The sequence below is a fragment of the Paraburkholderia sp. J69-1 genome, assembly GCF_905220255.1.
Lineage (GTDB): Bacteria > Pseudomonadota > Gammaproteobacteria > Burkholderiales > Burkholderiaceae > Paraburkholderia.
On the sequence record NZ_CAJMZG010000026.1, the window covers coordinates 1 to 110990 of the forward strand.

Genomic DNA, 110990 nt, shown 5'->3' on the forward strand with positions numbered 1-110990 from the left:
AAACGATGAGGACTCTGCAAAGAAAGTTCTCGCTGCACTAAAGACTGGGCAACCGTTTGCGGACCTCGCCCGACAATACAGCATTGCACCTAGCAAAACTGCGGGAGGTTCACTGCCGTGGGTAAGCTACAAACTTCCGGCCACCGATGGACATACACAGGGCCTGCCTCTCGCGCTTGCGCAGGCTATTGCACAACTTCCGTCGGGCGCTGTAACACCACAACCACTCCACATTGGAAACGTCTATGTCATCGCAAGACTGGATGCCAAGCGTTCAACCGAGGTTCCTGACTTCACAAAATCAAAGGAGACGCTTCGTCTTCAATTGCGTAATGCAGAAGCCCAAAAAGCCGCAATTGAATTTTCCAGGCAACAGCTCAACGAGGCGAAGATTATTGAATAAGAAAACATATTTCACCGACTGACTAAACAACCAGCGTAATCACTGCCATCGTCAGGTTGTGACTTCAGTCAGAGGCCTGCTCGCCGCCCTTTTTTATGTATCAACTGCTTTGCTCGCGGGTTCAATTCCGTTTATTTGCTCATTAACGATTTGACCGATCCAATATAGATGATAATGTGAGCATGCGGTACGGGAATCGCGCGCGAACAAATCAAAAGTGATGGTGGATAAAGTCAGGCGTCGACGAAGGGTTCTTCTACACGCATATTGCGGACTTCTCGATGCTCAATAACAGGAAAGGTGCAACCTTGGATGTGACCAAGCAAGAGATTGAGGGGATCCACAAGATCGTAGTCGCTTTGACTACGCGAAAGCTCGGCCCGCACGGCAAGTCTAGGGCCGAAAGATGGTTCGATAACGCTGAAAGAATATTGGCTAGCCATTCGATTGCGATTCTGCTGGCAGTCCTTGGGCTTCTTCTGGGTAGCTGGTTATGGGAACGCGAGTGGCTACAAGATGCAGCACTGACAGCAGCTGTTTTGGTTGTTATCTGGGCGATAGTGAGCTATTTGATAATGGTCGGTGGTGCCGTACCATTTTTCAATAAGCTGAGAAAGGACCCTTTCTCGACGCTGCATCGGAATATCGAGGCATCGACGCTACTCGATCTCCCCGAGATGTTGAAGTTGCTTCAGTTTCGTCATGAAGCAGTTTCGGTTTATCTAATGCAGTACCGGCACGAGAGGGACTCCTTCGAAAAGCGGATGGCTCTGATTTCGGGAGCACTCGATAAGATTGGATTCTTTCCGGCCTTAGCCGCGTTTTTCAGCGTTGGTTTTTCGATCTGGCAGCATTCGCAGACTTTATTCAGGGTGCTCGTCTTTCTGGTCCCCGCCTTCTACATCCTCGCCTTCCTCAGTTGGCGAGTTACGCAGGAAATGAATCGCACAATCACCATCATTGAACATTGCCTGGAAATTATGGAATCCAAATCAGAAAAAAATCAATATGTCATTGAGGGTTAAGCGGGAATTGTATTCTCGCCAAGGACTTCAAAGTCGACGAGCATAGATCCTGCGCTTTGAGTCGTATCACCCTGATTGGATCGGGAATCATCGTCATATCGGTGACGCGCTCCGCGTTATTCAGCGGTCATGCCGTGCTCGTTCAAGAGCCGCCGACGAATCCGCACGCGGGGTCGCGCGATCAACATCGTGTTCGCTATCAATACGAAGTCCATAAGTTATACCGCGCTGCGACGCCGCTCCGGGCGCACGGGAGCCTATGGAACGCATGCGGCGTCGCGTATTACGCAGACACCGGAACGCCTGGCGTTTCGCTCTCGCCAGACGATCTCGCCGCTCACCGACTCATAGCCGAATCGCCTGCTGCAGAAGTTCCAATGCTTTCAGTTCGTCGAGGCGACCGGTGCGTGCCTTGCCGGCCAGCGTCTTGATCAATGCTTCCGCTATCGGCGCGATACCGTGAAGATTGTCCAGGCTCGTTACCAAAGCGACGGGGAGCGCCGCCTGGTTTAGCGGTGGTACTGCCGAGGCTGCAAACGACTGTAGGCTCGCCGGTGTGGCTACCGGCGCCGGCGCACCGTCACCACTGTCTTCAAGTATGTGATCGAACGAGTTTTCTTGGGAGTCGTTTACGTGATCTTGCAGGTCGGTAGCGATCGCCTCTTTCGCTGCTGCGACATCCGCCTGAACAACTGGGGGATTTTCTGGCTCGACCACCGGTGTGCGTCGCGCACGCGACTTTGCGACGGCGGTCTTCGTCGGTACGTCATCCTGTGTTACGGACGCAAACGATTCGTGCTGTTGAGCGGATGCGCGTGCGCGCGACGCAGGCGCAAGCATACGCGACACCGACTCCGGAATTTCCTCTTCGGAGCGGGGGGTGTCCAGCCAGCCATTTGGCAAACCCAGCCGCTCCGTGAACCGGTTCGCTTCGACAGTGTCCAGGCGTTTTTTGCCATGCAGTCGGTGGGCCATGTTGGACCCACTCAATTCCATAACGACACCAAGTCTTGCTTTCGATCCGTTGCGACTCGTGAGAACGTGAAGGTTGGCGCGTCGGACGTTCTCTATGTCAGCGCCGTCGTTTAGTGCCAGCGATTGCTGCAGGGTCGCTTCAGGGGCCGCGCCATTTTTCGAACGCGGGCCTTTTTTCGGCATCTGTGCCTTCAGCTGTCCGGCTGCTTCGCCCAGACTCGTCTTGACGGCCTTGGGGCTACCGCCAGTTGTTTTTCTGGGCATTTGCGCTTCCTCGGACAAACTGTCTTTAAGAGATGGTTGCTGGTCGACGGCCAGAGCGGAAGCCAGCCTGAATGCTTCGTGCTCCGCGTCGGGTTGGTCGTCTGTTTGAATAAAGTCGAGTGGTGATTTGAGCCGAGCGATGGTCTCGGCTGTGAGCCCAGGATTGGGCTGGTCAAAAAAACCTTGCGGCAACCCGAGTGTAGTTTCCATATGAAAGGCTGTCTCGGGTGTGAACCTCTCGCCCTTCAACAGTTCGCCTACGCGCGACATGCTGGACTCAAGCGCGATTGCGATGTTTTCTGCGCCCACTGCATCGACGAGAAACTGAAAAGCTCGTGTCTTGAAAATGGAAGCCATCTGGGTGGGCTCCTGGGCAGGAGCCTTCACATACGGCGGTTTCTGTCGATTGGGCTGAGGCTTTTTTTCGTGGCGAGGATGGCGTTGGCCGCTGTCGCGGGATCCCGCATATCGCCCGCGGGCTTGATTCATAAGGTAGGGCTCCATGCGAGCGTTGGTTTCCTGAAGATCTTCATTATAGACGCGACGATGTTCGCGTTCGCTTCGCTATTAGCCTAACGGGGCGTGACAGTAGACCCGGATCCGGCATGCAGCTCCTTGGCATACTGGTTTCCATAAACCGGAATGTTAGACAAAGAAAAGAAAGAAAATGAAATTCCAACAGGATTTCGCAAAACTGTTCAAAAACCTCGATGAGATTGTGGCCCGTCAACGGTGCCGCCAGTAATCCAAGTTCGGAACAATCTCCAGACTCACTTCACGTGGCATTCGCCGCGCCACTCGTCACGGCCTACAGCCAGACTCGCTCTCTCAGCGTTGCACATGTCAAGGCCTCTCGCTTTATTCGTGGAGGTGCTCGCGGCTCTCGGAGCCCACAGCCACCGGTTGATTCGCCAGAGCTCAACGACATCCATCGGAGTGGCACGGTCAGGAACATCGATATGGCTGCCAGATTACGATAGCATGGTAAGTTGCCGGGAAATCAACAAGCGCCCTTGATCCAGATCCGGGAATTTGGCCAGAATTTACACTGGGACGTTCGTGCCCGTCTGCCTTTTGTTTAGCAGTGTGATTGATTAAAAAAGATGCCAGTTCAAAGACTCAACTATGAAGGCAAGGAGGTGCTCACCTCTTCGTCAAGAGACGCGTCGCTTGTCGCAATCCGTCTTAGAGACGTCAGTCGCGCCGTGAGCATGATTGGGCTGCGACCGTTCGCGGAATCAATTGGAATAGACGAGGAAATTTGGGATACGCCACAAGAAGGTGGGGATGAAGCCATGATCACATTGGCTGGCCTGCGCACGCTGCTACAAGCTATCGGCAGCTCAAAGGCGACGGGCTTCCTGACATGGCTGGAGGAGGCGTTCCCGGAGGACACCGGCGTCAGTAATGTAAGCGACGAAGCGTTGCTTCCGGAAATGCTACATCGAGTCTGCGAAATGCGAGCGGAACATCCTGACATTAAACTTCCGGAAATCGCTGCGCGTCTTAATATGTCGGAACGCGTTGCACACGGCTACGTCGCCTATTCTGACTTACTACGCCAGTTGAGATAATCCGTACGAATCATCGCGAGTCTGCCTTTTGATCAAGCTCGGGATAGTCTGCACGATACGTTTTTAGAGCGCCAATCTTTTTCGAGGTTGAGCATAACGGTCACAAGCTATGCCCAGAGGTTGGTCGTCCGGCCTCGGCACCATGACGACCTCCGTTTTCCGAGACTCACAACCCGATCCGCCAGGTGTTTCGCACTCTGCCTGGCGCCTAGTGCGTCAGGCAGATGGTTGCCCCGCACAAAAAACGTCATGATCTGTGCGGTGTTTTTCGCCAATCCCCGATACCGCGTCTTCGTAGAGCCAAATTGCTGCGTGAGCACGCGAAACAGATCATCAACTTTGGAGCGGCTGATCCACCGTTCAACTGTCCGCCGGTCGAATCTGGAATATTCAGCGGACGAAACCTGGGTCCAGCCAAGACGAACTCGCACATAAGCAAGATCGGCCAGCTTCATTGCCTTGGCAAAATGTCACATTTATCCGCGATATACCGCGACATTTTGTCATACTCGACAACGGCGCTCGTTTCCGCGCTCAAACGAGCCAGCCAGGTCGGTTCGGTCGGTAAGACACACCTCCTTGGCAGCTAGCCCAGAACGCCAGTCCTTTCAGGCTCGTCACGGAAGCCAACGTGAGCGCAGGTACGTGCCGGGCTTAGGGGGCTGGCGCATGCAGACTTGCCAACAATAGCAGGCGCCCCACTGTCGACAGGCAGCGCGAAAGCCAGGTTGCTCAGTTTTCCGGCCGTGTATCCAGAGTCGGGTAGACCCGCGCATCCAGTACGAGAAGCTGCGGCGGCTCCTGAGCGATGCCCCACGCACTCAACAGACAATCAAACGAAGCCTCGACAGTCGAGGAGCGAGGCTCCGGCAGTGGAATGCCCGTTGACCGGTAGCGCACAGAACCTCGCTGAGCCTCACCGTTTGCCTTTGCGACCGCACCATTGCGCAGAGCGTAGCGGATGACGTCCGAGGCTTCGCGTGAACTCATCAATCCCGCGGCAGTAATCTCAGCAACTGACGCACTTTCACGTTGCGCCAGCCAGCCCAGCACCGCCAGTGCTCCTGCGTAGATATTCAAGCCTGACTTCTCCCTTTCGGCTGCGTTATGATTCGCCCACGACCTGCTGATTACGAAGGTTCACGACGCGCTGCGCTTTCCTTTGGTGCCGCCGCGTCACAGCCAACCGTCGACAACTCAGTTATCGATCAAGAATCGCGGGAGCTTGAATCGTCTGCAAATGCTGGTGGTTGCCGCACCCAGCCCGCTACTGACGCGCCCGGGCTCGTGCAATCGCTTCATCCGCGATCGACTTCGGCGTACAGCGACTTACGTCACCCTACATCGGTCCGGAGACACGCTAGCTCACCGAGCCGGTTCCAGCTCAGTGCAGCTTGCTACCGTGCCGGCGTAGCGCAGTCGCGAGCAGGGGATTGTCGCCCCCCTCCTCTTCGGCATCATCAAACTGGTTCGTCGTGACGATGACCCGAACATCGAATTCAAACGCCTCCATCAACTGTTGGCGCGCTATCGAAACACAATCTTCACCGGCATCTGCCCCAGCACTCGCGGCCGCCTGCGCAGTCGCTCTGGCGGCCAGGCCAAATGCGGCCACGGCCTCTTCCCAGGTGAGTCCGAGCTCGATAATCTCTTGTACGAGCTTACCGGCTACTGCACCGATTCTCTCTCCGGTTTCGTTATCCATTTTCTACGCTTCGCATAATCAGGTTCTCCTGGCACATCCATCAAACAACGCGAATCCAAGGGTTGCCATTTTCGTTCGGCAGGCGACGATAGATGTCCGCTCGACACCAACGTAAAACCCGGCGCCGCGCGATTTCCAGACAGCCGGTTACTCGCGGGCAGATCATACAGACGACGATCGGCTCGACGCAATGCTCCGCTCGCCTCCCAGCAGTAGCGTATTTTCGCCACGTCACCTGCAAACGCGTGAGAAGAATCACTCGGTGTACACGCCGCGCACATCCCATAAGCATGCCGGCACCACGCTGGATAGCCGACATCTGGCAATGCCCCGCCTCCCTCCGAAATTTGTACACGTTTCTCGGACAAGCGACCCTGGGAAGTAACGTCAATTTAGATGGGGTCACAATCTTGCGCAACCTTATCTACGGATGCCGCCGCCAGGCGCCAGCGCAGTGAGCACGCTATAGGCAGTTAGATGCATTTCTTGTTGGCGACTGCCTACACCGCCGTGTCCAGGCGCGACGAGCCGGCAACCTTGCTGGGTCAAACCGGCGGTCTTCGGGGTGATGCGATCTCTCGCTAGACAAAGTGACGATTCACGATTGCTGTGACGTCCGCGTTTTGCGACGTCGTTGCCAACGCGAGCGGGACAACTTCCGCCGCTCCTGCCAGTGAAATGCAAGCGTCACAATGACGGTTAAATCGATAAGCCCGGCCGCGACCGGCATGCACTTTTTCCTGCACGGTTCGAGCGCGATGCAGGGTCCATCAACGTGTGATGGCAGCGAAACTCATAATCACAATTTATGAAGGTTGACCAACCTTTTCGCGTTCAGCGGATCTCACTGCCAATGCGTGAAAGACCTGCCCTTCGAAAGCCAGCCATGAACCGATAGCTTTTCTAACCATTGCCAAGTATCGGATTACGAGGATGGAAACAGCGGGAAATCCATAGTTTGATCATTTCAAACCGCAGATGACCGCACTTCAACAATTCAAATGCGCGTTATGGCATAGTTCGTCAAACCAACTTCAGGGAAACCAAAACAATGGCCACGCTCGATTCCATTCAGGCAAAGATTGCGAAGCTTCAGGCTCAGGCAGAAGCTCTTGTCGTCAGCAAATCGACGGTCGTCTTGAACAAGATCCGTGATCTGATGGACAAGCACGGTATCAGCGTTGCCGATGTCGATGCTCACGTCGGCAAGCGTCGCGGCCGCAAAGCTGCAAAGGCCGCCGGCACCGCACCGGTTGTGAAGTACCGAGATCCGAAGAGCGGCGCGACCTGGTCGGGCCATGGCCGTGCGCCGCAGTGGATTGCCAGCGCGAAGGATCGAAGCAAATTCCTGGTTGAAGGTGCCGCCCAGGTCGCTGCCCCTGTTAAAGCGGAAGCGAAGCGTGTTGGAAACTACAAGCGCGGTCCGCAACCGGCGCTCTATCGCGACCCGAAGTCTGGCGCGACCTGGAGCGGTCGCGGCCGCGCTCCGGCCTGGATTGCGAATGCGAAAGACCGCACGCGCTTCCTGATCGCAGAGGCTGATAGCAAGACTGTCGACGCCCCGACCACGAAGAAGCCTGCTATTGCGAAGAAGGGCGCAGCAGCGAAGAAAGCAACGCCTGCCAAACAGGCCACGCCTGCAAAGAAGGCGACACGTGCCACGAAGGCCGCCGAAGAGCAAAAGACTGCTCCGGCCAAAACGGCGACCACTGCAAAAAAGGCCGCGCCGGCTAAGTCGGTAAGCATCGCGAAAGAAGCGACGGCAGCGAAGAAGGTGAGCGCGACCCGAAAGGTCACCCCGGCGAAGAAAGCGAAGGCTGCCCGCAAGGCTCCGGCGAAAAAAGCCACCGCGGCGAATGCCCAGGTGCAGGACACGGCGATCGCGTCTTCGCCCACCGAAAATGCTGTGCAGGCAGCTGATCTGACGACGGCAACGGCATAAGAGAGCCCACGTCCCGCTGTTGCGGGACGCCTCTGGTGCGGGTCGTTTTCGGAGGTTTCAGAACATGGACGGACTCGAGTCCGTCTGCTACTTTTGAATCTGTTCCTGTTCTGTTGCAGATTCACAGAGTGCCAGCGACGCACCCTGTGATTCCAGGCCGCTGAGTCTCCCCAACAGGCTCGGCGGCTTTTTCTTTTGGGCAACGGCTATGAGTACCGCGCGCTCGATGAATACGCCCCTCAACGACACAGTGATTGCCCAATTTTTCACGCGTACGTAGAAGAGGTCAACACATCGACCACATTGTCGATATCACGCCCAGTCTTCAAAGAAGTTTGATCAGATCAGGGCGACAACCTGTCGGGAACCTAGCAGAAACCCGTGCACGTCCGCAGTCACATTCCTTTTTTCGACCCTCACCGAAAATCGATGATGTCGATCCAGGCTTGCACTTGATAAAATTATGGGGCAAACACTAGCCCCACCTCCGATGATCCAATACCATCCGGACCGCCTCATCAGTCTTGTCCGCGAACTCGCTCGGCTTCCGTCCGAGACGGAATGACTTGAGTTCAAGCGAAATAATGAACGCCCGGAAGCGATCGGCAGTACATCTCCGCGTTGTCGAATGCGGCAGCGCTCTGCGACAAGCCTCACTGTTATCTTGTTTAGGGCGTCGCTGACGACAGCCATGAAATCGTCGGCACGTCGTTCGAGCCGAGATCGGCGAAGGTAGGTAACGAAGAGCTCGAGAACTGGTTGCTCCGGCGCACGCATCCGAAGCTTCCATTCCAGTTCATCGAGGTCGACATTGACGGCCTGCACGTCGTGTTGCTCGAAATCGGGCGTGCTTACCGGCATCCAGTTCAGTTTCAGAACAACGAGTTCATACGCGTTGCCTCCTATCGCAAGAAGCTCAAGGAATTTCCCGAGAAAGAGCGTGCGCTATGGCAGATCTTCGACGAGACGCTCTTCGAAGCACTGATCGCGGCTGGCGATGTGTCTGAGGAAGAAATTGTCACTCTGCTCGATGACCCAGCCTACTTCGATCTGGCAGAGATTCCGCTCCCTGAAAACCGGTCGCAAATCATTCAACGACTGCAGGCGGAAGGCCTCGTAGCGAAAAACACCGCGGGGAAATGGGATGTGAGCGATCTTGGCGCCATTCTCTTCGCCAAACGTAGACCGCATTAAAAATGTCACTGTTGCGACATTAAATTTGTCACACCGCGGCTGACCGCCGGCCTGTGCCGACGGGCTCCCGCTTGGAAGCGGCGCTGCACGGTTATTCGCCAGCGTCCGCCAACTTCCGGTGTCGAGGTTCAACGGTCTCTGACCAGCACAAACGTGTAACACGTCCAAATTGTTTGTCAAGAGGTCCAGCGCGAGGACTCAGGTAGCTGACACTTCTTTTGTTGCGAAACAAGTACATGCAATCGCTTTTTTTTGTTGACTGGAATAATGTGGGGCCTCACCGACAACGGGCACAGAGGGAATAATAGGATGACAAACCACAACGGAAAACACTTAATCACAAATCTGGACATTGACTCCGGTGCAGCCGGAGTTTTTGGAATATGTTACTCGATACTCACGTGGAGTGGCGTAGGAAAAGGATTCAGGCCTTTCGAGCTTAGCTCCTGGCGGAAAACGCTAATAAAAGTCGCTCAAGATGGACATGCTACGACGTTCCTTTTTGTTAAAAAAGTTAAAGTAATTAAAAAAATTGGCAGGGTTAAGGTTGAAAGAGAAGAAGATCAGCTCACGACAACTGGTATCAGTGCCAAGAGTTGGGAATTCGAAACAAAATCTATTGAAAAATCGGTGTGGGCGCGCTCCACTGGGAACGCAACAACTTATGTCTACTATATCGGTGTAAATCAAGCATTCATTGATAAGTATCGAGAGCTTGAGGTAGAACTCAATAGCACAGATACCACCTACCATGCCTTTTGGCCAAATCTTCCTTTCACGCAAACACACTACCAAAACTGCGTTAGTCATAGTCATTATTTAGTTTCAAAATTGGGACTTGCTAACTGGCCGAATACCATTAAGGGATGGTGGATGCCCTCCGCAAGCAACTGGATGGATTGGTTTAAAAGTTTTGTACCTACAGGACGAGACGGGTTTAGTTGGAAATATAAGAAATTTGAAAGCACAAATACTCACTTTCCACCAGATCAAGCCGAAAAAGACCAACCTGTCGATCAAGCCCAACCTGTCGAGCCAGTCCCACCCTCCAACGCCGACTCAGATCGCAACGAGCTTCTTATGGCTTCGCCAGCTTTGCGTCGTAGCGCCAGAAACCGCCGCCGCTGACAAACTGTCCCGCTGGTGCACACGGTATGCTGTATCGGGGCTGCCGATCAGAAGCGGCGCGCTATTTCAGACGCTTCGTTGCCACTGCCAGCGTCTGGGCCGTCGACCAGTAATCGGCCCACGGATCCGTCGGCTGAAAGCTCAGGTACTCGCGCGCCGTCTGCACATTCCAATGGGCACCGCCTTTCAGCTCAAAAAGCTGATCCCACGATACTGGCATCGACACACCCATGCCCGCCCTCGCCCTTGCCGAAAACGCAGCCGCCGTCGTCTGGCCGATTCCGTTGCGCAGATAGTCGACGTAGACCTTGCCGATCCGGTTCGATGGCCCGGACGTCGCCGAGAAGCGTTGCGGGATCGTCTTGGCGAGATGCCGGACGAACGCCTGAGAAAATTCTTTCACCATGCCGTACCCCAGACGCGTTGCGAGCGGCACGACAATATGCAGGCCCTTGCCGCCGCTCGTCTTCAGCCACGCTTTCAGTTCAAGCTCGCCGAGCAGCGTCTGCACCAGCAGCGCCGCTTCCTGCACATGTGCCCACTTCACGCCCTCGCCCGGGTCGAGGTCGAAAATCACCCTGTCGGGGCGCTCGATGCGTGCGACCGTCGAATTCCAGGTATGAAATTCGACGGTGTTCATCTGGGCCGCCGACAGCAGCGCTTCGGTCGTATCGATCGACAGCAGCGCAGGATGATCCAGCCACAAACGGCGGTCGTGCACCGTCACGCCCGGCATGCCGGTTCGCTCGGCGTGCTTCTGGAAAAACAGTTCGCCGCTGATCCCCGATGGCGCGCGCACCAGCGCCACGGGCCTGTCCTTTAAGTGCGGCAGGATGCGCTCGGCTACGCTCGCGTAGTAGTGAACGAGATCGGCCTTGGTGATCGCCGCCGTTGCATCGACGACCCGCTCCGGATGGGTGATCTTCAACGCAGGCGGCAATACCGGCGCGCTCGTCTTGCCGCCCTCCCGCACAACCGCCGTCGCCGGTTTGTCGAGGCGCAGTCCCTTGAACGAGGCCTGGCGCACAACGCCGTCCGCTGTCCACTCGGCGAACTCCACTTCGGCAACCAGCCGGGACTCGACCCACCGCTGTGCGCCTGTGGCGCGACGCGACCAGCGGCGTGACTTCGCCGCGGTGACGTCGAAGGGCGACGACTGGGTTTCCAGCGGCGCGAGGCGATCCCACATGTCGCGCGCGGTGCGCGAATCCCAGCCGGTGCCGACGCTGCCCGCGTCATGCAGCTTCCCAGCGTCGCCGTAGTAACCCAGCAGGAGGCTGCCGATCTCGCCGTCCCTGTTGCCGCGAGCCGTGAAACCGCAGACGACGAGTTCCTGACGCAGACGCGCCTTGGCCTTCAGCCAGGACTGTGTGCGTCCTGCTTCATACGGGGCATCGCGTCGCTTGAGCATCAGCCCTTCGAGTCCGAGACTGGCGGCGGCCTCGAACACCGCCGCGGCGGGCGCGTCGAACGCCTGGCTCACGCGCAGATGCTCGCCCGCGTTTTCCAGTACCTCCGAGAGCCGCGCGCGGCGCGCCCACAACGGCACCTTCCTCATGTCGCGGCCGTCGACATACATCAGATCGAACAGGAAATAGACAATGTCCCGGTTCGTGCGGGCGTCCATCGCGTTCTGGAGAGCGGAAAAGTTCGGCAGGCCGTCCTTCAGCATGACGATCTCGCCATCCAGCCATGCACCCGGGAGCGCCAGCGCCTTGAGTTCGTCGACGAGCGAGGGAAAACGCGCTGCCCAGTCATGGCCGCCACGGGTAAACAGCCGCACGCTCCCATCTTCGACACGCGCGAGCAGCCGGTAGCCATCCAGCTTCGTCTCGATAATCCAGTCCCCGCCAGTGGGCAACGACGACGCCAGTGTTGCGAGCTGCGGCTCAAGCGTCGCTGGAAGCGGCGCGCGCGCTGCCGCTGAAACGTCTGCTGGCACCGGGTCAGTGGTTTTTGATGCTGGCATCTTTCGTTCACGCTCTTCGAGCAGTCCTAATGGATGTGCCACTACGCTGTCCGGCAGCGCCTTGACCATGTCGTACTCCGAAAGCGGCCTGGCCCATTCGTCGCGCTTCTTGAACAGCATCCATTGATCTTGCCGGTCGCCCGGTTTGGAGATCCGCACCAGCTCCCAGAGGCCTGCGAGCTTTTCGCCATGAAGGCGGAGAACGAGCTTTCCCGAGTTCATACTCGCGCCTGGATCGCCCTGCGGTTCCCAGGTGCCTTGATCCCAGACGATGACGGTGCCCGCGCCATACTGTTTTTCTGGGATGGTGCCCTCGAAGTTGGCGTAGTCGAGAGGGTGATCCTCCACATGCACCGCCATGCGCTTGACCTTCGGGTCGAAGCACGGCCCCTTCGGTACCGCCCAGGAGAGCAGCACGCCATCGGCTTCAAGGCGGAAGTCGTAGTGCAGGTGACTGGCCCAATGTTTTTGGATCACGAAACGAAGCGCGTCCTCTCTCCGGCCTGCCGCTCTAGTCCGAGCCGCAGGTTCCGGTGTGGCTTCGAAATTGCGTTTGCGATCGTATTGGGCGAACGTACCAGCGCTATCGGCAGCATCAATCGAGCCTGCGCGCCTAGTCTTGGCCATCGCTCAGCTCCTGGAGCTAAGTTCGCTGTGCCTTTGCAAATAGGTGGCAGCGCGGCACAGCTTGTCGTGCGCTCCCTTGACACTGCCCGTCGACAGCGTCACGCCAAACGAATATCCCGCATCAGCATGCGTGCACGACCTTGTAAGTTCCCGACGACGCCAAAATCACATCGGGCCGATGTTCCTCTGACATGAGAGCCTCCGTTGCGTTGCGCGACAATGAAGCCTTTATTTCGCAAGCTCCCGTTGCCACAAAGAGCACGTTATCGGAACATTATTTCCGGACGAAAACTCATTGTCATTGACGAGATCGATATATCTCTTGATGCCGAAGCATAGGTAAAGCACTCATCCGTCGGCGGGTCGTGACGAAGGAGCAAATTTTCGCCCACCTCTGCGATCAGTACGAAGGGCAGGCACGCGCCTTCGCCGACGTCATATCGAGATTTCTGAACAGATAAATCACCACTGGCTAGAAACACACCTCGGAACAATCGGGCTGACGTGAACACGCAGCGAAACTGCCAGCGCCCCATTCACGCCGTCGCAGAAAATGGGGCTAGAAGCCAGTCTCCGAACGGGAGTTAGTTCAGTAACAGAACTCTTGACGCCTCTCCAGGAGGCCGAGAAATTTTGACCAAAAGTGGGAGGCGCCATAGCTGAATTGTTCCACGTTGGCCAATCGTGCCCGACAGCTGCGCGGAACTCACGGGAGCAGAGGTGCTCCGAAGGATTCGTCGAGCGACGCCCAGCGCTCGACTTCCTCGTCACAAAGAAGCTCTGCTACTCCTTGATGGATTCGCCACTCGCAGCCATCGGCGAGTTGCACGATGAGGGCACCGAACTGCCCTTGGACAAGGGGCCGTCGAATCGCATTTACAACCGCAGTGCAGTCAGGCATAACCTTCCGGATCGCCGCGTCGGCTTCTGCTATCCATCGCGCGCGCAACTGGCGCCCGCATTCGACGCTCGCAGCTTCACCGGTGTCAACATCGAGAATTGTCGGATTGCTGACTGCGGCGTTGAGCACAAGGCGCGTGAGTTGCGATGCGAGGCCCAGCTCCTGGTCGAGTTTGACTGGGGAGCTTTCGTGCGCCAAATCAGATCGGGTCTTGTATAAACGGCCGGCCGCTCGCGCCTGCCGTGTGGCTTCGGCCTCACTCCCTCCAAGTGATAGAACCGCGTGCCGAACAAGAGCCCGGATGGCCACCCCGTGTGACTCGAATTTCAGGCCGAGCAGCGCATTCGACAACGCGGAGTCTCCAAAAACTTCCGCTTCCTTGCGTTTCTCGTCGATCCAACTAGCGACCTCAGAATTGCGCTTTGTTCGAATGGCCAAGCCATCAAGGATGGTCAGTTTTGCCAAAAAAAGCGAGCGAGGCAGAAAATCATACTGCGATGTGACGTACAACTCCAGCGCGCCGAGTAACCGGTCATCGGTTACCGGGGAGCAGTCCGCGAGCGCGAGTTCCAAGACATCTTTGGCTTCCCAGCAGCATGAACCGGCGCGTTCGTCCCACACTGGGGCCGGCTTCAGATGAGCCGGGATCAGTGTAGGAACCGAGCCGTCATAGGCGGAGTTTGACGCCACTGCGGGTTCACCGTCTGGAATTCGGAAGTTCGCACCATCGTTCATCGAGACGACGGGAAGCCGCTGGCGAAGCTCTCCTAGCAAAATTTGCGCGTCGGATTCGAGAAGAGGATCAAACAGGAGCCACTGCTTGATCACCAAAACGCTCGACGACAGGAATGACATATACGGCTCGCGCTCAAGCAGCTGGGCGCAGAGGCCCAGCACTATCAGGCGCCGGTCCGGAGGCGCGCTCAACTGCATGCCGGGTGTTGTTTCAAGTGGGACATGCAACCAGAATTTGCCGTGGGGTGTCATGGATTTCTTTTGGGGAATGTGCGGTGTGCGAGCAGATTTCCTGCCGGCGGCCAGCCTTTCAATGATTATGACAACGCGGCTGACGACTGCCCGGGATCGAACTGCGCGTCCTCCGGATTTCCCTAGGAGTCATAGTGCAGCGAGGCTGCCTTGCCACTTCCCATCGCACTCGAGCCAGCGCGCGGAGCACCTCCTGCGCGTTACCATCCATTTCGCTCGACAAGTCCAAGCCTGCGTGAGTAGCGGGCTACAACGATGCAATTGCCCGCTCGGCAAGTGCAACGAGGCGGTGATATTCGCGAGTAGTGACCACGTAATCTGTGATCGTCCGGACATGCATGTCCTCATCGCGATAGCGCTCCGAGTCTGCATTCTCGATCCGGAACCGCTCACGCCGATCTTCATAGATCAGACACAGTGCATTGAGCCGAAGACCCCAGATACCCAACACCTCACCGAGGTTCGGCGGCGAAACCGATGCAAAGTGGCCCTGGGTCGTCTTAACCTCGTCCACACGCTCATCGACGACGTAGCTGACGTAGCCGTGCTGCGCAAACTGCTCACCCTGCTCCGTGGACAGTTTCTCCTGCTTGGCTCGAGTGTACTCAACAAGCTCCGCGAAGTCCGCATCGGTGAGTAGTTCCGCAGCCTGGAACATCCGCTCCTCGCCGCCGGTGGCTGACCGGTTTTCCAGCACAACCACCGCTGTAAGTAGACCGATTATGCGCGGGCCCACGTCTCGCGACGCGGACAGACAGACGCGGCGGTAAGCGTCAAAAAGGGTTGAGGTGGACTCATCTTCTGCATCCAGCCTGTCAAGCAAGTCATCCAGTGATGCTGACTGATAGCGGTCATCAGCCTGCTTCGCGACCTCGTCAAGGAATGATTCGAAAAACCTTTCCGCGCGGTACCGCGACCACCGCTCGATCACCTTCTGTTTGACGAACGCTTGAACTTTGCTGACCGCGGCGCTCTTTGCGGAGGAAACGAGTGTCGCGGCGAGTGGTGTCAGGGCCATGGGGTTGCCAAGGTAGTGGATGTTCGCACGGTAGTTTAGCAAGCGGCCATCACCGTTAGCCGTGCTGGAGCGCTGCGCAGGCATTGACGTTTAGGGATAGTCCTTGTCTGGCCTACACTCGCTAGGCGGCGTGCGATATCCCAGGCCGCGACGTGGAAACTTCGAAACCGCAGACTCGCCTCTGCGGATTTTTTCTGCTGGTTCAGGCAATCATGCCTGGCATTTCCCTCGACCTCGTCACTCAATTCCCGCCGTGCCAGCGGCGACGCAACTCAGCCACAAGTACGTCATCGGAAAGATCCTTCAGGCAGACCAGCGCCGCCGTTTTGCGAGCGCGTGTAGCTGGTGCGTCCTCGCCAAAACGATCCCGCCCAAGGAGCGCGTGATTGATCTGGTCTACGGTCATCGGATGAGGTCGGCGAACGCCTGCCTCGTAATCGCGGATGTTTCGGGCGGTGCAGCCAAGTTTAGCAGCGAGATCCTGCTCAGTCATCGCGTGCTGTGTGCGAAGGCGCTTTAGATCGCTGGCGAAATTGCCATCACGCTCCAGAATGCCATCCTTCATCATCTCTCCAGAGTGAGTAGCGTGCGTTGTATGGCGGCTTCTCGCCTCGCCATATGGGCCGTCTGCACAAAATGGCAGAACGACGCCTGTTCATTCTCCCACGCGGGAGCATCCGTCGGAAAATGCTGTCTCTCGCGGTAATGGTGTTTTGTGCGCTCGCGGGAATGCTCGAAGCGACGTTGCGTTAAGAGTCCGTACCTGCCTAAGGCCTTCATGGTGGCTCATACTGCGACACCCAGTTGCGACCGCCCGCTTTCGCGTAGTACAGCGCTTCATCGGCAGCCTTGATCGCCGCATCCAGCTCATCTTCCGTTCCCGGCATCCGGCTGACCACACCGGAATGGACAGGAGGCAGGCGAAGAGGAAGAGACCGGGCGGCAGGCAGATATCATATGGAACGGTTCGCTCACTATCGCGGCTGGTCAATCGACGCCGCGCCCATCCTCGTCGGAAGACTTTTCCGGGCCAGCGCAGTGGTTGAGCGCCTCGTCGATGGCGAGCGTTTCATTTTTTCGGATCTCGGAGATCGCCCGACACTGGACGATGCCCAGTTGCGCGCGCTTGAGTGGACCCGCAACTGGATCGACAACAATTATCGCAACGAGCCCGTCTGGCACGGCGGTGACACGCATCGCGCGGCCACTCCAGCAAAGTGATTGCGGGATCGCAGACAGGACTGTCTCCAGTCCCGGCGCCCCGCGCGGAGATTGCCCTGCGAACCGGAATATCCGGCCTCTGGAATGCCAGACCCAACGCATCCCGGAAGTCTGCACGATATGAAAAGACGTGGATCTTTCTTTCAATCGCCCTAAACTGGGATTCTTCACGCATCTTTTCCGGACATCATGCGCCTCACCATCCTGATCAATGGCCCCGACCCGACCGTCAACCATGATTACGCCGTGCTGTGGCTCGACACGGATGAACAACGATGGTCCCGGGAAGCGCATTCTGGCGTCGACCTGCCGGAATGGGGCGAAATGGCAACGTCCGGCTCGCGAACCATTCTGACCGGGGCTGGGTCGAGCGAGCCGCTGTGTGTACTCAACAATCTGCAGGTCAGCCGTCATGGCGAAGTCAGCGGCGCCGACGGCATCGCGTCCATGGCGCAGGATCCCCGCTCGAAGACGGCCTGGCACTGGCGCCTTCAGGCGGTTGACCGGACGGGTGCACGGGCCGAAAGCGCGCTGTTTGCAGGCACTGGGGGGGCGGGCTATCCGGGTTACCGGCAGCGCACTGGCTGACCGGGCGCGACGGCAAAAATGCATTGCGCGCGGCGACGGTCAAGATATGGCCCGGCGCAAGGCAATCAGCGTTGTCACTTCATCCTGTCTGGTTTCGGCGGCTGCCAGGTCGTCGATGCAGCGGAGCACGGTATGGACGGCGACTCCCTTTTCGTGAATGACCATGAGTTCCGCGTCACCCTCGCCGAGACGGCACGGGGTGGCTGGACTATGGCTATCCTGCACATCGACCGTTCGGGGCCAGCGCCCGTCGAGCTGCGAGCGTCCATCGATATCGAATTCGCTTCGGAAGCAGAAGCGCTGCGCTACGCTAGGGTCGTCGTGGCCGAGATGGCGCAGCGGCGCGATGACGGCTGCACCGTGTCCGTCGATTAAGTCTGCGTCTCCGAGCTAGAAAAGGCCGCCCTGCCTTGTGTCCCTGACCGGCGGCAACGAGACCTTCGCCCGACGTGCGCCGTGACGGCGCACAATCCGCCGCACGTGTGCCACCAGCTCGACGCCGACCTCCTCACGCGTCACCCCATCCTTCGAGGCCAGCCGCAACGCGTAACGCTGCACGCCGCCGACCGCGCGATCGGGCAGCCTGCGTAGCGAGACATGCAGCCCGATGCGTCGGCCACGTTCGAGCAGCTGGGCGCGGCTCATCCCGCTCCAGCACATGGCAATGAAGTTCGCGACGTCCGGGGCCAGCGACTCGGGCGCGCTGGCGCACGGCAGGGCAATCGCGACGAGTTCGAAGCGGTCAGCCATCAGGCGAATTACCTCGCTATATGAAGGGGCGACGGGTGCACGACCCCGGCCAATGCAGACTAGGCCGCCTCATTCTTCGCCGGGCCACCAGGCCTGCGGTTGCGGCGCGTCGATCGCGTAGTCCTCCAAGCGCTTGCCTACAAGCCAGCGCGGGCGTTTGCCCTTGCCCGACCACTTGCTGCCGGTCACGGGATCGTAGTATTTCGCGGGCAGCAGCCGGGGCCGGTCGTAACCAAGCGCGCGGCGGACTTCCTGTTCAGTGATGCCGAGCAGCTCGACTTCCTCGCGGAATCGCGCCAGCGCCGCCGCGACTTCGCGCGCGCGGGCGTCTGCCAGCAGGTCGTTCACGTGGCCGAGTTCGGCGCGCAGCTGTTTCAGTTCGGACTGGGGTTCGGATACCAGCGTCAGGGCGGACTTGGGAGGGGACATGGGTCTTTTGGGAGCTAGCCGACGCGCGGCGACGGGATGATTCTAGTGATCCACTAGGCGGTCGCATAACAACGCGGCGCACCCTTGTGTCGCCCAATGAGGATACGTCCTATGTGCCCGTGGGCGTGCTTTCGTGCACCGGAACCTCCTCTCGGATGATTTTCAACTTCTTTGTCTCCCGGTGGCGGTAATAAATCAGTTTGTACTTGTCGATGATTTTCCCATCCGGCCCGCCGACGCGGACAACCCGAAGCCCTCTCCCTCCAGCTGCTGCCACACCGTTGAATCTAACATCGTCTCAAACATAAATCGTGTTATGGAGCTCTCATGCTAAAGGTGGTTTTGGCGCTGCATTCCAGACGTTTTCCTACCAGAGCTCTCGGCGGCATGCACGCGGCGAGACGGCCGCGAACCGCGGCCCTGTCGCTAACCGGTGTTAGCGATATAGCTCCGCTTTTCGCGGATTTAATGCGGACCGAGCCGAAGCGACGCTTTTATTGCGCTTGGAGTGCAAGCAAAACTGTCACTTCGGCGATTCAGAACGGCGTCCGGCCGAACCGGCACCGGTGACACATTTATTGCGTCCCACGATAAGGCGGCTCGTCGGGATGCAGTTCGCACTACAGACCACGTCGAACATTCGCAGTTGGTCCGCGCCCAGGTCTCCGTCCATCCATGAGCGGAAGCGACGGGGTGTGGTTGTCAGGTGTCCGGCCTCATGAAGCAACGTCAAGTCCGACATGCTGGGTCCACGGCAAGCGTGCCGCGGTCAATCCTGCATCCTTTGGAGAACCCGCTCCCCCCGTTTTCGTAACCAGTGGGAATCTGCCTGCAGTCGTCACTTTAGCCTCTTTTTTCAAGTTGACCGGCGCGCTGCCAGCTCTGCCCGATCCAACGGGACGTTGAACTCCGCATACGCTGCATTGCATCGCCAGATTTCGCTTTCATCGCGGCGAAAAATGGCAATACCGTCCTTCAGTTCGCACAACGCCTGCGGATACGCCGTGCTGTGCTCCTTGCTAATGGAGTCGCGGTAGCGCGAGATACACCGCTCTGCTCCGCATACTTCAATGCGCTATACATCCGGCGTTTGGACTGGCTGCCACGTGATTCTTTCCACATGGACACCTCACCAGGTCTCCGTCAAGAATGCACATCTAAACCACTTCCCTGGATCGGATGTTCTCCAGAACAATTTCCGCATGTCGCCATATCCTGATCAAGTGCGATGCGACGGTCACCGTCGAGCATGCTCGAACTCGCAGCTATGACCTCACCACCCGTGGTGGTCTTATCTCCGTGACACACTATCGCCTTGCTCATTTCGGGACCTCACCCACCCATCAACTGGACAAATCCAACAACGATAAAAATCTAAATTAGCCGCCAATTTTCTTGGTTTTCGTAAACAGAAAACCTTTCCCAGACCAGAGATATTCATTCACAGAATAGTCTTCGCTACCTGGATCGCTAACGCTGTACTCCGATATCATCGGGGTTCCTATTTTGTTGACACCTACCTTGACTCCGGTCCCGTACGATACGAATTGAAGAGAAAAATCTTTCCCCGTGCTCGCGAAAACCCCTGTATACGAATTGGTAGCACTCAGATTCGGCTCGACGAGACAAACTGAGATTTTCTTACCATGAAATGATTCGCTATATTCATCAAATCTAAGTCCACTGTCAAATTCCTGAAGAGGACAACTATCCTTTCCACAAACGAATGCCTGCATTTCCGCATCCCTATAGAGTGCTTTCGCCATCGCGTCATGTTGAACATCCGTTCCGCACGCATGTGAAAATTCAGCAATCAAAGAAAGAACGGTGAGTAAAACGAATCTCTTCATGGTCGCTGCTTCTCCAGTGAAACTTGAATGTTGTGGGTCGTTGGGAAGTACTTTTTCTTCGGATGATGTGTGTGCGGGTCAATCACAGGGGTACCATCCGGATTAAGAACTGTTTCGAGTGCCGTATTTCTACGCCACACAAATTCAAGCGGCTCTGACGCACCAAGCTCGATCAAATCGAGAAGAATGTATCGAATGTACACAAATGATTGTAGACGATGCTCAAGTCCATTGATATTCTGGTTTGGCACATTGCCGTTGGTAGAGCGAGATGCCTGAACCGCCGTCTCGATCTTAATTCCACCCTGATCTGTTGTCTTAAGCGTATTAGTCCCGATGGCTGTCATCTCCCTGCACGTCCAGTATAACCCCGCGCTATCCGCACAATTGTGTCGATTGAATACTGTATTGGTATCTGCCAGCAACACGTCCGGATTCCATTTCAGATGCGCGAACTTCGCCGGAACCGCCGGATCGTCGGGGAACTTCCTGAACTCACCATACTTTGAGTAATTGGGCTCTTTCGTAAGCTGTATCAAACCACGACCATAGTACGGGTTATATGACCTGTGCTCGCCTTCAAATTCACGGACCGCCTTGAACCACCCCGACTCTTCCATGAGCTGGGCCAAAAAATGAGTCGCTCTTGCTTTAGTCGCATCAATTCCATACTTACGAATTGCCGTGTTGAACTCGACCTCCCAAGCTTTCCCCTGACGCATCGCGTCTTGCCATGGATGGGACGAGGACACAAAATGGGTACCTGAAAGCGATAGCATCGCGCGCGGGACGCACTGCGCAATTTCGTCAGCTGAAAGCCAGTCGCATTTTCTGAAATGGCGAATGAAGGCTAGCGGATGAAAGAACCAGAAGCTCTTCCCTCCGGAGAGCGATGGCACCTGATCAAAAAACTGGAGCTTCTTCACGAAGCCCAAAAATCTCTCATAGCCATACGGATCGGTATCCTTGGTGCGCCCAAAGTACCCATCACGTCAAATAGAAAATAAGCGGAGGCGCGCGTTGCCGCGCTTTACCGCACAACTGACTTCGACGCATTGATTGCGGTCTACACCCGCTCTCCTGCTTTGCCGCTCATTGCTATCGGACAACCGCGCGTCATGGCAAAGAGTGTTACGGACAGAATGCCAGCCGTCCCCGTAGAAGCCGTACCACCTCCCGATCGCATTAGATGTATGCGCAACCAATGTGGTTTCTCACTGACTCCACTTGGGATTCAAGCCTGGAGTAGACAATCGATCGCTAATTATTTCGCTCTGGCTCTACACATATCGGTATTTTTGCCGATCTATAGGGAGGGATCTGCGCGCTCGGTCGTCGAACGGCTGACCGCGCCCGCGTCTCTATCCAGAAGCAGTGGTGGCTGACCGCGTCGCGCCCGGCGAGTCTTTTCGCCGCTGCTATGCCACTCCTACTTTTTACTGTTCTTTTGTACAAGGAAGCCGAAATGTTCATCAACCTTGAAATGTGGGACGAAGAGCCGCGACACGATGGCGCGGTTGTCCGTCCTGGATCGCAGCTCGATGCTCATCTGGACATGCAGGCACTCAAATGCCGCGTGCGGTCAATCAATCTACACGGCCTTCTGTCGTTTGAGAAAATCCGAATCTGGACGATTGGCCGCCCGCGTACTAATGGAAATTACTCGGATGTGCTGGAGGGCGTCCGGCTGCTGTTGGCTGATTCGTCCAGTTACGTTGTAATCGTCGATGATCGCGACCGGACCTTTGAGGACATCCTCGCAGAAGCGTGCGCCAGCGGTGATGTGGTCTACCGGGGCTATGACCATTCGAACTACGCGCGAAACTATATCCATAAGGAAACGCTGTGAGCGCGCAGAAAAAAACGAAATCAGCGACACGCAGTCCCAATGCTGTGCGCCGCCGTGCCACTCCTGAGGGCTCTTCACTGAACGCACAACCCGAATCAACAACAAGCTCGGACGCGCATACGAACAATGCTCGCGAAACAGGAACGTGGTGGAAATCACGCGCAAACGATGCTTCACATCACGTCGACCACCCTGCTGCGTACTACGTCGCGAATGCTCTAAGTCTTCTCTTTTCCACGTTCCTGGCATGGAACGCATACTTCACCCAAGACCGCTTCTGGTCGAACCTGAACATGATAATCATGGCGGGCGCATCGACTCTCGCCGCCGCTACCAGTACGCTGCTACAGATCAGGCCACTTCGTGCATCCGTCAGTCTACCGGTGACCGGCGTATTGCTTCTGGGAGGTTCGGCGTGGCTGTACCAGGACGCCAGCAATCAAACCGTTGCGCGACTTCACAAGTATTTCGCCTTTGACGTTTCGCAACTCACGCAAGCGATCGCAACCGGCACCAAATACCTCTATGCCCTCGAAGCGGCAGTTTGCATCGCATCGCTCGGCTCCGTTGCCGCGATAACGGTCGCTTACGCATGTGCGTTCCGGCGCACTCCAGGCGCCAAGGATCGGACTGACTGGTGGTTCCGCGGTGTGTCGCTTGGGATGGTAGTGGCCTTCGTGCTCGTCGCGGCTGTGTCGTCCAGAATTTCCGATACAGTCGCCGCCGATGCCATCGCTGTTCACGCAGCCTACGATGTCGACTTCACCGGACTCCATGATTGTCCACACGTCCCACACGGCGACAAGGTACTGCTCTCGAAAATGTCCGACAACATCGGTTACGCAATGCACATGGAGTTACCCGACCGGCGTCTTCTTTCCATTTCCAAGGCAGATCTTGGCGTGAAGTCGCCAAATCTCAATCAGTTGACCGTCGTGACCTGTAACGAACCCCCTAGGTCTTAACTGCTTGGATCTGCTTCGCCGCCAAAAGCTGCGATATGGATGAATTGTCTGTTCGTACCTCGGCGCAAATACTCGAGTGTGATTGCGCGGGACCGTGAATTCGGTAGAGCCATCCCTTCATCGCGAGATGCACCGCGTTTTGCCTCCGGGGGGTTGCCTGAATCGAAGGGGCCGTTCGCGCCAAAGGGAGGATCGTTCTCGCCGAAGCTAGCGAGAACGAATCCTGAAACAGATCATGTGGCGGCACACGAGGGCGCTCTTTCTGGAAGGGTCAACATATTATTTAGGATTTCGAATAAATTGCCAGACTGGAAGGTGGCTGCCCGAAGCAGTTGGCCGTGTGTATGTGAGTTCAGGCATAGCGAGATCGATCGCCAAGACGCTGGCGAAGCACGATCACGGCGGCGGCGATCGACGAGTGACAACTGATGCGGCAACAGGAAGAATATGAGCGTGCATTATCTGGCGTACCGGCCAGTAGGCACCCGTTAAATCCAGCGGTTCTAGCGAATTCGCGGCGGGGTCTGTTCACCGTGATTGCGTTGCCTATTCTGGGTTGTCCCGCTTCGCTGCTTCGGTAATGTGCAGTTTCCAGCGAAAAACTCACTCCCCCTTCATAGCGCGACGTTATAAAAGGGTTCGACCGAATTTTTAAGATTATGCGTTCGATGAATACATGATGGCGCGATCGCACGCGATGGGTGCGATTGCATTAGACAATAAAAAAGGGACGCTTTCGCGTCCCTTCGGCGTCTAGAGTGTTGCGCATCGTTGAGAGGCGTCTCCAGCGTTTTCACCAACAATAGTAACGAAATCTCAATCGGATGTCAAAACGGCATCGGATACCGTCTCGAATCTACGGCTGTCCCGACGGGCGGGCCGCCACAGTCCACGTCGAATCACTTCCACGCGGGGCGCGTTTCCCATCCTGTCGGGAAGCCCAAGTGCGCCCCTGCGTCGACATGACAGCAGCCCGTTAACGTCCGGCTGAGCGCATCGCGCCACTCAGCTCCGTAGCCGAGCGGATCCAAAAGTGCCTTCATCATCGCCGCACGCGAATAGAACGAATGCGGATCCATCATCTCTGGTGCAAAGTGTATGAGCGCTTTCCCCGCAGGTCTGGCGGGCGGCGATACCGTCATCTTCATGTCCCACAAGCGCGAGTGATGGGCGCAAGCGTTACGCAGATCCGTTAGCGATTGTAGCCAACCTCCCAGCAGCACGTCCGGGATCTCCTGCCACGCGTGCCGGCCGGCGGCCTTACGATCACGGATGGTCAGGGCATCAAAAACCCGGGACAAGGCGCCTAGACTCAGCCGTTCGCATACCAACCAGATCGGCGGCAGTTCGGGCTTCGCATAGGTCTGGTAGTAGTGCGTCAATGCCAGACCTTTCTTGTTTTCGCACTCCCTTGCGATCTGGTCCAATACCCGCGCATATTGACGCAGATCGCCGAAGCGCTCGCGATCGCTATACCAGTGGCTACCGAATTCAATCGACAACGGATTGCTGAGCGCGGCCCGCAACGCGACTTCAATGCGTTCGACCGCATCCATTGTGATCGAGCGCAGCCGTCGGTCGAAATCGTACAGCTCGACAACATCGGAAAATCGCGTCCGAGGCCAGAATTTCCGAGTGACCGGGTTCTGGAATCTGCGCATGTAGATCAGCAGACGAAAGTGTCCCACGGACCGCAGTGTCGTTAAGTTCGACTGGCGATCGTCAATCTGAAGTCCCCGATCCCACAAACGATGTAGCGTCTCTTCAGCGCTGAGCGCCACTTTTGAATACGTCTTGGTCGGCGCGGCTGGCGCAGCCTTTGTTTTTCGTTTCTTTGCCATCATGACTCCATGCTGCGGCACATTGTACGTGGCACGGATCGCCCGCGCGACCGACGGCCAGCCGCCCCCGAAGCCACCCAGCAAGTCACCATCGCAGGTGGGAAAGGAATCAGTCGATGTTCAGAAAAGTCCCCCCTGCCGCGCATCGCGCGGCGGCGGCAGCGACACCTTCGCCCGTCGCGGCCCTCGCCGGCGCACGACCCGCACGTGCGCGATGAGCTCGACGCACATCGCCTGCGTCACCAGCACGAGCGAGTAACAGCATGCGCCCCCAGGAGCGGCGGTCGCGGGAGCTTTCATGATCCGCAGCGAGGCGCGCAGGGCCAGCCGCCGTGCACGGTCCAGCAGTTGGGCGCGGCTCATGCCATTCCAGCACGCCGCGATAAACGCCGTGACGCATGCAGGCAGGGATTCCGGAGCACGGTCGGGCGGCAATGCGAGAGCAACGAGTTCGAAGCGGTCCGCCATTGTACGTGTGACTCTCTGTATGTATTGGGGGCAAGGCGGGGTCCAGTGGGAACAAGGCCACCGGGCTGAAGATTTGGCCGGGGAGACTCGATCTGTCACGGCTCCGGGCAAGACAATTCCTCTCACCCTGGCATAGCAGCCCGAGGCGTCCTGATCGTCGCCCGGCCATCACGGTTGCGGCGCATCGATCGCGTAATCCTTAGCCGTTTGCGCGACGGCCGGTCATAGCCCACCGCACAGCGGATTTCCGGTTGGGTGATCCCAGCAGGGCGACGTCCTCCCGCAACCGGTCGAGCACTGCGGAGCCTTCACGCGCCCGGGCATCGGCCAGCACATCGTTGACATCGCCAAGTTCGGCTCGCAGGGTTTTCAGCTCGGACGTGAGCCTACGTCGCAGAAGCCGGCGTAGCCGCGATTTCCCGATTCTAGCGTGCGCCAGGCGACCCTGGTGCTGCGGCCCGGCGGGTCTCCCGTTGCCGTTTCCGGACATCGCACCGCCGGAGCTGGTTCAGGTCGCCAAACATGATTCGACAGTCTGTCGCGACCTCATTACAGAATACGTATCAAAATGTACGCTTATAGTGAACGCGACGCCCGTCGTGGGCCAAGGCACCGCTAGGTACGATTTCGGCTACGACGGTGACCGGGCGGCCGTGAAACATTATCCAAAAGCAGGCAGGTTAACGTTAAAAATCCACGACTTAGAGCTCTCCACAAACCGTCCCCCATTGTTTCACGCACGCGCCCGGCAAACGGCAAGACTTAAGCCACGTTTCCGCCCTAATGTGACTTAGCAAGTACTTTGCATCGCAGTTGCCCCGCTCCTCATTGCACCAGAACCTCAAGAACCTCAAGAACCAAAAGCGATACCTAATTTAGCCTATGAAGCAACGTGATTGGCTTTTCGGAATTCATCCTCGCGATCACCGTCCGCAGACTCAAGAACAAGCTCATAGACACTCCCTGGACTTCGTGGAACTCGGCAACGTCAACCCAGGTCTCTCCACCGTGCCGATCGCACGCTAGAAGAACGAAACTCGCATGCCACGCGTTCCGCGAACTGACTCACAGCTCTCGCTCGACGCTCCGAATCTGCAGTGCACCGCTTTTTTCGTCGTGTAGGGACATAGATCAAGATACCGCGCGAAAGAGGTTAGTAATTTGCACGTCGGCGCTATGGAGCTTCGCCCGAAAGAGTCATGTTGAAAAAGCCTCGTTGGCCTGTCATTCTACGTTTGTGTGTGCATGATGGCTCATACGGTCGGCGCGATAGCAACAACGCGGCGGTTACCTACTTCACAGTGACCGCGTGACCGCCTGCCCGCCCTCATGTTCTGCTTGTTGTCGCCGACTGTTCAATATCGGCTGTTTTCTCAGTCAGCTTCCGGCGACACAGAATTCCCTTACGCCCTCATCGACCAAAATACGTCGGCAAGCCACGTTTTCAGCCTGACCCCACCGCCCGACCTGTCAGATGGTGACGTCGTCGGAGGCTGGCTCGAGGCCACGGCTTCGGGGCATCATTGTCTCCCGGTCACAAAACTTGGCCAGTACAGTACCGACGAGCAGGGGGTCTTCTGGTGCGCCTTGGGGAGGTACTCGCATTCTGCCTGTACCCTCGACGACTTCAGCAGCCAAATTGTCTCCTTGCAGGCCTTCGCGCCGAGGGCAAACCACAAGCGTGGCGAAGCTCAACAGAGCGACGCCCTTCCCTCGGCGCGAAATCAGTCGATTCGGCGACTCAGTCCAAAGGCATCGTCACATCGCCGTTGGACTCATTCTAGGAGAACGGCCACATGCAATTGAACCGAGCCAGCGGGCAGCCGGAGGTTGTCCATCGTTCTGGAACGGCCGGCTCGCTTTTTTCCACCACCAAAATGGCGTTGCTGCGTGAGGCCATCTCCGTCCACCCAGTTATCACCCACGAGGGCCGCCAGTCAAAAGATGTGACTTTTCCGATGTGGATCCATTCAGCTGGATAGGCTGACGTGCAAGCGAGGCCATCGCGAGCCAGTGCCCACAGCAACTACGCAAGGACTACCCGGGCGCGCCGTAAGGGCCACAAAGCCGTGATAGATGCACGCGCTGTCTATTCGAGAGTCCCGGACCGAGTCAGAATTCCCCCGTGCCGACACCGAATGACCAACGCTTTCGCTTCGCCTCAGCGTGCCGCACGAAGTTCAGCCAGAGTAAAGCCATACACGCCTGCGCGTCGTTAGGGAAGCTGAGCGCAAGAATAGGCAATGCAGAGAAACGCACGGCGCGGTGCGCAGCGCCTGCCCGAAACCTCAACCGACCGGCTGCACCACTCGTCCGTAATGGCCCCCGCCGAAACTGTTGTGTGCCGGCCGCACGCACGGCGCGCTTGCAGAATTGGAATCCACGGATATGTGAACCTAAAACCATTCCGTCGACGATAATCCCGCCGGTGTGCATGCCGTCAACGCGTGCGCCACAGGCCAATAATCTTAGAGGCATCCGATCTTGTACCCCGCCAGAAACACTGATTCGAAACTCCGGGAAAATCCCGGAGTTTGTACTGGAAGTCCGGGATTTTCCCGGAGTTCTTAGATTACGTTTTCACAATCTCCGGGTTAATGTCCGACTTTCAAAAGAAGGCACGCCATCCTGCGTTCGTCTCCTGATTCGATTCGAGCGTATTTCCGGCCCTACTCAAGGGATCGGGATCGAAGGGAAGTGTCTCTATTAGAGACACACTACGGCGAGCTCTCGACATCGGTTGAACGTTTCGTTCATATTGGAAGATCGATTGGTGAACAAAAGATTAGCCGCAGGTTCGATGGGCGCCGGAAAATCGATGAAAAAAAGCTAGTTCAGTCGACCGACATTGCTAGCGCCATATCCACACTTCAACCGAGGGAGGATGCCTGCCGAGTCAGGGGGGAAAATTCCAGTGTTGAATACAAATGTAGTCAGCGTGGCAACCTTCGCTCTCCCCACGCAGCCTTCCCGGCGTGCGCACGGACGACGATTCACGCATCACACAGATGCCCCTGAAATCTTGCTGTAATGGCGCTCCGACGCAGAGTCATTGCGATCTATTATTGGATAGTTCTCTCAGTTCAACTTTTGCCGGACTTCGCTTTAGCTATGAATTGAAGCGAGGACGCTGCGTCCCGGTCAAAGTGTCTCTATTAGAGACACTTTGACCAGTAGCGCGGCAAGCCTTTCATTCACGGCGACGAAGATAACGCTACCGGCATAGCAATCTTTTACAGCACATAATTTCGCTTAGGATCGGCGAGCAGACGCGTAGGATTCGCCAACTCGCGACAATGCGCGGTTGTTCCAGAAGTAATGCCACGCGGCCGGGCGGAAGCTCGTCAACTTCGCTGGCAAGCGGCTCACGCAATGGAGCAATGGCTCTCATATGCCACGGATGACGGGCTGGCCAGTACACACGCAGCCACAGACACACAAAGATCGGGCGCGAGCGGTCTCAAGCGTCTTCGAGAAGCGCGCCGGCTTCCTGTGTTTCAGCCGCACGGAAATGGGCGATGGTCTTCCGATATCCGCCTCGCAGTAAATCAATCTGGACCGTGATAACGGACGCGTGTTCGTACTGCAACTCGGTCCATACATACTGTCGAAGACAGGCGCACGACCTCGGCGAAGTCTGCTCAACACCCTTTTTGCGACGCGCGCAACAGGTTTAACTTGATCCTCATACGGCGCGAGGTGATTGAATTGGTCCCACATTCCGACGGCGGGATCGACGTGGGCACCACGCTTGGCGCCGTCGAACGATGTCTGCTTCGTTGCGCCGCTTGCAAGCCTCCTCAAGCGCGAATGTGCCTTGCGAAGAGTCCGCGCCGCAAGGTCAAGGGAACGACCAACCGCCAGATAATGAAGTCCCACATTCGGTCAGCACATGAACGACACGCGAGCCGCGTAGTCCGCGCAAAATGTCGAGCCCGTGGAGAGGAGCAAGGAGGAAGCCACATCGCAAAGTCCAGGCGCAATGCCTAGCCCGATCGGTCGACCTCCGAGTTTCAGAGTGTCTCTATTAGAGACACTCTGAAACTCTGCTCGTCGGATGCATTGAGACAGTACGCACACACGCTTCACAGTTGATCCTGTACACAAAAGCTCGAAATTGCCCTATGGGACCTCTTTGTCGGCAGGCATAAAAAAAGCCCGCTAAAGCGGGCTTTCGTGCACTCAAGGCGCTTATGCTACCCCGGTGAAAAGTTGAGCAATTAACTCGCGAACCTGCTTTTCCTTCTCCGCGGTAAGCATTCCTGCTCGAATCTTGACCGTCAATCCATCAGAGTCTCTTGTAATGGACCCAGCCTGATTTCCCCCTGCAAAAATTTTGTCGATCTTACGATCACTGACATTGTTATCGACCCTTCCGTCAGCCTCAATCGCCTGTTTAATAGTCCGGGCCAGTTTCGTTTGGTCCAGATCCCCGGCGACAACTTTCGCCCACACTTCCTTCGCAAGATCGAACGCCCTCGGGTTTTGATCTCGCAACACCGAAACCATACTTTGGGCAGCGTTCGCACCGAGCAATCGCGGCTGAACGTCCAAATCCCTTATCACGAAGTCTGGCAAATCGCCAAATGAGAGGAAGCGATAAAGTTCCGAACGCGATATACCCAATGCCTCCGCAACTCGTTTCCGGTTAGGAAATTCTTTCTCTGACCGACGGATCGAGCGCGAAATTTCGTAATCAGATAAGTCGTCGCGCACGACATTTTCGACGAGAGCAAGCGTCGCCATCTCCTCGTCCGAAAGGTCCACCACAAAAGCCTTGATGAACTCCTTCTCGATCATCTTGTGGGCGCGCCAGCGACGCTCTCCTGCTACAAGCTGATAACCCGCATCCTTGCGACGAACGACAATAGGTTGGACGAGACCTGATTCGCGAATTGACTCGGCGAGTTGTGTAAGCTTTCCTTCCGCAAAAACCTGCCGTGGCTGCCAAGGATTGGGAACGATACTGGCAACTTTAATCTCCGAAGACGGACCCGATTTTTCCAACTCAGATATTCGCAGTTGTGCTTGAGCCAGCGCTCCTGCCATACCTGGCGCAGTAAGCGGCGCCTTATTCTTTTCTGGCTGCTCATCAAGCTTGATATCTTTCGTTGCTCGGACGTCGGCCGTTTTGGCCATCATACGGTCACGCAGGCTGCTCATTGGCCGGCCCTCCACTGTGCAACGTACTGGTCATCTATCCACTTACAATAATCCATTAGTGGTTGCTTCACTCGCGCGAGCGTCTTTGCCACGGTGTCCGCTCGCGATAAATCAAATACCGTCGAGAACGCCAGTGCACCATTGCTCATGACCGAGCTGGCTGGAATTTCGATCGCGTGGAGCCAATCTCCATATGCACGTTGCGTCCACGAACGGACAACTGGTGCGGATGATGTCGTCCCATAGTCAACCTTGGAGAGCAGCACGGAAACAAAGTCATAGGTCTTATCGACGTCGTGCTCAGCAAAGCCATTCGCAACCTCAGCGAACAACGACCAAAACGAAGAGGACGAAATGAAGTCGAGACTCTCTGGTACCAATGGCATTACCATTGAATCAGCGGCCATCAGTCCATTTAGCGTCATGTAGGAAAGCGACGGGGCGGTGTCGATAATGATGTAGTCATACTGTGCGCGCAGCGGCTCTATCCCATTGCGCAAAATCGACCAGAACTTGAACCCAGGGTTTGTTTTCTGCTCAGCAGGAAGATGGAACTCCGCATCATGCAGATAGTTGTGTGCCGGAATGATGTCCAACCCGTCCCAGTAAGTAGTCTGGACTTTTGAACGAAGGCCGCCCTCAATGGTGGGGTCGTAGATGTAGGGGAGAACAGTGTCGTCCCAATTGATATCTTTCTCCGCGTAAAGGCCACAGAGTTCCGAGAGCGATGCCTGAGGATCCAAGTCGATCATGAGGACTTTGCGCCCGCGCAGGCTCAGTCCTTGCCCTAGGCACATCGAGGTTGTAGTCTTGCACGACCCTCCTTTGAAGTTCGCCGTTGTCAGCACACGGCCGCGTTGTTCCCTAGTACCCGTCACAAGCGGCGTCTGATAGATCGTCGAGACCTTTTGCACCCAGTGCCTCGCGTCCTTCAACGAAAAAATCCGTGCGCGGCCCGTACCGGCCGTCTCACCGCTAGGAAGCTCGCTACCATCCTTGGTCGCAAGGTAATTGATCTTCTGTCGATCAAGGCCGCAAAGATCCGATAGTTCGCCAATCGTAAAGACCGGCGCGTTTTTGCGGGGACGCGGTGCCAAAATTTGGTCGCGCAGCTCGTCAGTCATGACTTTCAAACGGTCCGCGAACTCACTGAAATCAGTAAGTTTCACACGACGATCAATGCTTGGAAGTTCACTCAAATTCATGTTGGAAATACCCTTTTGTCAAAGGTGAGGCGATTTCCGGACGCCCAGCCTTCATTTCTACGGTTTGGCAGCATTCGCCCGTCGAAGCGTAGAATACTCGTCGTGCCGGAGAATTGCCATTACATTCGACCCTTTCGACACTTTTTGACCCGCTTTATCTGAAAAGTGCTGAAATTCAATCGTTTAGGCTCAAGCTTTTCGTTGTTCAACGAGTTTTGACCCCGTACTTCAGCGTCCTCAAGTCCAATTTCCGCTTCTTGTCCCCTCTAGGTCAACACAAAACACCTCACCTTTGAGCTGAAAAAGCCGTTCGGTTTGGATCAGCTTTCACTCGTTAGCACAATTCGCCTCACCTTCGAGAACCTCGTTTCTCCACCGAACGCTGTTCTTTGGTGATCTAGGTGCCTTGAGCTAGCTACGATCGCCGATCTTTTTTTCTGGAACGCAGCCGGGTTGGTTAGTTTGTTTTTTGTAAACATAAAACCTACCAACCACTAACGTAAAACCGACAATTCAATAGAATCAATTGGTTAAGTCTTTAAGGTGAGGGAATTTGTGCGCATGGTGCTGTGAATTGAGCACTATGGTGAAACGTTTACCCCGCTAAGGTGAGGTATTTGGGGTCTGGAGGTGAGGTGTTTACGTGACGAAGGTGAGGTAAGTTGTGATGGCTGCCGCCGCAAGGTGAGGTGTTTTGGGCAGAGTGGCATGCCAAGGTGAGGTGATCTGTGTTGACAGCGCACTTTGCCGTCGGTACCGTACGGCACAAACATACGGCCACGAAGGCGAGGGGAGTCGGATGACGACAGGAGGGCAAGTGGCCACGTCAAGGCAGTTGGCGTTGGCACTCTTCGACGATGCGCGGGGTGAGGACCTACCGGTCGAAGCCGCACGAAAAGATATCGGCTTTGCCCGAAAGAACGTTCTCATCAGGATCGTAGACCTTGGCGTTGCCGCTCGCCGATTGATTGACGCCGCATATTTCGTCGTCGCACAGGAGACTGAAGTTCACGATCTTTACGACGTCGAACTCGACTACTTCAAATGGCTAATGCGGTATTCAAGCCGCAACAACGCCCACCTTGAGCAGGTCATCACAGAAGCGCAGAGAGCTTTGATCCAGGCGACGGCAGAAGCCGAGGCTGACGGAACGAAGCCGTTCGGCTCTGTTCAGTTAATCGGCCGAATCTCCTACGCCGGCGGCCGCTTCCAGTTTCGGGTTCCTCCTGATCTCATCGGCATTATCCGCGGCCCAGGAAAGTCACACTGGTTGAGCCTTCGTATCACGTCGCTGTTTACGCTTAGCTACGCGCGCGTGATGTACGACCATCTTCTGCCATACGCTGACGGAGGTGTAACCGAATGGTTCACGCTGGACGAATTGCGATCGTGGCAAGGAGCGATTGGAGCGAAGGCGAAGGAGTTCAAGTATTTCAAACGCGACTGGCTTGGGCCGGCAGTAGAGCAGATCAATGCGGTCTCCGACTTGCAGCTGTCCTTCGAGACCCGCAACGAGCAGGGCTCGCGTAAGATCGGTCGTCTGCGCTTTCGTATCGAACGCAAAGCTGTCGAAGAACGCTTGTTGCATACGCATGAGCAAGCGAAAGCGCTGTACGAGACGCTCAAACAAGAATTCGGTCTCTCCAGCGCGCAATTTGGCCAAATAGCTTCCGACCGTGATACTTACACCGACGAGCGCTTGGAACAGGCGATTGAGCGTACTCGCTTTAGTCTTAGGCTCGGCAAGGTGTCGAAGAGTCCTGCTGGCTTTTTCATGAAAGCGTTAAAAGAGCGATGGATTGTCTCCGATGCAGAACGTCAGATGGTCGAGCAGCAGAAGACGCTCGCTCTTGCTGAACAACGCGAAGCGGACGTGCGAGAGCATATGGAGACTCGTATTGCTTTGCAAATCGCCGCGCAGGACGTCCACGCACAAAATCGTGTCGTTGATGAGGTGCGGCGTGGGTGGGAAGCCTATGACGCAGCGACGGCGAAGCAGCGTGATGAGTGGAGGCGAACTTATAAATCGAGCGCCGCCGGCAAACTGACGCTGCGTCGACTGGGAATCGAGCCGTCGATCGAACTGCTTGAACAAGTCATTCAGCGATACCCCGATCTGAGAGATGCTTTCGCAGGGTACGTGTTCACAAAGACGCGCACGGGCAAGAGTAGGGCGGGGTAATTTGGCACGGCAATCTCCCTAAGTGCAGAACAGCCGCGTGTAGCGCCGCAGCGGCTTGTGTTGCAGCTGGGCACAGAGCCGTCGATGAGCGTCGTTTAGACGAAATTTGAAATGCTCGTGAAGCACCCCTTTGGCTGAACACGAAGGAACGCGAGAGCCTCGTGAAAAAATTCACGGCACACAGATAGTTTCGGCATCCTATGCATTGAGCCGCAAGGGATGCAGCCTGCGCAGGTCAAGGAGTAAATGTATTGCACTGGCGCACAATTAATAAAACGTTCAGCATTTTTGTGGCTGGTGAGGTACGCAAAGTCAAACGGGTGAAGGCGGTTACAACCTACCACGTCAATCCTAGCGTCGGGTTTGGGAACGGTGAATCCGAGCGCTCCGCGCGTCGTGGGCGTCACTGCGTCGTTCGGCTATCAACGTGGCTTCGAACAAAGTAAGAGCTGACGATAGCCAAGTTTCGAGCTTAGCAAAACTACCCGTAAATCGAGATAGATCGCCCATTTCGACGCGCAAGCTTTGCTTGTCACGCCCGATACGCACGCGAACGGGTGTCAGGTCTGATTCCGGCAGACGATCTGCGACAACGTATTCAAGAAGGTCATCTAGCTCCCAAAAGCCTGCCTCCTTCGCATCGTGGATACGAGTAACGATTTCCTTTTCCCCAAGCCTCTCGATTGCGTCAAGGATGAGCTTCCCAGTACGAAAGGTGATGGCGCTAGCGCCGCCCAATGCGTCAACGATGATCGGTGAGATTCGCGCCAACGATAACAGCCGAGACAATATGGGAGTCGACACTCCGAGATCAGCCGCTAGATCTCGTTGTGTCGTCCAGACCCCTGAGGTCAGCAAAGATCGATAGAACACACCGAGTTCATAGTTCGAGCATTGATTCGCACGGATTTGGTCATGCATCCCGCGAGCAGTGATTTGGTCGAGTTGGGAATTCAAGCTAAAGGATCGATTCATTTTCAAGTATGCGAGCTTGCCCGCCGCATTGGATCGTCAAGCACGGTCTCCGGTTTTCGTCGTGCCATGTTGGGCAGAGAGGACTGAGCACGAAGAGAGAGTTTCTAAGCGCTTTAGAACTTCGGGGTTCTCTTGCGACCTAAGTCTTTGATTTAATTTAAAACTGGCAAAGGCTCAGCGTGTTAAATTTTTGAAATGTCAGGCTAGCACCGATTACGCTGGGCACAAAGACTCGAAAGCTCACTAAAAACTGCACCATTTCGCTGAAACGATTGCAGGCGCTTGGGAAGCGTCCTGACTGAAAGCGATGATGCGAATGGTGTGCAAAATCGTCCCGCTTTTGACGCCGAGCACCCGGGCCGCCACTGTTCCAATTGACGCGAACCCACTCGTGCGCGCGCGTCATGTCTTTTCTCCGCAGGTCCAAGAAGCAGGTTGCTCTCTCTACCGCTCCCGGCGGCTACTCCGAAGAAGATCCCGAAAAGATCATCTTCGACGGGGGCACGCGTCTGCGGGTTGAGTCCAACCACTGGAAACTTTTCGCGTTTGCGCTTGCGGTCATCGCAGGCGGGGCAGTCTGGACGCGTCAGCCGCCGCCGTCGGTCGTGAAGGCCTATGGCATTGCCGCCGATGCCGGTGGTCACCCGCTCATCAAGCAACTCGCTGCCTACAAGCCGGACGATCAGGCACTACGCAAATCCATCGCCGAATCGGTCGGCTACTGGTTCACTATCGAGCCAGTACTGACGCCCACGATCGAAACCTCTCGCCTCGCGCGCAACATCAACGCCGTCAAGGCGCAGATGCTCGACAACGCGAAAAACCAGTTTGCCGACTGGATCAAGAAGGATGCGCCGTTCCAGACCATTACGGCCAATCCCAAGTACGTGCGCGAGGTGTCGGTCAAGAGCGTGTCAGTGCTCGACGACTCGACCGTGGTGGCGGAGTTCACGACGACCACGACCCAGTTTCCATCCGACCGGCCCGTTGAACAGCGCTTCGCGCTGACGCTGCGCTATCAGATCGTTCCGGCCAGTTCGGACGACGCGGTGGGCACCAACCCGTTCGGGATCTTCTTCCCGTTCTTCACCCTCCAGAAAATCGCATGACGACTCCGGCCCGCTTCCTGTTGCCGCCTGCCGCGCTCGCGTGCGCGCTGGTGTTTTCCCATGCGGCCGTCGCCGCACCGAAGTCATCGCTTGCGGGAGGCTCGCTCGATATCGGCGCGATCATGGGCGATCCGATGAGCCCGGTGAATCCCTATAACGCGGGCACCGATCCCGTGACGCTGCCTAACGACGCGCGTCTCGCGATCTTCCCGTACAGCCGCGACCAGATTTTCAGGATTCTCACGGCCCCAGCGAAGCTCACGACAATCGAGCTGGCGCCTGGCGAGAAGCTGACTGTCGACCCGGCGATGGGCGATTCAGTCTCGTGGGCGATCGATACGGACGGTGCGAATCATGTGTACATCAAGCCGATGAAGCCGGGCATGGTGAACACGCTTCATCTGACCACGAATCTGCGCGAGTACGACATGACGCTCGTGTCTTCGCCACTGGGTGGCCTCTTCTATCAGTCGGTGCGCTTTCGCTACACCGAATCGCTGATGGCGAAGGTGCGGGCGCGTGCGGGGGCGGAAGCCGGGGGAGGTGTTGCCCAGAGCGGCGACGCGCCAACGGACTCCGGCCCGATCGGCGTCTCGCCGGAGCAGCTCAACTTCGAATACACCATCTCGGGTTCGGCACCGTTCAAGCCGGAGACGGTTTTCGACGATGGCAAGTTCGTGTGGCTGCGTCTGCCTGCCGATGCGCCTTTTGCCGTGCCGATCGTCAAGGATCACGGCGATGACGTCGCGCCGAACTTCATCCGTCGCGGGCCGTATATCGTCGTCCAGCAGATGGCCGACAAGATCGTGCTGCGCGCGCAGAACGATGAAGTCACCATCACCCGCGGCCGACGCGGACTCTTCGGATTCTGAGCATGTCGAGCCAGAACCCCCAAAACCTCTCGGACCAGGAGCGCGTCACAAAGGGCAAGTCGCCCCGCAACGCGCTGGTCGGCGTGGGTGTGATTTTCGCCGTGGTTATCGGCGCGCTCGGCTATTACTACCAGTCGAAGGCCGCAGCGCAGGCCGATGACGATGCGAAGGCCGAAAAGGCTGCGAAGACGGCTGCGTCTGTCGACCACACGCCCAATGGTCAGGACATCGACAAGATCATTCAGGATCAACAGGCTCGCGCACGCGCTGATGAGCGCAAAGCCCGCGCGGCTGCGGCGGCTGCGTCCGCGCCGCAGGAAGCCGCGAAGCCTGGACTCTCGCTCGACCAGTTCGCGAAAGAACCGCAGACGCCGGGCCTCGCCGCGCAGGCTAAAGACGATTCGATCTACGCCTCGCCGATTTTTGCGCCTGGCCACAAGGTCAAGGATCAGGGCGAGGCCGCCCAGACCAACGGCGTCGCAGGCCTGATGACGCCGCAGCAGATGTTGGCGGCCCAGCAGTCGGCGGCGCAACAGGCCGCAACCGGCTCGGCGGATGCTCAGGCGCGCGCGCTCGCAACGGCCATGGGTCAGGCGCAGGGCAAGACAGCCGCCATCTCGTCGCAGGAAACGGATCTCCAGTTCATGCGGGACGCGAAGGCGCAGTCGGCATCGGGCGAAGGTTTCCTGAGCGCGGGCTTCGTTGGCCAGTCCGGCACATGCACGCTCTCGCCGCCTCACCATATCCAGGTGCTGGTCACCGAGGGCGAAAACTCGGACCGCCCCGGCACTGCGTCGTTGATGGTCGAGCAAAACGTGTACGACAGCGTGACCGGCACGTGTCTCATGATTCCGAAGGGGACCTTCATCACCGCGCCCTACCAGTCGGACATCAAGGTCGGGCAGGAGAGCATTCTCGTCGCTGCCACGGAGATGCGTCTGCCCAACGGGAAGCAGGTGCCCCTCTTCGGCGCACAGGGCGCGGACCAGAACGGTTACGCGGGCTTCTCGGGCGACGTAAACAACCACTTCTGGAAGATCTATAGCGCGTCGTTCCTCACCGCGCTGCTGGTGAATCACTTCAGCAGTGGCGACACGTCGTCGACCACGAGCGGCCCCTATGGCGTCACGCAGGTCGGCAGTACGGCGGGTCAGGTCGCTGCGCAAACCTCGCAGTCGATCCTGAGCCGCTACCAGAACATCCCGCCAACGATCACGATCAAGCCAGGTCAGCGCTTCATGGTGAAGGTGAATCGCGATATTCATCTGGAGCCCTATCGTGGCTAGGCACGCGCATGCCTCCCTCCGACGCGCGCTGGCTGCCCTGACGCTCTCGCTTGTGGCGACGGCGGCCTGTGCGGCCGATTCCGCCTCGATCAACCAGGTCATCAGCCCGGTGTCGCTTGTGCTCGCGTCTGGCGCGACGCGCGAGGTCGCGTCGATCGACGGCACGCCGGTGCTCTACTGCGGGCTGCAGGCCTTCGAAACGTGGGCCGCGCCCCTGGTAGGGCAGACCGTGCGCAGCACGCCCGATACGGGAATGTCGGTCTCGGTGGACGCGCGCGACGTGTCGCTCGCCGGTCTCATGGTGCGTAGCGGCTGGCTGCGCCCGGTCGAGCTCGATGACGAGGCGCAGGCGGCCATGACCGAGGGTCGCGGCGGCTGGGCCTGCGCCCAGGCCGTCACGCCCTTCGAGATCCTGCACACGAGCGTTGATCCAAAGGTACTTGCCGGCATCGCGCTCAATGAGTCCGCCTACCACGGCCGCGCCTGGCCCTGGACCTTGAACGTCGCGGGCCGTGGCTACTTTTTTCGATCGCGCGAAGACGCAATGGGCGCGATCCGCTCACTCATTGCTGCGGGTCGTTGTGACTTCGACGTCGGGATCATGCAGATCAACTGGTGCTATCACCGGCAACGTTTTGCGTCGCCGTGGGAGGCGCTTGCGCCCGCAACGAACGTGCGGGTGGCCGAAGACATTCTCAACGAGAACTACCGCCGCACCCACTCGATCGCGAAGGCGATCGCCTGGTATCACAGCGCCAACCCGGTACCGGGCAGCGCCTACCTTGCGCGCTTCGTGCGACACATCAACCAAATTAACGCGGGCTTATGAAGCTTTCCGTTTGCAGTCTTGCCGTCGTCTGCCTGATCGCCGCGGCGCGCGTGTCGGTGGCGGGCACAGAACCCTTTGATTTCGACTACGAAATTGCGGGTGGCATCGCTGAGCGCCCGGCGCTCATCTTCAACGACGGCGCGAAGACCTACATCCAGCCGCGTGCAGGCCAGTCGATCAGCGTGACGGGTGGCCACCGCGAAGGGCCGTATGTCGTCGTCGACGGCACACCGTCAAGCATCCAGTACACGGTCGCGGGGCATACGGCGAGCGCGTCGTGGAACCGCGCCAACACGTTTATCGGTGGCCACGGGCTGGTTCCCGGTTCCGGAGATGACCAGCCGGTGGCGTTCGCGGGCTTCAGCGGTCGCCTCTCCCTCGTGGGCGACCATGGCGCGCTCGAGCCTGTGCGCGCACTCAACGCCAGCATGCCGGTCGCGGCTGTGGTGAAGGCGCTCGTTCCGCAGGGCTGGAGTGGCTCGGCCCAAAAGGATGTGGATCTGAGCGCTGCAAGCCGCTTTGAAACGCAGCCTGGCGAGAACTGGATGCACGCGCTGGACCGTCTCATGAATCAGACGGGTCTCTATGCCGACGTGGATTTTGACTCGCGCCATGTGCGGCTGCGTCGCGAGATCGAGAAGTCGGGCGCGCTTAATTTTGCGGTCGCGTCGACGACCAGCGCGCCGACGGCTGCGGATGCTTCGGGGCAGCCCACCGCGTCGCCGGAGTCGCTCCTCTCGAAGTATTTCGGCGCGAATGCGATTCGTGACGGCGACGACACGCACACGCAGATCCGCTTCGCCGCGAAGCCGAAGGATCTGACGTTCAGCACGGCAGACGGCAAGTCACTGCACCCGAAATGGGACGCGGATGCTGGCGTGATGACGATCGATCGCGCGGACCGCTTCGTCGTGGCCGACGCTACGAACCACGTCGAGGTCGCGCGAAACGCCGGCACGGTCTACGACTTCGCCACGGGTAACTCCGCGCATCTCGAATCCGTGTTTGACGAAGGCGGCCAGACGTACTTCAAGTTCGCCCCCAGCGTGATCAACGTGACGGTCGCTGACGTTCACCACCTCGGCTCGGGCGAACAGAAGGGGCGCTACTACATGTTTAACGGCACGTCAGAGCAATTCATCGTGACGGCCGATGGCCAGACCATCAGCGTGCTGCGCCGCCATGAAGTGAAGTATTTCGAACGCGCAGGAGCGTCGTCGTGATGCGCACGCCCGTTTTCGCGATGGCTGCAACGCTCGCCAGCATCGTCCCTTTCGTGGCACACGCTGATTGTCTCGACGACGCGGCCGCGTTTCGCCACATCAACGTGCAGCTCGTGCGTGCCATTGCGAAGCAGGAGTCGGGCATGCGTGCGGACGCCATCAATGTGAATCGCAATGGCACCGAGGATCTCGGGCTGATGCAGATCAACTCGTCATGGCTTCCGAAGCTCGCGCGCTACGGCATCCGCCGTGAGTACCTCTTCAACGCGTGCATCAACGCCTACGTGGGCACGTGGATTCTCGCGTCCAACATCCAGCAATTCGGGCCGACCTGGAAAGCGGTGGGCGCTTACAACTCGCCGACGAGCGCACACCAGCTCGCCTACGCCAATTCGATCTACCGTCGCCTGCAGGGCCATTAAGCCAGCCATGAGCAAAATCAACCTCCTCGCGTCGTCCCTGCTGGCCCTGTATTGCGCCGCTGGCGTCGCCGCTGTTGATCCCGACCAGTCTCGCGTGCATCCGCCGCAGGGGGAGGGCTGGCAGGTACTTAGCCCGGCCACGATGGTCGCATCGGCGCCAGCACCGACGTCAGCGTTCGCGGCGCCGTCGGCATCTGCGCTTTCGTCGCCGCCTTTGCTCGCCACCTCCATCGCGAGCGCACCGGCCGCTTCTACCGACGTGAAGGCCGTCGTACTGCCGGGCGCGCCAACGGGGGAGCCTACGGGCACGATGACTTTCTCGATCACGCCGCAGTCGATGAACCTGCGCAATGCGCTCGATGCCTGGCTGCAGACGCTCGGCTGGCAACTCGCATGGAAGATCGACGACGACCTTCCTGTCGAATTCAACGCGACGTTCACTGGTGACTTTCGCTCCGTGCTTACGCAGGTGATGGAGGCCACCAACCACATGCGCACGCCCGCCCGCGTGTGCAAGCACACCAACAACGTCATCCGCGTGATCGCCCGCGCGGCGAACTGCAAGGACTGATCCGATGCAACCATTGCGCCACCGCTCCCTGATTGCCACGACGCTCGCGTCGCTCTTCGCGGCTGTCCTCGCCGGCTGTGCCGTCACCCAGGGTGACGTCAACGATGCCTACAACCAGGCGAACACCACAGCCACCTCCGCCTACGGCGGCTTTGGCCAGGGCATAGCGCTCGTTGAGGACGTGCCGAGTGCGTTCCTGGGCGATCGTCCGGTGCCGGTCGCCTACGAGGCGACGCTGCCCGCCATCTTCCGCGACAAGAAGGTCACGTTCCCGCCGAAGCTTGGCATCAGGACCATCGCGACGCTCGTCTCGAACGCGTCGGGATATCCGGTCCATGTCAGCCCGGATGTGTTCATTCCGCGCGATTCGCTCATTCCTCGCCCGAGCAACGACGGCAAGACCACGCAGGCGATGGCCGGGATTGGCATGAGAGCGACGGAAGAGCCCGTGTACGAGCAGCCGTGCGAGGGATGTGGCGTCGGCCAGTACATGCACGATGTGACGGAGAACCTGGGACTCGACTGGTCGTTCGATGGCTCGACGATCAACGTCAGCCGTTTCGTCACGCGCATGTACCAGATTGCGGCGATCCCCGGCAAGGTCTCGATCGAATCGAAGATGTCCAAGGGCACCGATACGTCGACGGGTAACCAGTCCACTGGCTCGACAGGGGGATCGAACAACGACACAGGCTCGTTTTCGGCTGTGACGTCGACCGGCCGCAAGGGCGAGTTCGACCAGATCGAGACACTGAAGGCCGAGCTTGGGGATCTGCGCTCGCCGATGGGCAAGATCACGGTGAACCCGCAAAGCCGCCTCGTCATGGTGTACGACACGAAGGAGGCAGCTGACCGAATGGGCGCGCTGCTCAAGAGCGAAAACGCAATCTCGACGCGTCAGGTTGCACTGCGCGTGCGCACCATCCAGATTGCGCTCAATCGCGGCAGCCAGGCCGGGATGAATGCGGACGTGGTGTTTAACAGTATTCAGGGCGGACTCGCCAAATGGGCGGTGAGCTTCGCCTCACCGACGTCGCTGGCTTCGGGCGGCGGCACGATGGGTTTCTCGGTGTTGCAATCCAATGCTCCGTTCTCGGGCACGAACGCGGTGATCAACGGGCTGAACCAGTATGGCCGCACGGTCTCCGACAACACCATCACCAAGATGACCCTCAACGGTCTGCCGGTGTCGGTCGCGAATTTCCAGTCGGACGATTATCTGCGCACGACGTCTCCCTCGTCCGGGAGCCTCACCGGTACATCGAGTGGCGTGGTGGGCCTCACGCCCGGCACGCTGACCACCGGCGACTTCCTGCACATCCTTCCCGCCGTGAACGACCACAACCAGATCGTGCTGGCGTACTGGCGCGACAGTTCGAAGCAGAACGGTCCGTTCACGACGGCGGGCGCAGGGTCCGGTCAAACCGCGCAGTCGATCCAGCTCGCTCACGTGATCGGCAACAAGGATGACCAGACGGTGTCACTGTCGGACGGCCAGACCGTTGTGCTTTACGGCGCGGTGACGGACACCGCGGACAGCACGACCAACGGCGGCCTGGGTGGCATCACGGGCACATGGAACAAGTCGCGTACGTTCCAGATCGTGATGCTGACGGCAACCGTTGTGCCTTCGATGTGAGCGCAACGGGTATGCACATCACTGAACCCCTACCCGGCGAGAAGCGCGCGCGCCTCGCGTTCGGACTCGACTGGAGCGCCTATCCCGAAAAGGGCGCGAAAGAGAACCGTACGCGCTACGCGGGCGACTTTTCCGCGTCGCACTACGTCGAGATGAAAGTCGGCGCCGAGCTGATCGGCGGCTTCTGTTCGCCCGCTTCGGTTACGTTGGGTGAGAAGGCAGAACTGCGCCGTGCGACGCTCTATTCGGGCGCCGCGCGCGTTGCGATGCTCGAGCGCGTGCGCGCGAAGCCCGCTGTGCTGGTGCTCATGCAGGACGGCGCGCAGGTGCATCTCGTCCACGTTGTGCGTGGCGCGGTGCGTCGCGACGAGGTGGTGACGGTCGCAGACGCCGCGAAACGGTGCGATGAGATCCGCGCACAGAGTGCGAAGCAGGGCCTCGCGCTGACCGTGCTGACCTCAGGCGAATCGCTCGCGCCAGGGGACCAACGATTCAGCCCTGCTGAGTTGCTGCAACAGAAGAAGGCCGCGCGTATCAAGCGCGTGCCGGGCGGTATTCCCACTTCAATCGTCTTGCTGCTCGCTCTGGCGATCGCGGGCTTCGCGGGCAAGCAGATGTGGAGTGCACTCAATCCGCCGCCACTCGTCAACACTGCGCCTACCTGGGACCAGCGGTATGAGCACGCGATGCGCGGGATTTTTGCGGGTAGCAAACCGCTTGCGTCGCAACTCGCGCCGGATGTGCTCTCGCTGCTCGACTACATCGATACGAACCGGATGGGCTGGCAGTTCGAGAAGGCTGAATGTCCGTCGACCGGCTTCTGTTCACTGACTTACCAGCGCGCAGGCGGCTCGTTCCAGGACTTCGCGCATAACGCTCCCGCGTGGATGCAGCCGGTGACGTTCGCGCCGGACGGCCGGCACCTTTACACACGTGGTCCTGCGCTGCCACGCACGGCGAATCTCGCGAGCGCGAGCATGAAGGCATGGCCTGACGAACAACGTCTCATCGAGATGCTTCAGACCCCGCCACAGCGTATGTCGGAAAAGCCGCTGGATCTCAAGAGCTTCGGCTACGAGGTCAAGCTCGAGCCTGGCCACGCGTTGATCTCCGAGCCGCCTCCGGGTCCGGAGCGCAATCGCGCGCTCCTGCGGGCTGGGAATTGGGAGATCGACGGGTATCGGTGGCAATCGCCGCTGCTCGCTGCGCTGCCGCCGAACATGATCCTCGATTCGCTGAGCGTCAAGCTCGACACCGCCGCGCCCGAGGAACTGGGCAAGGTCGGCATCCATTTCGTTGCGAAGGGCAAATACTATGTCGTTCAATAAATCACGCCGCCTCGCTGTGCCATTTGGCATTTCGCTGCTCGCGCTCGCTGCGACTGTCCATGCGGCAAACGCCGCTACGCCGTCGTTCGAGGCAGCGATCGCTCCTGCGCCCGCCCCGACCACCACGACGGTGCCCAAGGTGGCGACCCATGTGGCGCATTCTGCGGCGGCACCGGCACCGGCATCGGTGGCTCCGGTTACGGCCTCGACGCATCCGGCAGTCGCACCTGCTCAAGCCCCGGCGGTGACGGCTGCAAGCGCCCCGGTCACGGGCGCATCGGATGCTAGTCCGGTCGCCGCTGCCAGTGGCGAGTCCCATCTCACCCTGCACGACATAGACGAGCTTGCGCGCAGCAGGCTCAGGCGCGCACTGGGCGGCGATGGCGACACGCAGGCGGCGAGCGGTACGGCTGTGACGCTCAAGACGCCGGTGCCTGCCGCAACGGCGCCAGCACCGATGGCGATGCCTGCTGTGCCGGCCTTTGTACCACGCGAGCGCACAACGCCTGTCACGTTCGTCGGAGCGTACTCCGACGCCAGCGGGCAGCACATCCTCTACCAGTACAACGGCGCGGTGTATCCGGCCCGCGTCGGGCAACCGCTGCTCAACGGCTGGGTGGCGCGCCGGGTGGAGGGTCTCTCGGTCACCGTTTCGCAGGGCAAACACACCTGGAGTGTGCCCATGAGTGGCGGCGCAACGGAATCACCGGCTTCGCCCTTCCCGGGCGTGGCTGCCCTTGGTGACCTTTCGTCGCCGCTGCCGGCTGGGGTGAGCCTGGCGCAACCCATCTCCAACTTCGGGAGGCAATGATGTCGCTATTCGGAAACGTGGAAGGTAACGAGAAGCCCCGCGGCGGAGTGATGGCGCGCCTGCGTGCCTGGCGCGGTGGCTTCGTGGAAGATTCCGATTCGGCGGCGCACGTCGATCCCGTTGAGCCTGTCCTGGGTGCGTCCCGGCCTGTGCACGTGGCAAAGCCGGTCAGCAAGGGTCCAGGGGCGCCTCCCGGCTCGCTCGGTGCATACCTGCGCGATGCGGATATCACCGATGTGGATGCGTTCGAGTCGGTAGATGGCGCGCCGCTCCCTCATGCGGAACCGGCCGATGCCGGGATCAGCGGGCAGCCAACTGGCGCCGGGCGCGGTGATACAGCCAACGACGCGGCCGCGGCGCAGATGGATGCAGCATTGGCGTCAGCTGCGGCATGTGCATCTGATGCGGCGTCGCATGAAGCACCATCTTCTGACCCGGTATTTAGTGCGCCCGGCGAAGCGGTTCGTGCAGAGGCGCTCAACGTGCCCGTCGACACGTCGCCGGCCGCCACACATGTCGAAACGAAGGGTGCGAGTGAAGAGCCGATTCCCGGTCAGCCGGATACACGCGAGAGCGAAGCGCACGGCGGCGCGATGCGCTCGCTTGCGGTGCCTGACATCGAGTACACACCGGTCGGCATGCCGCGGCTGAATTCCGCACAGGCGCTCGCGGACTTCAAGCGTGTGCTGTGCGACACGACGCCAGAAGCGACGCTGCGCATCACGCCGGAAGCGCGTCGCGAGTTTGTCGCAGTGGACATGCAGGCCGGTATGGCTGTGGTGATCGCTACGCGCGAGTTTCACGAGACAGCGTTGTATGCGACCTACCTGCGCGATCTGGAGCGTGTCCACATCAGCGTGCGCGAGGAGATGGTTGCAACGGCGGATGTCATCGCTGGTGTCTATGAGCGCGCGCGTATCCGGCTCTCGAAGCACGTCCCGGAAAGCTCGCGCGCCATCAACCTGTTCATGGACGTGTTCGATGCGGCCCACGGCTACGGCGCGAGCGATGTGCACTGGGAGTCGCGCGATTACCTGTCGGACGCCGAGGTGCGCTTTCGCGTCGACGGGGACCTGTACACCTATCAGCGATTGCCGAAGGCGACCATCCTGCGCGCGCTGTCCGCTGTCTATCAGGATCTGGTCCAGAGCAATACGAACAGCGGCAACGCCTTTCAGCCGAGCGCTGCGCAGTCGGCGATGATCCCGATCGCGCTTGCGACAGCAACGCTGAACCTGCGCTGGCAGAGCGCGCCACAGATGGGCGGCTTCGACGTGGCCCTGCGCATTCTGGACGGCAACTTCCGCAATTACACCGTTCGCATGCCTGAAACGATGGGGCTTGAGGCGAGCCAGCTCGCCATCGTCGACTCGCTTGGCCATGTCAGCGGTGGCGCCGTGCTGCTCTCGGGCGAAACCGGATCGGCCAAGACCACGTTGCTGCGCGCTCTCTCGTACATGGTCGACGGACGCGAACTCAAGAAGCAATACGCCGTCAGCATGCCGTCGGAGTATCCGCTGCCGTGGCTCTCCGACCAGTCGGTGCCGCGTGGCCTGGATGAAACCGAAGAGGAATTCCGCCGCAAGGTCGCGACGATCATCCGTACGCTGATGCGCATGGACCCGGACGATCTGACGATCGCGGAAATTCTTGATTCGACCATCGCCGGTCTGGTCGTTGAACTCGCGCTCACGGGTCATCCCGTGCGCTCGACCATCCACGCCGACAGCATCATCGGCGTGTTCATGCGACTGATGGGTGATCGTCTGCGACTGGCCGCCGATGAGGTCGCGTCCGACAAGTTCATCAACGCGGTGGCCAACCAGAAGCTCATTCCCCTGCTTTGCCAGCACTGCAAGAAGCCCGCATCTGAGGTCATGGGTGCCGACACGCTTGAACTGCTGCGCACGAAGTTCGGTATGGACACGTCGAAGATGGCCTGCCGCAACGATGACGGCTGCGTCCATTGCCGCAAGCAGGGTCTGCTCGCGCGCGACGGCAAGGTGGCAGCTGGCACGAAGGGCCAGACGCTAGCGATGGAGCTTTACCGCCCGACGTCCGAGTTCCTGGATCACATCGTGGTACGCGACTGGCGCGGCGCCGAAGCGGTGTGGCGCAAGGAGCGCACAGCGGGCTTTGACTCGGCTGATATGACCGGCAAAACGATCTATGAGCACGCGCTCTACAAGGCCTCGCAGGGGCTGATCGATCCGCGCGTCATTGATCGTGGGATGAAGCCGTTTAGCGTCTATCAGGTCATGCCTGACCATGACGGGAGGGTGCCATCGTGATGTGCCGCCTGTTCTATGGCGTGTGCATGCGCCTGCCGCGCGCGGAGCGCATGAAGCTCGCAAGGTGGCGGTTCCAGAAGGTCCGCGAGACCTTCTATCGTGAGTCGCGTCTGGATATCGAACAGTCCACAGGCCTGCGCAATCGCGAGACGCTGATCGAGCGGCTTCAGGTGCTCAAGAAGCGCGCACGCGATCGCGGCCAGATCGTGTGGCTCGCTTACGACGAGATGGAAGAGCGCATGCGCCATGGCGATGGCCTCGCGCTCGCCATCAAGTCGTTTGTGCCACTCGACGAATATGCCTTGCTGGATCTGGCGTTCACTTCAGACAAGGACGACGCGGCGCGCCGGGGCTTTGAACTGTGCGAAATGGCAGCGTCGGCCAAGCGCGTGCTGTCGAGCACGACGGCACTCCAGACGGCCTATCCAATGGTTCTGCTTGGCTACATGTACGGCCTGGCGATGCTCTTCGGCGGCATGGTCTATCCGCAGGTTCTCGAAGTGCGGCCGCTCGACGAGTGGATGTCTTCGGGAAGGCTGCTTTATGCGATCGACACGTACTGCTACGACTACTGCCTGTTGAACATCTCGTTGCTTGCCGCGGGCATCACGTCCTACTACTACGGCCTCAAGCGCTGGACCGGCACGCTGCGCAATCGCGTGGATGCGGCCCCGCTCATGTGGCGCAATCGCCGCGATCTGCGCGCGGCGCTGCTGATCGTCTCGTTGTCGGGGCTGCTCGACTCCGGCCTCACGCTCTCGGCCGCGCTCAAGCGCATTGGCCGACACAGCGATCCGTGGTTGCGCTGGCACGTGGAAGTGATGGAGCGCCGTCTGAAGGAGCATCCCGAACAGCCAATGCGTGCATTTGCCTCGGGAATTTTCTCCGAGGAGGTTGTCGACCGTATCGCCGACGCGGAGCGTCGGGACAACTTCGTGGACGCGATCAAGTCGCTTGGCCGCAGTTCGCTGGACCGTGTCGTTGAGGCGGTGTGCCGTAATGCACGCGTGACCCACTACGTGTTGCTCGGCGTGGCTGCGGCGCTCTTTATCGGTGTCGGTGTCGGCTCCTATGTCGTCACCGGTGTCACCAGTTTCCAGGGCGCGCTCAACGCGAGCTCGGGCAACACTTTTTAACTCAGGCTCGATTCCGATGAAAATCAACATTACCAAGCGCGCACCCGCGCAGAAAGCACAGATGCGCCGCTTGGGGCGCTTGAAGAAGCAGACCGGTGAACTCTCGCTGATTGAGGCGGGTGCGGTGCTCGGCGCGGCGGCGTTGCTGTCGCTCGCACTCTTCTATGGCGTGCCATTTGTTCGCAACATGGTGCAGTCGTCCACGTTCAAGAGCGAGGTGGGCATGTTCCACACGGGCATCCAGAACGCGACAGCCAATGACTCAGACTTCTCCAGCGAAACGCTGGCCACGCTCGCGCAGAATCACGCGTTCGATGCAGCGGGCGCGCGGGTCGCAACCGACTACTCGACGGTGACGGGCATCTTCGGTGGGCAGGTGACGGCGGAACCCGGCACCGTCTCGTCGTCCAACGACTCAATCGTGACAAGTTACCCGGTGCCGAAGGCGGTGTGCTCGATGGCGATCAGCGCGGTGGTGAACATTTTCACGGAGGTGTCGGTCAATGGCACGGTCGTGTCGGGTCCCTCGACCCGGTTCAGCAGCGCGACGGCGGGTAGTGCGTGCGCATCCGGTGGCGACACCGCCACGATGACGATGTACACGACGCGCAGCTGAGGACCGGGCATGGGCAGCATCATCGAGATGGTGGTTTTCCTCGCGGCGTCGGCGCTCCTGACGGTGTACTCGATCCGCGAGGACGTCGAGAAACACCGTGCGGCACTGCTCGCGACCGAAGGTCAGAACGAGGCGGTTATCGCGACGGCGCTTGGAAACTGGTCCAACGAGAAGTACCCGACGCTGCTCGCCCAGTACACCCAGTCGGGAAATTCGACGCTTACGGCGCCGACCATTGCGGATCTGCAGACCGCCGGCAATCTCAAGCAGTCCTATCGTGCCGGACCGTTCTGGGGTGGAAGCTACACGATCCAGATGAGCATGCTACCGGTCGGCTGCACCGAGCAAGACGGTAACTGTCACGTGTCGTGGGTGTTTTATCCGTCGCAGGCCTATACCCGTGGCGGCAAGCCCGACGTGTCGGGCGCTGCGCAGATTGCGCTCGCGGCAAACGCGCAGGGCGCGCAGTTCGGCTATTCGTCGACGCGCAATCCGGGAACGATCTCGGGCCTCAATGGAGCGTGGACCGCGACCAATCCCCTCTCGGGCACCCCGGCCGCCGCGATTCTGGCCACCAACGGACAAGGCGATGACGGCAATTCGCTATTCATCCGGCGCGATGGCAGCCTGACGTGGACGGGCAGCCAGAACGTCAATGGCGTCGATCTGCACAACGTTGGAAGCATCGACGCCACGGGCACGATCGCCGCGCCCGTCGTCTCCGCTTCGAACGCCGAGGTGGCCAATGCGGTGCGTTCGCCGGGCACGCTCTACGTGCAGAACGCGGCGGGCACGGCGACGGCGCCCATCGACACGGGCGCTGCGGCGGTGCACGGCAACGCCACGGTCTACGGCGCGCTCGAAGTTGCAAACACGGCAACGCCGCGCACGAGCTGCACATCAACGGCCGGAACCACTCGCATCGCGGCCAATGCCGACGGGTCCGGCCAGATTCTGTCGTGCCTCTATAACCAATGGGTTCCGGTAAGCGGGCCCTCGCCGCGTTATCAGTACTACACCGTCACAAATGGCTCCTACGTGCCCGCGCCGACGTGTTCAGCGGGTGGCTCACCCCAGGTGCTGATCGTGCCGCAGAACTTCTACGTGAATAGCACGGCGCAGGTCAATTCATACGTCACCGGTAGCGGTCCGTGGACGGTCTATCTGACAGATGGGCAGGGCGCGGACATTGGCGCGCAGGGCGTGGTCGAAACCTATTGTGCTTACTAGGAATCAAATGAAAAGCAAGATAACGGTTTGGAAGAGCTTGATAGTCGGGTTGACTATTCTGCTCGCGAACACGGGCGCGCAGGCGGCGCCCGCCCACTGTTCATATGGCTATCAGGATTCGAGTTGCCTCACGCCACAGTACCGGGCGGCGCAGACTGCTCCGACCTGTTCGAGCGACGCCGGCTGGGTGACGGTTACGCCAGCGAAATGGATGGGTTCGGGCTTTACGTCGCCGCAGTGCAGCTACGTCGCGGCGCCTGGTTGCCCAAGTGGATTCGATGTTGCGGTTGCGCCAACCTGGACCGGAGCGGGATGGACCGCTCCTGCGTGTGTAGCGGCGGCACCTCCGCCCCCGCCAGACCCGCAGGTAGTGTGTACTGCGGCCATCGCGGCGATGAGCATGCGCTTTACGAGTTTCAACTACGCTAGCGCTGCAACGGTCACCGGAGCATCGCTTACGCAAACGTCGAGCTGGATTCAGGTCGCCGATAGCCCCGACTGGTCGCATGACTGGGTCTTTCCGGGCTACACGATTCACGACTTTAACGGCACGTCGGACAACTGGAACGATTCGATCGCGTTGAAATCGTCACACTCGGACGCATACTATCGCGCGTCGTTTACTGGGCCGCCCTATTTCGGTCAGGACTATGAGGACAACGGCAACCCGTGGCGTGGATATGTAGGTGTCTGCGCAATCAATACCAGCGGGGCACTGGATGGCGCCTACTTCATGATGTACTACCCGCAGTTCTACAGTTCAAACTGATCTACTTACGTGCAATTGAAAAGGCCCCGCCAGTTGGCGGGGCCTTTGACTATTCACGCGTTGGCTTTAGCCGACGACGTTGCCGGTGGTGAACCGGAAAGTGCGCGAAAACGGAGTTCCATTAATCGTCCCCGTGAGCGCGACCGAATAGCTAGTGTTCGCGGTCAAGGGGGACGCTGGATATGCGACTGCCTCGAACTTTGGCAAGAGACCGTTTGGATCGTTCGCGGAATCAAGAAGTTGAAGATTGATCACGGTTCCCGATCCGTCGGTCATGGTGCCCGAAGTGAGGACGATCACGTCGCTTGGATTGCCGGCGATCGCTACCGGAGTGCCCCACGCCCCAGACGTGTTAGGAGGAGTTGGGGTCTCACCAGTCGATTTGTACGGAAGGCCAGTCGAGCCTTCACACGGGAAGGTCAACGGCGCAGAAATACTTGACTGTTGGAGATTCCCGATTTGCAGCGAAGCCCAAATCTCCGGGTATCCAGCGTACGACGTTTGATACTCACCCACGCCGATGGCGGTAACCGGCCAGACAGCGATTGCGATGTGATACACGCCAGAGAGCCACTCATTGACGACGGCAGAGCTGTAGTCTGCGTTGCTCAGAGTGGTAGCCGTGTAATAGCCTGCGCTTACGCCTCCCGCATACGTCGCGGACGGATATCCAAAGTGAACGGCGCGGTCCGCATACGTCGCACCGGTGAACCCCGTCGCACTGCTAGATTCAGAGTCGCTAACGGCATTGTTGGTGCCCATGTATTGAGCATGGGCCTGCGCTGCCTGATCGAGAATAGTGTTTTCGACGAGGGCAGGGAATCCGCACTGCTGCCTTTGGGCGTTGACTGCCTGGAACATCGCCAGTTGTACGCTACCGGATACGTACTGCGGCGTCGCGACATTGCCCGTAGTAGCCGACGAACTACCCGAGTTCCCCGAGCCCGACGACGAGTTGTCGGTGCCGGACGCCGCGCCATTGCCGCCACCGCCGCCGCACGCGGACAGTGCCAGCGCCGATGCGAACGCGAGAGCCGTAAGAGCGGAGATCTTTTTCTTCTGTGCCATTCGGTGTATTCCTTTTTTGGATTTGTAGCTGCGCCCCTAGCGACAGCTTGATACCAGTTTGCCAGGCCCATTTCAAAGTCAAGTCAACGGACGGGGCTACGCATGGTTGCGGGCGCACCTTATCTCTATCGGTTAGAAATGGAAATATCTTTAAGCGAACGCAGAAAAAACCCGCCTCGCTGGGCGGGTTTGATGTGATGCGCATCGTTTCTCAACGACGCTTGCGCTTGCGATGGAAGACCCGTAGCCCGATGAAGGCGACCACCAGAATGACGGCCGTGACGTTGGGTGCGAGGCCAGCGGCAGCGGGCACGGTCTGGGCGCCGATCCACACAGCAAGCAGCGCAATCAGGCCGCGCGCAACTATCGGGCGATTGAGCGTGCGCAATAGCCGCGAGGGCCGCTCATTCGTCCACACCGCATAGTCCTCGTTGAGCTTTTCCAGATCGAAGCTCGTTGCGTCCGCATCGAATGCACGTCGGTAGAACACTTCATAGCCGGCGAAGCGCCCATCGTCGTAACCGCGCAGCCATGCCGAGGTGCTGTCGCGTACCATCCAGGCAAGATCATCCATCGCCTGCCCCTTCAATGCGGCGCGCCGGCCTGCCAGGGCACGGAGCCGATCGCGTTCAGGATGCAATGCCCGTCTACTTCGGCGTAGAAAGCCCCAGTCTCCGGGTTTTGCCAGCCAAACTGGGCCGAGCCATCAGCGCTGAACACGATGAGGCCAGCGGGCATATCGTTGCGGTTATTTTCCAGTTGCATTCTCGCTTTTCCTTTTGCGGCCGCGCGTTGTGGTGCGTGTCTGCAGGCTGTCGTTACAGGATGGGCAAACGAAGCTGTGGTGCATCTCGATCTTCGTCTCGTTGTTCGCGACGATGTACGGCGTGCTGCACTCGCGGCATGGCGCGATGGTCAGGCGCGTGTCGGCTCCCATGCGACGCGTTAGGCTGCAGGCGCGATCGGTGGCGAGCAGACCCTGGCGCGGGAACAGGTTTGCATAAAGGTCTGCTGCCGCGATGAGTGCCTGAGGGGTGTTGGCGTTCATCGTGAGCGCGGCACGGTAAAGCCAGATAAATACGGTCGAATGCAGGCGGTGTTGTGGCTTGTCCACGAACCATTGCAGCGATGTCGGCAGGTTGCCGCAGATCGACGGCTTGCCGTGGATCGCCACGTACATCTGGCGCGTCTTGCTTTGCGGCAGGCGGAACAGCGTCGCCGCGGTGCTCGCGCGGCAACCGTGCGCCATCAAAGCGGCGGCATACATTTCGTGCGTATCGCGCCCCAGGCGCAGATCTGCCCACAGGGCCGTATGCGGAAGTTCACCTGCGCGAAACGGCGTCGTGGCCATGATGTGATGCGCGACCTGGTCCGCGTTCATGTCGTGGGCCGTGTACTCAAACCAGAATGCCGGGCTGCGGAAGCGCCAACGGAACAGCGGCAGGTCGCGGATACGCTCGAGCGCCGTGCGCAGCTTGTAGGCGGGCATGCTCCCCAGGTAACGCACGAGTTCGGGCGTCATCCCGAGCAGCGGCGCGCTCAGCACGCTCATGTTGGCCACGGCCTGCACGATGTCGAGAAACTGGCGGTTGTGATGCTGGATCGCCTGGGTCGTCAGGGCGTCGCGAGTCATCGGCATTAGCTTGCGCAGATCGTCCACGGCCATCGTTGTCGCTGTATCGTCGACGAAGCAGCGCCAGTCCTCCACGGAAGGCAGCGACGGCGAGAGCATGAGAAAGGGCGTACCCAGCAGCGTACGCAGCGAATTCTCGTTGTGCCGCAGATGTTCGATCGACTTCAGGTCGACGCCGTAAATCTGGCTGAACGCCGGATTGGTCACGAGCATGTGATGAATATGCTCGACCAGGTCGTAGTTAATACCGCGCAGGCGCTCTGCCACCCAAGGTTGAAGGTACAACCGGTCCAGCGCCTTGTAATCTTCGGCGGTCTTTTCGTGATTGTTATTTGTATTGTTCATCGGTGTGTCTGCTCAATTTAGTTGGGACAGGCCGTTGTGGCCGTCCCGCGTTCCCCGTACGCGTTGTGGTGTATTCAGGCTGCTTTTCTCGCGACCTGGATCTCTGCGTGGAATTTGCCGACGATGTCAGCGAGCGCGTCAAAGAGCGGTCTATACTGGTCGAGCGCACTTCCGGCAGTGCAGAGCAGCTGCGCGCTATGGTATTTCTGGACGAATTCGCCGAAACCGACCAGAAGCCCATTCATTTCCTCGTCGAGGCGCCTGCGCATGTCGAGCGCCTCCTGAGACTGCTGCAGCTTTGCCTTGACATCGGCCTCTTCAGCCCGCTGCGCTTCGATCTTCCGGTTGAGATCGGCCGACTCGGCCATCAGCCTTGCGAACTCAGCATTGATCCGGTCTAGATCCGCCTGGGCTTCGGGGTTGTCACTGGCCGGCGGCTGGTTCCGGGCTTCGTTATGCTCGCGTCGGGCCTCGGCCAGCTGGTTCTGGACGTCGGTGAGTTCCTGGTGCAGCGCGTTTTTTGAGTTGCCGACCAGCGTCAATTCATTGCGCAGCCGGTCCGTCGCCGCCTGCGATTCAGTGCGCTCAAGACGCATGCGCTCCATATCGCGATTCAGGCGTTGCTCCTCCGCGCGGCTGAGCTCGTAGAGCGTGGTGAGCTTGGCGAACTCGTTGTTGATGGTTTCGACCTGCTCGAGTGTGGCTGTCAGCTCATCCTGCTTGTGCCGGTACGCTGCGATCAGGTCCTTCACCTCGCGCGTGCTCATCTCCGGATTGGCCTTGCGTGCGTCGATTACAGCATTCACGACGTCGTCGCCGATGTCCTTGCCGAGCAGCATCTGCATATCGGTCTTGCGCAGAAACTCGACCGCGTCCGAATTGTTGTGAAACTTGGTGTAGGCCTCGATGTGAATGCGGACTTTCGAGTTCGAGATCCGATGGAGCTTCTCAATATAGGCAAAAGCGTCGCGCTTGGCGCGCTGAAGCGTTTTCGTGGTGTCACCGTACGCGGCCATGTAGGCGCGATGCACGATGCGCATGATCTCGCCGAACCGGAACCCCAAGTTCATGTGCTCATTCATGATGCGCCGTACCGACTCGTTGATCTCGGTACTGCTGCGCAGGAGGTCCTGGATCAGGTCCTCGGGGAGCGAGCCAAACATTTCTCGCGTCGCGACCGCGATGTCACTGCGCGATGGCAGGTGCGTTCCGACGAAGTCCAGGGATTCGTCGTCAGCGGCTACCACGACGCCGGCTTCCGGGATGGTCGGATCAAAGAGTGCGTCAACGGGTGGATTTTTCTTGTCTGTCATACATCTCTCGAAGTTTGCATTCTGATACTTGTTACGGATTGGCCACGCGGCGTGCTTTTACGGTAACGGTGCGTCAGGACCGCTCTCGTGCTCCGCAGGCCCGGGGCCAGCACGCAGCAATCGAGCAACAAACGCTTTAACGTCGCGCGTGGACACGGTCGGGTCGTCTGTCCGCATTTCAATCACCGCGTCGATGATCTCGTCGGAGATGTGTTCCCCGACCAGAAGCTGCATATCAGTCATTCGAAGAAACTCGAGGGCCTCGGGCCGGGCCTGATCAGGGGCGCGACAAGTGCCTCCCGTGCGGCAGATTCGATCTGCCCGCGGGTAAGGCGGGCGCGTCTGGGAGAATTGCTGGTATTCATGGTGTTCTCAAATGCGTAACGCAGGTCCGGACTGGCCGTGCATTCTTGGTATGACGCGGCGCTCCAATACTCATACTGGCTAAGGGTACGCGCGCGCGAAGGGCGTCAGCTGGGCGAAAGATGGCGGAATTCATGTAGCTTTCACTTAAAAGAGGCTGAGATTATTCATACGGCATCGTTTGCGAGAACTTTAGAGACGCTTCGCAAACGTTCGCGATGCAAATCTAATTCGGTTTCCGAAATTGATGTATTCAGCATAATTGCCTGCCACGCGGTCTTAACATTGACGGGTCTTCTTCCCGACAAATCGAACGTATGACGGCGCTCCCGCATCCAGTGAGCCAGCTCGCTGATATGGACGATCGACATCGGCAGGTCCGGGTGAAGGGTGCAGGCAGGTGAGGAGAAGACCGCGAGACCTTCAATGGGCCAGACACGCGGCAGCCGGTCGTTGAGAAACGCGACCTTGGTGCGGTTCTGGGCGAGAGGCGAGCGGCGCAGTTCAGGCGTGCCGTTGTGGCCTGTGCGGACAATCTCGTCGTGGGCGCTTGCGGGAGCGATGGTCCCGCTCCAGTTCTTCGTCTCGATCACGAAGATGCCGAACGGCGCAACTACGAGATGGTCTATTTCGGCGGTCGGAAACGCGGTGCCCGGCGCGTGGTGCAGCAGGACCGCGCCATCGTGAAGATGGAAGTTATCGCCGCACAGCCACGTGAGCACGCGCCGCAACTCGGCGCCTACAGCGGCTTCACCCGCTTCGCCGCTGACCTGAGCGCGCGTGGCGGGCGGCGTCGACGGCGCAGGCTGCCTCCAAGGACTGCCCATACGACGACGTGCGCCGGGCACGCGCTTCGAGAGGCGATAACCGAGGTAGCCCAGGACGAGCAGCACGAAAAGGCCGGACATAGGAACTCCGCTTCAAGGTGGTAGTGAGTCCAGTCTGCCAGGCCTTTTTCGAAGTCAAGTCCGCGCGGCTTAGCGACGGCCATTCTTTATTAAGTTGGAAAGCTCGACAAAAAGTGCACCATTCCGGGTTTTGCGTTGCACGCGCCTGGGAAACCCGGCTCATTGCGAAAGCTGCCGCGATTTCGCGATGATTGCGCGTCGCTGTGCGTGAGCACATCAGCTACGCTGCCAATATCCCTCGCGTTACGCACGCATCGACCTGGCGGCACGAGCATCGTGTTGCCCCCGCCTGTCTTCTTTCCTCGCAGCAAGTCCGTTCGCAGTGATCCGCCGCATCGCGGGTCACTGCGAACGTGCTTCGCGCACCGGTTTTCCTTGCTCAGTCAGAGCATCGAAACCACCAGGTCAAGCCTGGAGATTCCCTTGTGCGTTAATTTTTCTGGAGAGAAAAATGCTGGAGCTTTTCGTTAAAGACGTTCTGAAATCACCGGGCAAGCTGGTTGCCCTGTGTTTCGTCATTTACCTTGCCTCGATGTCTTTCTTCGTCGGAGTCTTCCTTGCAGCGGCCACGGTTTACTGGGTGCGCAAGCAACTCATGCTCAAGGCCAGAGCCATTCAGGCAGCGGACGCCGAGCTCGAGCGCCAGCGTGCCGACCAGGTGCGCGACGAGGCGCTCAGACAGGCAGCAGCGGCAAGCGCTTTTCAAACGCCTGCGGTTCCCGCTGCGGCGAACCAGGCAACACCGGCCCGGCAATACGCCAGGTCGGCAGTTGTCATCCCCATGAAGAAAACGGGCACCCACGACTAGGGCCCGTCAGTCCCTACCACCGCAGCGTTTGCTGCGGTGGCCCTTACCCACGCCGGGAATCCATTCCCGGCCTGGGCGATGCGATTGCCCGGCCGCGTCCGGAGCAATCCATGAAACCAGAAGTCGCTGCCTGGCAGCTCGACATCTTTGGCGAGGCCACTCCGGTACTCGTCGTTCCCCCAAAACCCGACCCCCTTCCTGATCCTCATCTCTGGAGCGCATCCGTGCGTGAGGCGATGGTCGACGCCCTGATCGCGCTCGCGCGTGACAGCCGCCGCGGGGACCGGATGCCTGAATCGCTGATGGACTGCGCCTCAATGCTCAGCGAGCGGCTGCGCAACGTGAAGGTCGATGCCGACGACTATCGCGCGACGCTTGGCTGGATCATGGGCTACTGGGATGGTGCGCTGTCCTACGAGCACGTGTGCAGCGTCAACGGTGTCGATCCGGAGACGCTGCAGACCGTGATCATGGACACGCCGCTCCTTGCGCGGGACCTCGCAGAACTCAAGCGCGTCTGTTTCGGATCGCTGCTTTAGGAGAGCAACATGGCCGTTCCCTATCTCATCCGCGCCTTCGCGGAGCTTTTCCCTGGTGCGGCAAACGGCACGATCAAGGCCCAGCAGTCTTCGCCGACGGCGCCCGCCGCGAGCTTCACTCCCGACGTTCCCCGTCGGGTTGGTCTCGGCGCTTCCAACGAGACCATCGTCAATATCAACGGTATTCCCCATCTCTTTGTCGACGAAGGCGATTGCGTCGTGCAGTTCCAGCCAGCATTCGAGGAGGCTCCTCGGGATACGCGGTTCGGTACCAAGATACTCCCGGAACTCGCGCCCCACTGGTCCGTTGTGCATCAGCACGCCGTGCAGCTGCGTGACGCGATCGCAGTGGCGATTCGTTCAGGGGGCACGCCGCAGCAACGGCATGTTGCCGTCGAAGCGGCCGAAGCAATCCCTGTCGGGCTATCCCGGCATGACGAGTCGGTCACGCCGACGTTCGAGCGTCAGCCACGCAGCACCGACGCGCCGCGCGCGTCACGTGGCCGCGGACGTAGCAATCTCGTTGCGACGACGGGCCGTGTCGTGGGCTGGGGCGAGGAGAAGTTTCCCAACCGCAAGCCGAGCGGCAAGCCGTTTTACACATCGTTTGCCATGCGTATCGAGACCTCATTCGGCGAGCAGGTTCTGCAAGGCGAAGGGCTCAAGGACGCGATTGCCGATTCGAGATGCCGGGTCGGTGAAGTCGTATCGGTTCGCAGGCTCGAAAAGATCAAGGTACCGGCCTTCACAGATGGCGGACGCCCGGTCATGAAAGACGGCCAGCAGGTCCTCTGGGACAAGTGGCTTTGGTCCATCACACGTTAATCAGGAGTTTTATCCATGGCATCGGTCAACAAGGTCATCCTCCTCGGCAATCTTGGCGCGGAGCCGGAAGTGCGTTATCTGCCCAGCGGTGACGCTGTGGCCAATATCCGTCTCGCTACCACCGATCGCTACAAGGACAAGGCGTCGGGCGAGTTCAAGGAAATGACGGAATGGCACCGGGTTGTTTTTTTCGGGCGCCTCGCCGAGATCGTCAGCGAGTATGTAAAAAAAGGCTCGTCGGTCTATATCGAAGGCCGCCTGCGTACGCGCAAGTGGCAGGCGCAGGATGGCAGCGATCGCTATTCGACGGAGATCGTCGCCGACCAGATGCAGATGCTCGGTGGTCGTGCGGGTGGCGAGCGCAATGCAGAGCGACGCGAGTCTGACGGCGAGAGCTTCGAGCAGGATACGTCCAGTGCGCGTCCCGATCGGCAGGCGAATCGCTCAACCGGGCATGCCGCGGGTGGACGAGGTGGCCGCGCTGTGGCACCCGCAACCGGCGGTCGAAACCAGCCAGCTGCACCGGCACATTCTGGCGGTGGAGGCTTCTCAGACTTCGACGATGTTATTCCGTTCCGATGTGCATATGCACGCGCAGCGTGGGCCGCAATTTGATCCCGAAAAATCTCACCTTCAGGATTTTCTGATCCCGTAAATCCTCACCGACGTTTCGCGGCGCACCTCCGGGTGCGTCGTGCGACGCATCCCTTTCGCCGCGCTTCGGCATCCCAGCTGCGCGCCGGTCATCTGATTCCCACACACGAACCTGCTGAAAAGAGCCGCTCGCGCTGCGTGCAGGCCGCTCTTTTGAGCACGCGTTCTTACGCCTGTCTCAGGCACCGACCCAACCCACTTCCTTCCAGGAGAGTGATCTATGAGTACGACTGGACGCGGGCTATCGCCCGAGCAGCGCGACTGGCTGCAACGCACGCTGAAGGGATTTGCGCTCTCGCCTGAGGCGTGGATCTCGACCTTGATGAGTTACGGCATCGCAGGCAGTTATCTGACCGGAAAGGCGACATCCTGTCCGGTCTGCGGTGGCGATGACCGATTTACCTATGACAACAGGCATGGACGCGGCAACTGGGTGTGCCGCAAGTGCAATGACGGCGATCCCATGGCTGGCGATGGCCTGCAACTGATCACGCGTGTGAGCTGTATCGGCCTGTTCAAACTGATGCGGGAACTCACGGGCGGCGCGCCGGCGTCAACACGCCGGGTCGTCGACGGTAAGGCCCCCAGGCCGAAGAGAAAGGCCAGCCCTGCCTTCGTTGAAAAGCGCCTGATGGGCATGTGGAATTCCGCACGGCCACAGGCGGTCGGGGATCTTTCGATGCGTTATCTGCAGGAGCGCGTGCCCGGTCTGAGCGCTGGTCCGTCCAGTTCGCTGCGACTCGGCATGCTCGAGTATCGGTACGACGGCAAGGTGCTCGGCGAGTGGCCAGGCATTCTTGCGCGGTTCGAGTTGCCCGATGGGCGACTCGGAACGCTGCATCGCACGTTCCTGGATCCGGTCAAGCCCGCCAAGGCGTCGATCGTGTCGCTGGACGGCGAGATTCTTGAATCGAAGCTCAACGACATGACGCTCAACCCGCTCGCGGGAGGTGCCGTGCGTCTGATGCATCCGGTCGATGGCGAGATCGGTGTTGGCGAGGGGCTGGAGACGGTGTACGGCGGTTTCATGGAGACCGGCGTGCCGGTCTGGAACTGCCTGAATCGGGTACTGCTTTCGCAGTTCGTTGTCCCGGACGGTCTGGGAATCAAGGTCGTGCACATCTTCATGGACTTCGACCATATTGATCCGAAGACGGGCAAGTCGCCTGGCGTGGTCGCCGGGATGACGCTTGCGAAGCGCTTGCGTACCGAAGGCTACACCGTCGTTCTGCATCGCCCGCGTGTGCGTGGAACGGACTTCGCAGACCAGTGGAAAACGCGCTATCTGGCGTCCCACGCGAATGCGCTGTTCGGTCATCAGCCTGTGCCCGCGTCACGCGTTGCGATGGCTTTCTGAAGTACCGCCGGGTAACCGGCTTGTCTTTTAACCAGCCCGGTCGGGATTCGTCCCCGCCGGGGGCAGTCCGTCGGGCTTTTTTCTCGAGGCGGGAAATGAGCTTCTTTCAGATGAGGGTTGGTAACCGGTTCACGATCGTGGCGACCAATGGCGCCGCGAACGGGCACCAGCCAGTGTGGAAATCCGAGGCGACAGGCTACGATGTGTTCGACCGGGTCAGTTGCAAGACAGTCGCGCGCGACGAACCGTTCGATGCGGCTTTTGATTTTTGCACGCGACGACTGGCGGTTCTGTCGGCGCCTCGCGCGCAATGATTCCAGCACTTGAAAAAACGGCGTCCCCAAAGCAATGGGGCCGCCGTTTTTTTTCGTCCGTACATCCCGGGTCGGCTAGAAGATGCGCAGCCACCACTTCAGCAGGAAAAACGCACCGCGCACGACGTACTCGCCGCCGGCTGCGAAGAAGCACGCGAAGGCGAAAACGGCGCCAATAAATTCACCGGTGCTGTGCAGCCCCAGACTGTAGAGCCAGATCGAGAAGAGCCACATCAGGTAACACGCGGTGGCGATGGCGGCGCGTTGGCCGATCATTGGCCACTGCCTGAATCGCAGCCACGCCCGCAGCAGCTTTTCCATCCACTTCTGTTCCATGGCGACGGCTTCCATTATTCGTCGCCCTGCTTGCGTTGGGCGAGGCTGAACGACACCTCGCCGAACTTCCAGCCAGCGATGGCGACCGCGGCGAGTGCAGCCAGATAAACCCACGTGAGTGGCTCATTCAGACGTTCGCCGTGGAGGATGGCGTTGAGCAGTTGATATTCCATTGTTCTTTTCCTGTCGCGGGTGGTTGGGTGTATGCACCGGTGCAAGTGGCGCTGGATCGTGCCTTACCGTGCTGTTGATTCATGTTGACACGCCGTATCGGAAGTCAAGTTGTCGACGTCTGACGGGCCGGGCGTATGCACTGGTGCAAATCGCGAAAGTGCGGCGCTGGATGTTGTGTATGCACCGGTGCATGAACCAGCCCGCGTGATTGCGAGCCTGCGTATGCACCGGTGCATACGCAGGACTGCGGAAAGTCGCGGGCCTGTTCGCGCGCCATAGCTGGCATGCAGTGACGCGTCACAGAAAACCAGCGCTTTCCAGGTAGCTACCGAACACGGCTCCCGACGAATCCGAGTCGTCCACGCGTACCGGTTCGAAGCCTGCCGCGGTGATCGCAGGCGTCGCGGTCGGTGTGGACGCTGCCGTTGCGCTCACCGACTGCGAGCGCGCGGGCGTGTCGCGAGGCGGTGGGGGGAACGCAGCCTCAACGGAGGAAACATCGCTTTCGCCGTGCCCACGTGCGCTACCTGACGTGCTGTGATCGCCCCGCAGCTGGGCCTCCGCGAGTGCGCGAAACACGGCTGCGCGCTCGCGTGGGCTCGCGCAGGCGCGCAGCCGTTCGTACAGCAACGGATGCTGCAACTGCGGGACCGTGACCTCCATCACGAATTTGCCGTTCATGCTGCGCGGCGATCACGTGCGAGGCCTGCTTCTCCGACCAGCAGGTAGCCTCGAGCGTTGGCAATACAAGGCGAGTCGATCATTTCAATCACGAGACGCGGAAACGCGCGTCGCAGGACCGCCGCATAGAGCGCAGCACCGCCGCCAGAGAGAATGATCGAGCGCAGGCTTGGCATCTTGCCGACATTGTTCTGGATCGCCTGTACGACGCCCGCGATGATCGGCTCGGCGAGCTCGACGTAGGGCGTGAGGTCGATGTCCTTGCCGTAAAAGAGGAACGTCGAGCGCTCTCGCAGTGCCTTGTCGATCATTTCGATGTCTTCGACCACTTCGCCTTCGTCGCGCGAAATCAGGTTTGCAATGCGCTGGTAGATGTGGGACGCACCCCCGGGCATGCCGCCACTGCGGGTGTTGTCCATTGCGAAGCCCTTCGCGTAGACCCAGTCGGTTGTGAAATAGCCGACGTCGATGACCAGATGCTCGTCATTCGGGTTGAATTTCGTCCCTCGCGTGCTGGACGCCAGAATGAGCGAACCCAGCGGTTGCGGGATGACCTTGACCTTGTCGACCTTGACACGGCCGCAGCCAAAATCCTGCTCTCCCGTGAAGCGTTCCTTGAGCGTCTCGGAATACTTCTCCATGTTATGAACGGGCAGGCCAAGCACGAGGCACTCGATATGCGTCACGCCGGAGAAGTGGATCGAACCGAAGAGGAGTGCTGCATGGTTGTTGCTGAGCACGTAGTCGTCCGCAAGCGCGCGGCCGGTTTTGCCGTAGGCCGCCGTGAGCGAGACGTCGGGGCCGACTTCATATTCGATCTTGTCGATGGTTACGGTGGCGACCTTGCGCGTAGCCAGCACGCCTTCGCCATAAGCCGAGATCGAGCGCGTCGCGGCCAGTGGCGCAAGCGAAGGGAACATATCGGTGACGATCGAGCCGCCGGCTGCACGGTAAGCGTATTTGGTATTGCCGTAACCGACGTCGATAGCGAAGACGGAAGTTTTCATGTGTTTTTCTCTCCAGAAAAATGATCGGTTGTAACGCTGATGAACGGCTGCATAGCGGGCGCGTTCGTCTGCGTGGTCAATGCGAACTCCGGGTTTATCCCGGAGTTTGTGGAGAACACCTGATCAAAGTCCGGGATAATCCCGGACTTTGCGACACGCGCACCTTCAAACTCCGGGTTTATCCCGGAGTTACCTGGGCATGCCAGGCAAACTCCGGGCAAATCCCGGACATTGCTGATTCCAGTCTATCGAGCCGTTTGCGAAGTCAAGTCAGCGAAAGCGCGCCGGATGAGGGCATCTTTTGAGCGTTTGCGCTTGCGTAGAGGCCGTATCCTTGCCATACCTGCCGCGTCTTTGACGCATCGACCAGAAGTGCAAGGCACTTCGTGCGTCTTCCCCCGGCCCGTTGGGCCACATCCCCGGTCCGCAAGGACCCGAAATTCCCCGAATGTCCGCGCTCCACCGTGAGGCGGATTTTTTTTCAGTCAGATCAAGTCCCCAGTGATCCATCTTGAGGACCACTGGACAGTGCGATATCCATACGATTGGCGGGTGTCCGCCGCAATGTGGCGCATTGAGGAAATGTGGACGCGGACAGTTGGACAGTTCGCGACCGCTTTCCCATGCGCCTGCACACGTTCCTTCAGCCCAGAGTGCTGGGTGCGTTCACGAAGCCCGATACACCGCGGCGGAGATGAACGTGCTTCGGAACGGGGGAGAGCCTGCGCGCTGGCCACGCCAGTGATTCGCGCCTCCTCGTACGGAAGACAGAAACGGTCCGCGCAGCCGTCACCAGAAATGCGCAACAGGAATTACCCGGCAGCTGGCCCGGGTGCGTGAACGGCCATGTGTCGTTCGCGCCATCCAGACGCTTGAGGGCGTCCGGGGCCGGTCGGGTAGCCACAGCAGGCGGCAAGGCAGCACAGCAGTAACCGCGGGAACGGGTTTGCGCGAAGCGCGATCCGGCCTGCGCCGCAGCAAGGTGGACAGTCGGAACGCATCTCTTCCGTGCGTCGGGCTGATCGGATGGAATCGCTAAAGGACAGGAAGGCAGTTCAAGGGTTGTAACCCCGCGCCGGGGGTATCGGCGAAGCCGCCAGGCGAGCGCTGGGCGACGAACAGAACAGCCGCATGCGGTATGGGCGATGCCGGGCAGGGGCATCGCGCCTAAGGCGGCGGGCATGGGCATAAGGGTGCGCGTTGTCAGGGCGACAGCCGCATAGGCCGCATCGCGGAGAAAACATGGCAGCAATATTGAACGTACGCGCGGTGGTGCGCGGGTACCGGCTGACGCCGACGATATCGGAAGCGCTGATCCGGTTGCTGGACGATCACGTATCGGACGTGCATAGCAAAACGCGGATCAGCGCGAGAGCGCTGTCGATCAAGACGCAGGAGTACCGCGTGCGCGGTATCTGCGCAGCGCTGGTCGAATTGCGCGAAGGTGGCTTTGCGCTCGCCACGCCGTGGAGCCTGAAACGCAAGCACATCGAATGGCTGGTGCAGCACTGGGTTGGCGCACGGCAGAGCGGCGGGACGATCGAGAACAAGCTGACGTATCTGCGCGCGCTGGCCGGGTGGATGAGCAAAGACAATCTTGTCGGCACGCTGGACGACTACACGGATCGCAAGGGAAACGGGCTCGTGCGTTCCTATGTGGCCGAAGTCGACCGGTCGTGGGCGGCGAATGGCGTAAGCGCCCACGAAAAGATCGCTGCGATCGCCGGGACGTGCCCGCGCGTAGCGGTCCAGCTACGGTTGCAAGCCGCGTTCGGATTGCGGATCGAGGAGAGCTTCATGCTGCAGCCCGCGCGTGCGGTGAAGGATAAAGACGTGCTTGAAGTCACACGGGGCACGAAGGGGGGCCGGGCTCGTGAGGTGCCGATCGAGGAGAGGTATGACGTGCTCGAAGCGGCGGCGCGGCTCGCGAATCCGCTGACCGGCTCGACGGTGCCGGCCGATCGCACGCTTAAGCAGTGGCGGGACTGGTATTACTACGTGCTCGCGCGGCATGGCATCACCAAATCGGCGCTTGGCGTGACAAGCCATGGGCTACGCCATCAGTACCTGCAGGAAGTCTATGAGCGCGTATCTGGGGTGGCCGCGCCGGTCAAGCAATCCGACGCACGTCCTGATCCGGAACTGCATGCGCAGGCAATGCGCCGTGTGGTGGAGGCGGCAGGTCACAGTCGCCTGACCAAGGCGAATGCCTATCTCTCGACGTTCGCGCAGCAGGATCGTCTAGGCAAGCACAATCCGACTCAGGCCGAGGCACGGGCAGCGCTCGAAGCGGCTGGGGGAAACAAGACGCACGCGGCGTCCGCGCTAGGCATTTCCCGGCAGGCGCTGTACCGGCTGCTCGATGCTGGCATGGAGCAGGCCTGAACTGCGCGCGCCAGCGGCGATCAATCAAGACGGCGCGCCGAACTGAGGATTTTGAGCGATCCTGAACGTCGTGAATGTCGACACGAATGGCTGTCAAACATCAAACGATACGAGGCGTTGGCAGGACAGACGGTGAGGCAAAATGAATTTGTCTCTCAGGTTCTGGCAAGCCCTCGGAACAGCCAGAACACTCTTCGACCGGCCATTGGCCGGTTTTTTTTTGCGTGTTGTTTCCGCCTAAGACCTACCAGCGGTCACGATCAGGCAGCGTGTCAACGGCGACAGCAATCGCATCTTCGTACAGCATGTCGAGATGTTCGCGTTGGGTGTATACCTTTGGGAACTGCACGTAGCGCTCGCCTTCGATTTCGACCCATTTCGCGAGCTGCACGAGTTTTCGATAACGTGCGGCGTCGTTGAGTACCGGGTCAATCGGCCAGGAGTCGAACGTCACAACCGTTGCGTCGACGAGGCGGCGGGCGATCATCGCGAACATCGGCCCCATCTCGTCCCAGTTATCTTTCGTGCGTGAAAGCAGGTCGAGCACAGCGGGAATGTCAGTCGCGCCCACCTCGCGCTCGACCAGTCGTTGCAGATCCGTTTTTTCAGCTTCCGGCCGATTGAGGCGCTGGTTCCAGATTTTGCCGGCCGCGTTACGTGCGGCCGTATCGTCCTCGGCACAGGGCTGCCAGGGTGTCTGCATGCCGCAACCATCACAGTAGATGCAGACGAGCGGCTCGGTGGCGGGCGCCTCGGGCGGGCGCATCGCCTGGTCGCCGATCCGGGGGGGGCCAGAGAGTCTTCCCCAGCGCGAAGGATCGTAAATCGGGTCGGGACAGGGGGAAATCAGGCGTTGCGAGCGACCGATGGTGGGTCGGCCGCCGCAATGGTCACACGGGACGAGTTGCTCGTACATGGCGCTCTGTGGGCGATTTTGAAGGTTGCCCAGATTATTGCGCGAGCGAGGGCTTTACAAAAGCCGGAACAGGCGTGGGTATCCGGCCTAAACTGCTAACCGGCCATCGGGACATCGCGGGTGGATGGGCCTGTGATGGGGAAGGCGTGGTGTCCGCGACCGGCGAGCAAACGGCCTGCAGCTTTCTTGCCGACGCGGAGCATGCGAACGTTGCCGTCTGAGGGTGCGGTTTCGGTCGCGCCGGTGATCCCGTCGACGTGGGTGTGCCCGGATGGGCAAACGCAGATTCCGGGGCGCGCCGCGCGCCGGATCGTGTGCTCCCCGAGGTCCGACGTCGACGCCCATTCGCCCCATTGCTTGAACAGGAAGGGCACGTCGGCGTCTGCGCACTGGTCGCGCAGTCCTTCGGCCCACGCGGGGTGCATGGGGCGTGCGTGCGGTCCGCTCTCTCCGCCCACGATGACCCAGTCCACGAAGTCGTGCTTCGCTGGATCATGGATGGGATCGGACACGTGACCTGCGCATGTGCCGCAATAGCCCGCCTCGTAGCGCTCGCCCTGAACGAAACCTGTTGCGCAGTTCGGCCAGCCGGGCTTGAGGTAGTCGCCGATATCGACCGGCCCGAGAAGTGGTTCCATGCTGAGGAACTTGACGTGCGCGGGCGTCTGAAGCAGCTTTGGAATATCGCGATCGGCTTCGTTCTGGTCGACGATCGTCGCTCCGATCCACACCCCGGGCCACGCCAGTTCGTCCCACGTATTCAAGCCGCAGGACAGTTCTTCGACGACATCGTTGAGCATTGCGCGTGCGTTGCCGACACGTTTCGTGAGCAACATCCAGTCCAGGTTGGGTGTCTTCGCGATGAGGCGGAACAGGTCGACGCGCCAGGCGGGATCTACAGCATTGTCGAAGACGTCGGCGAGCGGCGAACAAAACACGCGCTGGCGCCGCCCATTTGCGGCGAAAAATGTCGCGTGCGCAGCGTTCCACTGAAGCGGCTGACGCCAGTTCGTGCTCGATGTGCGAAGCCGGGTTTCGGACGGCCCCCATGCGACTTTGCGCAGGCGCTTATCCATTAGCTGCTCTGCGTAGCAATGGTCGCAGCCAGGCGACACCTTCGCGCATCCGATCCAGGGTGAAAACGTGTGGTCCGTCCATTCGATGCTGGAATTTTCGGCCATCGTTATGCCTCGCTCTCTGTGTTATCGCCGAGCACGTAGGCGCGGATCGTCTCCATCGCCCGCGCATCATCAATGGCGGTCGGTCCGTGGGTGATCGATTCATCCAGTGGCGTGCACATGCGATCCAGTGCGTCGAGCACGTAGGCCGGAACCGGATTGTCGATCACGTCGCGCGCGAGCAGCTCGGCATCGTCAAGCGCATTCGAGAGACCGGTGCGCGCGATCGAGTCGGGCATGGCCAGCAGATCCAGGCGGGCGTGGGCGATTGTTGCGAAGAGGCGGCCGGCGCGTTCGCGCGCGGGGCGCGGTGAACTGCCGTAACGCGTGTCCGGCGCAGGCGTGGCAGCGTCCCCCGACGCGATCAGGGTATCGGCCGCGCGGCACAGCTCGCGCGCGGCGTTCCAGTGTCGGGTGTCCAGGCTCTGCAGGCCGCGCTGGACGAATTCGACCGAACGACGGTAGAGCCATGCTGCGATCGTGGCCCCCGCAGTTGCCTGCAATGGACTTGGATAGAGGGGCGGCTGGACGTCGAGCCAGGCCTGTACTGCCTGCACCGCCACGGTGTCGGCGGGTGCGCCGGGAAACCGCTGGCGGTAGCCAGTTTCGAGATCGCTCGTGGGTGCGGGGGAAGGGAGGGCATGTGTCATGGCGAGGAGGTCCGTTGGCGATGAAGAAAGCGTGAGTCACGCTTTCAGCCTATGGGACCCTGCGCGAAGTCAAGCCTGCGCGGCGGACGGTGGTAAAAGCACGGTGTTCAGGGTTTCGCGGTCGATATTCCATTCGACGGCCGGAATGCCACGTTCGGCGCGCAGTCGCTGCTTTTCCTGCTTGCGGCGCTCGTATGTCGCGAGGCCGTTCATCCCGTATACCTCGATGTGGGTCGGCGGCCGGGTGTCGAGCAGCACGAAATCCGGCAGCATGTCGTCGCCGTCCGTCATCCGGATCGGCTTTTCAAAGACGCGACGCTCCGCGACCAGCCGGTTGGCCATCGCCACTTCGTGAATAGAATCGCAGGGCAGGAATGCTGATGAGCACAACATCATCGCGAGATCAACCGCGCGAAGATGCCCCTTCGTTGTACGCTCGACGAGCAGCAGAGCGATCACGCGCGCGTCGCTCACGCCGATGGCACGCCACGCGTGTGCGTAGGACTTCTGGGCTCGCTCGGCCAGTTCGGGAGTCGTGAAATAGCGCTGCTTGCGTTGGCGCAGCGTGATGGCGTAGCCGTACTGTGTTGCTGCCACGTCGCCAATCTCGCCAAGCAGCAGGGCGCGTCTGGAGGTAGATCCGTCGTTGGTGATCCTGCCCATGAACGCATCGAACTCGGCATTGATGGCTTCGCGGCCGCTTTCTTCATAGCGGCGCATGATGTGGAGCGCGTCTTCGGCGGCTGCACCGTTGATCCTCGCGCTGTCGCCAAGGCCAGCCAGCAGTATCGAATTCACTGCGCCCCAGCCGCGCGCCATGGATGTGCTGGACCAGGAACTCAGGCCGGCGCTCTCCCAGAGTGCATGGATGAAAGCGAGGAGCGGAGCGCTGCGGCGCGACGCCCGTGCGCCCCCGCCAGTTTCCGGTGCCCGGTCAGTCGACGTGAGCCCATCCCGTTGCACGAGCGAGGCGTCCAGGCGCACGTCCAGCCCGTCCGGGCCACAGACGATCGCCGCGGTGCTGTCGTTGCTGACGCTAGTCTTGCTTTGTGCGTCCTTGCGGAAATCGCACCCTTCTACGCGGTTCACGCCGTCGTCGGGCCAGCCGGCGAGATGGAAGAGCGTTCCGTAGCGGCGGATCACGAGTTTGCGTGGCAGTGACGGCCGGCAGTGGCACAGTGCGTGGCCGGGCGTGCGCTTCGCGCGCTCCAGTGCGCTGGCATGGCGCGACGGGTGCTCCTGTACCTCGGCGAGTGGAACCCGCCGGCCGGAGAACGACACATCAGGCATCAGCGGCCTCCTTGCCCGGCGCGACACATTCGCGTTCGGTTGAGCGTTGCGGTTCACGTCGTTTGCGCAACTCGTCAATAACCGAGAGCAGCGCTCCGATCACGATCAGCGCGCCGAATACAGCGCTTGCGATCCATGACCGGTGCCAGAACTCGCCGCACGCACGGTGGAGTGCCCACCAAGCAAACACGGGGGCGGCGATGATCGCGAGGTTTTCGGGTAGAGAGTACATATAGAGGGAGAAAGTCAGGCAAGGATTTCAACGCAGCCTTCGGGGCCGTGCCAGAACGAGCCGTCGTCGGTATCCATGACCGTGACCATGCCGCTGTCGGGGTCGTGCTGGGTGACGACCCCTTCGCTCCAGTCGGTCGGACCCGTCTGGTAGTTCACGCGGCGAAGCCTCAACGAGAGCGTGTCGTAGGAAGGGGAGGGAGGAGCCATGAAACGATCATGGCGCGAGGGCGAGGGCATCGATGGGCAAAAGCCCGTCGATCTTGGCGAGCTTTCCATGGGTCGTGAATTTGCTGGAAAGCTTCACAAAAACTGCATCATTCCGGGCTTTAGGCTGCACGCGCCTGGAAACCGGGCGCGTGCTACGCAACGCGGTGGAGCGGGCTGGATGTTCCGGCACGTCGATTCAGGTCAGATGGCGTGGGTCCGGGAGATTGACATCGTGCCGCTGACGGGGGTACCAACCAGCAGGCGGATGCGCCGATAGAGGTCGTCGTGAAACGCGTTGAGCAGCGATGGCGCCGGTGCGAACAGCATACGCACCCCTGCGGAGACCGCGAAGCTTGTCGCATACAGCCATGCGATCAGGCACGCGACTGTATGGATCGATCCAGCCAGTGCAGCGACGCGGAAATGGCTGAACCCACCTAGGGGCGGCGTTTTTTGAAGTCGAACATGTGATCTCCAGGGAGTGACGCGAACGCGAGGTTGCTTCCGCGCGTTCATTCTCAAACGGGCGTCGATCCTGGAATGAGGCAAATGACTGCCGAAAGGCCGCCCATACTCGCTGCGCGTGGGTCGCCGTGTACCTTCTCCACAAGGTTGTCCCCGGAATCTGTGGATAACTCATCCAGGTCGTTGATCGAAAGCGCATTGGAGATCGCGGCCTTTCGCGCCTCCAGCGTGGCCGCCGCTCTCGTACGATGGCTCGCACTATTGCGTCATCGACGCATCGACCTGCCGGCACCTGCCAGCTATTTCTTTTCCATCCCTCTGGGGCATTTCGCTCCCCAGGGGCCATGCCCCGTTCTTCATTCAGGAGCGGGCATGAGCCGCAAAAGCGCCGAGCGCAAATTCGATCAGACTGCTGATGAACATCAGCGTAATTTCGTTTCCCTCATCAAGCAGTTTTCGTACGGGCATCATCTCGATTCCGTGTTTCGCGACTTTGTTGAGCTGGCCGCGCTTGCGATCAGTAACAGCGTGGATCGCGGGCAGTTTGACGCGCGTGAGAAGCGCTATCTTGAAATCGTCGGCAAGTACAAGAAGGAAGAGGTCGCGCGATTTCCGTTAATGCTTGCGGAAATCACGCTGGCATTCGATAAGCGCGTCGGCGTCATGGCCGCCGCGCGTGAACGCGGGGTGATGGCGTCGAATCTGACGGACGTACTTGGCCAGACGTACATGATGCTGGATCTGGGCAACGATCGAAGTGGGCAGTTCTTCACGCCCTATCACGTGTCGAAGTTGATGGCCGGTATGATCGGCGGCGACGCGGTGGCACGTGCAGACGCGCAGGGCTTTGCCCGCGTTCACGAACCTGCCTGCGGGGCAGGCGGAATGGTGATTGCGACGGCAGAGGCGTTCCACGACGCCGGGTTGAACTATCAGCAGACGATGCACGCAACCTGTATAGATATCGACCCTTGCTGTGTCCACATGACTTATCTGCAGCTCGCACTGCTGCATATTCCGGCGATTGTGGTGCATGGTAATGCGCTCACGATGGAAGTGTGGGGGCACTGGTTCACGCCGGCACACGTGCTGGGTGGCTGGAACCGGAAGTTGCGGGCACGCCGCTCGCACGATGCCATGCGCTCGATCATGCGCGCGGTGCCCGCAGCGGATGACGATGGCGAGTTGGCGCAGGAGTTGGCAAACGGGCCCGTCGCTGTCGAGCCTGAGGACGGTATGCCAGTTATTGAGGAAGCCGAAGCGCGCGTGGAAGTGGTCACCGACGAAGCGTTGGAGGTGGCGGTTCTCGATCGCCCAGTCGTGGAGGTAGACGCGGCTGTTAGTGACGACGCTGGCGCGCTGGCCGATCTGTTCGACGAAATCGTCAGTACGCCAGCGCGGCCTGTCGACGTGTTCGAGGTGATCGACCAGCTGACGTTGTTTTGACTGCTGTTTTGACGGTGGTATTGACCTCAGGCCCGGATTATTCCGGGCCTTTTTTCTTTGCGAAAGCGGTATCGAATTGGCGACCTTTCCCGTCGCGTGGGCGCCGCGCACACGATATCGTTGCAATACCTACTGCGCTTTTCGCGCATCGACACCGGCCGTCACGGCCATTTTTTATCTGCCCATCGGGAATCCTCTTCCCGGTTGGGGCGCGGGTTCCCCTTCAGGAGAATCCGCAATGCAAGCTATCAACCTGCAGCAACCAACGCTCCCTCTTTCGCGCATCAAGCTCGGCGCGAACCCGAGAAAGTATTTCGACGATGCAGAGATGGAGGAGATGCGCGATTCGGTCCGCGCCCGCGGTGTCGACACACCGGTGCTCGTTCGTCCCCTCGACGACGGGAATTTCGAACTTATCGCTGGTGGCCGTCGTTTCAAGGCGGCTATGGATGTGCATGGCGAAACCTACGAGATGCCCGTATCTGTCAAGAACGTCGACGCAATCGAGGCCGAGGAAATTGCGCTGGTTGAGAACATCCAACGCGCCGATATGTCACCCGGCGAAGAGGCCGTTGAAACCGCCAAGCTGGTCGGGCGCTGCAAGGGCGATCGAGAGGAGGCCGCGCGCCGGATTGGCTGGAGTGTCGCGACGTTGAACAGTCGCCTCGCGCTCATGAATTGCAGTGCCGGCGTTCTGGAAGCGCTCAATACCCGTTCGATCAAGCTCGGCCACGCCGAACTGTTTGCCGCCTTCACCAAAGAGCAGCAGGACAAGCTCCTGCCGGTCATCGTGAAGGAAGGGAGAACGGTAGGCGAACTGAAAAGCGTGCTGGAACGGGCCGCGTGCTCGCTGTCGGCCGCGATCTTCGACAAGGCCGACTGTGCCGGTTGCCAGCACAACTCGGCCGCCCAGGCGGAGATGTTCGGCGAGTCTATTGGCACCGGCAACTGCACAAACCGCAACTGCTACAACGAGAAGACGGAAAGCGCACTTGAAGCAACGGCCACCGGCCTGCGTGACGAGTTCCAGACCGTCCGTATCGTGCGCCCAGGCGACAACAACACGCGCATCCAGCTCGTGGCTGAAGGTCCGAAGGGCGTCGGCGTCGAGCAGTCGAAAGCCTGCTACGCGTGCCAGAACTTCGGTGCTGCGGTCAGTGGCCTGCCCGACTCACTTGGCAAGGTCTACAAGGGCCAGTGCTTCGACACCGTCTGCAATATGAAGAAGGTGGCGGCGCGCATCAAGAGCGAGAAGGTCGAGAAAGCCGAACCGGCCGTGGCGAAAGCAGCGGCGTCGAACGGCTCATCCAAGGCCTCCGCTGCGACGACGGGCAACAAGCCTGCTGCCGCTACGCCCGAGGCCACGACGGTCTCCGAGTCCGATCGCGTCAAGACGTATCGCGTGGCGTTGTGGCGAAAAGCCCTGCGCCGTGAGGTAAGTCAGGATCCGGCTCTTGCGCAGCGGTATCTGCTTGCGATCGTGGCAACAGGGCAGGCGCGCAGCGTCGAGGCCGGCCCAGTCAACACGATCTGGGAGCGGCTCATCGACGACAAGCCTTCGGTGGGTGATTTCGGCAAGGCGGCCAGTGCGGCCGCAACGCTCAAGCCGGACCAGGAGGCGAAGCTGATGATCGCGCTCACGTTGTCTGCGATCCAGGGCGTCGACGTCCCGTATCTCATGACGATGTGCCGTCACCACAAGCTCGATCTCGCGAAGCACTGGAAACTCGACAAGGAGTTTCTGGAGCTCATCACGAAGTCGGAGATGAAGGTGGTGGCCGACGAACTCGGCCTGCGGACCGCAATGGGCGAGAACTTCAGGAAGGTCTTCGCGAAGTCCAAGTCCGAGGTCATCGAGGCATTGCTGGCGGTCGAAGGCTTCGACTACACCGGCAAGCTGCTCAAGGTCCTCAAGTACTGATCCAGCGTCGCGGTTATGCCGCGGCTTCTCCTTTACGCCGCCTGTCTGCTGACAGCGCGGCGTTTTTTCTATTTCAGAGAGGTTTTTATGTTCCAGCAACTCGAAGCGTTCGTGCGCGAGACCGGCAAGGTCACGCTCACGATGAAGATGGCGGGCGATCAGATGTCGGTGGTGATGGTGCCGTGCGGCGATTCGAAAGAGGCCGCGCTGCGCCAGCCCCTGGTGCTGACCGCAACGCCGGCCGAACTCGACGAAGGCTTCGTGCAGGCATTGCAGACGTTCGAAGGCGCGCACCGCTCCCTTGCGGAACAGGTGAGCGCCACGACCGAGATCCTGCAGGCGGCTGAGAAGTCGCAGGCGGGCAAGGCGCAGAAGGCGCTGTCGAAGGGTTCGAAACCAGCGCTTGCGACACCGGCGTCGAATGATGACGGCGGAGATAGCGAGCTCGATGACGCGGACGAACAGGTCAGCGGGCACGGCAGCCATGCCGTGCAAGCGGCGACTGAAACGGCCGCGCCCGCTGACGGCAAGTCCGATCTCTTCTCGTTGCTCGGTTGAGGTGCCTCATGACGATCAGCATTGCCAGGATCATTCGTGAATTCACCTACAACGGGATGAAGTTTGCCGATCCCGGCCCGGCGTTTTCGCCCAATGACGTGCGCGATCTCTATTCGGCGCAATACCCGGAACTAACGACCGCCACGGTCGACGGGCCTGAGTTTGCCGGTGAGGCCGCGATCTACAAATTCGCCCGCGCCGCCGGCGCCAAGGGAAACCATGCGTAAGGACGCGTTGCTCAAGCTGCTCGCCGATCCGGCGAAAGGCTTCAATCAGGAACCGCCCGAAAGGGCGGTTTTTTTACATGACGACGAGGTTCGTACATGCTCTTCGATCCTTCATCAGTTGATCGATCGTTCGATGCGGGCGCAGGTGAGGCCTGGCAACCGGCAGGCGTTGCCGCTCCCAGACATCGAGCTGCCGCTAGTGTTCTGACGCTGCCGGATTTCGCGGACGCGGTACCACGCGAGGCCACGATTCGGTGGCGGCCCGATACGCAACTGGACGCATTGGTGCTCGAGCAATTCCGGCACGCGCCGCTACGCGCGGCGGATGTCGAGACCCCCTGCAGCCCCGTGGACGCCTTTCAGCAGGCGTTCTTCGCTTGGGTTCGCCGGCAGATGTCGCAGCCGTTGAGCTTCATCTCGATGGGCCTGCAGCTATGTGATACCAACGCCGTGCTCGACGCGATTGATCATCAACATGAAGCTAAAGAGTTCAAGCCGGGCTCCGGGCTTCATCTGGGTATACGGCTGACCGACGAGTGGATGCACGAAGTTGGGGCGCTTGCGGAGTCACTCAGGCAGGCGCATCCGCTTCTTCTGCACACGCTCTTCGCAATCGTCGATCGCGTTTCGGGCAAGACGGTGCTGATTCGTACTCCTGCCTGGTATCTCAGCGAGACCGCAGCCCGGTACTGGGACTACAACGAGAGCGCAACTGATGAGCAGGCGGGCGAGTGGCTGGCCGAATGGTATGAAAACGACCAGGAAGCGATTGCCAATCACTTGCCTTCCGTTATCCGCCCGCAGGTCTACCCGGACGAGGTGCGTTGTCCTGCGAAGCTACCGGGGCGCCGCGTTCGGAGCTCGGAACTCTCGGACAGGGAGCTTGCTACGTTGCTGGCCAGCTCCACCGGCCTGATCGCCAACGTCTGCAGGGAACTGCTGGCGTTGCGTTCGTTGCTGAAAAAAGCCGGCGATCGCTTGTTGCTCGGTGGCGGTCACGATGCGAACGCGCTGTATTCGGGCTGCTCGTTTGTCCTTGAGAGGACCGAATGGGTTGTCGACGTCATCGATACGCATCTTAACGATGGCTATCAGACCGGCGAGAACTCCGAGTTCGCCACCTTTCTCACTTTTTCCAACACGAAACAGGGCATCCGCGCGCAGTACGCGCAGTGGGGTCTTGCCTTCCAGATGCTTCGCCGCGTCGATCGCCTCATGGCGCTCGTGGTGAGCCCTTGATACCGGAGATTTTCAATGAATGGAGTATCCATCGGCCAGACTGGCCAGGACGTCACACTGTCACACGCGCTGCTGTTGTACTCCGGTGCGACCGGTCAGCACTACGCAACAGCACATCCGGTTACGACGGAGCACAAAACGGGCCGTCCAGTTATTGGCGCGGGGCGGCCGCTTGATCGACGGACGCTGGTCAGCACGCTGGTGGCGCTCGATCGAAACGCGGCGCCGAAGGCCGAGTTTCTCCCGACGACGGTTCTGGGGGTAACGTCGGCCGCCGTGACGTGGTGGTGTCCGCCCGCTGCCCGTCGCGTGTTTTTCAAGTGCCGGACGGTCGGCGAGCGTAGCGCCATCGTTCCACATCCGGGCCTGGTCTTCCAGGCTGGCGCGGAAGGCTTTCGTGTGTTCGCGCTGAACGGCGAGGGACGCCCGAAAGAGAGCACGCCGCTTTTCGAGCCACCATACTTCAACACCTGGGACCACGGTCAAATCTGCATCGGGTCGGCAAAAGTACCACGCCGTATTGAAGTCGCTGCGATCGATGGCTGGGAAGAGGGCTTTTTTAACTCGGCCTTCACCCATCCAAATCATGGCAGCAAGCGGGTCGCGTACCAAGACGGTTTCTATACGTTCTGGACGCACATGCTCGACGGCAAATTCGAGGTGTTTCCGTTCGACGTGCTGGTCCCCATGAAGAACATGTCGGCCGGCAAGCTGGTCGCGGGAAAGATCGGAGGTGCCGCATGAACCCGGTCGATTTCGCGTTGCAGGGTTCGTTCCCGTCCGTGATGGTGCCCACGCGAGAGCCGGTGGCGCCGATCGCAGGTCCCGGTGAGCGCCTGCTCATTGCGTCCAACGGCGTGTTTATCGAGATCAGCCGCCCATGGCTGCATCTTGTGCGCCGGCTGTCGACGTTCGGCTGGTCTACACCTGTACCTTACGGTACGGCCAGCGATCAGACGGACCTGCTGTGTGGTCAGGTGCCTGCGGAGCTCGTGGCGCAGTTCGCGGCTATGGCGCGCGTGGCGCTGCCCAACGAGGCGGGGGCCTGGATCGTCTGGAATGCGGACACGGGGGCATTTCGCCTTGTGCCGCTGCCGTCGCTCTCGCATGGACCGGGGCATCTCCATTACGACCGCCCTGAGCTTTGCGCAGGCGAATGGCTCGTCGTGGACTGCCACTCGCATGGCCACGGCCGTGCGTACTTCTCGTCGACGGACGATCGCGATGACCAGCACGACGTGAAGTTTGCGCTCGTGCTGGGCAACTGCGATCGCACGCCGACTTTCGCACTTCGTTTGTGTGCGAAGGGGCGTTTTGAGGCTGCAGGAGTTGTACCGCCAAAATGGGCTGAAGTATTGGCCGGGAAGGTCGCATGAGTGCGCCGATTTTGCATGTGGCGCCAGCAGCCATGCTTACACGGGCGTGGGAGGTGGTTGTTGTCGGGGCAGGTGGAACAGGCAGCGCCTTGCTGCCGTCACTTGCCCGGCTGCATCACGCGATGGTTGAGTTGGGGCACCCGGGCGGAATCCACTGTACGGTCTACGACGACGACACGGTCAGTGAGTTCAACGTTGGCCGGCAGGGCTTTTACCCGAACGATGTCGGCCAGTACAAGGCGACGTTGCTGGTGAACCGCCTGAACCTGCTGATGGGAACAGGCTGGACGGCGGTGCCGCGTCGCATTGATTCCAAGGTCAGCCTGCGTGCCGACATGGTGATTGGCTGCGTGGACTCGCGTCGTGCGCGCCATGCGATTGTTCAGGCGTCAAAGCGCGGCAAGGTGCAGTACTACCTCGACTGCGGCAATGAGACGGATCGTGGCCAGGTCATTCTGGGCGAATTCGGCAAGCCCCGGCATGACAGGCTGCCCCACGTGGGCGACCTGTTTCCGGACATGCTGAACGCGAAAAATGACAAGGGCGATGACACTCCATCGTGCTCGATGGCGGACGCGCTGCGCAAGCAGTCGCTCGTCATCAACCAGGCGATGTCGGTGCAGGCGTTCAACCTGCTCTGGCAGTTGTTCCGTAATGGCGGCCTGACGTTCTCGGCCGTGTTTGTGAACCTAGCAACGGGGCGCACGAATCCGGTTCCGGTTGACCCGGCAGCATGGGCGCGATTCGGATACGAGCCACCACCTGAAAAAAAGCCCCGCCGTCGCAAGACGGACAGGGCGATTTCCTGAAACCCACGCCGCCCCTGACCCGGGCGGCGTTTTTTTTGGACCGAATCCCCTGGCGGATAACGGAGGCGCGCTCGAGCAAATCCTTACAATAATGTAATATCTTTGCAGGCGAGGGCCATCGAATGGGAGAGTTTGCTCCGTACGATTCATCACCGGCCGCGATCACGCATGGCGTGCCGGCCACAGCAGCGCAATTTCTCAGGATTGCGTTTGGATCGAGTGCCGAGGCGCAGGTGCCAGCGGTTTACGTGCGTAACTGGCTGCGCCTACTCAAGCAGCGCGGTTCGAGCTTCCTGCATTGCGTCGTTCTTTGCGAGCAGTGGCAGGACGTGCATGATCCGGGGCGCGGCAAGCGCGCGCCGCGCGCGCCCGGGCGCTGGGCGCATCGACTCAGGGATGAGTCGTGTGCAGGGGAACTGCCGCCGGGTGAAGGGCCGGGATGCCAAACACCGAACGAAACACTTCACCGGCCTCGCCCAGCGCGTTGATGGCATCGTCAGTCAACGGCTCGTCGCCATCCGGCACCTGAATGCCGCGGATACCTTCCACTAGCGTTTGCGCAGGCCAGCGCGAGGCAAGGCCGACGTCTGCGAAGGCCTCGTCCAGCATGGCGCGAGCCGCGTCGCCGTTAAGCGTGGCGCCGGTTGCGTGGTAACGCTCAGCGATCACGCGGATCGTCTGCAGCAGGTCCGCCTCGAAGCGTGCGCGACTGCGCTCGAGGGCAAGTTGTTCTTCGTCAATCGTGTTCATGCAAGTGTCGGGTTAAGAACGGGAATCGCCAGCCCGTCAGCGAGTCGGGCGGCTGCGAGCTCCGTCGTAGTGTACGTCCCGAGCCCGCGCGCAACCCATGGATCGGTGGCGAGAATCGCGTCCAGGCGCGCCCGTGTAAGCGAACCGGCGATTACCACGCGGCTGTCGCGCCCGCTTACGGGGGCGGCCGCCATAAACTCGCCCGCGGCCAGATGCCCGTCCAGCCAGAGCGCGCGAAGTTCGTCCATTCCAGCGGGAAGGCCGCCCAGTGGGACGTTCGGTGAAATCGTCGCGATGTACATGAGAAGAATACCAAGGGTAGAATACTGTATAAATATACAGTAGTTTGCACACATGGCCAAACCCGACTCCCCCATGCCAGAAATCAGCGCTTTTGTGGATGCGTTGCGCGACGCGTTTGGCGCCGAAGAGATCAACGCGATCGTGCGCCGTGGCCGGGCAGGGGAGCCGGTTTTTTTCGCATGCGAAAACGGTATGGAATTCGGCACGCGCCTGCCGCCCGGGTCTGCCTGGAACGCGGCGGCCGTCGGTGACCGGCACTTCTGCCCGGGATGCGACGGGCGCTGCGTCGAATCCGGGTTGCGATGTTCCGAGCATCGCGCGCGCGTGCTGGAGAAGCATCGGGACGAAAGCGATATCGAATAGGCGAGCATTCCGGCGTCCGCGACAGCGTTCGCGACCCATACTGTTTCTACTTCTCGCGTCCCCGACGCATCGACCTACCCGCAGCAGCATGCTGTCGCGGGCAATTCTGCACCGGCCTCCAGGCCAACTAGGCGTTCGCCTGTTTCTAACCCCGTTGGGAGCTCTCTCCCTCGGGGAGTTCGGCTCCCCTTTTTATTCAGGAGCCGAGCCATGATCAACGCTTCCGTTGCATTGCACTTCACACCGGCGTCATCGTATCCGTCTGGAGCGATGCCACCGCTAGCGTGAATTTCCTGTTTGCCGTCAAACGCCGATCTTCATCTGCTTAACCGCCAACACCAAGTTGGCGCCAGGCGCAGAACGGATTCCCGTTCTGCGCACTCACGCACCACATCTTTCTCTACGCCAGGGCGATCCACCCTGACGGGTCGGTTGCCCGATTCCATTCGAGGCAACTGCCATGATCCGCGCTGTCATCTCCATCGTTGTCCTTTCCATCCTCACTGGCTGCGCCAACATGACGGATTTCGGCTCGCCCGACGTCTATCAACGTTCGGACGTCCAGCGCGCCGGCACGCTCGAACCGGCTGTCGTGGTTCGTGTGCGTCGTATCACCATTCAGGCTGGCTCCGGTAGTTCCGGTCTCGAAAACCTCGTGACCACGGGGCTGGGTGCGTTCCTCGGTTCCCAGGTGATCGGCAATGGCCGTGGCCGCTACATCGCGGCGGCGGTCTCCGGCGCCGCGTCGAATTTCGTTGCGCAGCACGTCAGTGCCGCGCTCTCCCGTACCGCCGGTCTGGAAATCGTCGTCCGCAAGGCCGATGGTTCGCTGCGCGTTGTTCCGCAGCCCGATGACCAGCTTTTCTCGCCTGGCGATCACGTGCTCCTCGTGGACACGAGCTCCGGGCTGCGCGTCACGCACTGACGCTGCTTCGTTGTTTTGATAACCGCAGTTTTCTCTCCATTCTTCGCGGGCTTTCGTGGCCGCGCATTTTCTTTTTGAGGTTCTTCCATGAACACCTATCAGCTTGCCGATCGCGATCAAACCACGGGTTGGGATGCAGCGAACAATGATGTTAACGGCGTCAACACCTTCCGTATGCGACCTATCGAGGTCGCCGCGCAGGCTGGCGATGTCGCGGAATTTGAGTCGATCATGAATGACCCTGCCTTCAATCCGCAGGGTGCCCGACCGTTCTTCTTCGCCGAGGTGCTTCGCGGCAGCGGCGGCTACGACGCTGACAAGCGTTACGCGGGTTTGCGCCCGCAACTCGCAATCTATCGCGAGCGTTTTGTTGCGAAGCATTGATTTCGTTGCAGTCACACTTAAGCACCTGCACAGCGGGGCGTTCCGAAAGGACGCCCCGCTTTTTTATTTTTAGAGGCCTTTATGATTCACATTAACCGGGTGATGCACGCCGACCGCCATAGTGCCGGTGCAGTGCGCGCCGCCAATTTCACACGCCGCGCTCGCGGCTTCCTGCACCGCGTCGCCGGTGATCTTCGCCTGCGCGCGGGCGAGCACGACATCAAGGCTGAACCCTCCCGTCGTGGCAGTGGCTGCCGGGTCACGCTCAATACTGAACGCCTCATCGTCGAGTTGACGGACTCGCCTGAACGTCAGGCGGTTGTCATGTCGTTTCGCACCCGGCGCGGCCGCGCGGATCTGTCTGGCGGTGGCGATAACGCCGTGGCCTCGGACCAGCTTGAAACCCGGGAGGGTTACGAGGCGCTGCTGAGTGCGCTTCGGCTGGCGAATGGCCTCGATAGTGAGCGTCGCCGGGAGCTCTGACGATGGAAATTATCAAGATCAAGGTCGAATTCCCAGGCGGGCTAACCATCACCGATAACGCCTCCTGGAGCGAGGGTAAGGGGCTGGTATTCGTCTCTGAGCGACTTAAGCAGGTCCTTCGTGAGCTGGATGTCACGGAAGCGCTCCCGGTCGTTACTGCGACCTGTCGTGGACAGACCGTTTCGATCGAGGCGACTTCGGCTGGCGATTTCAGACTGAAATCGGGGCAAGTCGTGCTGCGATCGCCCAGCGGCTTCCGTGCACAAATTCGGGAAATCGTACGGCGACCTTCTAAAGACCAAAGGCAGCAGTTTGGGCGCTTTGCTCATACCCTTTGCGCGGGTGCGACAATCGGTGCCTTTGGCTTCTGGCATTCGACGACTAACTGGAGCACGCAAAACGTGCTTTCGTTGGCGAACCTGTGTATAGCTGCCGTGGTACTCTTCTACATCGGCATCATTTCAATGGACGGAGAATAACGATGGGCTGGAGTTTCGCAGCACTAGGTGTCTCCCTCGCGTTATGCGCGCTCGGTCTGGTCATGAACCACAATGGCCGCAAGGCTGACCGCGAACGTCGCGGGTATTAACATCGATTTTCGGTCGGTTTCAACTGGCCGACTCAATTCAAGGGCTGCACCTCCGGGTGCGGCCCTTTTTAATTTCTGGATCAAAACATATGAAATCAACCGAACTCGACCTTCCGGTCGCGGTCGCGCTTGCGGCCGCGCCGTTGAACCTCGTGGACAAGACCGTCGGGCAAGTGGTCGACGCAATTGGTCGCCATCTAAGCCGTGCCGAACTGGAGCCGGAATGGATCCTCGCCGCAAACTGGGTGGGCGACGCCAACGATTCGATGGTGGGGCTGAAGGCCAGTGCACCGTGGCCAACGGCTACCGGTAACGATAATCAACGGCGCTTTTGCCTCTCTGTCGAAACCGGCCACTCTGAAGGTTGGCGCGTGCAGGTCGACCACGTCTGCCTGCACAAGGCCGGTGACAGCGGTCACTGGAGCAGCGTGCCGCTGGTGCGCATCAAGACGTTGACTCGTTCGCACGCCTGGGCCGTCGCCGCTGCCGTCTCGCGCCTGCTCGATATCGACTGACGCAGCCTGTCTATCTTCTCTTCCCTTGCGGGGCATCGCCCCGGATGGGTGATGTCTCGCGCTTTCGGAGCCATCATTCATGTACACGTTGTCCATTCCCAACGCCGTTCTCACCACTTCGTCGCTCGTGGGGCTTTTCACGCTGTTTCTCGACGAACGTGTGCGCGCGGCCGACACATCACAGATCGTGCTCACCGGCGCGCCAGCCGGTATATCGGTAACGCGCTACAACGGCGCGCTCGCGCTGCGTCAGCCTGGCACGGCTCACGACATCCTGCACACGATGCTCGCTGAACACCGGCGGTCCGCGTTTCTCGAACCGTGTGGTACCCAACGCCAGTCATGGCAGGTCGAGCGTGCGGCATGGGCTGGGCTTTTCGAGTTCGTCGACGTCTGCCGCAAGCCGCAACTGCTGCTCTCGTCGGACCAGATCGAAGCCGAAACGCAGGCCGCACGCGCACGCGGCACGCGCTTCTTCCTGTCGGATCTGGCCAGCGAAGCTGTTGCCAGCACGTTTGGTTTCCCGGTGTGCGGCCCGGCGTTTCCCGGTACGAGCGAGACGAACAGCCGCCACGAAGTCCAGGTGGCCTACGCGCTCGCGCTGGATCTGCCGGTTCCCGATCGCGTTCTTGCGGCGTATCGCGAAGACGCGGAGTTGTTCCGCTATGGTCTCGAATGGGCTGACACGCTGGTACGTCTGCCGGAGTTGCGCGGTGCGATTCCGGTCGTAAAACTGCGGCCGATCCTCGGCGTCATGCGCAGTGAAGGCAAGCCGGTCGATGGCAGTAACGCTGACATTCTGGCGCTGCTGGGGCGTCTGCTGCCCGATTCGCCGACGTATCCGGAGGTCGATAACCTGCTGCACGCCCATGGCCTCATCGACGACATGCCGCTGCCGGAGTCGTTTAATACGAGCGTCGACGTGGGCCAGCCGGTGACGCCGCTCGCCGCCCGGGTGCGTGACCGTATCGCTGACAGCATCCGTGCGCGCGAGATCGAGCATGCGGACGGCGAGCTGAAGGCAGGGCGGATCAGCCGCCGTGCCCATCGCCATCGTTGCGATATCGCGCGCCTGTCGCATGGCCGTCAGACGTTTGAGTATGGCAATTGCCTTTCGCGGGCGCTGGCCAATCGTGACGTCGGCACGCTGCTGGAGGTGCTCGATCGCGCCGATGGCCACAATCGCGCAAGCCGGCAGGCATTTCGCGATATTTACGGCGTGAAGCTGATCGGCGTGCCCGCCGCGCAACGGCGGCGCGCCGTGTTCCTGCTCTGCGGGTTTACCGAAGAGGCACAGGCGCAATGGGAGCGCGAGGCCGTCACGCGCGAGGCTGAACGTGACGCCGAGCACGATCTGACGGATGCACGCGAAATCGCCGGTCGTGCCAGGTATGTCGGCGTAACGTGCGGCGAGATCTCGGGGGCCGAGCATGTCGATCGTGCGATCAGCGAGGGCTACGTGACGATCCGCAGTATTTCCCGCGGTGCCGCGCAGGTGTACGCGCTCGCGCGTGGAGAGGAAAACGCGATGCGCAGGCTTAGCGCGAAGGACGGCACGCTAGCCTACGCGCGCGCCAGGCTTGAGCGTCGCGCGGCATAGGAGGCGACCATGCGATTCGATCGAGGGCCTCGCCCGGAAGGGTATCGCTGGACCGCGCGCAAGGAAGCCATGTATCTGCGCCGGGAGGCGCGGGAGGTGGAGAAAATTGCGCGTGATTATCCGCTCTTCGTCGGGCAGTTCCAGCCGCCGCCCACGCGGCCGGTCGACGAGGAGCGCGCGCGGCGCGAATGCCAATTGCGCGAGAGCGAACAGCGCTGGCGTGCATTGATGGCTTCGCAGTGGCGCAGGGTGAGGCGCGAGTATTTCGCGTGCACGCCTGCCCTGCGCGCGGCGATCCTTGAAGAGTGGAACCGTTGGCGCGGTCCCGCCCGCCCGGTGTACTTCACTACGTGGTGGAGAAGCACAACGGCGTGCTGGAGGAGAAGTCCCGCGTGTTCCGCGAACGTGAAACCGCTTCGCTGGCGCGTATCCGCGCGAAGGCAACCGCGCAGGCGGCCCTGCCTCTTGCGTGAATACCGGAAACCTTGAACCCAACCGGCGCCTTCGTGCGCCGGTTTTTTTTCGTCCACGCGTTGCACGCCACGCACGAAAGCGATATCGAAATCGCCACGATTGCGCGCGCGGGACGCCGTTGCCTGCACCTACACTGCTGTTTATCACCCGCGTCGCTGACGCATCGAACCGCCCGGCCTGTCCGGCATCACAACCCGCCTGGAAGGGACCTCGTCCCCCTCGGACGCGGCTTTCCGGGAGTTCTCCGCAAGGAGCTTCCATGAAACAGCAATCCGATCCGTTGACGTCCGTGTCGATCGCGCAGATTGAATGCGCGATCAACCATTGGCGTGAGCGTCGTCCGTCTGCCGACGCTGACCACCCGGTACTGTGCGCTGAGGCTCGCGCACTCGCTGACGTGTACGGCCTGATGATCTATCGCGGTGAGCAGAGCGTCGAACGCTCGCATCTCACCGAGCCACAACGCCTGGCCCTCGAGGCCGCGCTGTAACCCGCTTCACGTGCCGTAAGGCGCATCGTTGTACATATCCAATCGCCGCATTCGCGGCTTCTCCATACACCCCGCCGGGACACGCGCCCGCCGGGGACGTGGCTCGTGCCGGGTTTCTCCACAGGAAACCTCACCATGCAGGTCTACGCTTCCCAACTAGAGTCGCTTCTCACCGCCTACGTGCCGCGCCGCCTGCCGGTGCTCATCACCGGCCGCCCTGGCATTGGCAAGAGCGACATCGTCGAACAGGTGGCCGATGCTATTGATCACGATCTGCTGATCAGTCATCCGGTCGTCGAAGATCCAACCGATTCGAAAGGTCTGCCGTTTGCTTCGGCTGATGGGCTGTCGGCACGCTTCCTGCCGTTCGGCGATCTGAAGCGCGCCCTGCAGCCGCGCGAACGCCCGTTGATCTGGTTCCTTGACGATCTGGGGCAGGCTTCGCCGGCCGTTCAGGCCGCGAAGATGCAGTTGCTGCTCGCGCGACGCATCGGCGAGCACAAGCTGCCCGACAATGTCACCTTCCTCGCGGCCACAAACCGCCGCAACGACAATGCGGGCGTGAGCGGCATTCTCGACCCGTTGATCTCGCGCTTCGCCACCGTTGTGGAGCTTGTGGCAAGAATCCAGGACTGGACTGCCTGGGCCGTAGCCCGTCATGTTGCGCCCGAGCTGATCGCATTCCTGCGATTCCGTCCCAGCCTCCTGTCAGTGCAGAAGTCCTCGCGTGATATCGAAGCGACGCCAAGCCCGCGTAGCTGGGGTTTTGTCGCCAAAACGATGGGCGTGGTGCCTCCGGGACTCGAACTGATCTCGCACGCGGGCGCAGTGGGGCAGGGAGCCGCGACCGAACTGATCGCGTTCATCCAGATCTATCGGCAGTTGCCCTCACCGGATGCCATTCTGGCGACGCCCGATACCGCTCCGATTCCCGAGGCACCGGCAGCGCTCTATGCGACCAGCGCCGCGCTGGCCATGTACGCGAACGAAGGCAATTTCGACCGTATCGCGACCTACACCGAGCGAATGATTGCTGGCGGCGTGAGCGAATTCGCCGCGTTGCTGGTGACGGACGCGCTGCGCAAGACCCCTGACATTGCGCAAACGCACGCCTTCATCCGCGCGCAGGGCGGCCCGATCGGCAAGCTGATCCAGGGCTAACAAGCCGTACACATTGCATCAACGCCAGCGGCACTCGTCTCTGGCTCATCTCTTCGTTTTTCTCCGTTGGTCTGCGAACGCATTACGCGCTCGCGGGCCGCATTTTCTTTCGCGGTTCACGCCATTTTTTCTGGAGTTTTTCATGGACATCACTGATATCCAGTCGCGCGTCATGCTCTGCTCGGTCAACGTTTCGTCGTGGGCGGCGCGCCGCTTCGACCTCAAGGTGACTGAGGAGGTTGAAAAAAGCCATTCGACCAAGGGCATCGGTCGCTTCAACAAGCGCCTGCTGCCTGAACACGCCCCCAGCTTCAAGGAGGCGGTGTCGCTCGGCGGTCGTATTCGCCGTCACTTCTACGATCACACGCTGGAGTACGACCAGCTGTCCGTGCGCCTCCTGCCAACCGGCATCTACATGGAGTTTGCCGCGCAGATGCGCAAAATGAAGGAGGAGTTCGATCTGGCCGTGCAGGTTTTCCTGACGGACTATCTCGACCTGAAGGAGCAGGCCCGGCAGGAGATGAACGGCCTATTCAATGAGGCGGACTATCCGACGCTCGCGCAGCTCGGCGGGAAGTTCGGCGTTCGCATGTCGGTGCTGCCGTTTCCGGACGCCAGCCAGTTCGGCGTCGATCTGCCGGCCGACGTCCTCACGAGTCTGCGCGGTGAGATTGACCAGCACGTCGAGCGCTCGATCGAGCATGCGAATCAGGACATTGTGCGTCGGCTGTACGACGCCGTGTCCGCGATGGCCAACCGTCTGTATGCGTCGGGCAACGTGCGTATCGACGTGGCCGACAATGTTCGTGAGCTGTGCGGTCTGCTGCCGAAGCTGAATTTCAGCGACGACCCGCAGTTGCGCCACATCCTCGAACAGGCCAACCGCCATCTGGCGGTGCATACGGGCAACGACCTGAAGGAATCCGAGGTGCTTCGATCGCAGGTGGCCGCCAAGGCAACCGAGATCGAGGATCTGATGGAAGCCTTCATGGGCGGCAAGCCTGAGGCACCGATGCCGCGCCCGGGCGTGGCGCCGCAGTTGCGCATCGCGGCGTGAGGTGAGTATGGATCCGCGTATCTCGAAGCAGCGCACGGCGCTGGTCATGGACCAGCCGTTTTTCGGTGCGCTGGCGCTGCGTCTGGAAGTGATCGAGGATCCGGCATGCAAGACGTTCTGGGTCGACGGGAAATCGCTGGGCTACAACCCGGCGTTTCTCGCAACCCTCAACGACCTTGAATGCCGCGGTACGCTCGCTCACGAAGTGTTGCACGTCGCGAACGGTCACTGCTTCCGGCAGGGGCTTCGCGACGCTGAACGGTGGAACGATGCCTGCGACTATGCGATCAATCCGATCGTCAAGTCGGCTGGCTTTGTTTTGCCAAAGGGGCACCTCGACGACGCGCGCTTTCATGGCAAATCGGCTGAGGAGATTTACGCGATCCTCACGCAGGAGGCAAGGCAGAAGGACAAGGAACAGTCTGGCGGCAAATCGGGAACGGGCGCGGATGCGAACGCTCCCGGTGGCCAGCAGTCACCCGCGAACGGCGCGAACACACCGTCAGCGGCTCCCGATCCCAATGCCCCGCCTTCCTGCGGCGAGGTTCGCCCTTATCCGGGTCCCGATCTGGACCTGAAGGAAACCGAATGGAAGGTGGCCGTGCTGCAGGCCGCGAAGGCGGCGCGCATGCGAGGCAAACTGCCCGGTGATCTGCAGGCGATGGCTGAGGCAGCGGCAGAGCCTTCAGTGGACTGGCGCCCGATCCTGATGCGTTTCGCGCAGCAGGTGACGAACGACGACTACAGTTTTGCGATGCCCAATCGTCGCTATCTGCATCTCGGGTTCTATCTACCGTCGTTGCACTCGCCGTCCGTAGGCGATGCGGTGTTTGTCCGCGACGCCAGCGGCTCGGTCTTCGATGAAACGCAGGCCCAGTTCGCCGGTGAGGTGATTCACGTCGCTGAATCCGTGCGGCCGTCGCGGCTCATCGTGATCGACTGCGACACGCGTGTCACGCAGGTGCAGATCTTCGAGCGGGGCGACCCGATTGAGCTTGCGCCGGTGAAGGGCGGTGGTGGCACGTCGTTCATTGCGCCGTTCGAGTGGGTTGAGCGCGAGGGCATCACGCCCGCGTTCCTCGTCTACCTGACGGATATGGACGGCCGGTTTCCACAAACCGTACCGTCGTACCCGGTTCTCTGGGGTTCAACCACGCCGCTGGCGCGCATTGCGCCGGCACCGTTCGGCGAAATGGTGGAGGTAATTGTCTGATCGTCGAAACAACTGCAACCAGCCCGGCTCATTTGAGCCGGGCTTTTTTTGTGCGCCGAGCATGCGCAACAGCTTGGGGGTGCAAGTCCTCGTCAACGCCTGATCGAGCGCTGGGTCCTTTTGCACCTCGGTCGTGACGAACACCGGAACGTCCAACCCAATGCATCTTGCTGATCGCCTTGGTCGAGCCGTTGAACCTGTGATGCTTTTTGGTGAGCCGGGAAGTGGGTGCTGATGCTCGCGAAGTCTCGTGCGTCGTTGCTCATGGTTCCTTCTCCTTCGTGGTCGAGATGCCTTTTGGAGCCGCCGTGGACGCAAAAGAGTCCCGGACGATCAGACCGCGGGCCAGGGACGGACCGAAAGCCGCATGCGCCGGACGACGAAAGGAGAACGGGGAACGGGTGAAGGAATCGGGTGCCTCGCGCGCAACCTTGCCCACGGACAGGACGGGGCTATGCGTCGGTTGAACGGCGGTTCAGGAAGCGGGCGCGGGTTGAACGAAGGACATGGAGCAACGCCGCACACGGGTAAGACCTCGCGCCCCGTGCGCCATAGTGCTCGGGCTTGGGTGCGTCAGCACCCAGCCTTTTTCGTTGCCTTCCGTCCGTCGCCCGCCACCATGCGCCGTGGGCGAACGCGGGCGAGGGACCAGCCCGGAGCGCGCCGTCCAGGGTGTCTGGCGTGTCGTATTGCCATACGCCGCGACGGCGTGTGCCGTCGGCGGGTGTCACCTGTCAAGGTTGACAGGCTGGTCCAGGGAAAACCCCGCGTGCTACATTCCGAGACCGGTTTTCGTCGGAGGAATGCGTAATGGGTTTTTCGTTCATTAGGGAGGACGACACGACGTCCCATGGTGGGAAGGTCCTGGCGTGCACGCCCACGAACGTCGTGCATGGGAAGCCTCTCGCCTTGCTTGGCGACATGGTTTCGTGCCCGAAGTGCGGCGGCGTTTACCCCATCGTTGACGTCAAGAATCTTGGCATGACGTTCAACGGACGTCCCGTCGCCTCCGAAGGTGACAAAACTGCCTGCGGCGCGACCCTCATCGCCACGCAAAGCGTTGCCACGGCTTCGCCGACCAGCGGTGGCTCCGTCGGTAGCGGTAAGAGCGTGACCGCGGAAACGTCGCCCGAAACCCCCTACCGTGGTCGCTTCCGGGTGCTCGATGACGCCACCCGGGAACCGTTGGCAAACCACCCATACACGGTCAAAGCCTCGGACGGAACGGTCATCCAGGGGACGACGGACGCCAACGGCTTCACCCAGTGGCACGATTCGACCCGAGCATCGGCGCTCACGTTCAGCCATTCCGGGAGCGGAAGCGCATGAGCGACTTCGGACCGGGCTCCGCAACAGGTGGCATGACCCCGGACGGCGAAACTACGCCCGTCGGAGCGAGGGTACGGCTGTCGAAAAAGGACCGCGTGGTCCTGTGTCAGGTGCTTTGCAAGTGCAAAAAGATCGGTGTCGCGACGCGAAACGGTCGAATCCTTCGCCAGCGCTGCGTTCAGCAGCGGCTCGATTTCGCGAACGAGCTGTCGAGGCTTAAGACCGGTTCGCCGACGGAATACAAGCCCGAGCAAACCTACAATATGAAGCCGAAACCGCCGGAGCCCGTGACGGACCCGGACGACCCCTTGCGCCCGCATTCCGACATTCGGCAATGGATCGACGATTTCTGGCCGGGTGGTCGGAAGAAGTACAGGGCTGGGCAAGGCAACCTGCGCCGTCCGGACGTGGTGATCGTGGACGATCCGTCGCAGCCGCCTATCCAGTCGAACATCCGTAAAGTCGTGGAGTTCAAGTACCCGCCGGACGATTTTGGTCGCAACCAGCAACGTGACTACATTCGGATCGCGGGCTCGCGGTCGAAATACGCCTCGCTTGGACCTGCGGAATGCGGTTGCGGCGACGATAAGGACAAGGACGGTCAGGAATCGACCCAGCGTCAGTCGAAGACCTCGAACTCGGACCTGGACGATCTTGCAGGCCAAAGTGGTGGCAATGGTGGAAACTTGCTCCCTGGTGGCGGTCTTCCGCCACCGATGCCGGGCGGATCCCCGGGCGGAATCCTGCCTTGACCGCAAGAGGAACGAACAGACATGACTGATGAGCAGTTGAAAGCGTGGGTGGCAGACCCAAAAAGGGCGGACACCCTGCCGTTTGGCTTCTACGAACCGGCGTACCGGAAGGGCATCACGGGTGCCGCTCTGGTCGTGCGTGGCGTCGTCTACTTTCGCGATGGTCATACGCCCACCGTGCGCGCCGCGCTCGTGAAGTGCTTTGAGCAGTACAAGGCGACCATCACGGAGTACAGCGAGGCGCTTGCCCGTGCGCTGAAGGAACAACCGCCGAAGGACGGTCCTCTGCGCTGGTTCTACCAGGAGGGCGAGCAGCCGATGCCGTTGGACAAAGCGCCAGGGCTTGCGGCGCTGGCGACGTCGGTGCCCGCCGACGAAGCGCTGGTTGTGCAGATGACCAGTGCCGAGCATAAGCTCGCGACGGGCTTTTTTGAGTTCGCCGCCTTCACCGTCGCGGACTGGGACGTCACGCCCAAAGGCGGGCAGGACGTGCTTGATTTCACGGTGCCCCGGGCGTTCCTCGAACATCGTCCGGGCGTTTTTCAGGCGCTGTTCGTGGCGTTCTGCGAGGCGCTTCCGACCGTTCATGGTCACGCTGGCTTTGCCGTCAACCTCCCGCCGATCGAACGTGAAGCAAACGAGGCGGCCGAATATTCGTATGCCCGCCGCTATGGTCCCGGCATCGACGTCGGCGATCCGATGGGCGTGAGCACCGTCGATCTCGTCGGCAAGATCAAAACGATCGATTGGCTCGTTGCCCTCGACGCCGATCTCGTGAGCGCTGCGGGAGGTCCGTCTGGATGGACGTTGCCGCCTGACTGGTTCGTCCGGCAGCCCTTGGACAAAGGGGGCGTTGTTCTCCAGGCGGGTGCTGCACCGCAAGCCGGCATCTCCGCCGGTCCCGGTCAATCACCGCTGCCGCCGCCCGCGTACGTCCTGCTCAACGCAGCGCTGCGTCCGATCATCGCCACGGATATGGACGTCCTTCAAGGCGGCACGCTGGACAGCACCGCCCCACTGCTCGATACGACGGTCGCCACCGAAGCATGGCTGAAGCGGTTCGACCTACCGGACGATCAGGTAACGGCGCAGTGGCGTGAGCTTCACGCGAGCCCTAAGGTGACGGACGGTAAAGCGGCCGTCGCCGCGAATCTCCATCGCCTGCGCCAGGCGATGGGTCTGCCCGCCGTACCCGCGCCGTCGAACGGTTTCGGGTACGAAGTCGCAACGACCTAAATGCCCTGCCCGCTGAGTGCCGCAGCACCCAGCAGACGGGGTTTAGTTCTTCCAGATGTAGAGGAAGAACGCTTTGGGAGGCGCCGCGCCCGGGTTGTAGCCGAACAAGCACTCGATGCCGGGTGCGATGAACACCGGCCACTTGTAGCCCTCGTTCGCCGCCTTACGAGCCGCTTTGCCGTGGTGCTTCTTCGCCGCGACTTCCTCGGCCGTGGTGCCCACGATCGCCGTGAAAAACTCCGACGTGCCTTCCTGCGTGGTCGCTAAGGACGAACACCCGGACCTTGATGTAGCCGTCGGTCGCGTTCGCCTTCGGTGCTTCCGGGGCCTTGTCCGGTGCGTTGCCAGACGATGCGGGTGCTGCTGCCGTGCTGCTGGCCGCGTCAGCGAGGTCGGCGAAGGTTGAATTTGATGCTGCGTTGGCGTTGGTCGTCATGGCGGTGTTCCCCTTGGACGTGGGGTTGACGGGGCTGCCTGAAACTTGCTCGAGGGAAGCCTTGGGGCGGGGGGGACGACGCGGTTTGGCTTGTGCGCTGGAAGCGGTGGTGTCGGTGATGTGAGCCATGGAAACAGGCCAAACGGCCTATTGCGCCCAAGGCTCTGGCCCGCTTCAAGGAGCGAATCCGGGAATCGACTCAACGCACGCGCGGGGTCAACGTCGACCAGATGATCGGCACGCTGAAGCGGTATCTGACGGGCTGGCGTGGCTACTTCGGTTTCTGTGAAACGCCGCGTGTACTTCGCAAACTAGATGAATGGATTCGCCGACGCCTTCGATGCTTCTTATGGAAGCAGTGCAAGCGTGGTCGCACCCGATTCCAGGAACTGACGAAGCGTGGCGTGATGCGCAATCTTGCTGCCCAGACGGCGGGCTCGCCGCACAATGCGTGGCGCTTAAGTTGCAGTCCGGCGCTGAGCATGGCTCTGTCTAACGGTTACTTCCGCTCACTCGGACTTCCATCGGTTGGCTCATAGACGGGCAACCGATCGCCGTGTACGGACCCGTACGCACGATGGTGTGGGAGGGGGCGGGCCGCGAGGCCTGCCCCTATACCGATTGCCTGTCTTCAGGTCAATGGTTTTTCTTCAAGTCCTTCGCGGCGTCCTTTAGGTCGCCCACTTTCTTCTGGGCTTCACCCTTGGCCTGTTGCAGGTCACCCTTCAGTTCCTGCGCGGGGTCATCCGTGGCGCGGCCGACTGCTTCGTTGATCTTGCCCTTGGCCTTCTCGAGCGTTCCCTTGATGTGATCCTTATTCATGATTTCTCTCTCCGGTTGTTCGCGACGCAGCGGTCGCAGGCGCCGACTCACCGCACGCCCTGTGCCTGACTGCAAAACGGGAGATTGGAGCGTCATATTTCGCGCTTTCCTGCAACGCTCAAAAGCTCGACAAAAAATGCAGCTTTCCGGGAAATCGTCTGCACGCGCTTAGAAATCGTGGTCGCGCAGACGGAGCTACCCGTGCCAATTCTGGCGTGCCCAAAAGGTAGCGAATATCGCGGTCCTTTTGCTCTGTCGCGCGCGCGGAGGCCCGGAAAAATAGCTGCATGTCAGACGCTGCCGATAGCCCCCTCCTGAGATTCAACCGCCTCGAGAAGAGCGCGGTTGATATGTTCTTCGCTTCGCTGATGCCGCTGCGTCCGTATCTCGACGCGCCGGATATTGCGGAAGTGATGGTCAACAACCCGCGCGATATCTGGATCGAACGGCGAGGCGTGCTCACGCGCCTCGATCTGGAGATCAACCCCGCGATGCTCTCCGGAGCCATTCACTCGCTCGCCTCGTCGGTGGAGAAGAGTGCGAAGGCGGGCACGGACAAGGGCATCCTGAACGCTGGCCACGGCAACCTGCGTATTGCGGCGGTCATGCGGCCGACCGCCATCGACGGCGATGCGCTCGCGATCCGCAAGCACCGTGACCAGAATCTGTCGCTGGACGATTACGTGCGCATGGGCGCATTTTCGCGCGCCCATGCGCGCAATGACGCCGAGATCCAGTTCTTTCCAGAAGACGCTGAAGACGAAGCACTGCGCCTCGCGCTGCGCGACATCGTGCGCGCACGCAAAAACATCCTCGTTGCGGGCGGCACGTCCTCCGGCAAAACCACGCTGCTCAACGCGATCGGTGGCGACATTCCAGACGAGGATCGCGTCGTCACCATCGAAGACACGATGGAACTCAAGCTCACCGTGCCGAACCGGCTGCGACTGCTCTCCAACACCGATACCGGTGTCACGACCCAGATGCTCGTGGCGCTTTGCCTGCGCTTTCGCCCAGACCGGATCGTGGTCGGTGAAGTGCGCGGCGGAGAAGCCTACGACTTCATCCAGGCGCTCAACACGGGCCATGACGGTGGCATGGGATCGGTTCACTCGAGTACCGCACGCGGCGGCCTGCGGCGGCTGGAGAGTCTCGCGATGCTCGGCGTGCCGCCCGGTACGCGTTGGGACATTGCCGATCTGCGCGAAAACATCGCGAACTGTTTCGACTACGTGGTGCATATGAAGCGCACGGGAGAGCTGCGCCACGTCTCCGAAATCCTCGAAGTGCGGGGCGCCGACAACGGGGACTACATCCTCAAACGCGTTTTCTAAACCACTGGAGTGGACCAATCCATGACGAAGCAACTGTTGTCCAACATTCGAGGCGCTGGCGCGCGCGCACGTGCAGCAAGCGGGCGCCTGTTCAGCCGCAGCGAGCTGCGCACCACGGTGATTGCGGCTGGCCTGAGCGCCGTCGCACCGGTCGCGTCGGCCAGCGGCACGGATCTTTCTGACCTCGGCGCTGCGACCGACGTGATCTGTCTGATCTCGAACTACATCAGCGGCCCGTGGCTGTTCTGCGGCGGCATCGTGGTCGCGATTCTCGCGTTCATTGCGATCGCGAACTCGGAAAGCACGCTCGGCAAGGTATTCGGCAGCGTGTTCGTTGGCATCGGGTTTGCCGCCTGTGCAATCCCGATCATGAAGAATCACTTCAAGGTCAGCTATGTCTGTACCTAAATCTGGCCGCAATCGCGCAAAGGTCAGTCGTTCGCTTTCGTTGCCGCGCCAGATCGGTGGTGCGGACCGGATGCTGGCGATGGCCAACGGCTTTGTCACCGCCATGCTGTGCTACGCCTGCGGTTTCGATCTGGTCGTCTCCGCAGCTTTCATTTTTGTGGGAGCGGGCGTGCATTTCTTCCTGAAGTGGATGAGTGCGCGCGATCCGTGGTGGCGGCTGGTCATGCTTGCCTACAACCGCTATCCCGATGTGCATGAGCCGTCGCCGATGCAGAAGGGCACGGCGCGCTTTCGCCGACCCTATGGCTTCGATCAGGATCTTCCATGCTGAAATCCGGGAAACGCCCCCTGCTTGCGCGGCGTCCTGTTCACGAAATTGCACCGTGGGCGACGATGGTTACGCCCCAGCTCGTGCTGGACAAGGATGGTTCGCTGCTGACGTCATTTACATTCGAGGGTATCGATGCCGATACGCCGAACGCGAGCGATTTTCAGGCGGCCCGCAACCATCTCGATAACGCCTGCAAAAATTTCGACCATCGTGTGACGGCATGGTGGCGCCTCTCACACCGTCGCGTGCGCGGCGCCATCGAGGGCGCGTTCGATTCGCCACTCGATGCGCGCCTGGATGAGATCAACCGGAACAAGGTGGGCAGCGGCCGGTATTTCCGCAACACCCATTCGCTGTCGCTCGCGTTCACCGCCGAAACCGGTATCAACAAATTCTTCGACAAGGTGGGCTATCACCTCAAGGTCGGCGGCAAGTCGATGCCGGTGGCGATCTTCGAGGCGATCCGCGACCAGGTGCTCACGCGCAACGCGTTCGCTTTCGATCTCGAACAGATTACCGCCGACATCAAGCGCTTCGAGGGCGTGCTGGATGCCTTCCGGGGCGGGGTGGGGCGGCTCAAGATGAAGCGTCTGGAGTTGCAGGGCGCGCTCGCGTATCTGCACCAGACGGCGAACCCGTCGGTGCCGCCGCGCCGCGTGCGATATCCGGTCACCATGCTCGACACACATCTGACCGAATCGTATGTGACGTACGGCGCGGAGCACCTGCTGTTCGAGTCCGCGCACGGCAAGCGCTTTGCCAAGATCATCGCCGTCAAGGAGTGGCTGGGCTTTCAGGAAGCCGCCCTCGACGTGCTCTGCGACATCGATGCGGAACTGGACATCTGTGTGATGTACCGGTTCCTCAACACAAGCCGCGCCGAGCAGTACATCAAGTCGGCGCGCAAGTTCTACAAGGCCGCGGCGTTCAATCCGTGGGCCATGCTCAAGCAGTACGCAACGAAGGAAGCAGAGCGCAACGACAAGGGGCGCGAGACGCTCGCCGACGAGGCCGAGGATGCACTTTCGCGCCTGACGGCAGAAGGGCAGCAGTACGGCTTCGCCAACATTTCGATCATTGTGTACGGCGACTCAACCGAAGAATGTGATCAGGCCACGTCGGATGTAGTCGGGCGCATCAGCAACGCCGGCTTCGGCGTGGTGCTCGAGGAGCGCAATCTGGGCGCGGCGTGGGCGTCGACCTTGCCCGGGCGCTGGGATGAACAGAAACGTCTGCAGTTCGTCGAGACGATGGCCGTGTCCGATGTTGCTCCCTTGCGGGGTGTGCCGGAAGGGCCGGAAATCAACGAATGGCTCACGCAGCAGTTCGGCCGCAAGACGGGGCCGGTCACAATCCTGCCAACGCGACACCGCACATTGCAGCGCATGGTAATGCACCACCCGAGCGGCCGCGCGCACCTGCTGGTGGTCGGGCCGAACGGCGCGGGCAAGACGATGCTGCTCAACTTTCTGCTCTCGCAGATGGGGCGGCACGATGCACGCCGCATCCGTTTCGACAAGGAGCGCTCAACGCGCATCCCGACCGTTCTGTCAGGTGGCCACTTCATCGACGTGACTGGGCGCTATGAGGCCGCGACGCCCGTCAATCCGCTCTCGCTGCTCGCCGACAGCCGGCATTACGTGTACGTCGCGACGTGGGTCCAGATGGCGATCGAGGACGAGGACTTCCGTTGCTCGCCCCAGCAGGAGCGGGAGATTTTCGAGAAAGTCACGATGCTCGGCGAGGGCTACGGTCGAGAGTTCTGGACGCTGTCGCATTTGACCACGCTCCTTTCCGCTGAATTGCGCGAGCGTCTTCGCATCTGGACGAAGGGCGAGAAAAACGGCCAGTTCTTTGACCACGTCGACGACGCCTTCTCGTTGTCGGAAAACCTGTCGATCGAATGCGGCGACCTGTTCCAGAACCACCCGGAAGCGGCGCTGCTCTTCATGGATTACGCGTTCTATCGCGTTTCGCAATGGCTGGACGGCAAACGCTTCACCGTCATCGAGATCGAAGAGTGCGGGTTCTATTTCATGTATCCGCGCTTTTACGCACGCCTCGAATTGTGGGCCGTGACGATCCGCCGTCTGAACGCGATGCTTGCCCTCGCGACGCAGTCGCTCAAGCAGCTCGAGCGCGTGCCGAACTTTGAAATCCTGAAGGAACAGCTTCAGAACATCGTCTATCTCGCGAATGCCGATGCCCGCAGCAACAAGGCGCTGTATTCGGACATCTTCGGGCTGACCGATACCGTTATCGACATGATTGCAGACGCGGTGCCTAACCGGGATTACCTGTGGTGGACGCCCACGCAAATACGCATGCTCGAAGCGAGCTTCGACAAGGAAACGCTCGCCTGCCTTCGGGCGGACGGTCGTGCACAGAACATCCTCGACAAGCACTACGTCTCGGGCGAGACCCGCTGGCGTGAGAACTACGTCCAGGAAATGTTGACCCTCGAATAACAGGTGAATCTCATGAGAAAGACCGCTCTACGTGCTGCCGTGACGGCGGCGATGCTCCTGTGCGTCTCGACCGCTGCGCGCGCGCAGTGGGTTGTGTTCGACCCTACCAACTTTGCGCAGAACGTCATTACGGCCGCCAAGGCCGTGAAGGGCGAAATCTATCAGGACACGAACATCATCTATCAGTATCAGATGATGGCTAACCAGTTGCTTCAGGCGGTCAATCTGAACCCGACGGCGATGAAGGCGCAATACGATCAGATCACCGGGGACATCTCGAAGATGACCAGCTACGTCAGCACGATGCAGGATCTCTACGGGAATCTGCAGCAGGGCAGCCAGTACATCGGTCACGTGCAGAACCTTATCTCCACCTCAGGCAAGTCGCCGACGCAGTGGCTGTCCGACATGAACTCGCTCTACAAGCAGGGCGATGCGACCGCGACCAAACTGTTCCAGCTTGGTAACGACGTCTCGTCGCACGTGCAGACGGTGGCGCAGCGCCGCGCTGATCTCCAGTCGCAGCTTTCGTTGAGTCCAACGCAGGAAGCCACGGCACAACTGACAACCCACTATCTTGATCTGGTTTCGAGCCAGTTTTCGGACCTGCTCAACATGCAGGCGGCCAAAACGCAGGACGATGCCCAGAAGCAGGTCATCGACAATCAGGCTGCAAAAGATCGTGCAGCGGCTGCCGCTTCTTTCGCCGCTCGCCAGGAAGCTGAGCGCGCGCGCCTCGATACGCTTCAACCACGGTGAGAATCGAATGAAGCAATCAATAGTGAGGCGGCTGCTCATTGCGGTTTTGTCGCTTGTCATCGGGTTCGGGGCGGGAATAGCCCGCGCGGACGACACGCTGGCGGGAGGTCAACAGATCGTGCCTGAAACCGGAACGACGGTAAGCCCCGGCGCTGATGGCAAGGATGCTGGCGGCGTGACTGTCGTGGTCGGAGAAACGGCAAAGGGCGCCAATGCAGCGAACGCCCAACTGGACAAGCTCTTCGACGCCGTCATACCTGCGGCGGTCACATTGAGTCAGAACCTGAAGAGTGAAGCCGACAAGTTCGCAGCGGGGCTCGGTGTGATCACGCTCGTATTGACGTTTTTCCGCTTCGCCGGAACGCGCGATCCAACGTCGGCATGGATTGACGTGTTCGAGGAGCTCGCAGTGCTCGGTATTTTTGCAGCGATATACATGAGCTATCAAACATTCGCACCCGGTTTCTTCGAGTGGTTTCAGAAGCTCGCTACCCTTATTCAGGGAAGCGCCGGCCAGGATCTCAAGTCGACCATGGCCGCGGCGAGCGGCTCAGCCTGGGAAGCCGTTGTTGAAGCTTACTCGGGGGCCAATCCGCTCAAGTACATCGCAATCACGATGTCGATGTTTCCGATGCTGCTTGCGTACGTGCTTTTAATGATCACCTGCATAGTCTTTACCTTCATGAACAACCTCGGACTCATCCAGGCCGCGGTTGGGATCGTGATGGGACAGATAGCCGTTGCCTTGGGCTTCTCCTCGTACACGAGAGGATTTTTCAAGGCATGGCTTGACTACATGATCAGTGCGGGGATGTACTGCGTGGTCTCGGCAATTCTTGCGAAACTTGTTACCGCATCGCTCAACACTGCTATCAAGGCGGCGACTGCCCAGGGACTGAGCTCTAGCTACGGTGCGACTTATGCACTCGATGTCGCCTTTTTTGTATTCCTGCTCTCTTTCGAAATTCCAAAGCTCGCGTCGATGTTTGGTGGCGGCGCAAGCGCATCGGGCAGCATGTTTAAGTCGGCTGCACAAACGGCAGCCAAAGCGGCTGCGTTCTTATGAGCACGTCCGTCTTGCATCAGCCGATTGACGTCGACGGCATGCTACAACTGCACGACCGGCGTGTGGCCCTAATCAGGCAGGCCGCGAACGAGGCCCGCGAAGTTGACTATCACAGCCGCTGGCGCGACGTGCTCGCGCGCTGCGCCGCCTGGTTCTCCAGCGTGCCGTATTCGCCCACCCAATACCGGGAGCCCGGCGGTGCTTTCCGATGCACGGTGGAAACCGCGTTTTACGCAATGCGCCTGGCTGGTGGCCAGAAGTTCGGCACCAACCTGCCTTCAGAGAAGCGCCGGCTCATCGAGCCGCAGTACAACCACGCAGTCTTCCTGGCGGCGGTCTGCTCGGGCCTCGACGAGCCGCATCGGCATTTCGTCGTGGTGCGTGATAGCGACCGGGCCGAATGGAATCCGGCCGGACACGGCGCGCTCGCGACCTGGCTGGCGGGCGCGACCTATCAGCTGCGGCGCCGAGCGACGCCCTTGCCAGTTGAGCGCATGCGTACCGCGTTGCTGGCTCAGTCGCTGATTGGCCAGACTTTGCTCGCGGGCTACGACACCGGCGTGCTGTCGGAACTCTTCGGCGCAATTAATCCGCTCTCCCACGTGCAGGGCACTGAGTCGCTGGTTCACAAGGTTGTTCGACAGGCGGTGGCCGTGGCGGCAGATTTCGACCGCAAGGCGCAGCAGGGCGTCTACGACCCGGTGCCGTATCCGGTGCCGTCAGCCATGCACGTGGCAGCGGCGGTACAACCGGTCGTGACGCCAGCGCCCGCTGCGCCGCCGCCGACGTCACCAGCGTCGCCGGTTGCATCCGCTTCGCCCGCAGTGTCGGCAGCGCCCGTTGTGCCCGTCGCGCCAACGCCTTCCGCAGCCGCTCCCGCGCCACATGTCCAGATGCCCGCCGGGCAGGCAACAACACCCTCAGCCGGTGGGTCGCCATCCGCGAATGCCGCTGAGGCGTCGACATCGAGCCCGCCGCTCGACATCACGGTGCCCACAGCTGGGCCATCGACCGACGCGGCGCTGAATCCAGATGTGAAGGCGGGCAGCGCAGCCGATCCTCAACTGGGCTTGCCCTTCTCGGGCGAGCCGGTTCGGGCGCCCGCAGCCGTCGATCCGGCGGCAATGCGCGCGCCCGCCGCGCGCGTCGATCGTCCCGCACCACCCGCATCGTTCGATGCGGTGCTCGAAGGCCAGCCGAACATGATCCGCGAATTCTTCAAGGCGCTACGCGAGGACGTGAGCGCAGGCAAGGCGAAGGTAGCCTGGACCGACAAGGGACTGGCGCTACCCAAACGGCTCCTCGGCAGCTATGGCGTGGCGAGCGACACGCTCGTTGAACATCTGCGCCGTCGGAGTCTGCTTGTCTCTAATGTGCAGGCTGAAATCGTGCTGGCGCCGCGCGCCGGCGAACTCATCATGGAGCGACCCGAGGCATGAATGCGGCAACGAGTTATATCAATCATTTCCGGCCGATCTACGAGGTCCGCGCATGGGTGCTGTGGTCCATCGCAATGTGTGCGCTGCCAATCTCCGGCATGCCGTACTGGTGGGCTTTTGCACCCGTCGCACTTATCGCAGCACTATGGCGTGGCAGGGCCGTCTGGAAAGCGCTGCGCTTTCGCATGGCCATCTCGACGAAGTGGCTCTCAACCATGCCAGTGGCGCGCCTGCTCGGGGTGCAGAAGAAAATGCGCGAAGACCGCAATTCGATGTATCTGGGCACGGGCTTCGAATGGACGCAGAAGCACTGCCAGATCGCGCACGACATCCTGCGAATGCCGACCACCGATATCCCTGGTTTGCCGAAGTGGCTGGGCAAAACGAAGCGCGGACGCCAGATCGAAAGCGCGATCGAGAATATCTTCGCGCCGAAGGACAGCATTCGCGACCGTGAGCCCCAGGGGGTCTCGTGGATCCACGGGATGGAACCCGCAAAAGCAGCAGTGCCTTTCCATTACAAGGCAATGAATGCGCACACCGCTGTGGGCGGTACAACGGGTGCCGGCAAAACCCGGACATACGAGGTGATCGCGACCCAGGTGATTCATCTGGGCGACGTGCTGATCATGATCGACCCGAAGAACGACAAGGACTGCAAGGCGCGGGTGGAGCGCGAGTGCGCCCGAACCGGGCGCAAGTTCCTGTACTGGAGTCAGGCCAAGCCGCTCGAATCGATCCGCCTCAACCCGCTGGAGAACTGGTCGCAACCGTCTGAGATCGCCGGGCGCATCTCCCAGTTGATGGAAGAGGGGCCGTTCCGCGATTTCGCGTTCCTGTTCATCGACCGGGCGGTGAAGGGCGAACTGTATGTGGGCGACAAGCCGAATCTGCGATCGATCCTCAAATACGCCCAGGCGGGCGTGGGGATCCTGCTCGAGCGCAGTCTGGAGCGGTTCTTCGTCGAGAGCGGGCTGACCAACTGGGAAGAGCTGGTCGCCACCACCATTCAGCAGATCGGTGGCCGCCCGGGTTCCGTCGGCCCGATCGATGCGATGGCGATGCTCTACAACGAGCGCTACGCCCGCCACGATCGGGGGCACGAATCCATCGACGGTTTGATCGCGACGCACATGCACGACCGGGATCACTATACGCGCGTGATCGCGTCAGTGATGCCGCTGCTGCAGATGCTGGCCACCGGCGAGACGGGGCTGATGCTTGCCCCAAAGGTCGAAGACTTCGAAGACGAGCGCGAAATCTGGGATATCGACCGGATCATCAAGCAGAAAGCGGTGCTCTACATGGGCTTCGACTCGCTATCGAACGCCATCGTGCAGAAGGCGATCGCCTCGATGGTGCTGGCCGATGTCGCGGCCGTGTGTGGTGCCATCTACAACTTCTACAAGGAAACGCCCGATGTCGTGCTCATCATCGACGAGGTGGGCGAAGCGATCAACGAGCAGGTCATCCAGATCCTGAACAAGGGGCGCGGAGCCGGCTTCAAGGCGTTTGTTGCGTTCCAGACGCGCGCCGATCTCGAGGCAAAACTCGGAAATGCCGCGAAGATGCTTCAGGTTTTGGGCAATCTGAATAACCAGATCATCCTTAGACTGGAGGACACGGATACGGCGCAATGGTTCTCCGACAAGGTTGGTGAAACGATCATCCGCAATATCCAGATTTCGGGTGGCACGAGCCGGGGCAGCGAAGGACATCTGGGCGAATTTAACGGCAGCATCACACGTTCGCTGCAACAGGAGACCGCGCCGCTGATTCCGACCGCGTTGATCCAGCGATTGCCGAACCTGCAGTACTTCATGCGCATTTCCGGTGGCGCTGTGTATCAGGGCCGTATTCCAATCCTCCAGGGCTAAAACAATTTCAACGCATGAACTCCACCGTGTTCAAGAAAATCATTCGCGAAAACCGGCTCTCGGCGCGCCTCATGCCTGTGTTCACGATCGCGCCCGAGCTCGAACTTGCGTGCTCGCGCGTGGCCGATTTCATCGGCGATCGCTTTTTGGGCGAGAGCGAGCCGCTTGTGCGCGAAATGCTCGAAGACGGCCTGTCGGCCTACAAGCGCGTGCGCAAGTCGGGCGAACCGCATATCGCGTTCATGCAGGGCCTCTTCCAGCGCGCCCATCTGCTCTACGCGCGCCGCTATGTGGCGAAGGATGGACAGAACTTGCACGTCTGGTCGCCTATGTTCGAACCGGTTACCGCCTTCGAAGCCCGATTCGAAAAGGGCACGATTGAGATGGTCAACGAGGCGTGCCCGGAGCGCATTACCCCCAGGACCGCAGCCTTCCAGCTCGCGGCACGCGCGCTCACGGGCGAGGGCTTCCGACTCTACTTCGAGGATTACGATGTCGCTCACAGCTATCGTGATAACGAAACTGTCGGGGCTTGACGAGGCCGATGCGGCCCGTGTGCTCTCGACGGTCCGCGCGCAGGATGACCTGCGCGCGCCGCCGCCGGCAGAGTTCCGTCGTGGCCGCTTCCCACGTGCCTGGGGGCTCGCGGTCGTGATCGCGCGCAACCCGGTGCGCTTCTGGCTCGGCGCGGCGGGGCTCGTCGCTTTCCCGGTCTATCTACTTTTCAGGATAGGGGCGTGGCTACATGGCTAGCAGCAGTCGTTTTGTCCGGCATCTGAAGTGGTGGTTCCTGGTGCTGCCGGTGCTCGTGTGTGTCGGGCTTCCCGTGGTGCCGTATCAGTCGCTCTTCGAGGTCAGCGATGTTGAGTCACAATCGGTGACCCATGTACTCGGAGAGGAACGCGCTGGCGCCGCCGTCGATACGACCAATGCGCTGTTCCACCGCTTCTTCGTTGATACGGGCGCGCTCCAGGCGACCCTGCACTCGGACACGTCCAGCGATCTGGACGACGACGGTATGCGCAGCTTCAGCCAGACCTGGGTGAAACAGTTCTGGATGCTGGTCTACCGGGCGCTTTACCGGGCCGTCGTCATGCACGCGTGGCTGGCAGGACTGGTCGTGCTGTGTCTCGCCGCGTCGGTCGATGGGTCGGTGCGGCGCAAGATCCGGGCGTCGGCCGCAGGCTTCGCCAGTCCGCTGTCGTTCCACCTCGCGGTGCACGCGCTGCTGCTCACGCTGGGTTGTGCCGTCGCGGTGCTGCTGCTGCCCGTACCGCTCGTTGCCCAGTGCTGGACAGCGGTGGCGGTGTTATTACCGCTTTTACTCTGGATCGCCAACTCTTCCAGTTAATTCGATCCGACCGTAGCCGCAAAAAGCCAGAAAGCTCACAGATTTTGTGAGCTTTCTGCGTTTTGGCGTCCACGCGCCTGCAAAGCGACAGGACATCGGAACGCCCCGGGCTGGTCACCTGGAAATCAAAGGGTGAAAGCCGCTGTTTTTGCCCGCGTTTTGCCCCTCCACCCGTCGACGCGCTCGCAACAATAAGGGGATGCCGCGCGCTGGTGCGCGTGCAACTTTTCAGGGGCAACGACATGAGCACCATCCACGAAGAAACGGCAAAGACGGGTAACGATGCTGCACTCTCTGCCGCGGTCAGTGCAGAAGACGCGATCAACGCTGCGTCCAGCTCTGCACCGGCTCACCCGGGCGGGCACCCGCAGGAGCCCGGCGCGATCGACGCGCGACCAGTCACCGACGGCGCCGACGACCATGAGCTTGAAGAAGAACTGCAGCGCATGGAAAAGGACGCGGCGACGCTGCATCGCGAAGGCATGATCAGCGAAAGCGAAGCGGAGGAAAAGCGTGAGCAGGTCGAACGCACGCGTCGCGTCTTTCGCGATCTGCCGCCCGCCGAGCGCGCGGCAATCATCCGCCGTCGTCGCGAGATCGGTCGCCAGCTGCTCGATCGCCAGCTTTCTGGTGCAGCGATCGTGCCTGCCGCAGTGCGCCTGAACCATACCCGCCTGAAGCCGCTGTTCGAGCAGTGGTGGCCGTACCTGAACCGTATGAGCATCAACATGCAGCGCTTCGGGCGCTCAACGTTCGGTGTCGACGACATGGACACCGTCAACGCTTTCTTCGACAAGCAACTGGCGTCGCTCGAATCGTATGTCGGCGAGCAGCTTGAGGTCGCCGAAGGCTTTCGCGGTCGTACCGAACGGGAAATGATGGAGCGCGGAGATCTGGTGTTTAATCCGACCGTCACGAAGCCTTCGCTTGAAATCGAGGTCGAGGCCTACTCGAGGTTCTCGATGCGAATGCTCGCGGTGATTACGCGCTTCGACAAGGTCATGGATCACTTCGACTTTCTGGTCTGGAATGGCGTGCGCGACCAGGGCGACGTGGACGAAGAAGTGAGCCGCTTCCTGCGCAAATTCCATCCGGTGGGCGTGCGTGGTTATATGACCCATCTGCGCCTGATGACCGCGGTTCGAGGCCTGTAAGGATACGCCATGCTCGACGGCCTGAATCCGCAGCAGCTCGAAGTCGCGCAGGCGCTGCGCCATTGTCTCGCTGTCGCGTGTCCGGGCGCGGGCAAGACCAAGACCATCGCTTCGAAGGCGGCCTCATTGCTCTCGCAACCGGGCACCCTTGTCGGCGCGGTCACCTTCAGCAAGGATGCCGCGACCGAATTGCGCGACCGCATCCTCAAACTCGCGGGGCCGCGCGCGAAGCCACGGCTTATCGCCGGAACGTTCCACTCGCTGGGATTTCGCCAGATCCAGAAACCGGGCCGCCGGCGCGACATCGCGTCGGACGGTGATCGCACGGGGCTGCTCATGCGCGCGCTGGCCGAGACGGGGCTGAACTGGAAGGTCGAGGAAGCCATCCCGATCATCGAACAGTTAAAGACCGGGATCACTCACGCGATCGACGGCTCGCCGGAGGCCGTCCTGTACGCGGCCTACGAAGACGCGCTGGCGCGCAACGACAAGATCGATTTCCAGGACATGCTGCGCCTGTCGATTGCGGGCATGGATTCGGGTGATATCGAACCATACGCATTCACCCATCTGCTCGTTGACGAGTTTCAGGATACCGACCCGCTGCAATACCGGTGGGTCGAGCTGCATGCCGCCGCTGGCGCGTGCGTCACGGTGGTGGGCGACGACGACCAGAGCATCTACGGATTTCGTGCGGCCATGGGCTTCCGGGGCATGGAAGGCTTCGCCACGAAGTTCGAGGCGCAGCGCGTCGTGCTGGGGAGCAACTATCGCTGCCGCTCCGAAATCCTTTCGGCGGCTGACCGGCTGATCCAGCACAACACCGATCGCATCGCCAAGGTGCTGCATGCTGAGAAAGGCCTGGGTGGCACGATCCTCGCGCGCCGGTTCAACGACGAGTACGACGATGCGGCCGCCGCCGTCGAAGCGCTGCAACCCCGGCTGCGGGCAAACCAGTCGTGTGCGATCCTGGCGCGAACGAACCGCGTGCTCGACGCGATCGAATCGGTGTGCCGCTCCCATGGCGTGAAGTACTACCGGGCCTCCGGGCGCTCAGTGCTGGATCAACCTGAAGGCGCGCTCATGTGCAATCTGTTGCAGATCGTGCAACGAGTGAAGCTGAACGGTCTGGATGCGGTTCTTGGATACGCGGGCATGAGCACGCGCGATCTGACCGCTCTGCACAATTCCATGGGCGCGACGCTCGTACAGAAGCAGAAAAAAGACCTGGTCGCGCTCGGGCTCAATGAGGACACCGCCACGGCCTATCGCGGATTCATGAAGCGACTGGCCGAATGGCAATCGCTATGCGAGCGTGAGTTTTACTCTCTCGCGCTCGAGGGCGTTCGGGAATGGATGATGACCTATGTGCGCAAGGAAGCGGCGGAGCGCGCCATCCAGGGCACGTACGACGTCATCATGCGCCTGAGCGGGACATTCAGCGAGCGCATCGAGTTTCTGAAGCGAGCGAACAACGAACCCGCGCCCGATGCGCTGGTGCTGACCACCATGCATAGCTCGAAAGGACTGGAGTGGGACCACGTGTGGATCACGCGCTCCGAGGAAAACATCGTGCCCGACCTGAAAAGCACGGAGTCCGAAGAGCGGCGCCTCTTCTATGTGGCGATGACGCGCGCCCGCGAAACGCTGACGATCACCTCGATTCGCAAGAACCCGCCCACACGGTTCATCCATGAATCGCAGGTGCCCGAAGTTTGATTTTTTGAACCGATCTGGAGATGGATGAATGAGTTCCTGGTATTACGACGCGAAGACGGGCCGACATACGAGCGATAGCAGCCCGACGGTGTTGGTCGGTGTGTCCTGCCTGGTTGGGCTCACGCTGTACAAGACGTGTGGGGCCAGGGTTGCGCTCACTTTCGCGATCGTGACAACGGCGATGGTCGCTGGCGGATGGGTTTCGCGCCGACGACTCGCCTGGCTTGCCGGGCGGCTCAACACAGGGGGCAAAGCGTGACGAACAATACGACGCCGGCCGGGATGCCGGAATGGTTCGCGACGTGGTTCGCAGCGAAGTTCGACCTCCCTGTTCCTGATGGACTGGCTCAATATCTCACCAGCCATCCGAATGGCCTGTGGTCGCAGGCGGGGTCGCTCTGGAAAGCGGAAGCGATCATTGACGCGACGGAAGAGCGCGACCTGCAGGAAAAGGGCGTCTGCATGATTGGCGAGACGGCATTCGAGGGCATTTTTCTGTTGCGTGCGCGCGATGGGCGCGTGTTCGCGGTCGATAAGCACGACTACAGCGAAGTGGACGCCTGGTTCAGTGACCTCGAATCCTGCCTCTGTCTGATGGACTTCGAAGAAGCGCCGCCCAGCGCAGGTTGATGGATTGAAACGAACCTGATCGGCACGATGCCAAAAAATTGCGTGCGGCGTCTGAAGCTGCTCGCGAAATGAAACGGGCCGCTTTTGCGGCCCGCCTGCTTCGAAATCCAATCACTGCACGAAGCCGTTAGAAACTACGGGCCAGCGTTTCAGTGCACAAGGCGCGACATTTGAGCTGGCTATTTCTTTTCCGGGTTCCATGCCGGCCAGCGCAACGCCTTGAGCGCATGGCGTTCAATCGCGAGACCAAGCGGAAGAGTGCCGACAAAGGCCGATAGTACGCCCACGCCGTACATTCCCGCCATCACGTAATGCCGCGCCATCAGCTTGGGGATAAGCTCGTCGAGGCCCATGAGTGCAGCGCTGAGGTACGCAATGACCACCGCCGCCATGGCGACCAGCTTGATCGCCGCGCGCACAAGCCATTCGCCAAGCTTCATGTTGCCGATCCCGCTGCGCGTGTAATCTGTTGCACGTTCGACGGCTCCGGCGCAGACGAAGGCTCATTCTCGATCGTCAGTTCGCGCGCCACACGTTTGAGCTGACCTTCGAGCGACGCGGACGGACCCAGCCGGATCGTGCCGCAATAGAAAATATTGCCTTTCACGCGGCCGTTAATCTCAAGCGAGCCGCGCGCGTGGACGTCGCCTTCGACCACGCCGTCAATACGCACATGCTCGCCTTCGACCTGGCCTTTCACGAGCCCGCCCGGCCCGACATGCAGCAATCCCTCATTCGAGATGAGATTGCCGTCCACGATGCCGAACAGGCTGACCCCGTGGTCCAGGATGAGATTGCCCTCGATCGCCGAGCCCGGCGCGAGAAGTGTCACGTTGAGAGTGGCTTTCATGGTCTACTCAAAAAAGTTGGACGTCGCCGCCGTGTGGGGCGGCGCCAGGCGTCTGCACGGACGGGGCTTTCGGATCAGCGGTCGGGGCAGGTTGCCGTGCTACTGGCGCGCGGTGGCGAATAGCGTGCCGCGTTGAGGCAGCCGATGCCAGCTGATCCGGGGCAGCCGGTTCCGGGGCTTTTGCAGCGGCTGGGGACGCTTTCACCGTTGCCGCTGGTGCTGCTGTCGCTGCGGCCGCAGGCGGCGCAATATGCATGGGCGCGACCGTTGGTGCGCTAGCCTGTGCAAGCCGTTCGAGAACGTGTTGACGAACCGGCGAGGCAATCGCCCTTTGTTCGTCAGTCGCCGCGTCCGGGCGAACAGTGTTCTGTGGCGAAGCTAAAGGCGCCGGACGCAGTAGCGCAGAAGGGTCAACCGACGCCAATGCGCCGGTGGCGCGCGCGGGCGTGCCGAGATCCTGTGAAGTCAGTGGCCGGGCCGCATCGTCCGGCGAAGCGTCCTGTCCGTCTTCGGGCGCGTTACCGATTTGCGGCGACGGCTTGTCCGACGCATGCTGGCTCGACGCCGGCTGGATGGGCGCGGCGTGATCGTGATGGACAGTCGCCCACAGCCGGGCGGCGCCCATACCGATAGCCGCCGACAGCGCGGTGCCGCCGACGATCATCAGTGCGCCACGGCCCAGCGATCCACGGGCTTTCCACACGCGACGCAGCGGTGACGCACCGGACGTTTTGACGTTCGGATCGTGCGCCAGCAGCAGGGGAGCGGGGCGCGCACGCAGCTGCGCTTCCAGATCGATGACAACAGGCTCGCGCGCATATCGGGCGTGCAACGCCTGAATCTCGCGAAGATCAATTTGCATGCAATGTCCTCCTCGTGGGTCTACAGACGAGCGTATCCAGCCAGTGACAAAGTCAAGCTGGCGAAAAGATGGCAAGGCTCAGGGGCGGTCAGCTTTCGCGGCGTGTACCGTCGAACTCGTATTCGTCGTTGTCGGGCCTGCACACCTGGACGATGTGCTTGATCTTCTTCTCGGCGTTGGCCAGCATGGCCGCGCAGCGCTCTGGCATAAGCTTGTGCTCGTTGCGGGCCTCCAGCGTGCGCTTGTAGAGCCGCTCGTAGAGCGACAGACACCGTACCAGTTGGCCTGCCAGCGGTCGTTTGACGTCGAGCATGATGGTCTCGGACGGCCATGGGAGATGGCGCGCGCCATGCTGCTCAACCCACGGCACAGCTTTCGTGAGCCATCCCGAGGTCTCACGAAGGGCCACGTCGAGTGCGCGCAGTTTGCCGCCACGTGCAACGGAGATCTTGGCCGCGCAGAAGTTGTAGTCCGATCGCACGAAATCCCGCGTGAACTGCGTGCTGTAGCGCAGTTCCGTTAGCCGGTCGGAGTCCGGAATGATCTTCGCGTAGCGGTCGTCGCTCGTCAGGCGCTCGATCGGCTTCAGGCCCGTGCCGGACGGCACGGCAGCAAGGGGAGCGGATGGACTGGGCGTCCCCGCGGGCACCGTCTCGCCGGTTGGTCCATCCGGCGGCGGCGCCGCTTCAAATACAGCGGCCATGGTGTTTTCTTTGGGGGTTCTCTCTCATGGCATTGTGTTCCCGATTCATCAGACCAGATCGGGCAAAAGATGCACGATATAGGCCATCATTCCGTCCGCCGCGTCGGCCGTTTTCGCTGATACTGACTTCATTGCTCGCGTCCCTGACGCATCGACCTCGACTCCGTAGCCCGGAGTCCATCTTCTGTCTCCAGTCGTGCCCTTGCGGCATGCTCCGACCGCCTGGCCCCGGTGTGGAATCTTTCTTGTGCTGATCTGGCTCGCCCCCGGATCCCCTTCCGTCAGTGGTAATACTCGTCGCCGGCCGCATGCATTTGCGCCGTGACATCGTTCGAGCCCGGGTTTCGGGTGTTCTCTCTCCAGGCCCCTCCTGGGTAGAACGATCGAAGTGCACTGACCCGTGATCCTGCGGCGAAAACTCCATGTTTTCGGAAAAGGGCTATCTGCGCGACGTGATCATGTCGCGCCGGGAACGACTTTACGTTCCCTGTTATGAGCCTCTGGCTCCCTGTGCGCCACGTCCCCGAAAGGGACGTGGCGTATGGGTCATCCACCTCCGAATCCACAAACGCGTTCCTCTTGCCAGGGGAGCGCGTTTTTT

The 110990-nt window shown here is 60.4% G+C and carries 115 protein-coding genes and 1 pseudogene; 73 read left to right on the forward strand and 43 right to left on the reverse strand.

Annotated features, from left to right (window positions below):
• A partial coding sequence (locus tag U5A67_RS34245) for a peptidylprolyl isomerase (RefSeq protein WP_321818816.1) occupies positions 1-403 on the forward strand: 403 nt, incomplete at its 5' end.
• A gap of 308 nt (positions 404-711) precedes the next feature.
• Positions 712-1428, forward strand: a complete 717-nt coding sequence (locus U5A67_RS34250) for a hypothetical protein (protein ID WP_321818817.1) — start codon at positions 712-714, stop codon at positions 1426-1428.
• A gap of 345 nt (positions 1429-1773) precedes the next feature.
• Here the strand turns inward: U5A67_RS34250 and U5A67_RS34255 are convergent, their stop codons facing one another.
• Entirely contained in the window at positions 1774-3156 is a 1383-nt protein-coding gene (locus tag U5A67_RS34255) for a hypothetical protein (protein ID WP_321959785.1), read from the reverse strand.
• A 614-nt stretch (positions 3157-3770) separates the two neighbouring features.
• On the opposite strand from U5A67_RS34255, the gene U5A67_RS34260 reads away from it, so the two are divergent.
• Positions 3771-4241: a hypothetical protein gene (locus U5A67_RS34260; protein WP_321817795.1), complete on the forward strand. Its 471-nt coding sequence runs from the start codon at positions 3771-3773 to the stop codon at positions 4239-4241.
• Between the two features lie 107 nt (positions 4242-4348).
• On the opposite strand, the pseudogene U5A67_RS34265 reads toward U5A67_RS34260, so the two are convergent.
• The 3 genes and pseudogenes from U5A67_RS34265 to U5A67_RS34275 form a co-directional block, all read right to left on the reverse strand.
• Positions 4349-4588, reverse strand: a pseudogene (locus tag U5A67_RS34265) (hypothetical protein); the annotation flags it as partial.
• Positions 4589-4973: 385 nt separating this feature from the next.
• Positions 4974-5321: a hypothetical protein gene (locus U5A67_RS34270; RefSeq protein ID WP_321817796.1), complete on the reverse strand. Its 348-nt coding sequence runs from the start codon at positions 5319-5321 to the stop codon at positions 4974-4976.
• Positions 5322-5625: 304 nt separating this feature from the next.
• Complete coding sequence (locus tag U5A67_RS34275; protein ID WP_321817797.1) at positions 5626-5946, reverse strand: hypothetical protein; 321 nt, start codon at positions 5944-5946, stop codon at positions 5626-5628.
• A gap of 1051 nt (positions 5947-6997) precedes the next feature.
• Here U5A67_RS34275 and U5A67_RS34280 point away from each other — a divergent pair.
• The 3 genes from U5A67_RS34280 to U5A67_RS34290 all read left to right on the forward strand — a co-directional run bounded on the left by U5A67_RS34280 (position 6998) and on the right by U5A67_RS34290 (position 10210).
• The gene (locus U5A67_RS34280) at positions 6998-7888 is read left to right on the forward strand and encodes an H-NS family nucleoid-associated regulatory protein (RefSeq protein ID WP_321817798.1); all 891 of its coding nucleotides are present in this window, start codon (positions 6998-7000) and stop codon (positions 7886-7888) included.
• Positions 7889-8584: 696 nt separating this feature from the next.
• The gene (locus tag U5A67_RS34285) at positions 8585-9082 is read left to right on the forward strand and encodes an RNA-binding domain-containing protein (RefSeq protein ID WP_321817927.1); all 498 of its coding nucleotides are present in this window, start codon (positions 8585-8587) and stop codon (positions 9080-9082) included.
• A 309-nt stretch (positions 9083-9391) separates the two neighbouring features.
• The gene (locus U5A67_RS34290; protein WP_321817799.1) at positions 9392-10210 is read left to right on the forward strand and encodes a hypothetical protein; all 819 of its coding nucleotides are present in this window, start codon (positions 9392-9394) and stop codon (positions 10208-10210) included.
• 61 nt (positions 10211-10271) lie between these two features.
• Here U5A67_RS34290 and ligD read toward each other — a convergent pair whose 3' ends face one another.
• From ligD to U5A67_RS34310, 4 genes are all read right to left on the reverse strand, one after another.
• On the reverse strand, positions 10272-12806 hold the full coding sequence (ligD, locus tag U5A67_RS34295) for a DNA ligase D (protein ID WP_321817800.1): 2535 nt from the start codon (positions 12804-12806) through the stop codon (positions 10272-10274).
• Positions 12807-13512: 706 nt separating this feature from the next.
• Positions 13513-14694: a hypothetical protein gene (locus U5A67_RS34300; RefSeq protein ID WP_321817801.1), complete on the reverse strand. Its 1182-nt coding sequence runs from the start codon at positions 14692-14694 to the stop codon at positions 13513-13515.
• 247 nt (positions 14695-14941) lie between these two features.
• Positions 14942-15712: a hypothetical protein gene (locus U5A67_RS34305; protein WP_321817802.1), complete on the reverse strand. Its 771-nt coding sequence runs from the start codon at positions 15710-15712 to the stop codon at positions 14942-14944.
• Positions 15713-15953: 241 nt separating this feature from the next.
• Entirely contained in the window at positions 15954-16280 is a 327-nt protein-coding gene (locus tag U5A67_RS34310; RefSeq protein ID WP_321959786.1) for a helix-turn-helix transcriptional regulator, read from the reverse strand.
• Positions 16281-16669: 389 nt separating this feature from the next.
• Between U5A67_RS34310 and U5A67_RS34315 the strand changes: the two genes are divergently transcribed.
• From U5A67_RS34315 to U5A67_RS34325, 3 genes are all read left to right on the forward strand, one after another.
• The gene (locus U5A67_RS34315; protein ID WP_321817804.1) at positions 16670-16933 is read left to right on the forward strand and encodes a hypothetical protein; all 264 of its coding nucleotides are present in this window, start codon (positions 16670-16672) and stop codon (positions 16931-16933) included.
• Positions 16934-17122: 189 nt separating this feature from the next.
• Positions 17123-17521 (forward strand): DUF3564 family protein, encoded by a 399-nt coding sequence (locus U5A67_RS34320; RefSeq protein WP_321817805.1) that lies wholly within the window; start codon positions 17123-17125, stop codon positions 17519-17521.
• A 132-nt stretch (positions 17522-17653) separates the two neighbouring features.
• Entirely contained in the window at positions 17654-17896 is a 243-nt protein-coding gene (locus U5A67_RS34325; protein WP_321817806.1) for a hypothetical protein, read from the forward strand.
• A gap of 15 nt (positions 17897-17911) precedes the next feature.
• Here the strand turns inward: U5A67_RS34325 and U5A67_RS34330 are convergent, their stop codons facing one another.
• The 5 genes from U5A67_RS34330 to U5A67_RS34350 all read right to left on the reverse strand — a co-directional run bounded on the left by U5A67_RS34330 (position 17912) and on the right by U5A67_RS34350 (position 21476).
• A complete protein-coding gene (locus tag U5A67_RS34330; RefSeq protein WP_321817807.1) occupies positions 17912-18271 on the reverse strand; it encodes a hypothetical protein in 360 nt (119 codons plus the stop codon).
• Between the two features lie 69 nt (positions 18272-18340).
• Positions 18341-18700, reverse strand: a complete 360-nt coding sequence (locus U5A67_RS34335) for an H-NS histone family protein (RefSeq protein WP_321817808.1) — start codon at positions 18698-18700, stop codon at positions 18341-18343.
• 1143 nt (positions 18701-19843) lie between these two features.
• Positions 19844-20023 (reverse strand): PAAR domain-containing protein, encoded by a 180-nt coding sequence (locus tag U5A67_RS34340; protein ID WP_321817809.1) that lies wholly within the window; start codon positions 20021-20023, stop codon positions 19844-19846.
• A 56-nt stretch (positions 20024-20079) separates the two neighbouring features.
• A complete protein-coding gene (locus U5A67_RS34345; protein ID WP_321817810.1) occupies positions 20080-20550 on the reverse strand; it encodes a hypothetical protein in 471 nt (156 codons plus the stop codon).
• Positions 20547-21476 carry a hypothetical protein gene (locus tag U5A67_RS34350; RefSeq protein WP_321817811.1) on the reverse strand — a complete coding sequence of 310 codons (930 nt, stop codon included), beginning with the start codon at positions 21474-21476 and terminating at the stop codon, positions 20547-20549. The genes U5A67_RS34345 and U5A67_RS34350 overlap by 4 nt, the downstream gene beginning before the upstream one ends.
• 539 nt (positions 21477-22015) lie before the next feature.
• Here U5A67_RS34350 and U5A67_RS34355 point away from each other — a divergent pair.
• Positions 22016-22399, forward strand: a complete 384-nt coding sequence (locus tag U5A67_RS34355) for a hypothetical protein (protein WP_321817812.1) — start codon at positions 22016-22018, stop codon at positions 22397-22399.
• The gene (locus U5A67_RS34360; RefSeq protein ID WP_321817813.1) at positions 22396-23364 is read left to right on the forward strand and encodes a hypothetical protein; all 969 of its coding nucleotides are present in this window, start codon (positions 22396-22398) and stop codon (positions 23362-23364) included. The genes U5A67_RS34355 and U5A67_RS34360 overlap by 4 nt, the downstream gene beginning before the upstream one ends.
• 899 nt (positions 23365-24263) lie before the next feature.
• Here U5A67_RS34360 and U5A67_RS34365 read toward each other — a convergent pair.
• From U5A67_RS34365 to U5A67_RS34380, 4 genes are all read right to left on the reverse strand, one after another.
• A complete protein-coding gene (locus tag U5A67_RS34365) occupies positions 24264-25208 on the reverse strand; it encodes an Abi family protein (RefSeq protein ID WP_321817814.1) in 945 nt (314 codons plus the stop codon).
• A gap of 117 nt (positions 25209-25325) precedes the next feature.
• Complete coding sequence (locus U5A67_RS34370; protein WP_321817815.1) at positions 25326-25673, reverse strand: hypothetical protein; 348 nt, start codon at positions 25671-25673, stop codon at positions 25326-25328.
• Positions 25674-29864: 4191 nt separating this feature from the next.
• On the reverse strand, positions 29865-30836 hold the full coding sequence (locus U5A67_RS34375; RefSeq protein WP_321817817.1) for a ParB/RepB/Spo0J family partition protein: 972 nt from the start codon (positions 30834-30836) through the stop codon (positions 29865-29867).
• Positions 30833-32041 (reverse strand): ParA family protein, encoded by a 1209-nt coding sequence (locus tag U5A67_RS34380; protein WP_321817818.1) that lies wholly within the window; start codon positions 32039-32041, stop codon positions 30833-30835. Before U5A67_RS34380 ends, U5A67_RS34375 begins: the two co-directional genes overlap by 4 nt.
• Positions 32042-32840: 799 nt before the next feature.
• On the opposite strand from U5A67_RS34380, the gene U5A67_RS34385 reads away from it, so the two are divergent.
• On the forward strand, positions 32841-34223 hold the full coding sequence (locus U5A67_RS34385; protein WP_321817819.1) for a replication initiation protein: 1383 nt from the start codon (positions 32841-32843) through the stop codon (positions 34221-34223).
• 351 nt (positions 34224-34574) lie between these two features.
• Here the strand turns inward: U5A67_RS34385 and U5A67_RS34390 are convergent, their stop codons facing one another.
• Positions 34575-35180 carry a hypothetical protein gene (locus tag U5A67_RS34390; protein WP_321817820.1) on the reverse strand — a complete coding sequence of 202 codons (606 nt, stop codon included), beginning with the start codon at positions 35178-35180 and terminating at the stop codon, positions 34575-34577.
• A gap of 422 nt (positions 35181-35602) precedes the next feature.
• Here U5A67_RS34390 and U5A67_RS34395 point away from each other — a divergent pair, with 422 nt between their 5' ends.
• Genes U5A67_RS34395 through U5A67_RS34465 form a run of 15 tightly spaced genes read left to right on the forward strand, consistent with a single transcriptional unit; the run spans position 35603 to position 51330 of the window.
• Positions 35603-36307, forward strand: a complete 705-nt coding sequence (locus U5A67_RS34395; RefSeq protein ID WP_321817821.1) for a type IV secretion system protein — start codon at positions 35603-35605, stop codon at positions 36305-36307.
• The gene (locus U5A67_RS34400; protein ID WP_321817822.1) at positions 36304-37179 is read left to right on the forward strand and encodes a TrbG/VirB9 family P-type conjugative transfer protein; all 876 of its coding nucleotides are present in this window, start codon (positions 36304-36306) and stop codon (positions 37177-37179) included. Before U5A67_RS34395 ends, U5A67_RS34400 begins: the two co-directional genes overlap by 4 nt.
• A 2-nt stretch (positions 37180-37181) precedes the next feature.
• A complete protein-coding gene (locus U5A67_RS34405) occupies positions 37182-38465 on the forward strand; it encodes a TrbI/VirB10 family protein (protein WP_321817823.1) in 1284 nt (427 codons plus the stop codon).
• Positions 38458-39294, forward strand: a complete 837-nt coding sequence (locus U5A67_RS34410) for a transglycosylase SLT domain-containing protein (protein WP_415768014.1) — start codon at positions 38458-38460, stop codon at positions 39292-39294. The genes U5A67_RS34405 and U5A67_RS34410 overlap by 8 nt, the downstream gene beginning before the upstream one ends.
• Positions 39291-40517 carry a TrbG/VirB9 family P-type conjugative transfer protein gene (locus U5A67_RS34415; RefSeq protein ID WP_321817824.1) on the forward strand — a complete coding sequence of 409 codons (1227 nt, stop codon included), beginning with the start codon at positions 39291-39293 and terminating at the stop codon, positions 40515-40517. Before U5A67_RS34410 ends, U5A67_RS34415 begins: the two co-directional genes overlap by 4 nt.
• The gene (locus tag U5A67_RS34420; protein WP_415768016.1) at positions 40517-40939 is read left to right on the forward strand and encodes a lytic transglycosylase domain-containing protein; all 423 of its coding nucleotides are present in this window, start codon (positions 40517-40519) and stop codon (positions 40937-40939) included. The genes U5A67_RS34415 and U5A67_RS34420 overlap by 1 nt, the downstream gene beginning before the upstream one ends.
• Positions 40940-40946: 7 nt before the next feature.
• Complete coding sequence (locus tag U5A67_RS34425) at positions 40947-41510, forward strand: toxin co-regulated pilus biosynthesis Q family protein (protein WP_321817825.1); 564 nt, start codon at positions 40947-40949, stop codon at positions 41508-41510.
• 4 nt (positions 41511-41514) lie between these two features.
• Complete coding sequence (locus tag U5A67_RS34430; RefSeq protein ID WP_321817826.1) at positions 41515-43149, forward strand: type II secretory pathway protein; 1635 nt, start codon at positions 41515-41517, stop codon at positions 43147-43149.
• 11 nt (positions 43150-43160) lie between these two features.
• A complete protein-coding gene (locus U5A67_RS34435; protein WP_321817827.1) occupies positions 43161-44477 on the forward strand; it encodes a hypothetical protein in 1317 nt (438 codons plus the stop codon).
• Positions 44464-45288: a hypothetical protein gene (locus U5A67_RS34440; RefSeq protein WP_321817828.1), complete on the forward strand. Its 825-nt coding sequence runs from the start codon at positions 44464-44466 to the stop codon at positions 45286-45288. The genes U5A67_RS34435 and U5A67_RS34440 overlap by 14 nt, the downstream gene beginning before the upstream one ends.
• Positions 45288-47579 (forward strand): ATPase, T2SS/T4P/T4SS family, encoded by a 2292-nt coding sequence (locus U5A67_RS34445; protein ID WP_321959787.1) that lies wholly within the window; start codon positions 45288-45290, stop codon positions 47577-47579. The genes U5A67_RS34440 and U5A67_RS34445 overlap by 1 nt, the downstream gene beginning before the upstream one ends.
• Positions 47579-48715: a type II secretion system protein gene (locus U5A67_RS34450; RefSeq protein ID WP_321817931.1), complete on the forward strand. Its 1137-nt coding sequence runs from the start codon at positions 47579-47581 to the stop codon at positions 48713-48715. The genes U5A67_RS34445 and U5A67_RS34450 overlap by 1 nt, the downstream gene beginning before the upstream one ends.
• Before the next feature lie 16 nt (positions 48716-48731).
• Positions 48732-49331, forward strand: coding sequence for a type 4 pilus major pilin (locus U5A67_RS34455; protein ID WP_321817829.1), 600 nt, complete (start codon positions 48732-48734; stop codon positions 49329-49331).
• Positions 49332-49340: 9 nt separating this feature from the next.
• Positions 49341-50561, forward strand: coding sequence for a hypothetical protein (locus U5A67_RS34460; RefSeq protein WP_321817830.1), 1221 nt, complete (start codon positions 49341-49343; stop codon positions 50559-50561).
• A gap of 7 nt (positions 50562-50568) precedes the next feature.
• Entirely contained in the window at positions 50569-51330 is a 762-nt protein-coding gene (locus U5A67_RS34465; RefSeq protein ID WP_321817831.1) for a hypothetical protein, read from the forward strand.
• Positions 51331-51396: 66 nt separating this feature from the next.
• Here the strand turns inward: U5A67_RS34465 and U5A67_RS34470 are convergent, their stop codons facing one another.
• The 7 genes from U5A67_RS34470 to U5A67_RS34500 form a co-directional block, all read right to left on the reverse strand.
• Positions 51397-52398, reverse strand: a complete 1002-nt coding sequence (locus U5A67_RS34470; protein ID WP_321817832.1) for a CAP domain-containing protein — start codon at positions 52396-52398, stop codon at positions 51397-51399.
• A gap of 211 nt (positions 52399-52609) precedes the next feature.
• Complete coding sequence (locus U5A67_RS34475) at positions 52610-52972, reverse strand: hypothetical protein (protein WP_321817833.1); 363 nt, start codon at positions 52970-52972, stop codon at positions 52610-52612.
• Between the two features lie 11 nt (positions 52973-52983).
• Entirely contained in the window at positions 52984-53163 is a 180-nt protein-coding gene (locus U5A67_RS34480) for a hypothetical protein (RefSeq protein ID WP_321817834.1), read from the reverse strand.
• A complete protein-coding gene (locus tag U5A67_RS34485; RefSeq protein ID WP_321817835.1) occupies positions 53147-54376 on the reverse strand; it encodes a FlhC family transcriptional regulator in 1230 nt (409 codons plus the stop codon). The genes U5A67_RS34480 and U5A67_RS34485 overlap by 17 nt, the downstream gene beginning before the upstream one ends.
• Positions 54377-54450: 74 nt before the next feature.
• Positions 54451-55689 (reverse strand): hypothetical protein, encoded by a 1239-nt coding sequence (locus tag U5A67_RS34490; protein WP_321817836.1) that lies wholly within the window; start codon positions 55687-55689, stop codon positions 54451-54453.
• A gap of 57 nt (positions 55690-55746) precedes the next feature.
• On the reverse strand, positions 55747-55932 hold the full coding sequence (locus U5A67_RS34495; protein ID WP_321817837.1) for a hypothetical protein: 186 nt from the start codon (positions 55930-55932) through the stop codon (positions 55747-55749).
• Between the two features lie 287 nt (positions 55933-56219).
• Positions 56220-56960, reverse strand: coding sequence for a nuclease-related domain-containing protein (locus U5A67_RS34500; protein ID WP_321817838.1), 741 nt, complete (start codon positions 56958-56960; stop codon positions 56220-56222).
• Between the two features lie 451 nt (positions 56961-57411).
• On the opposite strand from U5A67_RS34500, the gene U5A67_RS34505 reads away from it, so the two are divergent.
• From U5A67_RS34505 to U5A67_RS34530, 6 genes are all read left to right on the forward strand, one after another.
• Entirely contained in the window at positions 57412-57768 is a 357-nt protein-coding gene (locus U5A67_RS34505; protein WP_321817839.1) for a hypothetical protein, read from the forward strand.
• Positions 57769-57878: 110 nt separating this feature from the next.
• Positions 57879-58307, forward strand: coding sequence for a hypothetical protein (locus tag U5A67_RS34510; RefSeq protein ID WP_321817840.1), 429 nt, complete (start codon positions 57879-57881; stop codon positions 58305-58307).
• Between the two features lie 9 nt (positions 58308-58316).
• On the forward strand, positions 58317-59132 hold the full coding sequence (locus U5A67_RS34515; protein WP_321817841.1) for a hypothetical protein: 816 nt from the start codon (positions 58317-58319) through the stop codon (positions 59130-59132).
• A 15-nt stretch (positions 59133-59147) separates the two neighbouring features.
• Positions 59148-59747 carry a single-stranded DNA-binding protein gene (locus tag U5A67_RS34520; protein WP_321817842.1) on the forward strand — a complete coding sequence of 200 codons (600 nt, stop codon included), beginning with the start codon at positions 59148-59150 and terminating at the stop codon, positions 59745-59747.
• 259 nt (positions 59748-60006) lie between these two features.
• On the forward strand, positions 60007-61143 hold the full coding sequence (locus U5A67_RS34525) for a primase-helicase zinc-binding domain-containing protein (RefSeq protein ID WP_321817843.1): 1137 nt from the start codon (positions 60007-60009) through the stop codon (positions 61141-61143).
• 95 nt (positions 61144-61238) lie between these two features.
• Positions 61239-61457, forward strand: a complete 219-nt coding sequence (locus U5A67_RS34530; RefSeq protein WP_321817844.1) for a hypothetical protein — start codon at positions 61239-61241, stop codon at positions 61455-61457.
• Positions 61458-61532: 75 nt separating this feature from the next.
• Here U5A67_RS34530 and U5A67_RS34535 read toward each other — a convergent pair whose 3' ends face one another.
• From U5A67_RS34535 to U5A67_RS34550, 4 genes are all read right to left on the reverse strand, one after another.
• Positions 61533-61808, reverse strand: a complete 276-nt coding sequence (locus U5A67_RS34535; protein WP_321817845.1) for a hypothetical protein — start codon at positions 61806-61808, stop codon at positions 61533-61535.
• Positions 61808-61966 (reverse strand): hypothetical protein, encoded by a 159-nt coding sequence (locus U5A67_RS34540; protein ID WP_321817846.1) that lies wholly within the window; start codon positions 61964-61966, stop codon positions 61808-61810. The genes U5A67_RS34535 and U5A67_RS34540 overlap by 1 nt, the downstream gene beginning before the upstream one ends.
• A gap of 298 nt (positions 61967-62264) precedes the next feature.
• Positions 62265-62648, reverse strand: a complete 384-nt coding sequence (locus U5A67_RS34545) for a hypothetical protein (protein ID WP_321817847.1) — start codon at positions 62646-62648, stop codon at positions 62265-62267.
• Positions 62645-63655, reverse strand: a complete 1011-nt coding sequence (locus tag U5A67_RS34550; RefSeq protein ID WP_321817848.1) for a PRTRC system protein D — start codon at positions 63653-63655, stop codon at positions 62645-62647. Before U5A67_RS34550 ends, U5A67_RS34545 begins: the two co-directional genes overlap by 4 nt.
• Positions 63656-64897: 1242 nt before the next feature.
• Here U5A67_RS34550 and U5A67_RS34555 point away from each other — a divergent pair.
• Positions 64898-66040 carry an integrase domain-containing protein gene (locus U5A67_RS34555; protein WP_321817849.1) on the forward strand — a complete coding sequence of 381 codons (1143 nt, stop codon included), beginning with the start codon at positions 64898-64900 and terminating at the stop codon, positions 66038-66040.
• Positions 66041-66284: 244 nt separating this feature from the next.
• On the opposite strand, the gene U5A67_RS34560 is transcribed toward U5A67_RS34555, so the two are convergent.
• The 6 genes from U5A67_RS34560 to U5A67_RS34585 all read right to left on the reverse strand — a co-directional run bounded on the left by U5A67_RS34560 (position 66285) and on the right by U5A67_RS34585 (position 70515).
• Positions 66285-66956, reverse strand: coding sequence for a Lar family restriction alleviation protein (locus U5A67_RS34560; protein ID WP_321817850.1), 672 nt, complete (start codon positions 66954-66956; stop codon positions 66285-66287).
• 95 nt (positions 66957-67051) lie between these two features.
• Positions 67052-68137 carry a phage Gp37/Gp68 family protein gene (locus U5A67_RS34565; RefSeq protein WP_321817851.1) on the reverse strand — a complete coding sequence of 362 codons (1086 nt, stop codon included), beginning with the start codon at positions 68135-68137 and terminating at the stop codon, positions 67052-67054.
• A gap of 2 nt (positions 68138-68139) precedes the next feature.
• Positions 68140-68784: a hypothetical protein gene (locus U5A67_RS34570; protein ID WP_321817852.1), complete on the reverse strand. Its 645-nt coding sequence runs from the start codon at positions 68782-68784 to the stop codon at positions 68140-68142.
• A gap of 69 nt (positions 68785-68853) precedes the next feature.
• Positions 68854-70074: a DUF1173 family protein gene (locus U5A67_RS34575; protein ID WP_321817853.1), complete on the reverse strand. Its 1221-nt coding sequence runs from the start codon at positions 70072-70074 to the stop codon at positions 68854-68856.
• A complete protein-coding gene (locus tag U5A67_RS34580) occupies positions 70067-70306 on the reverse strand; it encodes a hypothetical protein (protein ID WP_321817854.1) in 240 nt (79 codons plus the stop codon). The genes U5A67_RS34575 and U5A67_RS34580 overlap by 8 nt, the downstream gene beginning before the upstream one ends.
• Positions 70307-70320: 14 nt before the next feature.
• Complete coding sequence (locus tag U5A67_RS34585) at positions 70321-70515, reverse strand: hypothetical protein (protein WP_321817855.1); 195 nt, start codon at positions 70513-70515, stop codon at positions 70321-70323.
• On the opposite strand from U5A67_RS34585, the gene U5A67_RS34590 reads away from it, so the two are divergent.
• From U5A67_RS34590 to U5A67_RS34630, 9 genes are all read left to right on the forward strand, one after another.
• Positions 70514-70792, forward strand: a complete 279-nt coding sequence (locus U5A67_RS34590; RefSeq protein WP_321959788.1) for a hypothetical protein — start codon at positions 70514-70516, stop codon at positions 70790-70792. The two genes, U5A67_RS34585 and U5A67_RS34590, sit on opposite strands and share 2 nt — an antisense overlap.
• A 560-nt stretch (positions 70793-71352) precedes the next feature.
• Positions 71353-72426: an N-6 DNA methylase gene (locus U5A67_RS34595; protein ID WP_321817857.1), complete on the forward strand. Its 1074-nt coding sequence runs from the start codon at positions 71353-71355 to the stop codon at positions 72424-72426.
• Between the two features lie 238 nt (positions 72427-72664).
• A complete protein-coding gene (locus U5A67_RS34600) occupies positions 72665-74347 on the forward strand; it encodes a PRTRC system ParB family protein (protein WP_321817858.1) in 1683 nt (560 codons plus the stop codon).
• An 87-nt stretch (positions 74348-74434) separates the two neighbouring features.
• A complete protein-coding gene (locus tag U5A67_RS34605) occupies positions 74435-74905 on the forward strand; it encodes a PRTRC system protein E (protein ID WP_321817859.1) in 471 nt (156 codons plus the stop codon).
• 8 nt (positions 74906-74913) lie between these two features.
• Positions 74914-75132 carry a PRTRC system protein C gene (locus U5A67_RS34610; RefSeq protein ID WP_321817860.1) on the forward strand — a complete coding sequence of 73 codons (219 nt, stop codon included), beginning with the start codon at positions 74914-74916 and terminating at the stop codon, positions 75130-75132.
• A 96-nt stretch (positions 75133-75228) separates the two neighbouring features.
• A complete protein-coding gene (locus U5A67_RS34615) occupies positions 75229-76371 on the forward strand; it encodes a PRTRC system protein F (protein WP_321817861.1) in 1143 nt (380 codons plus the stop codon).
• A gap of 15 nt (positions 76372-76386) precedes the next feature.
• The gene (locus U5A67_RS34620; protein WP_321817862.1) at positions 76387-77115 is read left to right on the forward strand and encodes a PRTRC system protein B; all 729 of its coding nucleotides are present in this window, start codon (positions 76387-76389) and stop codon (positions 77113-77115) included.
• Entirely contained in the window at positions 77112-77747 is a 636-nt protein-coding gene (locus U5A67_RS34625; protein ID WP_321817863.1) for a PRTRC system protein A, read from the forward strand. The genes U5A67_RS34620 and U5A67_RS34625 overlap by 4 nt, the downstream gene beginning before the upstream one ends.
• Positions 77744-78556 carry a PRTRC system ThiF family protein gene (locus U5A67_RS34630; RefSeq protein WP_321817864.1) on the forward strand — a complete coding sequence of 271 codons (813 nt, stop codon included), beginning with the start codon at positions 77744-77746 and terminating at the stop codon, positions 78554-78556. The genes U5A67_RS34625 and U5A67_RS34630 overlap by 4 nt, the downstream gene beginning before the upstream one ends.
• Before the next feature lie 390 nt (positions 78557-78946).
• Here the strand turns inward: U5A67_RS34630 and U5A67_RS34635 are convergent, their stop codons facing one another.
• The gene (locus tag U5A67_RS34635) at positions 78947-79306 is read right to left on the reverse strand and encodes a hypothetical protein (protein ID WP_321817865.1); all 360 of its coding nucleotides are present in this window, start codon (positions 79304-79306) and stop codon (positions 78947-78949) included.
• A gap of 354 nt (positions 79307-79660) precedes the next feature.
• Here U5A67_RS34635 and U5A67_RS34640 point away from each other — a divergent pair, with 354 nt between their 5' ends.
• The 7 genes from U5A67_RS34640 (at position 79661) to U5A67_RS34670 (ending at position 84468) form a co-directional block, all read left to right on the forward strand.
• Entirely contained in the window at positions 79661-79972 is a 312-nt protein-coding gene (locus U5A67_RS34640) for a hypothetical protein (protein ID WP_321817866.1), read from the forward strand.
• A gap of 460 nt (positions 79973-80432) precedes the next feature.
• Positions 80433-80897 carry a glycine zipper 2TM domain-containing protein gene (locus U5A67_RS34645; protein WP_321817867.1) on the forward strand — a complete coding sequence of 155 codons (465 nt, stop codon included), beginning with the start codon at positions 80433-80435 and terminating at the stop codon, positions 80895-80897.
• 87 nt (positions 80898-80984) lie between these two features.
• Complete coding sequence (locus U5A67_RS34650; RefSeq protein ID WP_321817868.1) at positions 80985-81281, forward strand: hypothetical protein; 297 nt, start codon at positions 80985-80987, stop codon at positions 81279-81281.
• 81 nt (positions 81282-81362) lie between these two features.
• Positions 81363-81764, forward strand: coding sequence for a hypothetical protein (locus tag U5A67_RS34655; protein ID WP_321817869.1), 402 nt, complete (start codon positions 81363-81365; stop codon positions 81762-81764).
• A 2-nt stretch (positions 81765-81766) separates the two neighbouring features.
• The gene (locus U5A67_RS34660; protein ID WP_321817870.1) at positions 81767-82243 is read left to right on the forward strand and encodes a hypothetical protein; all 477 of its coding nucleotides are present in this window, start codon (positions 81767-81769) and stop codon (positions 82241-82243) included.
• 199 nt (positions 82244-82442) lie between these two features.
• The gene (locus U5A67_RS34665) at positions 82443-82868 is read left to right on the forward strand and encodes a hypothetical protein (protein ID WP_321817871.1); all 426 of its coding nucleotides are present in this window, start codon (positions 82443-82445) and stop codon (positions 82866-82868) included.
• Positions 82869-82947: 79 nt separating this feature from the next.
• Complete coding sequence (locus U5A67_RS34670) at positions 82948-84468, forward strand: hypothetical protein (RefSeq protein ID WP_321817872.1); 1521 nt, start codon at positions 82948-82950, stop codon at positions 84466-84468.
• Between the two features lie 116 nt (positions 84469-84584).
• On the opposite strand, the gene U5A67_RS34675 is transcribed toward U5A67_RS34670, so the two are convergent.
• On the reverse strand, positions 84585-85070 hold the full coding sequence (locus U5A67_RS34675) for a hypothetical protein (protein ID WP_321817873.1): 486 nt from the start codon (positions 85068-85070) through the stop codon (positions 84585-84587).
• Between the two features lie 131 nt (positions 85071-85201).
• On the opposite strand from U5A67_RS34675, the gene U5A67_RS34680 reads away from it, so the two are divergent.
• The 7 genes from U5A67_RS34680 to U5A67_RS34710 all read left to right on the forward strand — a co-directional run bounded on the left by U5A67_RS34680 (position 85202) and on the right by U5A67_RS34710 (position 92180).
• Complete coding sequence (locus U5A67_RS34680; RefSeq protein ID WP_321817874.1) at positions 85202-85432, forward strand: DUF3717 domain-containing protein; 231 nt, start codon at positions 85202-85204, stop codon at positions 85430-85432.
• A gap of 135 nt (positions 85433-85567) precedes the next feature.
• Complete coding sequence (locus U5A67_RS34685) at positions 85568-86593, forward strand: ATP-binding protein (RefSeq protein WP_321817875.1); 1026 nt, start codon at positions 85568-85570, stop codon at positions 86591-86593.
• Positions 86594-86735: 142 nt separating this feature from the next.
• Complete coding sequence (locus U5A67_RS34690; RefSeq protein WP_321817876.1) at positions 86736-87650, forward strand: hypothetical protein; 915 nt, start codon at positions 86736-86738, stop codon at positions 87648-87650.
• Between the two features lie 7 nt (positions 87651-87657).
• Entirely contained in the window at positions 87658-88863 is a 1206-nt protein-coding gene (locus U5A67_RS34695; protein WP_321817877.1) for a DUF2201 family putative metallopeptidase, read from the forward strand.
• A gap of 810 nt (positions 88864-89673) precedes the next feature.
• On the forward strand, positions 89674-90192 hold the full coding sequence (locus U5A67_RS34700) for a PAAR domain-containing protein (protein WP_321817878.1): 519 nt from the start codon (positions 89674-89676) through the stop codon (positions 90190-90192).
• Positions 90189-90944, forward strand: a complete 756-nt coding sequence (locus tag U5A67_RS34705; protein WP_321817879.1) for a VRR-NUC domain-containing protein — start codon at positions 90189-90191, stop codon at positions 90942-90944. The genes U5A67_RS34700 and U5A67_RS34705 overlap by 4 nt, the downstream gene beginning before the upstream one ends.
• 21 nt (positions 90945-90965) lie before the next feature.
• Positions 90966-92180, forward strand: a complete 1215-nt coding sequence (locus U5A67_RS34710; protein ID WP_321817880.1) for a DUF3396 domain-containing protein — start codon at positions 90966-90968, stop codon at positions 92178-92180.
• 42 nt (positions 92181-92222) lie between these two features.
• Here the strand turns inward: U5A67_RS34710 and U5A67_RS34715 are convergent, their stop codons facing one another.
• Positions 92223-92402 (reverse strand): hypothetical protein, encoded by a 180-nt coding sequence (locus U5A67_RS34715; RefSeq protein WP_321817881.1) that lies wholly within the window; start codon positions 92400-92402, stop codon positions 92223-92225.
• A gap of 378 nt (positions 92403-92780) precedes the next feature.
• On the opposite strand from U5A67_RS34715, the gene U5A67_RS34720 reads away from it, so the two are divergent.
• The gene (locus tag U5A67_RS34720) at positions 92781-93155 is read left to right on the forward strand and encodes a group II intron maturase-specific domain-containing protein (protein WP_321817932.1); all 375 of its coding nucleotides are present in this window, start codon (positions 92781-92783) and stop codon (positions 93153-93155) included.
• A 97-nt stretch (positions 93156-93252) separates the two neighbouring features.
• Here U5A67_RS34720 and U5A67_RS34725 read toward each other — a convergent pair whose 3' ends face one another.
• Positions 93253-93438, reverse strand: coding sequence for a CsbD family protein (locus U5A67_RS34725; protein WP_321817882.1), 186 nt, complete (start codon positions 93436-93438; stop codon positions 93253-93255).
• A gap of 287 nt (positions 93439-93725) precedes the next feature.
• Here U5A67_RS34725 and U5A67_RS34730 point away from each other — a divergent pair, with 287 nt between their 5' ends.
• The 15 genes from U5A67_RS34730 to U5A67_RS34800 all read left to right on the forward strand — a co-directional run bounded on the left by U5A67_RS34730 (position 93726) and on the right by U5A67_RS34800 (position 107974).
• Positions 93726-94772 carry a CpaF family protein gene (locus tag U5A67_RS34730; RefSeq protein ID WP_321817883.1) on the forward strand — a complete coding sequence of 349 codons (1047 nt, stop codon included), beginning with the start codon at positions 93726-93728 and terminating at the stop codon, positions 94770-94772.
• Between the two features lie 21 nt (positions 94773-94793).
• Complete coding sequence (locus U5A67_RS34735; RefSeq protein ID WP_321817884.1) at positions 94794-95180, forward strand: conjugal transfer protein TrbC; 387 nt, start codon at positions 94794-94796, stop codon at positions 95178-95180.
• The gene (locus U5A67_RS34740; RefSeq protein WP_321817885.1) at positions 95167-95511 is read left to right on the forward strand and encodes a VirB3 family type IV secretion system protein; all 345 of its coding nucleotides are present in this window, start codon (positions 95167-95169) and stop codon (positions 95509-95511) included. The genes U5A67_RS34735 and U5A67_RS34740 overlap by 14 nt, the downstream gene beginning before the upstream one ends.
• A gap of 62 nt (positions 95512-95573) precedes the next feature.
• On the forward strand, positions 95574-97979 hold the full coding sequence (locus U5A67_RS34745; protein WP_321817886.1) for a type IV secretion system protein VirB4: 2406 nt from the start codon (positions 95574-95576) through the stop codon (positions 97977-97979).
• A 39-nt stretch (positions 97980-98018) separates the two neighbouring features.
• Positions 98019-98738 (forward strand): DUF4141 domain-containing protein, encoded by a 720-nt coding sequence (locus U5A67_RS34750; protein ID WP_321959789.1) that lies wholly within the window; start codon positions 98019-98021, stop codon positions 98736-98738.
• Between the two features lie 7 nt (positions 98739-98745).
• Entirely contained in the window at positions 98746-99804 is a 1059-nt protein-coding gene (locus U5A67_RS34755) for a type IV secretion system protein (RefSeq protein WP_321817888.1), read from the forward strand.
• On the forward strand, positions 99801-101243 hold the full coding sequence (locus U5A67_RS34760; protein WP_321817889.1) for a TraI domain-containing protein: 1443 nt from the start codon (positions 99801-99803) through the stop codon (positions 101241-101243). Before U5A67_RS34755 ends, U5A67_RS34760 begins: the two co-directional genes overlap by 4 nt.
• Positions 101240-103120: a conjugative transfer system coupling protein TraD gene (gene traD / locus U5A67_RS34765; RefSeq protein ID WP_321817890.1), complete on the forward strand. Its 1881-nt coding sequence runs from the start codon at positions 101240-101242 to the stop codon at positions 103118-103120. Before U5A67_RS34760 ends, traD begins: the two co-directional genes overlap by 4 nt.
• A 14-nt stretch (positions 103121-103134) precedes the next feature.
• The gene (locus U5A67_RS34770; RefSeq protein WP_321817891.1) at positions 103135-103656 is read left to right on the forward strand and encodes a hypothetical protein; all 522 of its coding nucleotides are present in this window, start codon (positions 103135-103137) and stop codon (positions 103654-103656) included.
• Complete coding sequence (locus U5A67_RS34775) at positions 103613-103873, forward strand: hypothetical protein (protein WP_321817892.1); 261 nt, start codon at positions 103613-103615, stop codon at positions 103871-103873. The genes U5A67_RS34770 and U5A67_RS34775 overlap by 44 nt, the downstream gene beginning before the upstream one ends.
• A complete protein-coding gene (locus U5A67_RS34780) occupies positions 103866-104471 on the forward strand; it encodes a DUF4400 domain-containing protein (RefSeq protein ID WP_321817893.1) in 606 nt (201 codons plus the stop codon). Before U5A67_RS34775 ends, U5A67_RS34780 begins: the two co-directional genes overlap by 8 nt.
• A gap of 242 nt (positions 104472-104713) precedes the next feature.
• Entirely contained in the window at positions 104714-105625 is a 912-nt protein-coding gene (locus U5A67_RS34785) for an ATPase (protein ID WP_415768046.1), read from the forward strand.
• 9 nt (positions 105626-105634) lie between these two features.
• Positions 105635-107344, forward strand: coding sequence for an ATP-dependent helicase (locus tag U5A67_RS34790; RefSeq protein ID WP_321817895.1), 1710 nt, complete (start codon positions 105635-105637; stop codon positions 107342-107344).
• Between the two features lie 28 nt (positions 107345-107372).
• Entirely contained in the window at positions 107373-107603 is a 231-nt protein-coding gene (locus U5A67_RS34795) for a hypothetical protein (protein ID WP_321817896.1), read from the forward strand.
• Entirely contained in the window at positions 107600-107974 is a 375-nt protein-coding gene (locus tag U5A67_RS34800; RefSeq protein WP_321817897.1) for a hypothetical protein, read from the forward strand. The genes U5A67_RS34795 and U5A67_RS34800 overlap by 4 nt, the downstream gene beginning before the upstream one ends.
• Positions 107975-108153: 179 nt before the next feature.
• Here the strand turns inward: U5A67_RS34800 and U5A67_RS34805 are convergent, their stop codons facing one another.
• The 4 genes from U5A67_RS34805 to U5A67_RS34820 form a co-directional block, all read right to left on the reverse strand.
• Positions 108154-108414 (reverse strand): hypothetical protein, encoded by a 261-nt coding sequence (locus tag U5A67_RS34805; protein ID WP_321817898.1) that lies wholly within the window; start codon positions 108412-108414, stop codon positions 108154-108156.
• Positions 108411-108824, reverse strand: coding sequence for a polymer-forming cytoskeletal protein (locus tag U5A67_RS34810; RefSeq protein WP_321817899.1), 414 nt, complete (start codon positions 108822-108824; stop codon positions 108411-108413). Before U5A67_RS34810 ends, U5A67_RS34805 begins: the two co-directional genes overlap by 4 nt.
• A gap of 7 nt (positions 108825-108831) precedes the next feature.
• Positions 108832-109686 carry a hypothetical protein gene (locus tag U5A67_RS34815; protein WP_321817900.1) on the reverse strand — a complete coding sequence of 285 codons (855 nt, stop codon included), beginning with the start codon at positions 109684-109686 and terminating at the stop codon, positions 108832-108834.
• 88 nt (positions 109687-109774) lie between these two features.
• Positions 109775-110389, reverse strand: a complete 615-nt coding sequence (locus U5A67_RS34820; protein WP_321817901.1) for a DUF1845 domain-containing protein — start codon at positions 110387-110389, stop codon at positions 109775-109777.
• Between the last annotated feature and the right edge of the window lie 601 nt (positions 110390-110990).

What these genes read in the sequence shown, in the direction of transcription:
- U5A67_RS34560 (WP_321817850.1), bottom strand. Translation starts at nt 66,956, where the DNA reads ATGTACGAGCAACTCGTCCCGTGTGACCATTGCGGCGGCCGACCCACC.
- U5A67_RS34385 (WP_321817819.1), top strand. Translation starts at nt 32,841, where the DNA reads ATGACGACAGGAGGGCAAGTGGCCACGTCAAGGCAGTTGGCGTTGGCA.
- U5A67_RS34320 (WP_321817805.1), top strand. Translation starts at nt 17,123, where the DNA reads ATGCGCCTCACCATCCTGATCAATGGCCCCGACCCGACCGTCAACCAT.
- U5A67_RS34760 (WP_321817889.1), top strand. Translation starts at nt 99,801, where the DNA reads ATGAGCACGTCCGTCTTGCATCAGCCGATTGACGTCGACGGCATGCTA.
- U5A67_RS34515 (WP_321817841.1), top strand. Translation starts at nt 58,317, where the DNA reads ATGGCCGTTCCCTATCTCATCCGCGCCTTCGCGGAGCTTTTCCCTGGT.
- U5A67_RS34810 (WP_321817899.1), bottom strand. Translation starts at nt 108,824, where the DNA reads ATGAAAGCCACTCTCAACGTGACACTTCTCGCGCCGGGCTCGGCGATC.
- U5A67_RS34305 (WP_321817802.1), bottom strand. Translation starts at nt 15,712, where the DNA reads ATGGCCCTGACACCACTCGCCGCGACACTCGTTTCCTCCGCAAAGAGC.
- U5A67_RS34655 (WP_321817869.1), top strand. Translation starts at nt 81,363, where the DNA reads ATGATTCACATTAACCGGGTGATGCACGCCGACCGCCATAGTGCCGGT.
- U5A67_RS34565 (WP_321817851.1), bottom strand. Translation starts at nt 68,137, where the DNA reads ATGGCCGAAAATTCCAGCATCGAATGGACGGACCACACGTTTTCACCC.
- U5A67_RS34820 (WP_321817901.1), bottom strand. Translation starts at nt 110,389, where the DNA reads ATGGCCGCTGTATTTGAAGCGGCGCCGCCGCCGGATGGACCAACCGGC.
- U5A67_RS34520 (WP_321817842.1), top strand. Translation starts at nt 59,148, where the DNA reads ATGGCATCGGTCAACAAGGTCATCCTCCTCGGCAATCTTGGCGCGGAG.
- U5A67_RS34545 (WP_321817847.1), bottom strand. Translation starts at nt 62,648, where the DNA reads ATGAACGGCAAATTCGTGATGGAGGTCACGGTCCCGCAGTTGCAGCAT.
- U5A67_RS34745 (WP_321817886.1), top strand. Translation starts at nt 95,574, where the DNA reads ATGGTTACGCCCCAGCTCGTGCTGGACAAGGATGGTTCGCTGCTGACG.
- U5A67_RS34260 (WP_321817795.1), top strand. Translation starts at nt 3,771, where the DNA reads ATGCCAGTTCAAAGACTCAACTATGAAGGCAAGGAGGTGCTCACCTCT.
- U5A67_RS34815 (WP_321817900.1), bottom strand. Translation starts at nt 109,686, where the DNA reads ATGCAAATTGATCTTCGCGAGATTCAGGCGTTGCACGCCCGATATGCG.
- U5A67_RS34425 (WP_321817825.1), top strand. Translation starts at nt 40,947, where the DNA reads ATGAGCAAAATCAACCTCCTCGCGTCGTCCCTGCTGGCCCTGTATTGC.
- U5A67_RS34310 (WP_321959786.1), bottom strand. Translation starts at nt 16,280, where the DNA reads ATGATGAAGGATGGCATTCTGGAGCGTGATGGCAATTTCGCCAGCGAT.
- U5A67_RS34580 (WP_321817854.1), bottom strand. Translation starts at nt 70,306, where the DNA reads ATGTACTCTCTACCCGAAAACCTCGCGATCATCGCCGCCCCCGTGTTT.
- U5A67_RS34725 (WP_321817882.1), bottom strand. Translation starts at nt 93,438, where the DNA reads ATGAATAAGGATCACATCAAGGGAACGCTCGAGAAGGCCAAGGGCAAG.
- U5A67_RS34315 (WP_321817804.1), top strand. Translation starts at nt 16,670, where the DNA reads ATGGAACGGTTCGCTCACTATCGCGGCTGGTCAATCGACGCCGCGCCC.
- U5A67_RS34630 (WP_321817864.1), top strand. Translation starts at nt 77,744, where the DNA reads ATGAGTGCGCCGATTTTGCATGTGGCGCCAGCAGCCATGCTTACACGG.
- U5A67_RS34785 (WP_415768046.1), top strand. Translation starts at nt 104,714, where the DNA reads ATGAGCACCATCCACGAAGAAACGGCAAAGACGGGTAACGATGCTGCA.
- U5A67_RS34445 (WP_321959787.1), top strand. Translation starts at nt 45,288, where the DNA reads ATGTCGCTATTCGGAAACGTGGAAGGTAACGAGAAGCCCCGCGGCGGA.
- U5A67_RS34440 (WP_321817828.1), top strand. Translation starts at nt 44,464, where the DNA reads ATGTCGTTCAATAAATCACGCCGCCTCGCTGTGCCATTTGGCATTTCG.
- U5A67_RS34505 (WP_321817839.1), top strand. Translation starts at nt 57,412, where the DNA reads ATGCTGGAGCTTTTCGTTAAAGACGTTCTGAAATCACCGGGCAAGCTG.
- U5A67_RS34685 (WP_321817875.1), top strand. Translation starts at nt 85,568, where the DNA reads ATGCAGGTCTACGCTTCCCAACTAGAGTCGCTTCTCACCGCCTACGTG.
- U5A67_RS34435 (WP_321817827.1), top strand. Translation starts at nt 43,161, where the DNA reads ATGCACATCACTGAACCCCTACCCGGCGAGAAGCGCGCGCGCCTCGCG.
- U5A67_RS34570 (WP_321817852.1), bottom strand. Translation starts at nt 68,784, where the DNA reads ATGACACATGCCCTCCCTTCCCCCGCACCCACGAGCGATCTCGAAACT.
- U5A67_RS34605 (WP_321817859.1), top strand. Translation starts at nt 74,435, where the DNA reads ATGTTCCAGCAACTCGAAGCGTTCGTGCGCGAGACCGGCAAGGTCACG.
- U5A67_RS34730 (WP_321817883.1), top strand. Translation starts at nt 93,726, where the DNA reads ATGTCAGACGCTGCCGATAGCCCCCTCCTGAGATTCAACCGCCTCGAG.
- U5A67_RS34510 (WP_321817840.1), top strand. Translation starts at nt 57,879, where the DNA reads ATGAAACCAGAAGTCGCTGCCTGGCAGCTCGACATCTTTGGCGAGGCC.
- U5A67_RS34530 (WP_321817844.1), top strand. Translation starts at nt 61,239, where the DNA reads ATGAGCTTCTTTCAGATGAGGGTTGGTAACCGGTTCACGATCGTGGCG.
- U5A67_RS34255 (WP_321959785.1), bottom strand. Translation starts at nt 3,156, where the DNA reads ATGAATCAAGCCCGCGGGCGATATGCGGGATCCCGCGACAGCGGCCAA.
- U5A67_RS34480 (WP_321817834.1), bottom strand. Translation starts at nt 53,163, where the DNA reads ATGCAACTGGAAAATAACCGCAACGATATGCCCGCTGGCCTCATCGTG.
- U5A67_RS34380 (WP_321817818.1), bottom strand. Translation starts at nt 32,041, where the DNA reads ATGAATTTGAGTGAACTTCCAAGCATTGATCGTCGTGTGAAACTTACT.
- ligD (WP_321817800.1), bottom strand. Translation starts at nt 12,806, where the DNA reads ATGGCCAAGACTAGGCGCGCAGGCTCGATTGATGCTGCCGATAGCGCT.
- U5A67_RS34345 (WP_321817810.1), bottom strand. Translation starts at nt 20,550, where the DNA reads ATGAAGAGATTCGTTTTACTCACCGTTCTTTCTTTGATTGCTGAATTT.
- U5A67_RS34595 (WP_321817857.1), top strand. Translation starts at nt 71,353, where the DNA reads ATGAGCCGCAAAAGCGCCGAGCGCAAATTCGATCAGACTGCTGATGAA.
- U5A67_RS34465 (WP_321817831.1), top strand. Translation starts at nt 50,569, where the DNA reads ATGAAAAGCAAGATAACGGTTTGGAAGAGCTTGATAGTCGGGTTGACT.
- U5A67_RS34620 (WP_321817862.1), top strand. Translation starts at nt 76,387, where the DNA reads ATGAATGGAGTATCCATCGGCCAGACTGGCCAGGACGTCACACTGTCA.
- U5A67_RS34600 (WP_321817858.1), top strand. Translation starts at nt 72,665, where the DNA reads ATGCAAGCTATCAACCTGCAGCAACCAACGCTCCCTCTTTCGCGCATC.
- U5A67_RS34495 (WP_321817837.1), bottom strand. Translation starts at nt 55,932, where the DNA reads ATGACTGATATGCAGCTTCTGGTCGGGGAACACATCTCCGACGAGATC.
- U5A67_RS34755 (WP_321817888.1), top strand. Translation starts at nt 98,746, where the DNA reads ATGAAGCAATCAATAGTGAGGCGGCTGCTCATTGCGGTTTTGTCGCTT.
- U5A67_RS34610 (WP_321817860.1), top strand. Translation starts at nt 74,914, where the DNA reads ATGACGATCAGCATTGCCAGGATCATTCGTGAATTCACCTACAACGGG.
- U5A67_RS34355 (WP_321817812.1), top strand. Translation starts at nt 22,016, where the DNA reads ATGTTCATCAACCTTGAAATGTGGGACGAAGAGCCGCGACACGATGGC.
- U5A67_RS34590 (WP_321959788.1), top strand. Translation starts at nt 70,514, where the DNA reads ATGAAACGATCATGGCGCGAGGGCGAGGGCATCGATGGGCAAAAGCCC.
- U5A67_RS34490 (WP_321817836.1), bottom strand. Translation starts at nt 55,689, where the DNA reads ATGACAGACAAGAAAAATCCACCCGTTGACGCACTCTTTGATCCGACC.
- U5A67_RS34395 (WP_321817821.1), top strand. Translation starts at nt 35,603, where the DNA reads ATGTCTTTTCTCCGCAGGTCCAAGAAGCAGGTTGCTCTCTCTACCGCT.
- U5A67_RS34790 (WP_321817895.1), top strand. Translation starts at nt 105,635, where the DNA reads ATGCTCGACGGCCTGAATCCGCAGCAGCTCGAAGTCGCGCAGGCGCTG.
- traD (WP_321817890.1), top strand. Translation starts at nt 101,240, where the DNA reads ATGAATGCGGCAACGAGTTATATCAATCATTTCCGGCCGATCTACGAG.
- U5A67_RS34555 (WP_321817849.1), top strand. Translation starts at nt 64,898, where the DNA reads ATGGCAGCAATATTGAACGTACGCGCGGTGGTGCGCGGGTACCGGCTG.
- U5A67_RS34290 (WP_321817799.1), top strand. Translation starts at nt 9,392, where the DNA reads ATGACAAACCACAACGGAAAACACTTAATCACAAATCTGGACATTGAC.
- U5A67_RS34585 (WP_321817855.1), bottom strand. Translation starts at nt 70,515, where the DNA reads ATGGCTCCTCCCTCCCCTTCCTACGACACGCTCTCGTTGAGGCTTCGC.
- U5A67_RS34475 (WP_321817833.1), bottom strand. Translation starts at nt 52,972, where the DNA reads ATGGATGATCTTGCCTGGATGGTACGCGACAGCACCTCGGCATGGCTG.
- U5A67_RS34705 (WP_321817879.1), top strand. Translation starts at nt 90,189, where the DNA reads ATGAGCGACTTCGGACCGGGCTCCGCAACAGGTGGCATGACCCCGGAC.
- U5A67_RS34430 (WP_321817826.1), top strand. Translation starts at nt 41,515, where the DNA reads ATGCAACCATTGCGCCACCGCTCCCTGATTGCCACGACGCTCGCGTCG.
- U5A67_RS34470 (WP_321817832.1), bottom strand. Translation starts at nt 52,398, where the DNA reads ATGGCACAGAAGAAAAAGATCTCCGCTCTTACGGCTCTCGCGTTCGCA.
- U5A67_RS34455 (WP_321817829.1), top strand. Translation starts at nt 48,732, where the DNA reads ATGAAAATCAACATTACCAAGCGCGCACCCGCGCAGAAAGCACAGATG.
- U5A67_RS34415 (WP_321817824.1), top strand. Translation starts at nt 39,291, where the DNA reads ATGAAGCTTTCCGTTTGCAGTCTTGCCGTCGTCTGCCTGATCGCCGCG.
- U5A67_RS34625 (WP_321817863.1), top strand. Translation starts at nt 77,112, where the DNA reads ATGAACCCGGTCGATTTCGCGTTGCAGGGTTCGTTCCCGTCCGTGATG.
- U5A67_RS34795 (WP_321817896.1), top strand. Translation starts at nt 107,373, where the DNA reads ATGAGTTCCTGGTATTACGACGCGAAGACGGGCCGACATACGAGCGAT.
- U5A67_RS34280 (WP_321817798.1), top strand. Translation starts at nt 6,998, where the DNA reads ATGGCCACGCTCGATTCCATTCAGGCAAAGATTGCGAAGCTTCAGGCT.
- U5A67_RS34700 (WP_321817878.1), top strand. Translation starts at nt 89,674, where the DNA reads ATGGGTTTTTCGTTCATTAGGGAGGACGACACGACGTCCCATGGTGGG.
- U5A67_RS34375 (WP_321817817.1), bottom strand. Translation starts at nt 30,836, where the DNA reads ATGAGCAGCCTGCGTGACCGTATGATGGCCAAAACGGCCGACGTCCGA.
- U5A67_RS34550 (WP_321817848.1), bottom strand. Translation starts at nt 63,655, where the DNA reads ATGAAAACTTCCGTCTTCGCTATCGACGTCGGTTACGGCAATACCAAA.
- U5A67_RS34405 (WP_321817823.1), top strand. Translation starts at nt 37,182, where the DNA reads ATGTCGAGCCAGAACCCCCAAAACCTCTCGGACCAGGAGCGCGTCACA.
- U5A67_RS34690 (WP_321817876.1), top strand. Translation starts at nt 86,736, where the DNA reads ATGGACATCACTGATATCCAGTCGCGCGTCATGCTCTGCTCGGTCAAC.
- U5A67_RS34780 (WP_321817893.1), top strand. Translation starts at nt 103,866, where the DNA reads ATGGCTAGCAGCAGTCGTTTTGTCCGGCATCTGAAGTGGTGGTTCCTG.
- U5A67_RS34770 (WP_321817891.1), top strand. Translation starts at nt 103,135, where the DNA reads ATGAACTCCACCGTGTTCAAGAAAATCATTCGCGAAAACCGGCTCTCG.
- U5A67_RS34450 (WP_321817931.1), top strand. Translation starts at nt 47,579, where the DNA reads ATGTGCCGCCTGTTCTATGGCGTGTGCATGCGCCTGCCGCGCGCGGAG.
- U5A67_RS34460 (WP_321817830.1), top strand. Translation starts at nt 49,341, where the DNA reads ATGGGCAGCATCATCGAGATGGTGGTTTTCCTCGCGGCGTCGGCGCTC.
- U5A67_RS34535 (WP_321817845.1), bottom strand. Translation starts at nt 61,808, where the DNA reads ATGGAAGCCGTCGCCATGGAACAGAAGTGGATGGAAAAGCTGCTGCGG.
- U5A67_RS34665 (WP_321817871.1), top strand. Translation starts at nt 82,443, where the DNA reads ATGAAATCAACCGAACTCGACCTTCCGGTCGCGGTCGCGCTTGCGGCC.
- U5A67_RS34615 (WP_321817861.1), top strand. Translation starts at nt 75,229, where the DNA reads ATGCTCTTCGATCCTTCATCAGTTGATCGATCGTTCGATGCGGGCGCA.
- U5A67_RS34660 (WP_321817870.1), top strand. Translation starts at nt 81,767, where the DNA reads ATGGAAATTATCAAGATCAAGGTCGAATTCCCAGGCGGGCTAACCATC.
- U5A67_RS34670 (WP_321817872.1), top strand. Translation starts at nt 82,948, where the DNA reads ATGTACACGTTGTCCATTCCCAACGCCGTTCTCACCACTTCGTCGCTC.
- U5A67_RS34540 (WP_321817846.1), bottom strand. Translation starts at nt 61,966, where the DNA reads ATGGAATATCAACTGCTCAACGCCATCCTCCACGGCGAACGTCTGAAT.
- U5A67_RS34525 (WP_321817843.1), top strand. Translation starts at nt 60,007, where the DNA reads ATGAGTACGACTGGACGCGGGCTATCGCCCGAGCAGCGCGACTGGCTG.
- U5A67_RS34775 (WP_321817892.1), top strand. Translation starts at nt 103,613, where the DNA reads ATGTCGCTCACAGCTATCGTGATAACGAAACTGTCGGGGCTTGACGAG.
- U5A67_RS34325 (WP_321817806.1), top strand. Translation starts at nt 17,654, where the DNA reads ATGGACGGCGACTCCCTTTTCGTGAATGACCATGAGTTCCGCGTCACC.
- U5A67_RS34335 (WP_321817808.1), bottom strand. Translation starts at nt 18,700, where the DNA reads ATGTCCCCTCCCAAGTCCGCCCTGACGCTGGTATCCGAACCCCAGTCC.
- U5A67_RS34710 (WP_321817880.1), top strand. Translation starts at nt 90,966, where the DNA reads ATGACTGATGAGCAGTTGAAAGCGTGGGTGGCAGACCCAAAAAGGGCG.
- U5A67_RS34650 (WP_321817868.1), top strand. Translation starts at nt 80,985, where the DNA reads ATGAACACCTATCAGCTTGCCGATCGCGATCAAACCACGGGTTGGGAT.
- U5A67_RS34680 (WP_321817874.1), top strand. Translation starts at nt 85,202, where the DNA reads ATGAAACAGCAATCCGATCCGTTGACGTCCGTGTCGATCGCGCAGATT.
- U5A67_RS34340 (WP_321817809.1), bottom strand. Translation starts at nt 20,023, where the DNA reads ATGAGCAAGGCGATAGTGTGTCACGGAGATAAGACCACCACGGGTGGT.
- U5A67_RS34485 (WP_321817835.1), bottom strand. Translation starts at nt 54,376, where the DNA reads ATGAACAATACAAATAACAATCACGAAAAGACCGCCGAAGATTACAAG.
- U5A67_RS34635 (WP_321817865.1), bottom strand. Translation starts at nt 79,306, where the DNA reads ATGAACACGATTGACGAAGAACAACTTGCCCTCGAGCGCAGTCGCGCA.
- U5A67_RS34370 (WP_321817815.1), bottom strand. Translation starts at nt 25,673, where the DNA reads ATGGCGGACCGCTTCGAACTCGTTGCTCTCGCATTGCCGCCCGACCGT.
- U5A67_RS34645 (WP_321817867.1), top strand. Translation starts at nt 80,433, where the DNA reads ATGATCCGCGCTGTCATCTCCATCGTTGTCCTTTCCATCCTCACTGGC.
- U5A67_RS34420 (WP_415768016.1), top strand. Translation starts at nt 40,517, where the DNA reads ATGCGCACGCCCGTTTTCGCGATGGCTGCAACGCTCGCCAGCATCGTC.
- U5A67_RS34740 (WP_321817885.1), top strand. Translation starts at nt 95,167, where the DNA reads ATGTCTGTACCTAAATCTGGCCGCAATCGCGCAAAGGTCAGTCGTTCG.
- U5A67_RS34300 (WP_321817801.1), bottom strand. Translation starts at nt 14,694, where the DNA reads ATGACACCCCACGGCAAATTCTGGTTGCATGTCCCACTTGAAACAACA.
- U5A67_RS34695 (WP_321817877.1), top strand. Translation starts at nt 87,658, where the DNA reads ATGGATCCGCGTATCTCGAAGCAGCGCACGGCGCTGGTCATGGACCAG.
- U5A67_RS34500 (WP_321817838.1), bottom strand. Translation starts at nt 56,960, where the DNA reads ATGTCCGGCCTTTTCGTGCTGCTCGTCCTGGGCTACCTCGGTTATCGC.
- U5A67_RS34735 (WP_321817884.1), top strand. Translation starts at nt 94,794, where the DNA reads ATGACGAAGCAACTGTTGTCCAACATTCGAGGCGCTGGCGCGCGCGCA.
- U5A67_RS34805 (WP_321817898.1), bottom strand. Translation starts at nt 108,414, where the DNA reads ATGAAGCTTGGCGAATGGCTTGTGCGCGCGGCGATCAAGCTGGTCGCC.
- U5A67_RS34365 (WP_321817814.1), bottom strand. Translation starts at nt 25,208, where the DNA reads ATGATGGCAAAGAAACGAAAAACAAAGGCTGCGCCAGCCGCGCCGACC.
- U5A67_RS34640 (WP_321817866.1), top strand. Translation starts at nt 79,661, where the DNA reads ATGGCCAAACCCGACTCCCCCATGCCAGAAATCAGCGCTTTTGTGGAT.
- U5A67_RS34575 (WP_321817853.1), bottom strand. Translation starts at nt 70,074, where the DNA reads ATGCCTGATGTGTCGTTCTCCGGCCGGCGGGTTCCACTCGCCGAGGTA.
- U5A67_RS34330 (WP_321817807.1), bottom strand. Translation starts at nt 18,271, where the DNA reads ATGGCTGACCGCTTCGAACTCGTCGCGATTGCCCTGCCGTGCGCCAGC.
- U5A67_RS34275 (WP_321817797.1), bottom strand. Translation starts at nt 5,946, where the DNA reads ATGGATAACGAAACCGGAGAGAGAATCGGTGCAGTAGCCGGTAAGCTC.
- U5A67_RS34400 (WP_321817822.1), top strand. Translation starts at nt 36,304, where the DNA reads ATGACGACTCCGGCCCGCTTCCTGTTGCCGCCTGCCGCGCTCGCGTGC.